Source organism: Flavisolibacter ginsengisoli DSM 18119 (genome assembly GCF_900129295.1).
Classification (GTDB): Bacteria; Bacteroidota; Bacteroidia; order Chitinophagales; family Chitinophagaceae; genus Flavisolibacter; species Flavisolibacter ginsengisoli.
Map to the genome: position 1 here is coordinate 230,687 of NZ_FQUU01000001.1, position 115,343 is coordinate 346,029.

A 115,343-nucleotide genomic window follows, 5' to 3' on the forward strand; every position below is an offset into this window, starting at 1 on the left:
GATCCATTCAAAGCTATTGAATTGATACAGGCCTACTATATGAATAAAATCTTCGTCGGCTGAACCATCCAGTAAATAAGTAACAGCATACCTTGTGGTATCGTTTTTATTATACCCTTCAGGCAGATAGATGTTCAAAGTTCTCTCCTCTCCTAAAACCTTTGATTGAATCTTTTCTATAACTCCTAATACAAAAGGTTTGGTTCCTACCGCCTGCACAGAACCCTTATCCTGGGCAAAAAGGAAGGTTGGAAGCAATGCCCAAGAAAGACATACTAGTATTTTTTTCATTTAATTTCTTGTTGTTTAACACCCGTCACAGTTACAAGAGCCCTGAAAGACTATTGTCTTAAAGTATTCCAGACTATCGGCTTAGGTTCAACAAAATAGTTATTTATTCCTAAACATCATTGCCTTCATTAGCATTAAAGAACTTTGAATCTATTGATATTATCCAATGCCATGTATTCCTGGTTCATATGTTGAATACAGAAGCATACCTGTTCTTTTCAAAATAAGAATAGGATCTAAAATTCTATTATAAAACCAATAGAGGGAGTAACTGATGCATCACTGTTATCAAGCCGCAGGGGAATTGCGTTGCTGCCATCTGGTTTTATTGGCTGACCATCTGTTGTAACAAAACCTGTATTCTCAGCATTGCGTTTAAAAGTATAGCTGTCCGGCTCCGGATTTTTAGCCAGGTACCAATTGGTTACATCTAAAAACAGGTCAATGGTAGTTCTTCTGAAATTCCATTTCTTATCAATACGGATGTCACTCGAATTGAAGCTGCCTAGTCGTAGTGTATTCAACCTTGCATAATCTAAAATTCCCTGACCGCGTGACAAGTAATTCAGTTTTGAGGCTGCTTCATCAAATGGTGTATAAGGCGCTCCACCCTGGTATCGGAATTTCAGGCCAACTTCCCAGTTTCGGGGCAACTTATAACCCATAGTTGCACTTAAAAGATGACGATTGTCCCAACTGCTTGGAATATAGAGTTGATTACGACCACTATATTCGGAACGGTAAAAAGTATAGGAAAGAATACCAAAAAAACGATCCGTTAGTTTTTGTTGTGCAAACAATTCAATTCCGTAAGCTCTCCCCTTTCCATTCGTAGTCACTGCTTCATTTCCCAATACATTAAAATCAGACCCAAGATTGGAAAGAGAAATGCCATTGCGCACAGATACCGGTACATTGTCATAATTTTTATAAAAGCCCTCTGCTGTAAATCGCAAGTCATTAGAGGGCACGAATTCGACGCCCGCAACATAATGTTCACTGCGAAGGTAGCTGCTGTTCTTATTAACCAGCACTCCGTTGTTATCTGCAAATCCAAGGATTGTATATGGAGGTATCTTATAGTAACGGCCAATTGAAATATTAGCAGTCCATCTCTCTGCTAACGTATAACTAAAGGCAACGCGGGGTGACAGGGTTTTGAAGGGATTAGATCCACCAGTAGTAAAAGTATTTATATCTGAACGTACTCCGGCGCTAATGCCAAGCCGGCCATCAAAATAACGCCGGCTTACCTGGGCAAAGGCACCCAACCGCCAGAAACTTTCCATGGGACTTATGAAGTTCAAACTTTCACCCTGCTGTATCACACTGTCATTCGCATCCTTTAATTCACGACGGATGACACTGAAAGTATGATTACTGTAATCGGCCAATTGTGCCGATGCCCCATAGGCCCACTTCCAACCATTTCGATATTTGTTCACATCAATACGGAATTTATTCTCTGTTTCTCTTGATAAGTAGGATAAGGTTTGTTCAGCTGCAACCCTGGTCTCATTATCCTGGTATTGCTGAATATCATTATCGAAAGTATTACGGCTCAGAGCCAGGTTTAAGAATCCATCTTTAATCAACCTGCGCAATGATATACCCGCAGTATAGTTCCACTGGTTGATAAAAGGATTGGAATTCAGTACATATAATTTTTCAGGCGTCGCATCTTTTATCCTGGCGAAACTAAATTGGTCAATTGCACCAAGGCCAACAAATGAAACCGTGGTTTTACTGTTCAACTGGTGGGTGATCTTCGTTTGAAAATCCCAATAATTAGGTCGAATGGGCAAATCTATTAGTGTAAAAAGCAATTGCAGGTAAGATCGCCGGGCCGATGCCAGGAAGGTGGTCTTTTTATTCGATGACAAGGGACCCTCCAGGGTAGCGGAAAGATCAGTAGCACTCAGCCGCACATTTCCTTGAACCCGGTTAGGGTTGCCGGAACGCTGGCGAAACTGGAATACTGAACTCAGGGCATTGTCATAGCGGGCCTCAAAAGCAGAGGAACTTAGTTTTACATCTTCAATGAACGATACATTCAATATACCTTGTGGGCCGCCGGAACTTCCCTGTGTTTGAAAATGGTTAATCACGGGGATCTCTATACCATCCAGGTAGAAAACATTTTCGTTGGGCGCTCCACCCCTTATAATGATATCATTTCTAAACCCTCCACCGCCTATTCCTCCTCCCACACCAGGCAATGTTTGAATAACCTTACTGATGTCAAAATTGCCCCCGGGATTACTCCTGATCTCTTCTGTAGTTAAACGCTGCACACTTAAAGGTGACTCAAGCGTTGCAGCAGCTGCCGTGCGGCGGCCTGACCGTACCACTACTTCAGAAAGTGAGGTAACATCAGGTTCCATCTCGACAGACAGGTTTATCTCGTTACCTGTGGTGACAACCAGGTTATAATAGGTTTGCGGCTTGTAACCTACACCTGTAAATACCAGGTTATATGTTTTGATATCCAGGTTGTTCAATAGAAAACCTCCCAACGAATCTGTAGTTGTGCCTTTAGTACTATCCTGCAGCAAGACTGAAATTCCAGCAAGCGGCTTTTGTGTGGCTCGATCCACAACCTTACCTGACAAGCGGCCAGTAACTTGTGCATTTATGATTGTAAAAACGAATAAAAAAATACAAGTCAGCAGTACTGGTAATGTTTTTCCTGTTGGGTAAAGCATCAGATAAATTCCTTTGTCAATCTGCTTAATGCAAATTGATAAACTTTAAGTTTAAAAGGTAAATAACATTTACAATAACACCCTTGTTCCGAAAAGGTTTAGCAATTTTTGAGTTTAACAGCTATTTATAATCTCTTATGACCCTTATAAATTCCCTGTTCCTTTTCTATCGTTAAATCAATATCACTGAATACACTGATTGATGTCATTGTTTCACAATTCATCTCTAATCAATTTTGAATACCTCCTATTCCGTAATGAAGATAAAACATCCAATACTTCTTATGATGTTACACGGAAACTAATGTGCCACACAAACTGCCTTTTGAAATAGATAGAAGAACGCTAAAACTATGATTATGAAAAAGGATGGAAAATTTTTGGTGCGGGAAAATATTGATAGTGCCACAAAAAAAGGAAGTGCCTGGGTAGATTATTATTGGTACAAGCCCGGTCAGAATGAGCCAGCCCATAAGCAAGCGTTTGTAAGAAAGGTGCAGCATGGAAATGAAACATATATTGTGGGTGCCGGTTTTTACCAGTAATGGCGAAACAAATGAAATTAAGTTTCAAGGCACAAGGGATAGCAGTTGATTATAGTATGGCAAACAGCTTGTGAGACATTATTGTTTGATGTTTCACATTTCAAGATAAAAACTCGCCTTCAAATGTTATGACAGCCTCTCCATAAATGAATACTTTGTCATTGACTAGTTCTGTAATCATCGTGCCTGTTCGTGAAGAAGACTGAAATGCTTTAAATTTTGTCTTGCCGAGTTTTTGTGCCCAATATTTAGTAAGGAATGTTTGTACACCGCCTGTTACAGGATCTTCATTTGTGCCTGCCCAGGGCCAAAAATACCGGTAGTGAAAATCAAAACCGGTGTCATTGGATCTGGCTGTAACCAAAACGCCATTGATGCCCTTGTATGAATTTATTAAAGCAACAAAATCAGGTTTCAATCCGGCAAGTGTACCCGGGTCGCTTATCTCAATAAGAATGATCTTGTTTTTGGGGCTATACCTGGCATCTAATGCCTTATCTATTCCCAAGGCACTGAATACAGGCTCAGGAACAGTAAAATCAGTTGTCTCATAGACAGGGAATTGCATCATGATCTTACCATCAACTTTCTCAATCCTTAATTCAACGTTTTCGCAATTAATGAAATTGATAGTTTCAAGGGAAGAGGTTTCAAATAGAATTTTTGATGCCCCTAATGTAGCATGACCACATAATGGAATTTCTTTTTTGGGAGTATAAAATCTAATGCTATAATTATTCCTCGAAATGTATTTGATAAACGCGGTTTCTGAAAAACCTATTTCAGTTGCAATGTTTTGCATTAATTGATTATCAATATCAGTTTCTACAATGCAAACAGCAGCAGGGTTTCCCTTGAATTTCTGATTGGTAAAAGAATCAACGAAATAAGTCTTCATGAATTTAATTTAAGAAACCATAAACATAACCCACAATAGTTTAAATATATTCCCTCAGCAGTATTACATGCTATTTAGAAATCCCCTTCATAATATTATTACCTAAATCTGTAAACTTATTAAAGGAAGCCATGTCATATTCGTTTGACAATAATACAATGCCCAAATGTAGTCCAGGACAAACTGCACAATAGCTTGAAAAGCCAAAACTTGCACCAGAGTGCCAAACTATGGATTTTCCACCAGGAAGTTTATCAACCTGCCAGAATAAAGCAGTACCAGTATGAGTTGAATCACCAAAAGAAGCCAGGTGACATAATGCAATTGTTGCATTTTTTTCATCTAAATGCATTCTGATATACTTTAACATATCGATTACTGAAGAACAAATGCCACCCGCTGGATGAAGTATGGAAAGCGTATGATTGTAGGGCATTTTTATTCCCTTATTATTATATCCTTTTGCAAAATACCTGGCCACACTATCTTCTGTGTAGGTAACATTTGTATGGGTCATAGTAAGTGGTCCAGTTATATAGTTTTTAACCAATGAACCGTATGGCTGATTATAAGTTTGTTCCAATATGAAACCTGCTAGTTGTGCGCCGGCATTTGAATACTTAAACTGGTAACCTGGTTGAAATGTCATTTTAAAATGGTGCAAATCTTTCCAAAAGCTATCTAGCGTATAATTTTGATATAGGGCCATTATTAAAGAAGGTATTGAGTCTTGCGGATTCCGAAATAAGTTTGGAATATCCGGTAATAATAAAGGCAAACCCGAAGTATGGTGTGCCAGGTGTATAATTTTTATGGCATGGCCCTGGTATTCTAAATTGGGATAAATACCAGAAAGATATTTGCGAATATCATCAGCAGGACTTACTTTTCCTTCAATGATTGCCTGCGCCAGCAGAGTTCCTGTAAATGTCTTGGAAATGGAACCAATTTCATAAATAGTACTATCTGTTGGTGGTAATTTTTTTTCTTTTTCCCGGGAGCCATAATGAAAAGTATAGGTTACTCCATCTTTGATTATGCCTAATGACAATCCAACCTGCGTAGTATCTTTCATAAATGCTTGAACCAGTTCATTAACAGTTGAATCTTTAACCGACCACGAATTACGCAATTCAATCTTCTTACGGTCTGTTTGTGCGGCTATCTGTAACGACACCAATAATACAAACAATATAAAAAACCAAGATTTCATTTTGATGTAACCATTCTAACATAAAATTATTGCCACCAATAAATATATTTACCAGGATCCTGATTTATAGATAATGTTATTATTCAGAGCCATTTATTACTATTATTAGTCAAGGATTCCATGTGTTACCCTCATGGCTCTTGTAAGGCACTTGCTTAGCAGGGAATAAACGTGCAACAATGAACTATTAATGTTTATCAATGAATCTAAGTACAACTTTATTAAATTCTGAAGGGTTCTCATACTCAAGTCCATGCGAAGTATTCGGCAGTGTGGTTCTTTCCTTATTACTAAAACAAGGTTCCATCTTATTCATTATTAAAGGAAGAAATGCAGGAGATTTGCCACCTCCCAGCAACAAGACCGGACAATTTATTTTTTTAAGATCAGTACAGGAGATGGAAGGCATAATGTTTTGAAGAGTGATATTAGCCCTGGCTTCCTGCGTATTCATCATCATTAATTCACGACCAGATTGGGACAGCCTGGAGAAGTAGGAACTGTCACCCATTACAACATCAAGAAAATAGCTAACTGCTTTTTCCTGTTCATTGTTTGCAAATGCTTGTACTGCTTTGGCAAAAGGATTTACATCATTTGGCGAAGGAGGTGGCATCAATGACATAATAGGCGGTTCCCCAAGCGTAAGACTGCGCACCAATTCAGGATGATCAATAGTGGCTAATAAGGCAATATAGGCACCGGAAGAATGCCCTACCAGGTGAGCGGGTTTAAGATTAAGCTTTTTTAAAAACGCTGCAAGGTCTTTAGCATGAGATGCGAAGGAATGTTTAGATGAATCTATTATTAGTTGTTGATTAGGCCAGGCAAAGCGACGACTATAAGCAATTACCCGGTAGTTTTGAGTAAAAGCATCCATTTGTGCGCCCCAGCTACGGTAATCACTTAATGCACCGTGCACAAAAACCACCGGATCGCCTTTCCCGATGTCGATGTAGTGAATACTGTCACCATTCACGAAAATGCTTTTGAGTTCAGACTTTATTCCTGCTTCACCTTGCGCTATGGCAGTATTGCTGTTATTGCATACACACAAATAAAACAGCGCCAGAAAAAAACTGAATGGGAAAAAGTTCTTTTTCATATTAAACTGTTTTGGTGTTCACGATTTTATGGTCTTCAGTCAGGGTTGGCTACAACTTTAAAGCATTGCGATGTGGTGGCAGTCGGTGGTGTTCCCGGTCTATCGGGGCTTATTAAAGATACAAAAGGTTGTTATTTATTTAGTTGACATGCGTAATTCGCGTGCCGAAACAATACCTGTACGAAAAATGTCAAAGCTAACAATGTGTACTGCAAAATTTTTAGCAGCAAATAAATATTGCCAGATTTTCAGCAACTTTCTTATTCCATCAGCACCCATTCATCAATGATCTTTTCCTTTGCCCTGGTCAATATGGTTTGCACTCCCAATGATCTATTACCTGCCATAAGGTGGCCTGCAAAGCAAATAGGGATCTTGTAATCTTTTGGAAACGTGCCATTAAACACAGCCTTCCAGTTATAGTCATCCATTTCATTCATAAAAAACTCTTCGGCTTCTTCATCAATAGGTTCATCAATGAGCACCAGGAATTCTTCTTTCCCAGGTATTGGTGGTTTTTCCTTCTTTTGTGCCTTGCGGGCATCTGCTTCTCTTATCATACCGGGCAGGTACAACTCCAGGTCTTCAGCAGATATGGGTATACAATGGAGGGAAGCCAAAAACGCATACAATGATCTGAGTACCTCCTCATCTTCTATTCCCAGGTTTTTAAAGGCTATGGCTTTTTTCTTACAAAGATTATAAAGTGCGTTACACCTGCGGTTGGTATAAACATAGCGGTAGATAAGGGAAGCCAGGGTATTGGCCCTTCCAAAAAAACCTGAAGCTCTCCTGGACCCTTCAAAGGCAGGATCGGAATAAAATCGATCAGTGTCCACACCGGGTTTGGTGCGTACCCAGTACTCTCCTTCAGAGCGGTAGAAGTTTATATTGCCATCAATGGTGCCAATGCCCCTGATAGGACCTACTTGTTTTGGCATAGAATAGGATTTTGTTTTATTAGCTTGCAAAATACTAAATATTTTAGTATTCTCAAATCCTATTTTCCCTTTTATTTATCCACAGGAGGGTAAACAATTATGCGTAACAGTGAGTTGGGACATAGCTCCTCCCAGGCTACCTCATAGCTACTCCCTGGCTACGGTATAGATATTCCGTGCGAACACGGAGTATCATGGGCGTTGGTAGGGAGTTGATGGGACGTTGGTAGGAAGTAGGATAGTCGGAAGTCACAAATGGCGAAAAAGAGAATTGCTTATTTCGAAGACGTTAGGTCGAAAAAACAGTTTTGATACGATCAATTCAGGCACGTAGAAATGTTCAATTTTCAATGTTCAATAACCAATTTTCAAGGAAGGCAGAACCAGGATTTGATGAAGTGGTTTGGGAGGGAACTTTATTTTATACCGGGAAGACCGACCGCTATTATATTTCTACTTTTCATCCACTGCGTGGCGAAATAGATTATGCTTATGACAGCAATGAAAATAATGGTTGAAAGAATTTCCCATTTGCTCAAACTTGTTAGTAACCAGACAATAGTTGCAATCCCAATAAAAGGAATGGTTAATCCTAATGGAATAATAAATATATTTTCTGTTTTATCAGTTTTCTTCCTTCTCATTTCGATGGTTGACAAAATAACAGCAAGGTAAATAAACAGTATGGCAGCACTGGCCATTATAGCTAATTGTTTAAAACCACCTGAAACAGAAAAAATAAAAATCAATGTGCCGTAAGTTATTACTGCCAGATAGGGTGTAGCAAATTTGGGATGTACTTTGCCGAGGAATTTCGGAAATGTACCGTCAAGTGCCCCCGCAAATAATGACCTTGGAGTAGCAAGTACGTCAGCGCCTACGGCACCAAAACAGGAAATAGCAGCTGTAGCAAGCAGCAAAGTTGCGCCAAGTGGTCCTGCAATTTTTTGTGCCACGGCTGCCAATGGGGCATCTTTAAAAATACCTATATCTCCACCCAGGATCCCCTGGGTAACCATTTGTAACAACATGTAAACGATCAGTATGATAATTCCTCCTGATAAAATACCCAAAGGAATGGTTCGTTTTGGATTTTTAAGTTCACCACTCACGCCTAGTGATGTTTCAAACCCTGCAAAGGCAAAAAATAAAATGAAGACAGTATGACTAAATATAGGCAGGGCAGGCACCTGTTCCCAAAACAAATTGTCAACTTTTACCAGCTTAAGGCCAAAAACTATGATACAGAGTAAGGGCAATAATTTTACGACAGTAATGATTTTTACAAAACCAATACCTTGTTTTGTTCCGCGAACATTTATCAGGATCATAAAACCAATTAGTACGAAAAAGAAAACAATACGTATAACCTGGTTTGCAAAAACAGGAAATACCAGGGACAATGAATCAGCTATTATATTCATCAGTGCAGCGCTTCCTAAAATGCCCCAACCAAAAAAATAGAGCCAGTTAATGATATATCCGGGAAACTTTCCGAAAGCAGCTTCAACGTATGCATAGGATCCTCCGCTGGTGGTAATACGTGTGCCGATCTCTGCATAACATAGCATAATGGCAGCCATCATAATGCTACAGAAGATATAACCGAAAACAGCAAAGGCTCCTAATTCGAGCCCCACGATCCCTGGCAAAACAAATATGCCAGCACCCATTGTACCATTAACAATTGCCAGGGCAAGTCCGCCTATGCCAATTACACGTTTTAAACCTTCCTTAGATTTGGTAATTGACATAATAGTTTGGTATTACCTATTAAGTTAGACAAGTAAAAGCAATAAAGCGGTTTTACTTTGCACAGTACATTTCAATTGATATACACTATTCAAATTACTAACTGCAGAGCTGCTTTGTCTTCAGGCAACCAGGCCACGGGCAATGCTTAATTGTTCCCGGAGCTTAAAAGGATGGATATTCAGAATGATGGCGGCTTCCAAATCATTAAAACCAATGATATCTACCAATAAATAGGTGGTCCAGGCAGGCAAATTCATTTCTCTTGTTTTGTGAATATTTAAAGCCTTGAGAATAGGTTGAATCATAAATGTATTTGGCCGGTTGCCGGCAACAGGTTTTGCAAGGAACATATCCCTGCTGACAAGGAACACACATCTCCGAACAATTTGCTTTGCCAGCCACAAACGTGGTGATATATCCCCGGCATTACCAGGAAATATAGAAGACCTTACCTGTTGCAAGATCTGGCAGGAATCAGATTCATTAAATCCAAACCCGGAAGCGATCTGTTGTAATACATGCTGATTTTTCAGCCATACATCTTCGAGCGTAATAGATAGGTTATCCATAACCGTTATTAAAAAGTTTGATACTCAATAGCGTGTAAATTCCAGGCACTGCGCTTTTGATACTGAATAGCACTAAGACCGGGAGGCATGAGCGAGCGCCAGTCACATTTCGTTTCCGTAACACCCCTCCTATAACCTGCCCTTCAGCGCCTGCCCTACAATGATTTCAGGTATTCAATAATGTCCTGCTTTTCTGCGGCAGATAAACCCAGGGAGAAATGATCATTATAGTGGTTGACAACATCCGAATAGGTAGCAAACCGCCCATCATGATAAAAACCGCCTTTTTCCCTGGCAAATAATCCTCCCAGTGGTGTGGTTCTATATTTTCCCGTAGGTGACCGCATGGCTTCAAAATCATCAATTCCCAGTTCGGCACCTGTATGCAATATATTATCTGCCAGCAAAGGAGCTGCATGGCAGGTGTTGCATTTGGCTTTTGACATAAACAACCCTTTGCCTCTTCCTGCCATTTGAACATCAAAGCTGCCTGCTGGTGGTAATGGGACTTTTATAGAATGCTGGTAAGCTCTTAATGCAGGGAGTTTTGAAGTGATCAGGTCTGGATTGTGGGTGACATTCCAAAAGCCATTTTCAACAGCTATGGGATATTTGACAGGGTTGTTCAAACGATCATCATGAAAGTTTCCTTTACCATGCATTTCAAGGTTGCCAACAAAAGCATTCCAATAACTGATATCTCCCCACCCGGTATAGGTAGTAAGATCAATGCCTTTTAATCCAAAGGCAGCAGGAATTAGATTGGCGGCTACAGAACCATCTGGTTTCAATGCCTTTCCATCCATGAACAATACGGCAGCAAATTTACCCGGTCCCCAGGCACTAAGAACAGAACGTAATGTAGGTTCATCAACATGCAGCATACTGGCAATGGGTTGTGCATTATCAGTTAATGAAATGATGGTTCCCACATTCAGATCCCTGTTTGGCCAGCCATCGAGGCGCTTCCCTATTCCCGGGGCAAAGGAATTGTCTACAGTAGAATGACAGGAAGCACAAGTGATGCCAACCGAGGTTAAATTACCAGAAGTATTAAAGGTGCCCTTTACCCCCACCACTGCATTCAATTTTAAAAGTGCAACAGTAGTTGCCGGATCATCAAGGTCAATGGCACCGGACCGAATAGCCGATACCACATCAGCTGGCAGTGCATTTGCGTCAACTTTCAATCCTACAGCGAGTGCCGTTTTAGGACTAACACCACCTCCATAACCACCATGCTTTGTTCCTAGAATAGCTTTGTCCAAATGCAGTACGCCACTCCAGAAATCCTCATCACCAAAAGTATCATGCCGAAAGATATCCTTCCCTGCAGCAATCAATGCCGGGTCATTATCCGTATTCTTGTCTTTATTATGATCATCCTTTTTGCATTGGGCAAGAATGGTAATTGTGGCCAATAAAACAATTACGATCGTTTGATTTTTGTAACGCATAGTTCTCCGGTTTACCTGGTAATAAATAATTAGTATAGAAGATTCAAGCAGCAGGAAAAGCTTCCACTTTTTATAATGTTCATTCCTGGTTTTTTCTGCCTGCTCTGTTAGAGGTACTTAAACAATAGAGCTGTTAAAAATTAAAAGGTTACAGCGAAGGGCAATAATTTTTGAACTATTTTCTTTGACCATAACCAAGGTATGGCTATTAGGGACAAACTGTCAATTATTTGGTTCTACATCAAAGCCATGTCTAAAAGATTGCGGGTGCTTTTATGCTATAGAAGAAAGGTTCATTCTGCGCTGGAAGATTATCATAGGACGGAATGGGAAACGTTTTTTCCCAGGAAACCTTACGCAACTGTGGTTTTTCCATACATGCGCATAAGGCCAACAGCTTATAATGAAATTAGCAATGGCTCAATAAGACAAAAAAGCATGTACACTATACGATTTCATTCACTTCATTTCAGTATATATAATTTTCACAGGGCACGGTTAATTGCTGTGTATATATCAACGTGAAATTTCTATGAAGAAACAATTACGGTCTTTTTAATTAACCACAACCGCAGCTTTCATAGCAGCATGATAGATACAATGGTAAGCAACCGTTCCAACCGAATTGAAAGTATGGCTGTATTTATCACCATAATTCAGATCAGTACTGGTGAAGCTGCCATCATCAGCGGTAACAGTATGAACCATATTATCATTGTTGGTCCATGTTACGGTGGTGCCAGCCTTAACAGTTAATGAGGCAGGACCAAACTTCATGCTTGCTATACTGATGTTGTTTCCTGCAGGGGCAGGAGCAGGATTATTATTATTGGTATTATTGCCATACCCATTACTGGCGTTGTTTCCTTTGCTGCATGCAATAAACAGCAGGCTTCCGCAAATAAGCAACATTACTGTCTTCAGTGAATGCCTGGTTTTCATGTTTTTATTAATAGATACGGATGCTGTTGCCTGCTGGTTGCCTGCAAGACAGTATGAACCCTGTAAATTCAGAAGAGATCAATTGGAATACTTCATGGAATAAGAATTACACTACCAATTCCCGGAGGTATTAAAATGGAAATTTTATAAGTGGAGATTTGATAAAGTTATATTATACTACCTGGTTTACTTACTACCTGGAAACCTTTGCTTTCTAGCCCTGGTCATGGGTCGCAATCATAACTTGAATATCTGCTGAAGTTGAACTCTTAAGGGTTTCAATATATAAATGTTTACCTATCAAACCATGGTTACCCTGGAAAGCCAGGAAACAGGAGCCCTGGGGCATCATATTGCCATATAAATCACTTTCCATTATATATACTTTTTCTAATGCAGGATATTTAAATACGCGGCCAACCAGGTCGATAGGGGCGTTGAGAGGCTCAGTTGTCAATTGAAGTTTTAAAGATTGAATGGTTTCATCATCTATATTGAATTCTGTACTATTTGTCATTTGTTTAGTTTTTCAGTGTTTCTAAAGGTCGCTTTTATATAAGAATTATACTTACATCATTGCATCAAAATGTTGCATTATTATTTGATTCTTTTCATGCAGTACTGTGCATCATTCGCCTTTTACCGTTTTTGCGCCCCGGCATACTAGTTTTCCTATAAAAAATACGCGCTAATGAAAGCTTCCTGCCTTCGGAAAATTGGAATAAATTCACTTACATGAAAAAGGTTCACCTGGTACTGGGCAGTGGTGGGGCCAGGGGCATGGCACATATAGGAGTAATAGACGTGCTGGAAGAAACAGGTCATGAGATCATCAGCATTACCGGCTGCTCTATGGGCGCAGTAGTGGGTGGCATGTACGCCGCAGGATACCATGCTGCTTATAAGGAATGGATGCTGAGGCTTACGAAAACATTACTCTTTAAAATATTGGATTTCACGCTTACCAGGCAAGGGTTTCTGAAAGGAGAGCGCCTTTTCAATCTATTGAAAAAAGTAACAGGGCAGCAACAAATAGAGGACCTGCATATCCCTTTTGTGGCGGTGGCCACTGATATGGTTCAAAATAAGGAAGTATATTATAGATCCGGGGATATGTATAAAGCGCTTAGAGCCTCTATTGCCATTCCGGGTGTTTTTACACCTGTGCTGGAGAATGGGCAATTTTTGGTGGATGGAGGTGTATTGAATCCCCTCCCCCTGAACCTTGTGCAGAAAAATAAGGATGAGTTTATTATTGCTGTAAATGTTAATGGAGCATCTTCCCCAACCATGACCACATTGGAGGTGAAACAGGAAGTGACAGCGCTATGGAAATGGCTCAATCCCCTTATGCAAAAAGAAAACAAACCTAAAGACCTCTTGCCTATTTCTGAATATTCTTTAAGGGAATTGCTACTCTCTTCCTATAATATGACCCAGGATCGCCTTGCTTCCTATTTATTGAAGACCTATCCTCCTGATATTTTAATAGAAATACCAAGAAACAGCTGTTCCACCTTTGAATTCTATAAGGCCAGGTATATGATAGACCTGGGCAGGAATGCATGCACCAGGGCTTTAGAACACAACCAACAACCTGATGGGAAGCCCGAAGTTGACTAACCCATCTCACGCTTAAGCCTCAGTTTCAATAACTAATATCAGTGTTAATCATAAAAAGGTCTGATGCAGGTCATCATATTTAAGTTTTATATGTCACAGCTTTGTGGGGCGAATAGAGAAACATGTGAAAACCCTGGTTGCTATATCTCTCCTTCCTGATTACCTGAATTTATTTTTTGGAGACGGCCTTTTTACCCGGCCTGTTTGTATACATACCAGTAATTATCATTTACATCCATTCTTTATAAAGAATTCAACCATCATATAAAAAGTTTATTATGAAAACGATCGTGTTTTTTTTAATAATGAGTATTTTCTCCACTACAGCCTTTGCCCAGGCAAAGCCATGTAAAAATGCCACATCACATCAAACAGCCCAGGCTTTTAAATGCAATAAAAAAACTGATGTGTCATCAAAAGAACAGGCTAAAACCGAAGTGCTCAAAATATACACCTGTCGTATGCACCCTGACGTGGTATTGGATAAAGACGGTAATTGTTATGAATGCGTCAAATCTACGTCTGTAAAGATCTATACCTGCCGCATACACCCTGATGTAGTATTAGATAAAGACGGCAACTGCTATGAATGCGCCAAAACTGCTTCGGCAAAAGGCTTTTAGTGGTTTGATAACACTCATTCATTAATCAGGATACAGTCTTGTTTGCTGAACCAACAAACCTGTATCCTACACCTGACTCAGTTAATAAATAAACTGGCCTGTTAGGGTCATCCTCTATTTTCTTTCTCAACTGGGCTACAAATACACGCAGGTATTGTGACTGGTGGATATAACCAGGCCCCCAAATAGCCCGAAGTAAGAACTGGTGGGTCAATACTTTACCTTCATTGCGCATCAATAAAGCAAGAAGACTATATTCAGTATTGGTAAGTTTGAGTACCTCCCCTTTTTTCTTAACCATCCTGTTTGTAAGGTCAATCTTGATATCTGTGAAATCTATCAATGATTCTCCTTCATCCATGCTTGAACTTCTTAATGCTGAACGGATACGCGCCAACAGTTCACCTGCACGAAATGGTTTAGATAGATAATCATTGGCTCCATTATCCAATGCCCTGATTATATCCTCTTCATTTTTCTGTACAGAAAGGATTATAACAGGATTGGTATACCACTTTCGAAGTTTCTGAAGTACAGAGTGCCCGCTTTCATCGGGAAGTCCCAAATCAAGCAATATTAATTCTGGTGGATGATTGCCAGCCATGATCAATCCTTCTTTTGCATTGCTGGCCTGCCGGACCACATAGTTATTGGTTTGTAATGTTATCTCCAAAAGCTTGCGGATCTGGGGCTCATCATCAATGACCAATATTTCCTGTCTGTTCATGTATGTAGTTAAAGGAAGTTGTTTTTACCGGTATCAAAATAATAAACCTGGCACCGCCCATGTTACTTTTTTCAAGGCTTACAGTTCCGGCTAGTGCTTCCGTAAATCCTTTCACAATTGAAAGCCCCAACCCAGATCCTGCTGTGCCTGATATTCTTGCCCTGGAGAATTTGTGAAATACATCTTTGGTCTCTTTTTCATTAAACCCCCTTCCACTATCTTCCACTATCAGCTCCAGCACATCAGCCGGGCAGGTAGCTGATACCAATATCTTACTATTGTCCTCTGTGTGAATGGCTGCATTGTTCACCAGGTTGTAGATCACCTGGTCAAGCATTCCTTTATCCAAAGAACATAAAGGCATACTTTGATTGACACTGATATCAATACTTCTATGTGGATTGTTCTCTTCCACCCTTTTCACTATATCATATATCAATTCCACCACATCGCACCAATCCTTTTTAGGTTGAATGTGACCAGACTCCAGCCTTGATATATTCAGCAAATTTTCCACCTGCTGGTTCAGGCGCAGGGAAGCTTTGGATATCTCGGCTATAAGCATATCCCTGTCGGTCTGCGTCAGGTTATTATTCAATTGTAAATTATCTGCTGCCCCTATGATGGCGGCAATAGGTGTACGCAACTCATGAGACAGAGAATTAAGTAAGGTATTATACAATGCTACGCTGTTGGCTCTTTCTTCTTTTAAACGTGAAGCTTTTTCCAGTTGCCTGATCTTGTATGTTAGCACACCATTGATCAATGCAATGACAAAATACATGGCCAGTAGAATTTTATCTTCAGTAGTTTCTACGTGCACGGTAAAGCGGGGTGGGATAAAAAAGTAACCCCAGATCATGGCGCTTAAAGTAGCGGCAAGCAATACCGGCAGGATGTCGAATGTTATGGCCAGGAAGGACACAGTCAATAATAATATCAGGGCAATGACACGGTAGCCCATAAAATGAGATAGTGCGAAACAAACTGCAGATACCATGATCACAATAGCTGTACTGTACAGGTACTGCTTTCCTTTTTTAACTGTATGCATCAAATAGGTACTCATGGCTGAAAACTATACAAAAGTAAATGTCTATACAGGATGAAAATGATTAAAAAAGGGGTGTAAAGATTTTATAAAGATTTGAGGGACAAATGGTCCAATATTCCCAAATATCCGGGGCATCACTATAGTTTTGATCTTTTGAATATTTATTGAATGTCTTCACACAACAGGGTTTCGCTGGCTGGATTTTTAATTGCATTGGGAATCATTTATGGAGATATCGGTACTTCACCGTTGTACGTTTTGAATGCCATTATCAGCGGAAAAACCATTACCGAAAACCTGGTAATAGGATCCTTATCGCTCATTATATGGACACTAACCTTACAAACAACAGTGAAATATGTGATCCTCACCTTGCAGGCTGACAACCGGGGTGAAGGTGGAATATTTTCTTTATTCGCCCTGGTGCGCCGCAGGAAAAGATGGCTGGTGATTCCGGCTATGATGGGTGGTGCGGCACTGCTGGCTGATGGTATGATCACACCTCCTATTTCGGTGACCTCCGCTATCGAGGGATTAAAGCAAATACCATCACTGGGTCATATCAGTCAATGGACCATTATTTATATCGTTATTGGTATTTTATCAATGCTGTTCTTTATCCAGCAATTTGGAACTGCTTTTATCGGGCGTTTTTTCGGGCCTGTCATGACAGCCTGGTTCTTAATGCTGGCCACACTGGGTGCTTTTCATTTCATGGACCAGTTAACCGTTTTCAAGGCCTTCAATCCCTATTATGGTATCAGGTTATTAATGACCTATCCTAATGGGTTTTATATTTTAGGTGGTGTATTTCTTTGCACTACAGGAGCGGAGGCATTGTATTCTGACCTTGGACACTGTGGCAAATGGAACATACGATACTCGTGGATCTTTGTAAAATCATGCCTGGTGATCAATTACCTGGGTCAGGGAGCCTGGCTGCTTTCACACCATGCAGGAGAGCGGATATCATCGGCCATGATAGAAGGAGGCTTTAATCCTTTTTACGGTGTAATGCCCGACTGGTTTTTATATTTCGGCATTGCCATTGCAACGGCGGCGACAATTATTGCCAGCCAGGCATTGATATCAGGTTCCTTTACACTTGTCAGTGAGGCCATGCGTCTTAATCTATGGCCCAAACTGAAGATCAGCTATCCTACGGAGGCAAAAGGACAACTATATGTACCAGCAGTGAACCTGCTGATCTACCTGGGATGTATCGGTATCGTTTTGCATTTTCAAAAAGCTTCCAATATGGAGGCTGCTTATGGCCTGGCTATCACTATTACCATGATTGCCACTTCCATCCTGTTTTCCAACTACCTTGTCATACGCCGTACCCGGAGCGTGCTTGTTTATTTATACCTATTGGTGTACCTGACCATTGAAGTGAGTTTCCTTTATGCAAACATGGATAAGTTTCCGCATGGAGGTTATGTTACGGTATTGGTTGGCGGGCTGCTGTTTATGGTCATGTACAACTGGTTCAGAGCCCGGAAGATCAAAAACAGGTATATTGAATTCGTCAGGCTGGACCATTATATTCCTAAAATACAGGAATTAAGCAATGACAGGTCTGTGATCAAATATGCCACTCACCTGGTATACCTGACAAGTGCCGATAATCCAAAAGAAATAGAGCATAAGATCATTTATTCCATACTTAATAAAAAACCAAAAAGAGCGGATATATATTGGTTCATACATGTTGATACAGTTGATGATCCTTATACTTCAGAATATAAAGTTGATCATATCATACCCAATGACATCATCAGGGTGGAGTTCCGGTTGGGGTTCCGGGTGCAACCACGCATTAACCTGTTGTTCCGCAAAGTGGTGGAAGATCTGGTTGCTAATAAAGAAGTCAATGTAATGAGCCGCTATGAAAGTCTTGAGAAAGATAAGGTGATGGGTGATTTTCAATTTATTGTTTTGGAAAAATACCTAAGCCAGGACAATGACTTGCCAATAATAGAAAGAATGATCATGAAACTGCATTTTTGGATAAAAGCAATTAGTCTTTCAGAAGAAAGAGGATTTGGATTGGACCCCGGCAGTGTCACAGTTGAAAAGTTTCCTTTGATCGTTTCACCGGTTACTAACCTGAAACTGAAGAGAGTTGAAAAACAATATGGTTAACTCCAAACAGAAACTAAAAGACCTGTTTTTTATTTTGCTTTCCTGGCTGATAGCACTGTCCCTTGTGTATATTATCATAGTCAAATTCAGGATATTGCTTCACAGGTAATTCCCATTTATTCGGGTAAGGGTTTAACCAGGGGAGATTTCCCGCCCCTTATAGCTCATTCTATTTTCTGAAATGTACAGACCAGGATTTAGTTATTTTCCCATTTTGTATAATGGAGACAACTTATCCTTTTCTAAAGCCTAAACAAGCTCCCCTCCATTCTTAAAATTCTAAAGATTACCCGGTAATTAATTGGAATTGGTATAATATTTTAAATAATGAAGTACTACCCTTTTAAAGTATTTACTATTAAATCAAAAATTCTAACTAATGGATAGTATCAATCAACAGCAAGAAGAAAAAAATCATGAAGACCTGAGCGCTGTGAATGCAGGTAAAAAAATAAAGGAATTGGCAGGCAAAAGCAACACCTGCTTTTTCTGCACAGATATCCAAAGCGGGAAACCTCTTACTGTAAGGCCCATGTCTGTTCAGAAAATGGATGAGGAAGGAAACTTTTGGTTTTTAAGTGCCTCTGACAGTTATAAAAACAAAGAGTTAACAGCGGATAATAAAGTTCATTTATTATTCCAGGGTTCAGCACATTCCGACTTTTTAAGTATATATGGCGAAGCGGATATTTCAACAGATAAAGAATTGATCAAAGAACTTTGGGAACCGATCTTAAAGACCTGGTTTACTGAAGGTGTAGACGATCCAAGGATAACGGTTATCCATGTAAAAACGAATGAAGGATATTATTGGGATAACAAACACGGCAATGCGGTGGCATTAATGAAAATGGCAGCGGGTGCAGTACTAGGCAAAACAATGGATGATTCTATTGAAGGCAGGCTGAAACCATAAAACCTTACGGGTATCTATAACCGGGTATGAAACCCTTTCAATAATTCATACCCGGTAGATATCCCAGAACATTTCACACATCTGCTGCTATTCTTTTTTGCAATTATTACTCAGGTACCGGAAACAACACCTATCATAATTTCATCAGGCACAGGCATCACCAGTGATCCTTCCCCTTTTACGTTTTCATAAGCTCCTGTACCAGATAAAATTTTCCAGCGTCCATTCAATGTACCCATGTTACAATTCATTCGTATAGTAAGCGTACCATCCGGAAGTTCAAGCACGAGGTTACAATGTAAGGCCATACCTAAGGCTTCTGTTTGCATTACAAAGGTCCCGGTTTGGCTTATGGCACCAATAATAGAAACAGTCCCCGTAAAGGTTGTTCCATCGGGATAAGCCCCTGTAATGGAAGTATGGATAGTAACCGGAGCATTCCCGCCAGCCCGGAAAGATAGATGTTGATTGAGCTTTTGATCCTGTCTTTTATTAAAACTGCTTAAACTAATTAAAGAAAGCAGGGCTACTGCAATAACTGATGCAGAAACAAATGTTCTTTTCATTGTCAAAAGTTTAATTGTTAGAAAATGGAGTTCACAATGGAAAGGAAAATATGTTCATAGTTGCAGGACTTTGATCGGCCAAAATGGTAGTAAATTATTTGAAATGGCAAGGGATATATGTTTCCAACAGGAAGTAAAATTTTTGCCTGTTAAAGCTACCATTTATATAGTGAAAACAACACAGATCAGTTAGTTTATATATCCACCTTATTACTCATCTATGTTTTACTGTTCACCTTTTTTAGCATAGCTGTCAAATTTATTTTTATAAACCTGTAACCAATTGATCACTCACCTGCTCTATTCCTACAAAAACCACAATTTATGTCAACGATTACAGCCAATTATGCCCATGAGGTATCAACAGTAGCTATCAGCAATAGACAAAAAGTAATAAACATACTTAAATGGACTTATGGCCTTGTACCCATTGCAGCAGGAGCAGATAAGTTCACTCACATATTGACCAATTGGGATCAATACCTGGCGCCTGTGGTAACAAGGAGCATCCCGGTGCAACCACATACTTTCATGAGTATAGTTGGTATTATTGAAATTGTGGCAGGTATTATTCTATTAACAAGACCAAAGCTGGGAAGTATAATTGTAGGGTGCTGGCTATGTGGTATAGCAATCAATTTGATATTAACAGGTCAATTTTTTGATATTGCCGTGCGGGATATAGTAATGGCCATTGGTGCCTTTTGCCTGCATCTTTTATTGCGGAATGAAAATGAAAGGATATCCTGATTAGTTGTATTTGCTTTATATATTTATCCAATTCCATTATTAAATGCCAGGCAACATGCCTGGCATTTTGCTTTATTGCTTCCTGTTAACATGGCAAGATCACGAACAGACTTATCCTTTATTAGCAAACTTATATGCCTCTAACTGTAAACAATAACCTCAATAATTCCACTGATAGCTATTTGGCTAACCAGTGACAGCTATCAGCAAAACTTATGAAGTTGGTCAGGTAATCCGTTCTTGGTGACACTTGTCACGGTGATGTGCTTTTTGCGCATGGAATTTTGTGGCTGAAATATAAAACCTCAAAATATCATGAAACGTTTGGTTATACTAGGTGCAGGAACAGCAGGAACAATGATGGCAAACCACCTGGATCATGAGCTGAATCCATCAGAATGGGAAATAGTAATAATAGATGAAAGAAAAGAACATTATTACCAGCCGGGATATCTTTTTTTACCTTTTGATATCTATACACCTGAAGACATTATAAAACCCATACAGAAGTTTATCCCTAAAAAAGTACAACTACTCAATGAAAAAATAGAAAAGATCAATGCAAAAGAAAACGAGGTATGGTTAAGTAAGGGAGAAAGCCTCCATTATGATGTACTCATTATTGCAACGGGTGCTAAAATAGCACCTGGAGAAATACAGGGAATGCAGGGCGAAGAATGGTACCGCACCGTTTTTGATTTTTACACATTTGAAGGCGCATTGGCATTGAGAGATAAACTACGTGTATGGGAAGGTGGCAAACTGGTGGTTCATATCACTGAAATGCCTATTAAATGCCCGGTAGCCCCCCTGGAATTTGCCTTTCTTGCTGATTCTTTCTTCAGGCATAAAAAAATGCGTGACAAAGTTGAGATCACCTATGTCACTCCATTAGACGGCGCCTTCACTAAACCCAGGGCTACAGCGGCATTGAATCATTTACTGGAAGAAAAGAATATTGCTATTGAAAGTGATTTTGCTATTGCCGAGGTGGACAATGAAAACAAAAAGATCATTGACTATGGCGGCAGGGAAATTCCATTTGACCTGCTGGTAACTGTTCCAACCAATAAGGGAGATGAACTGATGGAAAGATCGGGACTTGGTGATGAACTGAATTATGTGCCCACAAATAAAAGCACCCTTCAATCCATGGCTTTCCCTGACATTTTTGTCTTAGGGGATGCAAGCAACATCCCTGCATCAAAAGCAGGATCTGTAGCGCATTTTCAAGCGGAAGTACTCACAAAAAATATACTCAGTTATATCAAAGGCGAACCCATGAAAGAAGAATTTGACGGCCATGCCAATTGCTTTGTGGAGACAGGCAACGGTAAGGCACTATTGATTGACTTCAATTACACACATGAACCTGTAGAAGGAAGTTTTCCTTTCAGTGGCTTTGGTCCTTTGTCCCTGCTTAAAGAGAGCCGCATGAATCATATAGGGAAGCTCGCCTTCAAATGGGTCTACTGGAATGTATTATTAAAAGGAATTCCCATACCCTTCGTTCCTGCCAAAATGCAGGAAGCGGGAAAACATTTTTAAATAACTATCAAATACTATTATATGGAAAAAGCTATCTGTAATACCACAATCGAGGTCAATGAAGAAGGATTTATGATCAACTTCTCAGAATGGAACAAAGAGATCGGGGAAGAGTTGGCCCGGGAGGCTATGATAGAATTGTCAGAACGCCATTGGGAGATCATAGAATATATACAGGACGAGCACAGAAAAGAAGTGCCCCTAAGTATAAGAAAGATTGGCAAAAGCGGTGTTGTGGACATCAAGGAATTTTATGCGTTGTTTCCCAAAGCTCCGTTGAAGACAGCTACTAAAATAGCCGGTGTTCCAAAACCCGCCAGTTGTATTTAATTATTCATTTCTAAAAATCAAGTTATGTTGGAGAATAATGGCCAGATCAATAAAATGATGATCATCCTTTCAAAAGCAACCCTCGAAAATGTTTATGCTGCATTTGTATTAGCCAATGGCGCAAGGATGGAGGGTATAGAAGCAGAAATATTCTTCACCTTTTTTGGCCTGGAGTCTATCCACAAGAAAAAACTTCCACACCTGCATGTTGCCACTGTTGGTAATCCGGCCATGCATATTCCAACCATGATAGGTGGACTACCGGGTATGGAGGCTATGGCTACCAAAATGATGAAGAAAGAAATGGAAAAAATGGATATGCCTGATGTATATGAATTCCTGTGTATGCTGAAAGATTCAGGGGTGAAGCTATGGGCCTGCAAACTGGCAATGGATATGTTTCATTATACTAAGGAAGATATGTTCGAGGATATTGATGGCATTATCACCGTTGGAGATTTTTATAAGAAGGCTGAAGGAGTAGGAACGCATATGCTGTTTATTTAAGGCGAAGAATACTTATAACGGTAAATTGGTTGGAACTTGCAATAGCCATATCACAGGCAGCCATGAGGAAATAAAAATGAACCAGGCAACCTATTGTTGATTGATACGTTTTATACCTGATGGTATTACTATGCATGTAAAAAAGATAATTATCCAATGGATCCTATGTAGCTTGTTGTTTCTTTGCTTTGGATGCCTAAAGGCACAGATATCAGAAAGAAAAGACTGGCATCTGGTAAAACAAAAAAATGGCATTGAGGTTTTTACTGCTTCTGGCGGACATGATGGAGTAAAGCTCATCAAAGTAATTGCGGAGATGAACGGTAGCCTTCAAAGGGTGAAAGAGATATTTACTAATATTCCCCTCCAGGAATCATGGGTCTTTGCAACCAAAAAATCTTACCTGGTAAAAAAACTGGATGAGAACAGCATGTTGTATTATAATGAAACGGGATTACCATGGCCAGCCAGTAATAGGGATGTGGTGATTCGTATGGTCATTGAGAAGGATGCTTCGCACAAATCGCTTCAGATCAGGCAGGAAGCAGAACCAGGTAACCTCCCTGTCAATAAGGGACTGGTAAGGGTACAACATCTTTCAGGTCATTGGATCTTCACTGAAACAGGGAATAATAAATTAAAGACAGTTTATTTCCTGGATGTGGATCCGGGAGGATCTTTGCCAGCCTGGGTGGTTAATTTATTTATAGCCAAAGGGCCATACGAAACGTTTGTAAAATTGCAGCGATTGCTGAATCGATAATTGTTTATTCATAATTAATTAATTCTCCAATAGCGTTTGCCATTCAGGCAACCTCCCCGTGGGAAAAATCTCAATCTTTTATAGAAAGAAATTTTTTCTCTTCATGTTCATTAGCAAGCACCTTACGAATCGCGTTTACTTTAAATTCAATATAGTTCCCATCTTTTTTTGTTGGGCAAACCATCAAATCATCTATAAAGCTAATAGGGGCAATGCTTGAAATGTCAGTAAGGTCGCCCACTTTTAAATTAATGGTCTCTTCTTTATGGTAATTAAAATGAAAGCGGTATTCACTTTCAGGACGGTATAAATTATCTTTTTGAAAACAAGTTTTATAACCCGTGAAATTTGAAAAGTCTTTGTATTCAATTGAACCATGATGCAATGATAGCCCCTCATTTATAGCCGCAGCTTTCACTCTTGAAACAAACTCATTTGAATTATGTATCAAAACAAAACAGTTTCCAAAACCTTTAATATGAGGATGAACTTTTTTGGGTTGATTAACAGGGCAGTCCCAAAGGTTTATTCCAGTCATACAAAAGAGATTTCCCATAGCTTCATTAGGACTATTATTAATCCTGGTATCTTCAGCAAAACCGAAACGCTTATATTCTGTTTCTGGTGCATCTATACTTTTAAAACTTATTTCACATTGACCTAAATATTTGGTATAAGTTACCCCTTCCAAAATATCGCGCCTTTGATTATCCTCAATTGTTGCAAAATGTTTTACTGTCTTACAATGAATTATCCCATCATGGTGTAATGCGCGAATATGTTCATATTTTCCAACCTTTATAAAACAACCGTTGAAATACATAACTTAAGTTACTAAAATAATATAATCATAATACTGAACTTAATGTTAAAGCAAATTGTAGGAAGACGGAAAGAACAAAGGATCCCTTTAAAGAAATAGGTTATATATACAATTTAATATAATTTATACACGTGCATGCCGGTTTTCAACTAAACCCTATATGATTTGATTTTTTCCGTAACACTTCCGAAGTTCACCTCCAGTATAACCAATATAGTAGCAATCCCAGGTTGGCGAATACAATATGTAGGTATAAAAGGCATAAAAAAACCTCAGTGTTTACTGAGGTTATTATTGTGGGAGTTGATCCCGCATGTTGCGGGAAACCGCCGACCCTTCCGCCTTTAAGCGGAATGCCCTGAACCAGCAATAAGCTTTTGAATTTTTATTTTGCTCTTCCATGCTTTTATTTCCTTTTCCCGTTTGTAGGCCAACTCTTTGTTATCTAAGGTTTCCTTATAAACTATCTCCCAATCACCAGTTTTACCAGTAAATCCTTTATGGTTTGAATTATGTTTACGCAATCGCTCCTGAAGTTCATCTCCAGTATGACCAATATAGTAACGACCCCTGGTTGGCGAATACAATATGTAGGTGTAAAAAGGCATAAAAAAACCTCAGTATTTACTGAGGTTATTATTGTGGGAGTTGATCCCGCATGTTGCGGCAAACCGCCGACCCTTCCGCCTTTAAGCGGAATGCCCTGAACCAGCAATAAGCTTTTGAATTTTTATTTTGCTCTTCCATGCTTTTATTTCCTTTTCCCGTTTGTAGGCCAACTCTTTGTTATCTAAGGTTTCCTTATAAACTATCTCCCAATCACCGGTTTTACCAGTAAATCCTTTATGGTTTGAATTATGTTTACGCAATCGCTCGTGAAGTTCATCTCCAGTATGACCAATATAGTAACGATCTCTGGTTGGGGAATACAATATGTAGGTGCAAACAGGCATAAAAAAACCTCAGTGTTTACTGAGGTTATTATTGTGGGAGTTGACGGGTTCGAACCGCCGACCCTCTGCTTGTAAGGCAGATGCTCTGAACCAGCTGAGCTAAACTCCCAATATTTTTAAGATCTTTTCCCGAACCGTCGACCCTTCCGCCTTGAAGCGGAATGCTCTGAACCAGCTGAGCTAAACTCCCAATATTTATAAGATCTTTACCCGAACCGTCGACCCTTCCGCCTTGAAGCGGAATGCTCTGAACCAGCTGAGCTAAACTCCCTTTTTTTGATTTGGGAGTGCGAAGATAAGGGCTGAGCCTTTTTCTAAAAAATTTTTTTGAATTATTTCTTATTCAATGTATTAAAAGCCCTGTATAGCGCTATTTCAGCCAAAAATATTCCACTTATTGAGCATTATTTCACAAATAAACCATGCTCAATTCACCTGTACCCTTTCCCTGGCATCATCGCCCGATGAGTGATTTCTTTTTCCTTTTAATTTATCATTACCGAAATTCTGAGACCAGGTTAGCCGGATGGTTGGGTAACTGAACTGTAGCCTGGCCATGACCACAAGGTTTTGATCGGGCAGGTCAATGCTTGGTTTAAACTTCAGGCTATTCAGCACATTATCATACGCAAGGCGAAGGGATGAGCGCATTTTACCGAATTTCTTTTGTACACCAAGATCCAGCACTCCGAATGAATTGGATTTGTAAATGCCAAACAAACCGGGTGAACGGAAAAAGCCTGACACTTCCATCGAAAACTCATTAGGTAACTTAAAGGTTTGGGTGCTACGACCAAAGAATGTTTTTTGCTTCAACACCAGCGGATCGCCTTTATAGATCGCATTCAGCTCCTGCGAAGTTGCAAATAAATTGTTTTGCATATTCCACCATTTGGTAACCCTTATGGGTAATGACACAATGATGTTAAAGGTTTTGCGGTTGTCCTGGTTCTCTGCTGCCAGTGTTTGCTTATTGGTAACAGGATCTACCTTGGGAGAAAAGTTAGTTATAGGATCCTGTTCCAGGGTGTACTGGAATGAAAGCACGAAACTCTTAAACAGGTAATCTGTTTTAAAATCATTGGAAATGGCGGGTTGCAAACCCGGATTACCTGAGAATAAGGTATTAGGGTCTACAAAGATGACGAAGGGGGCCATGTCATTGAAAGTGGGCCTGGTAATACGGCGGCTGTAAGACAGGTTAAATGAATTTTTATCATTGATCTTATGGGAGTAGAAAGCTGTTGGAAAGAAATTGCCATAGTGCCTGTCAACGATCCCTTTTTGCACTTCGGTATTAAGGGTTGAATTGGTACGTTCATAACGCATGCCCAGCTTCATGTTATTCTTTTCATTCAGTGATATGCCGACAGAGGCATAACCTGCAAAGATGGATTCTTCCAGGTTATAATTAGCTGTTAGCTCTGCATCCTTGATCCATGACCCCTGCAGGTAATTCTGTACGGATACATTGTTATTAAAACGGGAGACAGTTCCCTTGACACCAGCTTCCAGGTCTACTTTTCTTCCCAATTTCCTGGAGTAATCAGCATTGCTGACCCAGAATTTGATAGGAGTTTCTTTGCCGCTTTTTGTTAACTGGTCATAGAGGGATACGTTATTGCCATTGAAATAGTAATTATTATAATCAACAGGATTATCGTCCTTGTAAAATATATAATCGGCATCAAAACTGATCTTTTCACGATCACTAAAATTGTAAATAAAGTTTCCATTGAAACTATAATTGCGCAGGTTATGCACTTCCCTGTTTTTTATCCGTACGATTGTATCGAGCACATGATCCAGGTAAATGTTGGAGTTATTGTTGGCATCCATGGTCCACCGGCGGTCGAAGGCAGAAAATAATATTCCGGCTACCATTTTTTTATTCACCTGGTAATCCATCCCTAATCTTAGGTTCGAAAAATAAACTAATGGGTCCCTTTTAGAAACGATATCGCTTTCCACCTGTGTGCCCTGTTTATCTACCTTTCTGTAAAAGGCAAATTCCTGTTCAATGGCGTTCCTTGAAAATGAAACATCTCCAAAGAAATTGGTCTTCAGTGTCCGGTGATTAAAATTAAGGCTAGGTGAAAGCGAAAGACCATTGCCATAACCCACTGTTGCCGTATAGGTACCATTGGTACCAAAAAGTGTGTTTTCTTTCAGCACTATATTGATATAACCCGCATTACCTTCCGCATCATACTTGGAAGGTGGAGTAGTAATGAGTTCTATCTTTTCTATATTGCCTGCACTCATGCCAGCCAATAGCTGAACAAGGGCAGCCATAGGCATGCGGCTGATCTTATCATTGATCATAACCACCACTCCATCTTTCCCATTCATAGAAAGCGAATTGTTTTGCCGGTCAACAGTGATGCCAGGTGATCGTTCCAAAACATCCAACGCAGTGCTACCAACTCCTGTTATACTGGAAGCTACATTAATCACCATGCGGTCCATCTTTTGTTCAAATAATGGCTTTTTAGCGGTGACCGTAACGGCCTGCAGGTCAGCCTGCTTTTCGGCAAGCCTGATGGATGGAAGTTGCACCTCTTTTTTGCTGTCGTACTCAAATGAATCAGTATAAACAGGCTTATACCCAACTCCTGTAGACATTACACGGTATTTGCCAGGTGGAATATTGGCAAACAAGAACATCCCCGTTTTGTCAGTTAATGAACCTTTGATCAATACCGAATCAGAGGAGTTGGTTAATAAAACACTGGCATTAGGCATAGGCTTTTGATTGGCATCAAGTACCACACCCCTAATTATAGGTTGCGCTACACCGTAATGGCATGAAAGTATTATTATAAATAAACAGCTCAGAACACGCTGAAGTAGTTGGCTTGACTTACCCTGAGACATATGTTATCCCTTTATATGGTTAAATAGCAATCAACAGCAGTGTTAAATAGAGAATGGATCGGGGTGGAACGGGATCTTTACGTAGAGGGGATCAGTATCGTAGAGCAGATAGCGTATTGAATAGGGAGGAAAGCAGGATAAAAGTAATAAGAATTAAAATGGTAGTTACTATAAATATTACGGAATAGGGCAACTAAAATTTGAACGGCTTTTAGATGTGAGCGATGGCTCAGTAATATAGATAATGAATCATCATTTTTAAACATATAATCTTAACACAGCAGATATGGCAATTGAGTATCTTTAATCAACAAGATGTTTTATGCATTTCAACCTTCCTGTAACAATCCTTGTAATCATAGTGTTGTTAATCATAATCATAGTATTAGTGTATAAAAACCAAAAAGATAAAAAGGAGTTGGAGCAAAAGTTGAATGCAGATTATGAAAAACAAAAACATCATGAGGACGATGTTGATACAACTATTTAAACCAATAATGAATTCCCAGTATGGCTTCACGCATAATTCACCATGTATTTTTCTGGCTTAAAAATCCATCATCTAAAGAAGACCTGGATCGATTACTGAAAGGATTAGAAAGTTTGAGGTCCATTGAGGTAATTGAAGCTATCTATATAGGGGTTCCGGCGCCAACAGAAAAAAGACCAGTGATCGATGACAGCTACAGTGCATCGGAGTTATTGTTTTTCAAAGACCTGGAAGCGCAGCGCACCTACCAGGACCATCCTGTTCACCAGCAATTTATTGCGGATTGTTCTTCACTTTGGGAAAAGGTACTAGTATATGATATTGAGGTTAAGGATTAGCATACCTGTAATAAGAGTATTGTAAAGCATTATGGCAATAAAAAAAGCTCCAGTCACATAGGGTGCGGAGCTTAATAGTGATCAAAAAACAACAACCTCATGTTAAAACAAAAGGACAGAGCTATTGACGGATTATAGATCCTTCAACAGGATATGGATTTTTGACCCTACATAGATAATTTATTTGTTGAAATATTACAAACAGTTTTGCATTTTTTATTGAACATAATTTATATTCTATTGATTTTCAATAATAGATTAATTGAAGTTTAAGCAACTTTTTCTTCCACTACTACTGCATCAAAACCAGAAACAGCCAGTTGGATCTGCGCATCATTAAATTCTGCTATAAGCGTAAGCTGGAGGGTATTTATCTTGAAATTGCTGGTATTGGTCGTTAGCTTGAACTCCCATAGCACATTAAAGGATGGAAAACGGAGTGTAACAGTTTTCATAACAGGGGTACGTTTTGATTAAAAGCCGCAGGCAAAATACAAGAAAGGATGTGAAACTGCAAGTGAAAGGTCAAAAAGAAGGGCTGGGGTAGAAACCTCAGCCCGTTTAAGCCGTATCCTAATTATGAAAACCTAAAAAGACTTTTAACCTGAAAGGTCAAAAATGGTTTTCCTCAAAAAATAGTCCCCTTAACAAAGGGGACAATATGTTCAGGCGATAATGTGTCATAATCTGTGTTAATCGATACCGGATGCCTGGATCTTCTATAGGTTTGGAAACTGATGGATGAAAAAGCCTTCGTAAGGAAAAGGAAGAAGTTGATCGATATTGGATTATTTCGGTTACCGGTCTTTTACTGGATGGATCATACATTCAAAGGGCGCTCTTCCTGGGATACTGGATAGATTGATATAATCAATCAACTTCTGTTACAAAGCTATATTACTTAACCAGGCCCGTCAATGGCATTTATGCTTCATTTTCCAATTAGGATATCTACGTAAACAAGGGAGGACTTCTACTAGTGTTCTACGTAAATTTACGAATATTCTTTCATTATACGGCCACAGCAATAGGCTAACGGCAATTAAATATTCAAAATATTGGTCGATATTTTTCCATCAAATTGAATATGTATTTATCCAGAACTTTTACTTGCTTAACAATGATCGGATTTATTTTATTTCATTTTCTTTTAGGGTAAACTATCCTTTTTCCTGGGTTCAATTCTGTAATCCTCATCAGTTAATCCCGACACGCCTTTTTTCTTTTTTATGTTGGGTTCAGAATCTTTCTTAGCCGCAGCTGGCGGAATAATGATCACATCTCCCCTATCCTTGATCAGCGCATTGCTATCCGGAGGAATGATTGTTGGTTGCGCATAGCTATTTGAATCTAATTGCCTTAAAGTTGGTGTAATAACAGTCTTCATCGACTGTGATGGTTGTTGAACTTTTTTTCCGAAAGGTGGCGGATCAGTATCTTCCTTTTTTGGAACAATGAAGGGTGCGGTTGTGGGATGGGTTATTTTTTTAGTAGTTGTTTGTTCTTTGGTAAGTATAGAATAAACTAATAATGCGGTTAAAAAAACTATGCTGATAGCCCCTAACATCAATGGTCCGGGTTTTGGTAAACGGGGAGGTTGAGTAGCATCTACGTCGCCTTCCGATGGCATATCAATATCAAGCTGAAATTCAATACGCTTCCAGATGGCTGCCTCCATATCCGGCAATGGAAGGATTTCCAGCTTTCCGGCTATAGTTTGTTCATATGTAAGCTTTTGATTCATCCTGTTCTTAAATACTGTATTTGTTTTTGCAGTGTTTTTCTTGCTTCACTCAGGTGCCATTTCGAGGTACCTTCGCTGATACCCAATTGATGGGCGATTTCCCGGTGGTTATATCCTTCCACCGCGTAAAGAACAAAGACGGCATGCGTAGCGGGAGGTAATTTCTTAATGATCTCCATGATCTCTTCTGCACCCATTTCTTCAAGCACACTATTGTTAATGGTGGGCTCAGCTACGGTTTCCAGCTCAACGTTCTCACTAAAGCGGTAACGGCCTTTAATGTGATCCAAACCTTCATTGACAACGATCCTTTTGAGCCATGCATGAAAAGACCCTTTGGATGGGTCGAAGGTCCTGATACTTTTAAATACTTTTATAAAGGCCTGGCTGAGAATATCTGCAGCATCATGTTCATCACGGGAATAACGAAGGGCTATCTTCATAGCAAAGCCGAAGAACTGGTGATACAACCCATGCTGCGCCTTGCGGTCATTCGCCAGACAGCCTTCTATAAGTTGGTTGATATCCTGTTCTACGGCCTGCATGAAAGGAAGTGGTTTAAAATTCCTGTTGCCACCATCTTATTGATGGCCCGTTATCTTGCTATTGTGGGCTGAAAACAAATCGGGTCGAATCTCCATCACCATGGTTGATGGTATACCCAAAAGAGTTATTGTCCACTTTGAGATTATTCCCAATGACGCTCAGCCCCATGGATGCCAACCCGATCCTGATCTTTGTATCATTATTTAATAATTCATATATACCATCAGTGCCGGATTCTCCGCTTTGATCAATATAGGTTATAGAGCCATCTGATTTGTAGGTTTGACGAATCATGGAATAGTCTTCCTGGTTGTCCGCTGCCCCACGCTGGTAGGAAATGGAAGCATCCCCTGAAATATATTCGGTGACCTTTTCCATTTGCCAGGTATGGGCCATAAGATCCTTTTTAACGATAGATTCTTTTGCAGGCACATCATCTTTTTTGCAGGAACTAATGCCTATCATACCGATTGCAGCCACCAGGGCAATTGATTTCATTTTGTAATTCATTTGAATAAAATTTAAGGTTAAGGGTGATGGTTTGATTGTTTATTTATAGAAGTATTTAGCTGTATTTTATTTGTCAAGCTGGTCCCTGTCTTTCTCCACATCCTGCATTTTTTTCAACAGAATTGCAGAAGAAATAGCAGACAATATCATTTTTTCTTTAGGTTCCAGGTCATTGTAGATCCAGAGATTGTTGTCCAATATATCAATGATGGCCACTACCCCACCGTCCCATTGTAGTTCATATCCAGATAACATTTTGCCACCAAAGACCCTGGTTTGCCTGCCGCTTTTTGTGGTCAGCTTTTCAATGCGTAAAGGACGGATGGCAATATTATCTTTCCCATTAGTGGCATATCCTTCCTCTTCAACATAGGGTCTATCAAATATTCCATGAGCTGTATCCTTATTTATATCATAAGAGTTGACAAGGACCAATGACCAGGGTTCGGCATCTTTCTCTACAGGTAATATGGCGGCAGTAAATGCATAATCGTATTTCTTTGTCTTTGATGCATTGCCTATCCAGGGATTATTGCTTTTATACACCAGTTGTTTCTCACTGAACTTTTCTGTGGCAAATACTTCCGCTATGTTATTGCCGTCACTGATACTATACTGGAATTTACTACGCTGTTTATTGATATTGTTATCCGTGGAGATATCAAAAACTTTCAATACCGCTTCCTCAGGTCGAATACGGAATTTAGTGTACTGTAGCGAAGATGAAAAATCCCAGCCTCTTTTGATAGTAGATGTGGTATAAGTACCAAAACTTAATTTTTGTCCAACCTGCCAGCCATTGATGCCTTTAACAGGCATCCTGGTAGCCTGAGTACTGAATTTTTCAGGCACGGAGAGTTTGGCTGTAGTGCAGGAAAACAATAATAATAGCAGGCTTAGTGTTCCCATGTATCTATAAGTTAACACTGCCCTGGTTTTTCCTACTGTTCTATTGTTTGTAAGATTCTTTTTCATTTTGATCATTTATAGGAATACCCCTGTTTCTCACTAAACCGTTGGGTAAGAATAATTGCATTAACAAAACTTTTACAAATTCCTCTTAATGAGCAAAATTGCTACAGGTCATGAATGAATACTTTTCAATGTGCATGAATACGCATTATCGTAGAATGAAATGAAATAAGGAGATGTTGAATTCATTCCATGAAAATAACAGGCTGCAAATAATTGTAGCCCTGGACATAATCTTCTTTCTCTTACTATTGCCTTAATGTTGAGGGATTGGAGTAATAATCCAGAACTTTTTTTCTTAAAACAAAATCATATTTAGCAATGATCAGGTTGATATTGGCCCTGTCGAGCCTATCCTTTGCCGTTAGATAATCTATAGATGTGCCGACTCCTGAATTGTATCTTACTTCTGCCGCTTTGAAAGATTCATCATAGGCGGCTACCTGTTCCAGGAGAACTTTATAACGGTCATATGCATTTGTCATATTGAGGTAGGCCTGGTCAATCTGTTGCTCTAGCAACGTCTTGGTTCTTTCTTCTTCCAGTTCACTGTTCTTTAATTGTATATCAGCCAGTTTTACACGGTTGCGCTGTTGCAACCTGTTGAAGATAGGGATACTAATGCCCAGTCCCACAGATGTGGAAACATTGTTCTTTAGCTGGTTGTCATATGAGATCTTTCCCGCAGCATTTTGTGCAATACTGGAATAGTTGGTATTGAGACCCCCGCCAATTGATACAGTTGGGAATAAAGCACCCCTTGCAGCTTTTGAACCATAAGCAAAGCTTTTAGTTTGCAACTCCACTGATTTAACGAGTGGGAATTGTTCTAACGCACTTTGATATACCTCCTGTGAGGAAGCAGTATAATTAGCCAGGAACTCACTTACATCAATGCGTTCAAGCTTCATGTTCTTGTCATATTGTTTATTCATTAGCTGCGCCAGAGATAATTTGGATTCTTCCAAAGCAGTTTTAGCTGATACTATAGCCAATTGGTCATTCATGTATTGTCCTTTCAGATCTGAAAACTCTGAAGGCTTAATGGCTCCCTGCTTATTTAAAACATCGAGTCTTTCCAATTGCTTTTGGCTTACGCCGGCCTGGTTCATTGCCGAAGCAACAAGATCTTCATTATTCAATACCTGCAGGTAGGCTAAAATCACATTCAGTACCAGGTTGTCTTTTGCCTGCTGCCAGGTCAATTTGCTTGACTCATAAGCCGCTTCATTTTGCTTCACAGTACTTTGAATGCTTCCACCGTTAAATAGCACGAAGCCGCTATTCAACTGGTAATTGGCGGAATTAAGGTTTTGGTTGACATAACCATTAGAAGAAGGATCTATGCTTCTACCATTATATATTCCATGTGTGACATCTGCGGTCAGGTAAGGTAACCGGTTTAACATAGCCTGGTTCAGGTAAACTTTCGAAGTTTGAACCAACAAGCCACTTTGTTTAACAGGAATATTGGAAGATAAAGCGGTATCAATAGCCTGCTGCAATGTATAGGTCTGGGCATGACTGTTGACTCCTGCTAATAGAAATAAAAAGCTCAATACACGGTTCATGGTTAAACTTGTTTTAAAGGTTTCTCAGAAATTGACTCTACCCGTCCATCAAGCAGGTTGATGATACGATGGCCATAGTCGGCATTTTTTTCTGAATGTGTCACCTGCACAATGGTAACACCTTCTTCTTCATTTATTTTTTGAAAGAGATCCATGATCTCTTCACCCTGTTTGGAGTTAAGATTTCCGGTCGGCTCATCTGCCAAAAGCAGTTTGGGTTTAGCGATAAGCGCTCTTACAATACCCACCAGTTGTTGCTGACCACCGGAAAGCTGTGAAGGAAAAAGATCCTTTTTGCCTACTATATTGAATTTATCCAGCATGTCAGAGACCATTGCCTTCCTTTCAGAAGATTTCACATCCTGGTATAAAAGTGGAGTTTCAATATTCTCATAAACAGTCAATTCGTCAATAAGATGATAAGCCTGGAAAATAAAACCAATATTCTTCTTATACAATTCGGTCCTGTGCTTTTCTCTCAGATCATATACCGCCTGGTCAAAAAACTGGTAGGAACCCTCTGATGGCAGATCAAGCATACCTATGATATTTAAAAGGGTGGTTTTACCTGAACCTGAAGGACCCATAATCGAAACAAACTCACCTTCCGTAATTTTTATGTTAATGTCTTTCAGGATGAATGTAGGCTTTCCTCCTACATTGTACCATTTTGATATATGCTGAAGTTGTATCATAACGAGGTATTATTAATATTGATTTTTGGTTTAAAGCATATAGGTTATACATGTACGTTATTCGCTTCTCAGGTTTTTAACAGGATTGGATAGGGCTGCCTTGATAGATTTGTATCCCACGGTAAGCCAGGCCAGTATGATCGATGCAGCGATGGCAAGAACGAAAACTCCGGGGCCCATATTCACCCTGAATACAAAGTTATTGAGCCAGCCATTCATTAAATAATAGGCAACCGGAACGGCTATTGCAAATGCAATAATGATGAGCAGGGTGAACTCTTTAGAAAAAAGGTAAATAATATGTGCAGCAGAAGCTCCCAAAACTTTCCGTATACCAACTTCCTTTGTTCTTTGCACAGCCATAAAAGAAACCAGTCCATAGAGACCAAGACATGAAATAAAAATGGCTATGCCGGCAAATATTTTGTAGAGCAAGGAAAGTTGTTGTTCCTGCCTGTAAAAATTATTGATGTTCTCGTCCATGAATGCACTGGTATAAGCGTATTCAGGGTTTACCTTATTCCATGCCTCCTGCACGGCAGCCTGTATGCGGGAAAGGTTATTCGTCTTCAGTTTGATTCCGGTAGTGCTGTAATATTTACTCCTCTCACCCAGCAATAAGGGCTGAAGGTCCTGGCGAAGCGAATTGCTTTTAAAATCTTTTACCACTCCTACAATAGTTCTCCAGGGGCTCCTGCCAGTCCGTATTTCTTTACCAATAGCAGTGGTGGGATCTTTTACGTTCAATTTGCGCAGAAGCGTTTCATTGATAACTACCTCATTCATAGTGTCGCTTTTCTCATACCATCTGCCTGCTGCCAGTTGCAACCCATAGGTCTTGATATAATCCTCATCCCCCAGTTTCATGAATATGGAGAAATCTTCATCGGGCCTGTGATCATAGGCGAAATTGCTGGCCCAGTTATTATCTGATGAAGGCACATCAGAACTGAAGCTTACAGATTGAATACCCGGGATCTGCAACAATTGCTGTTTGAATGCTGGCTGCCTGCCAACGATAACACTATCGGCATTGCTGTTCAATACAAGGATAGCCTCCTTGTTAAAGCCGAGGTCTGCGTGCTGGACAAAATTCATTTGGCTGACTGCCACAATAGTACCGATGATCAATATTTGAGAGATAGCAAATTGCAATACAACTAATCCTCTTCTTAGAGAAATGCCACCTACAGTAGCGGATGTGATTTTGTTTTTTAAGGCCAGGGAAGGGTTGAACCTGGATACAACGAACGAAGGATAAAAACCGGAAAGTATAGTAACCACTATGGTTATTACCATAGCGAAAGCAAAAGATTGCCAGCTAAAAAGATTGATTGGCTCCTGGATAGAAGCAATGTGGTTAATATAAGGCATGCAAATCCAGGCTATGGCAAATGCCAGGGCCATGGATATTAAAACAATGATACCCGTCTCGCCCAATACTTGCCAGAACAATTGAATACGATTACTTCCAAGCACCTTTCTTACTCCTACTTCTTTTGACCTACTCACTGCCTGCGCAGTGGATAAATTGATGAAGTTGATACAGGCCATAATGATGATAAAGATGCCGATGAGAGACAAGGTCCATAGTGTAGCCCTGCTGGTAATGTGATCTCCAAAATTATTAAAGCGGGTATCGAAATGGATATCAGATAAAGGTTGTAAGAAGTTGCTGCGAATCGAACTGCTTTTCTTGGTATAATATTTTTTACTAAAGCTTTCAAACTGTTGGCTTACAACAGCAGGCTTTACTCCTTCCGGGAGTAATACATAAATCTGGAAATTGCTGGTAGTGGCACCCCAATCAGTTGTATAGCCATAAATACCGGGTTGCTTCTTAAATGATTCAAAAGAAGTGACAACAGCAAAAGGAAAATCCGTATTGGCCGGAGGCGTTTCAATAATTCCTGCAACACGAGAAGTAATAGAATTATCCAGCTTCAGGTATTGACCCACGGCTTCCTTCCAATTGCCAAAATATTTTTCTGCCATTTGACGCGAAAGCACAGTATTATTGGGCTCTGCCAGGACTGCTGGCGTTCCCGCCAGCCATTTATATTGGAAAACACTAAAGAATTGCGGATCTGCATAAAATATTCCTGATCCTTCAATAAACTTTTTATCCGACACCAGGTTTTCGCTGTTCCTTCCAAGCACTGTAACCTGGCTATTGTAATTAGCATATAAAGCTCCTGTTGTCAACTGGGGAAAATCTAAACGTATGGCATCCAGTGCAGGATAAGGAATACCTGCATTGTAACCCATGTCATCAGGATATTTATCCTGGGTGACCACGCGGAATATCCTGTCATTTTCAGGCAGAAAACGGTCATAACTTTTTTCGTAACTAACCACCGTAAACAATAAAAGACAGGCAGCAATACCTATTGCCAGCCCGGTAATATTGATGGTGGTGTAAGCTTTACGCCTTACCAGGTTTCTCCATGCTATTCTTATATAATTCCTGATCATCTTTATTTATTTATCAAATGGCCCGACCGAAGTATGATCCAGCCAGAAACTTAAACTAATACCAGCATTTGTATCAAAGCCGTACCAGTTTTTTTGACTATTGAAATACAATCTTTTATGCTTTCCTGGAATATATAAGTGTTCGGTTTTGATACAGTGGTTGTTCATTTTTGTATAGTTAAAGGCTGCATTCCACACCTTATTCTGTTCGCAAATTTTTCGTTGGGTTGGCAAGTGCTGTTCTGGATGCCTGCAGTGAGATGAGCACAAAGCTCAATAAGGACAAAAACATTAAGGAATATATGAATGGTAACAATGTAATTGGTACTCTGTATGCATAATTATTCAGCCAATCCTGCATAATTTTCCAGGCAACAGGGATGGAAAGTAAACTACCAAAGATCATTATGGGTAAAAAGTCTTTAATAAAAAGGTAACAGATAGAAGGAATGGTGGCGCCAAGTACTTTACGTATGCCAATCTCCTTTGTTCTTTTTTGAACACTTAAGGAAACAAGGCCTACCACACCAAGGACCACAATGACCAGGGCCAGGATGGTTGCTAATTGAGATGCTTTCTTTAAGCGTATTTCTGACTGGTAAAGCCTTGCAAGAGTATCATCTATAAACCCATATTCAAATGCTGAACCCGGAAGCAAGACTGACCATTTTTTGCGCAGCGCCTCTATAGAACCTGCCACATTTCCGGGCCTTAATTTAAAAGAAAGGAAGCGATACCGCTTATTGAGTGAAACATGTGAAATGACTGTTGGCTGTATTTTGTCCTTCATAGAGGCAGAGTGAAAATCTTTGACCACCCCAACAATGTTCATTGGAAAATTTCCCGGAAAGAATACCCTTTTTCCAATAGCTTCTTCAGGCTCCTTCCATCCGAAAGCTTTGACTGCCGATTCGTTAATCACCAGGTTAAGCGTATCCCTGTTATCCCTGAAGTACCTGCCGGTAATTATGGGTATTCCATAAGTGGCGCAATAATTTTCATCTGCTTCCATTTGCTCTGTATTGACAGCGTCTGTTGAATCCTTTCCTTCTTTATATACAGGGAGAAAACCATTATCCCACCCATTGGGTATCTGCCAGGAAAGGCTTACATGAGTTACTTGTGGCAATGAAGCAAATTCCCTGGCTATTGCCTGCATATGATTAGCGCCTGCACCTGTCCAATCCCTTGGTACCTGTGCGGTAACCACGAATGTCTTATCATAACCAAGGTCCCTGGTAAAAAAATAAGCCACCTGGCCAGTCACGACCAGGGTTCCTGCCAATACAAGTGAGGCAGTAAAAAACTGGAATCCTAATAAACCTGTTCTTAAATATGTTTTTTCTTTTACCTGCAATTTTCCTTTGAGCGATTCAACAGCCTTAAATGCAGATAATACCAGGGAAGGATAAATACCTGCCAGGAACGCCACCAGCAATACTAATACCAATGCTGCAACTCCAAAAGAAAAAGGTAACTCATTAAGTGAGGGAACCGGTTTTAAAAGGATACCTGATACAAATGGACGGGCTAAAGAATAAATGAAAATAGCAATTACGGATGACAGCAGCACCATAACAAAAGATTCCACAAGAAATTGAACGATCAATTGTTTGCGGGTACCACCCATTACTTTTCTAATACCGATCTCCCTGATTCGACTTGAAGAACGACTAATGGAAAGTGTAATAAAATTGATAAGGGCCATTGCCAATAAAAACAATGCAATAAATGAAATGGTATACAACATCTTTTTTACCGAACCATTATCTTTTTCCAGGTAATATGTTTGTAACGGTGCAAGCCATGGTTGCATATTATTAGCTATCATTGCAGACGCGTTCTTTACCAGCAATTGTTGCATGGGCTTTTGTAAAGCTTCCGGCGAAACACCCTCCCTTAATTGAATGTAGTCAACGATATATGGATTGTTCCAGTCTTCAAGGTTCCTTCCGAAAAAATCAATACTGGCATCTGAGACAAAGAATCCATTATCATTCTCCCTGTTCAGAAAAGTTACTGAATTTTCATTCGGGGCCTGTAAAACACCAGTGATCAAAAAATCATGACTGGTTCCTGTAAAACTTTGTAAGCTGAGGGTCTGGCCCACCACATCTTTTTTACCAAAGTATTTAAGCGCTTTATCTTCCCTGATCAATATAGTATATGGTTGTTCAAGGGCTGAAGATGGATCTCCATATAATAAATGAAACCCAAACATTGTAAGAAACGTACTGTCTCCAATCTGCAAGCCTTCCCGGAATACCTTATCACCTTTGGATACATTAGTTGTAACTCCATCCCAACGGTAATAATTTGCTACAAGATGAGGGTATTGCTCTTTTAGTGCTTTGGCTAATGGACCAACGGTAGTTATATCCAATCCCATATCAGGGTTGGCCCATTTGCTTTGTATGATATATTGGTTCTTGTAATCTGCCAGGTTCTTATTCACCCTGGTTTCTTTCCAGGCAAATGCCCCGATCAAAAAAGTAAAAGCAAGGCCTATAGATAAACCACCCAGATTTAATAAAGGATAGAACCAGTTTTTGGTACAATTTCTCCAGGCGATCCTGATATAATTGGTGATCATTGTCTTTATTCTGTTCTTAGGTTTTTAACAGGATTGGCCATCGCTGCCTTAATAGCCTGGAAACTGATAGTGACCAACGCTATCAATAGCGCAATAGCTGCAGCTACCATAAATACCCACCAGGACATATTGGTTCTGAAGGCAAAATCTTCCAGCCAGTTATGCATGGCCCACCAGGCTAATGGAAAGGCGATACAGGCCGACAAGGCTACGAGCAACAAAAAATCCTTGGATAACAAGCCTACAATGTTACCTATCGAGGCACCCAAAACCTTGCGTATACCGATCTCCTTGATACGCTGCTCAGCCGCATAGGTAACCAATCCAAACAAGCCCAGGCAGGCAATGACTATGGCTAGTATGGCAAATGTTATGGCAACCTTTGCTACCCTTTGTTCACCCCGGTACATCTCATCAAACGAATCATCCAAAAACCTGTAGCTGAAAGGCATTCCCGGGGCCATTGACTTCCATTTTGACTGCACCTGGCTGACAAGTGCAGAGATGTTGGCAGTTTGTACTTTAAAGGAAGTGAGCCAGGGACTATTCCCCAAGACCATATATAGAGGACCTATGGATTGACGCAAAGATTCGAAATTAAAGTTTTGAACCACCCCTATGATCTCAAAAGCTAAGGGTTTATTTTCATCATTGTAGATGTAGATCTTTTTACCAACAGGCTTATCAAACGCTAGCAATTTTGCTGCAGTTTCGTTAATGATAATGGCTGAAGAATCAGATCCATACCCGGGAGAAAAATTCCTTCCCTGGACAATGTGCATACCCAGGGTGTTGAGGTAATCATAGTCAATAGCCCATCGTTGCATATTGATTCCGTTTTTAGAATCAATCACAGGAGTTTTGCTAACCGAGTTATCATTCCTGGAAGAATTGGAAACCGGCAAGAAACCACTGATTGTTCCACTGATCACTCCCTGCATGTTCAGCACTTCATTTTTAAAAGACCGGACATTATTACCCAGCGCACCTGTACCATTGATGATCAGAACCTGCTCTTTATTAAATCCCAACTTCTTATTTTGAATATAATTCAATTGCCGGTAAACTATGATAGTACCTATGATAAGGATAATGGAAGTAGCAAATTGAAAAACAACAAGGGCACTTCTCAAACTGCTTTTTTTGAAACCCGTACTTGCTGAACCTTTGAGTACCGCTATTGGTTTAAACCCCGATAAGAATAATGCCGGGTAAGCACCTGCCAGCAAACCAACAATAAACGGCAGGACAATTAAAAAAGGAAGAATTTTTTTTCCCAGTAACTCCTTAATAGAAAGAGATTTTGCGGCTACATCATTGAATAAAGGCAATACAAGGAATGCAATGCATACAGCCAGAAAGAGTGCAATTAATACCGTGACCAACGATTCGATCAAAAACTGGTAGACAAGTGTCTTCCTTTCGGTGCCAAGAACCTTTCGTATTCCCACCTCCTTGGCCCGGTTGGCAGAACGTGCCGTAGAAAGGTTCATAAAATTGATACAAGCTATGAGGAGTACAATGAAAGCTACAGCGCTGAAAACATATACATACTGGATATTGCCATTTACAGACAATTCTGGAAACCTGTCTGAACGCAGGTGAATGTCAGTCAGCGGCATCAGGCTATACTCCAGTTTATTACCTGCTTTTTCAAATTCTTCCATGCTGTTGATCTGCATGAATTGCTTTGCCTGCGGGACCAGGTATTTAGCCACTACCGTTTTAAAATTCTTTTCAAAAGCCTTATAGTCTGATCCTTCCTTTAATACAATATAGGTTTGAAAATTATTGCTTAAGAAGTTGCCCCATTTGTAATCGGCATTATCCATGCTGAACATAAAATCAAAATGGAAGTGAGAGTTCCTGGGTATGTCTTTAATAACAGCCGTTACTTTATAAGGAATTTTATCCGCTTCGATGATCTTATTCAAAGCATGCGTGGTACCAAAATATTTTTGGGCAGTGGAAGCAGTGATAACCACTGTATTTGGTTCATTCAGTGCAGTCCTGGCATTGCCTTCAAGGGAAGGCAATGTAAATACATTGAAAAAAGTAGAGTCAACGTGTGCCACATTTGGCTCCTCTATAAACTGTGCACCTTTCCTGATCAGTTTTGATCCGCTGGAAGCATACATGCGTGTATATTCTTCCACCTGCGGGTAATCTCTTTTTAATGTAGGTCCCATGGGATCACTGGCTACAGTCAGGTGAAGATCTCCCCCGCCAAACCTAATATCAGTATTTACCCTGTAGATCCTGTCCGCTTTTTCATTATATGTATCGTAGCTCAGTTCATCAACCACATATAATACAATCAATAAGCAGGTTGCCAAACCAATGGCCAGGCCAAATATATTGATGGCTGAAAAGCTTTTGTTCTTCCAGAGGTTACGTATTGCAACCTTAAGATAGTTCCTGAGCATAAAAAAGATTTAGTGGTTTCTAACGCTCATGCCATGATAAAAAAATTTACAAAGGTCACAGACTATATTAAACCTCATTCAGATCGTAAACTGTTAACAGGATTAGCTAAGGCTGCCCTTAGTGAGTTTAGCCACACGATCACCATGGTTAAAAGCAGTACACCTGCGCAACTACCGGCAAACAACCAGATGGTGATAGTGACCCTGTATTCATAACCCTCCAGCCAGTTATGCAATATCCACCAGGTAACAGGGATGCTGATCAATGCTGCCAGCAATACCAGGTAGAGGAACTCTTTGGATATTAAAAACAATAACTGGCGAATAGAAGCCCCAAGAACCTTGCGGATACCAATTTCTTTAAATCGCTTTTCAATAGTAAATGCAGTGAGACCGGAGAGGCCAAGGCAACAAATGAATATGGCCAGGCCGGCAAATAAATTGGTAAGCTTACCAATCAAGTCTTCTGTTACAAACTTCTGGTTGAACTGCTGGTCGACAAAGCTAAAATCAAATGGATATTGTGGATTGTATTTTTTAAAGATGGTTTCTATATGCGAAAGGGCTTGTTGTGGCTGCACACCATCTTTTAACCGTACAAGAAAAAATGCAGAGCCTCTTCTCTCCAGCAATACCATCATGGGCTTTACAGGTGCATAAGGAGATGTCATGACAATATTATCTGTAATCCCCACAACTGTATATTTCCTGTTTCCATATTGCATCTCCATACCAATTGGATCTTTTAATTGCATAATGGACACGGCTTCCTTATTCAGCAACATTACAGAAGTATCACCCGGTGTATTCATAAAGTCCCGGCCCTGTATCATCCTGGCACCTACAGTTTTCCCAAAATCAATATCACTGCGCATTGCGCTCATGATCAGGTCTGCATTTTGTGGCTTTCCTTTCCAGTTAGGCGCAGGTGTATAGTTCCAGATATCAGTTACGGGAGAAGAGGTGCGGGTAACTGCAGATACCAATCCTGTCTGGATCAATTCATTTCTGATCACTTCTGCATTTTTATTGGCATCGTCAGATGAAGGAATGGATATAAGATTATTGGGATTATATCCCAGGTCCCGCCCTTTTACATGCTGGATCTGCTGGTATACAAGGATAGTGGATGATATCAATAAAACGGAAATACTGAACTGCAGAACAACCAATACTTTCCGGGGGATGGATGCGTTTTTCCCTGCAAGAAAAGTTCCTTTCAACACTTTAACAGGATTAAAAGAAGACAGGTATAAGGCAGGATAGCTTCCGGCAACCAGGCCTGTAACCACAATTAACATAATGGCAAGCAAAATGAACAATGGATCCAGTATATCAAGATGGAGTTGTTTATTGATCATACTGTTGAATAGTGGCAGTAACAGGAATACTGCACCAACAGATAAGAGGAAGGCAATGAAAGAAAAGATCATTGACTCACTGTAAAACTGTAAAAGCAATTGCTTTCTCTCAGATCCAAGCGTCTTACGAATACCAACCTCTTTAGCCCTCTTCTCAGATTTTGCTGTACTCAGATTCATGAAATTAACGCAGGCTATTAATAGAATGATAATGGCAATGACAGTAAATAATTTGACATAGGATATCATCCCTCCTGTATTGACGCCATGTTTAAAATCACTATACAATCTCCATTTATCCATCGGATGAAGGAAATAGACAAAATTCTTTTTCTCTCCCCTGCTATTGGCTAAAACAGATATCTGTTTATTCAAGGCAGTAACATCTGTACCTGGCTGGAGCTTTATGAAAGTCTGACTGAAACAATTCACCCAATCGGTACTTGCCTGCTTTACAAAATCACTGGAGGGATTAAATGGCAAGAGTGCATTGAACTGTATGGAAGAATTAGCGGGTACATCCTCCACCACAGCACTTACGGTATAATCCGAATGATTATCGACACGCACTACTTTTCCAAGCGGGTCAGCATCTCCAAATAAAGACCTGGCAGTGGAAGCAGTTAAAATAATATCCTCCGGGTTGGCCAGGGCCCTGGCTGCTGAACCTTTCACCACCTTCCATTGAAACACATCATTGTATTCCTGCGAAACATTCAAGGCTCTTCTTTTAATGATCGTTTCATTGTATTTTAAAATAATATCACTGCCATAATTATCTGTAGTGGCATTTTTTACCTGTGGAAAGTTTCTTTTAAGCTCCTCTGCTAATGGAAATGGCACAGACTTATCTGTGTTTACTTCCCCATTAAAATCTCTATTCACCATAACCTGGTAAATATCCTGGTGGTCAGGGTGAAACTTATCCCAGTTCAATTCATCCTGTACCCATAAAAGGATCAACATGGTGCAGGTCATGCCGATGGTAAGACCTGATAGGTTAGTGATGGAAAATGCTTTATTTCTCCAGATGTTTCTCCAGGCAATTTTCAAATAGCTTTTGAACATATCTTCTGATTTAACCAGTTAACAATATTTATACTTGTTGCCATTATATCTTACTCAGTTCTTAGACTTTTTACCGGATTGGCAAGTGCAGCCCTGATAGCCTGGAAACTCACTGTTATGAATGCAATGGCTAATGCTGCCAGGGTGGCAATAAAAAACACCCCTATGCTGATAGTAATCCTATAGGGAAAATCATCCAGCCAGTTATTCATGGCCCACCAGGCAATTGGAAAAGCTATAATGGAAGCCAGCAGCACCAGGAATAAAAAATTACGGGAAAGCAATCCAACTATATTCAGGATGCCTGCACCCAAAACTTTGCGTATACCAATTTCTTTTACTCTTTGTTCGGCACTCAGCGCAGCCAGGGCAAACAACCCCATACACCCTATGACAATGGCCATGATGGTGAAAGCCCAGAGCAGGCTACCCAGTTTTTCTTCCGAGCGGTACATGGCATCATAACTTTCATCCATGAATTGATACGCCAGGGGGTATCCGGGAGAGAACTGGTTCCAAACCTTATTGATAAAGGCAATAGTAGATTTAATATCGTCTGGCCTGATCTTAACGGCAACTTTATAGACTACCTTGGGATATATCTGTATCACCGATGCCATGATCTTTTCATGAAGACTTTTATAGTTGAAGTCCTGAACCACACCAATGACCCTTCCCTCTTTCACAGGATGCAATGAATCAGGTTCCCACTTATCCCAGTTTAATCGTTGTCCCAGGGCTTTTTCCGGAGTTCCAAAACCAAGATCCTTTACCGCTGTTTCATTGATTATAAAAGCCTGTTCTTCATCGGTTGCCATTTCCCGGGAGAAATCCCTTCCCGCAATAAGCCGAAGTCCAAGCGTTTTTATATAGTCATGATCACCAATGAAAACATTCGCAGGATAGTTTTTATTTCCATCCTTTCCTGGAATAGTAATATTGTCACCTGCAAACTGATCTCCAGGCAATCCATATCCCGAGGTTACAGAAACAATATTGGTGGAATTCCGTAGTTCAGATTTAAATGTTTCAAGGTTTTTCTCCACATCGCCACGGACCTGGAAGTATAATACCTGCTCTTTTTGAAACCCAAGGTCCTTGTTATTCATGTACCTTATCTGCCGGTAAACTATGAGGGAGGATACGATCAGTAAGGCAGATAATGCAAATTGAATAACAACAAGTCCCTTACGCAACCAACCGGCACGTATGCTGTTTCCGGTGATCTTCATTGATTTTAAAACCTTGATAGGTTGGAAACCTGAAAGAACAAATGCGGGATATATACCTGCAAGTATGCCGATAATTATCCCGGAAACCAACAAGGCGCACGCAATCCCTGGGTCTGTAAGTGGATTAAATCTTATGGATTTGCCGGTAAAACTATTGAGAGAAGGTATTATTAAACAAGTTGCTATGGTAGCAATCATTACAGACAACACTGAAAGCAGCACTGTTTCACCGATGAATTGAATAATCAATTGTTTGCGGTCAGCACCAATTACCTTTCTTATACCTATTTCCTTTGCTCTTCTAAAGGATCTTGCGGTAGCAAGATTAATAAAGTTGAAACAGGCAATGATCAAAACAAACAAGGCAATAATAGATAGGCCTTTCACATAGGTCTCATTTCCTCTTATGGCATTATCATAAACAAAATCAGCTGACTGCAGGTGGATGTTTTGTAAGGGCTGGAAATAAGGCATTATAGTTGTCCCCGTTTGTTGCTGCCTGGGGATTATTTCTTTTTTTACATATGCCTGGAATTTATCCTGAAGTCTTTGAACATTTGAACCGGCCTTCAGCCTGGCATAGGTATAAAACTGGCTCCAGTCCCAGCTCTGCATTCTTTCAGCGGCTATACCTGCAGAAGAAAGAGACATGAGGTAATGAAAATCCAAATGAAAATGCCTAGGTAATGGACCCAGCACTCCTGTAACTATAAAGTCCTCTTTATCAATTTTTATAGTTTTCCCAATAGGATCCTCCTTCCCAAAATAACGTTTAGCAAGTTCACTGGTGATTACCATCGAGGATGGCATTGTCAGCGCAGTTGCAGGATCACCTTTATCAAAGGCCAGCGGAAATATTTTAAAAAATGAAGCTTCTGCAAACCAACCTTTTTCCTCGTAATCGGACTTTTGATTGACCTCGAAAAGAAACTTATCAGCAGACATTAAAATCCTTGCTGTAGTATCCACCTCGGGATAGTGTTGGTCCAAATAACTGGCTATTGCAGGGGCTACAACAGCAGCCTTCGTGACTGTATTATTATCATTTCGCACCGTATACACCCGGTATACGTTTTCTCCGCCTGTGATTGACTGATCAAACTTTAATTCATCCCATACAAACAATGCAATAACCAGGCAACCGGTTATGCCAATAGCAAGACTGGCAATATTGACCAGTGAAAAACCTTTAGAGCGAAGCAGGTTGCGAAAAGCAGTTTTAAAATAATTCTTAAACATTCAATTATTTGTTGCGGTTTACTCAGTCCTAAGATTCTTAACAGGGTTGGTCATAGCTGCCTTGATGGCCTGGAAACTAACTGTGAGAATGGCAATGGAAATAGCACTCATTCCGGCAAGGACAAATACCCACCATTCCAGGTTTACCCTGTAAGGATAATTCTGCAACCATTTATACATGGTAAAACCAGCAATTGGCGAAGCAATCAGCAGCGCAATAATGACAAGTTTTAAAAAGTCTTTTGAGAGTAAAGTGGTAATACTGGTTACTGATGCACCCAGCACCTTGCGCACACCAATTTCCTTAATGCGGTTCTGTGCCATGTAGGCTGCTAATCCAAAAAGCCCCAGGCAGGATATGAAAATGGTTAACCCGGCAAACAATGCTGTAAGTATGCCAGTCCTTTTCTCATCATCAAACTTCCTGGCATATTCTTCATCCACGAACTTATATTCAAAAGGATATTCAGGATTATATTTTTTAAATATGCTCTCTGCAACTTTAAGATTTGATTCGGTAGATTTTGCAGGGTTTAATTTAATATGCATCACATTAAGCCATCCCCTGGCCCCCTCAACCACCATTGGCTTCAAGGGATAATAAGGTGATTGCAGGATGAAATCCTTAATTACGCCCACCACATGCCATTCAACGCCAATATCTTTTATCAACTGTCCAATGGGTTCCTTAAAATTCATGGCCTTAACAGCAGATTCATTTAACAATACTGCTGTGGAATCTGTAGGGAATTGCTTCAGATCGAAATCCCGTCCTTTTACCAATTGGAATCCGGCTGTTTTAACAATATTCTGATCAGCTGAAAACCTGTCAAAATCTGTTTTATCGTTTGGATCCTTTCCAGCCCATTGAAAGTCCCAACTGTCACTCCATCCCTGCGTAATAGGTGCGCTGGTCTTACTTACAGATGTAGCTACTCCTGCATTAAGTAATTCATTTTTCACCAGTTCATAATTCTTACCAAGGTCACCCGAAAGCATATGATACACCAAATTATTCTTGTCATATCCAGCTTCACGCTCCCTGGCATAGCTGATCTGGTGTTTAACTACCAATGTGCCTATGATGAGGATAATGGCAAAAGAAAACTGCAGAACCACCAATATTTTGCGTGGTGCTATCAAAGCCTTACTGGACCTGAATATTCCTTTTAAAACTTTTACAGGTTGGAATGAAGAAAGGAAGAAGGCAGGATAACTTCCTGCAATAATACCAGTCAGCAAAATAAACCCCAGTGCAAATACCCAATTGCGGTAGTTGCCATAATCAATAAAAAGCTCCTTATCTGTAAGTTTGTTAAATGCAGGTAAGCTCACCTGTACTATGAGGACGGCCAATATACCAGCTATCAATGCCAGTAGAACAGACTCGCCAATGAACTGCCCTACAAGTGCACTTTTTGGAGCTCCAACAACTTTGCGGATACCTACTTCTTTTGCACGTTTTTCACTTCGTGCAGTACTCAGGTTCATAAAATTGATACAGGCTATCAGCAATATGAATACAGCAATAATCCCAAACAGCCTTACAAATTCAATACGTCCGCCATCTTCAACACCTTCCTTAAAACTGGAATACAGGCGCCAGCGACTCATGGGGTAGACGAACATTTCGCCTTCCTTATCACTATCTGCATAGCGCTGACGGATCGTTTTCAATTTTGTATTCAAAGCAACCACGGAAGCATTTGGCTTTAGCATTACATAGGTACGCGTTGAATTGTTGCCCCAGCTGGCATCATCTTCACCCACATATCTTAAATAGGACCAGGGCAATAAGTATTCAAATTTGAAACGGGTATTATTGGGCAGATCTTTCAGCAGGCCGGTGACCTGGAAATTATCTTTGTTATCAAGCTTAAGGACCTTGCCCATTGGATCTTCGTCTCCATATAGCTTTTTCGCCAGCTTTTCCGTGATTACTATAGAGTGCATATCCATCAATGCGGTTTTTGGATTGCCTTTGATCAATGGAAAGCTAAACACCTGCAGAAAATTGGAGTCTACCATATTCCCACTTACAGTCAATCGCTTATCTCCTACACTAAAAAGATAAACATGGTCCCAGTACACACGCACCGCCTGTTCTACCTCAGGATAATCTTTCTCCAATGTGCGCGCCAATATTTTGGGGGTTGTGTTCCATGCCTGCAGTTTGCCGCTGAAATGAGCCTTATTCCAGGCTTCATAAATACGGTCCTTCTTTTCATGAAACTGTTCATAGCTTACTTCATTCTGTATCCATAACAAGATCAAAATAGCACTGGCCATGCCTATGGCAAGACCAGAAATATTGATTATGGAAAAAGCCTTATTGCGAAGCAGGTTTCGAAAGGCGATCTTGAGGTAATTTTTAAGCATAGTCCGTTGGTTTAGTACATAATAGTTCTGGTGATCAATCCCTCTCTATTCAGTTCTTAAATTTTTAACAGGATTGGCTCTTGCAGCTTTGACCGCCTGGAACCCGATTGTGGCAAATGCAACCAATGCAGCCATAAACCCGGCAAACAGGAATACCCACCAGGGAATATTGATGCGATAGGCAAAATCTTCAAGCCATTTGTTCATGGCAAACCAGGCCACAGGAAATGCAATGATGCCTGCTATAAGTACAAGCTTCAGAAAGTCTTTTGAGAGCAGCGTAACAATAGTACTCACAGTAGCCCCTAACACCTTGCGTATGCCAATCTCCTTTATCCTTTGACTGATGGTGAATGCTGATAATCCCAATAGCCCAAGACAGGCAATGAAAATGGCAATGAAAGAGAAAATAGTGAAAATGCTTTCCTGCCTGTGTTCTGACTGGTATAAACGTGAGAAGTTCTCATCGAGAAAAGTATAATCAAAAGGAATTTCGGGTAGGAATTGTTTCCATGTGGATTCAATATGAGCAATAGCAGCTGGAATGCTACCTGAAACCTTAATGGAAATCCTGCCGAAATTGTTTCCATTCTGGGGAATAAACAATATAAGAGGCAGGATACGCTGGTGCATGGATTCAAAATGAAAATCATTGAAAACACCTACCAACTGGCCTTTCTTCCTGCCATATTGAAACTGTTTGCCAATAGCTTCTTCATTGGATTTCAATCCTAATACTTTTACAGCAGCCTCATTTACCAGGAAAGCCGAAGTATCCATGCCATAGCTTTTGGAAAAATTTCTTCCCTGCACCATTCCAACACCATAAGTAGGTATAAAATCCTCGTCGGCAACCACAAACTTTATATCGGCCTGGATAGGCGTCAATGAATCACCCCTGTTTATTTGAGATCCCATCGCATCGAGCAAACGTCCTGATGGTATTCTTGAAGAACGGGTGACGCCCTTGATGCCAGGATTATCCAGTAATTGCGTTTTAAAAGATTCATACTTGTCATTTAGACCTGCATTGTACGCAAGTGTGATCACATGATCTTTATTAAAGCCTAATGCTTTCTGCTGCATATACCGCAGCTGCTGGAAAACAATAGTTGTACAAATAATGAGTATAATCGAAATGGAAAATTGGACTACTACCAGTGCTTTACGGAATGACAGGCTATGACCTCCTACCTTCATTATGCCTTTCAATACCTTAATAGGTTGGAAGGAAGAAAGGAATAGTGCCGGGTAGATGCCCGAAAGGATACCAATAACAAATGGTAAGGATAATAAAGGCAATAAGAACTGCCATTTGAACAAACTGCTTATTGAAAGACCCTGTCCTGAAATGTCATTCAGCCAGGGAAGGGCAAGCCTGGTGAGCAGAATGGCCAATAAGGTCGCTATCCAGCAAATAAGGACTGATTCGCAAAGGAATTGTAATACGAGCTCTTTTTTTTGAGCACCTACCACCTTGCGGATCCCGATCTCCTTTCCACGTAAAACAGATCTTGCCGTGGAAAGATTCATATAATTGATACAGGCTATCAACAGTATGAATAGTGCTATGGCAGAGAAAACATACACCCTTTTAATGTCTCCATTTTCTTCTGCTTCATCATCCATATGAGACAACAGGTGGATATCTGAAAGTTTACGCAAAGACAAGCTGGTATATTGTGAAGGTTTGTACTTGTCACCATCATTGATATGCCTGTTCAAAAAAGCAGGTAACTGGGCCTCCAGTTTGGAAGGGTCATATCCCTGCGGTAAAAGAACATAAGTAAAGAAGGCGTTATTGCCCCAGTTGGTTGCCAGGTTATTCGCGCCATACACTGCCGTGTCATTCAATGTATTAAATGAGATCATCAACTCTGGATGCAGGTGTGCATTGGAAGGAAAAGATTTGTAAACACCAGTAACTTTCAGGTCAAACTGGTTATTCATTCTCACAATCTTATTCAGTGGCTCATCGTTGCCAAAATATTTTTTAGCAAGATCTTCCGTAAGCATGACAGAATAAGGATCGTTCAATGCTTTGGCGGGATTGCCTTTTGTCACCTGTACATTGAACACATCAAACAAATGCTCGTCGGCGAAATAGGAATTTTGCTCATTGAACTTTTTATCCTCATAACGGAAAGGTGTAGGACTGTTTTGCAACAGGCGTGTAACCTGTCTGATCTCTTTAAAATCATTTTTAAGTAATGGGCCCACTGGTGGTGCCACTGCGGCAAGCTTTAAATTAAGCGCCCCCGTTTCAGGATTTACAAAAGTCCTTTCAACCCTGAATATGTGATCGGCATTTGTATTATACCGGTCATAACTCAATTCATTGATTATATATGTGCTGATCAGCAGGCAACAGGTTAATCCCAGTGTTAACCCGAACAGATTTATGAAGGAAATGAACTTGTACTTTACCAGGTTCCTGAATGCTATTTTAAAATAATTATAGAACATAGAACAGGTTTATTCGCTTCTTAATGTTTTGACCGGGTTGCTAAGTGCCGCCCTTGATGCATTTAGGCTTACAGTTAGCAGTGCAATAAAAAGAATGACAATACCTACCATGGCAAACACACCTACACTTATATCCGTGCGGTAACTATAATTTTGCAACCATTTATTCATTCCCCACCAGGCTATGGGAATAGCTACCACAAAGGCCAGGGCAACCAACCATAAAAATTCTTTAGACATGAGCAATAATAATTGCTGCAGTGAAGCACCAAGCACTTTGCGGATCCCAATCTCCTTGCGGCGTCGTTCAATGGAAGATGCCACGAGTCCAAACAATCCAAGACAGCAAATGAATATGGCCAGCCCGGCAAAGATTACAGACAGCTTGCCAATCAGTTGTTCGTTGATGAACTTCTGGTTAAACTCTTCATCAATGAATTTGTATTCAAATGGATATTCAATACTGTATTTCTTATAAGTGTTTTCTACGGCTGCCAATGCATTTTTAAGGTCTGCATTTTTAGCAAGACGCAGGTTCAGCCTTCCTGACCATTTATTCTCATACACCAGCATCAATGGATCTGCGGGCTTATAGGGAGAAGTGATGACCATATCATCCAGCACACCAACAATTGTCCGTTCTTTGCCCGCCCAGTTGATCTTTGTACCCACAGGTGTCTTTAAGCCCATAAGTTTGATCGCTTCTTTATTAAAAACTACGGCATTGGAATCGCCACTACGGAAATCCCTGCCATCAAGTATTTTAGTCCGTACTGTTTGAGCAAAATCTTCATTGGTAAAGATGAATCCAATAACCAAATTGGAACTAGGCGGAGCACCTACCCACCTGATACCTGAAGTGGACATGTAAATATCTGTGATTGGGCTGGATGTGCGGTTAACCGACGATACAAGCCCTGTCTGCAGCAGGTCGTTTTTTAATGCATCAAAACTCTTATCGGTTGCAGGGGTTGAATTGACCATTACCAGGTTATCCTGGTCATATCCCAGATCCCGGTCCTTTACATATTGCAACTGTTTATAGATAACTACCGTAGCTGATATCAAAATGATGGAAGCAATAAACTGGAAGGTCACCAGTATCTTTCTTGGCAATAAGGCTTGCTTACCAGGCAGGAAGGTTCCTTTCAATACTTTTATGGGATTGAAGCCTGATAAATAAAATGCAGGGTAACTTCCGGCCACAAGGCCTGTGACCAATATCATTGCAGCAACAAGTACCCAGGTGACAGGTTGTTTAAAAGGTATAACAAGATCTTCTTTCAATAATTGACTAAAGGTTGGCACCAGTGCAATGACTATGACTGCTGCAAGAACAAATGCTAAAACAGAAAGCAAAAGCGATTCTGATATGAACTGGTAAAGTAATTGTTTGCGCTCAGAGCCCAGTGTTTTGCGAATACCTACTTCCTTGGCTCTTTTCTCAGAACGAGCTGTAGATAGGTTCATAAAATTGACACAAGCAATGATCAGTATGATCACCGCTATCCAGGTAAAAAGATATACATATTCAATTCTGCCGCCGGTATTAACGCCATTGCTGAAATCTCCATATAACCTCCATTTACTCATTGGATGTAATACAATACTTCCCCTTGTAGTAGGGTTCTCGCCTTCTGTATGCTCCTGTACCAGTTTCATAACTTTAGATGCCAGTGCAGGGATATTAGTACCGCTATGCGTTTGAAAGAACACACGGTTGCCGCAATTCACCCATTCAGTCTCAGATTTAATAATGTCAGGAGAAGAGGGATTAAAGGGAATGATCCCTTCAAACTGTAAGGTTGAATTCCTTGGGACGTCTTTGATGACAGCTTTGACATAGGCCGTTCTATGGTTGTTAATTTCAACAGGCTGGTTGATCACGTTCACGTTTCCAAACAAAGCCTTAGCTGTTGATTCAGTGAGAATGACTGCATCGGCATCTTTTACAGCTGTAGATAGATTACCCTGCAAGGGTTCATAACTAAAGATGTCAAAAAACTCTGGTGATACAGTAAGTGTGGATTTATTCAATCGCTTATCCCCTGATCTAAATAAGGTGGTCTCTCCAAAAGACACAATGGCTGCATGTTCTATTTCCGGGAAGCTGGCTTTGGCAGCCTTAGGCAATGGATACATCATATCCTGCCCGGTATTGATCTCGCCATTGAAATCACGATTACACATTACATGGTAAATAGTATCGTAATTTTTATTATTCCGATCCCATGAGCGTTCGTTATACACCCATACCAGGATCAGTAAAGTGCAGGCCATTCCAATGGTGAGACCTGCGATATTGATAAAAGAAAAAACTTTATGCTTAACAAGGTTGCGCCAGGCAAGCTTAATATAAGTGGTGAACATGTAATTGGTTTTGTGGTTAGATCCTCCTGTGCATTAGGTCAGTTGTCAAACCATGATATTTTCCAGTACGGTCTGTCCGTCAAGCATGCGAACAATGCGGTGACTATACCTGGCATCATGCTCAGAGTGCGTTACCATTACCACCGTTGTACCTTGTTCATTAAGGTCTGTCAGCATTTGCATGACTTCATTACCATTACTGGAATCCAGGTTACCGGTAGGTTCATCAGCCAATATCAGCTTAGGATTATTCACCACAGCCCTGGCCACTGCCACACGCTGTTGCTGACCTCCGGAAAGCTGTTGAGGGTAGTGATTGCGGCGGTGCATGATCTGCATTTTATCCAGCACTTCTTCCACTCTTTGTTTGCGTTCTGAAGGTCTTGCACCTAAATAGATCAATGGCAGTTCTACATTTTCAAAAACAGTCAATTCATCAATCAGGTTAAAGCTCTGGAAAACAAATCCAATATTTCTTTTGCGCAGGTCTGCTCTTTTTCTTTCATTGAAATCAGCTACCTCAATTCCATTGAACAAAAAGCTTCCGCTATCCGGATCGTCAAGCAGCCCCAGGATATTTAATAAAGTGGATTTGCCACAACCTGAGGGGCCCATAATAGCGACAAATTCACCCTCAGCTACGGAAAGGGAAAGTTTGTTCAGTGCTACTGTTTCCACATCTTCAGTACGATAGATCTTTTCGAGGTTTTTAATCTTTATCATTTTGATTTTTTTATAAACAGTTTGGATTAATTGAAATGCATTAAAAGGTTTCCAGGCAGGATCTGGAAAGCCACAATTTCTTTCTTCACTTCCGGTTTTCTTTCCCTGATCTTTTGAAAACAGGCTGTTGTGATACAATGAACACCTAAAAGAGGGATCATTAAAAAGAAGAGTTTCATGGCAGAAGGTTTACAAGTATATGTTGTTGGTTTTTGAACTTTATTTTTTAAGCACCAGTTCCTGCATATTCCCATAGTTCTCGTAACTGGAGGTCACGATCTTATCGCCGGGCTGCAGGCCGCTCAGCACTTCATAATAATCAGGATTCTGGCGGCCCAGCTGCACATCTACTTTATATGCGGTTTTTCCATCTTTGTCAACTTTGAATACCCAATTACCGCCTGTTTGCTGGTAAAACCCACCCTTAGCCAGTAATAAAGCCTGGGTTTCATCGCTCAATGCAAGGCGTATCTGCAAGGTTTGACCACGACGTATACCCTCGGGTACCGCATCGATGAATTCCATATCAACCTGGAATCGTCCACTGTTCACCTGTGTGAATACCTTGTTGATCTTTAACTTGTAATTTTTGCCTGCGAAGGATGTTTCACCCATGAGGCCAATGAATACCCTTGAGATATAATGTTCATCTACATCAACACGTACCTTATAGCCGCTTAATACATCTATCTGGCCCAGGCGTTCGCCTTTATTTTTACTCTGCCCCACCTCGGCATCCAGTGATGTCAGTTGACCATCAATGGGAGCTCTTACGATCAGGTCACCTACTTTCTTGCGCATCACGTTCAGTGCGTTCTGTGATCCCAGGTAAGATTGTTGGGCCTGTGAGATCTGTTGGGCATTGGAAGATTCGTCCTGCTTCAGGATCTTTTCTGTAAGCCCCTTCTTTTCCAGTTGATAGTTATAATTGTTTTCTGATTGCTTAAATTCCTGCAGGCCAATAGCTTTTTGTTCATACAGGGTCTTGTTCAATTCATAGATCCTTTTGGCTTCCTTCAGCTGGTTATCCACATCTGTCATCTGGTTCAGCTTTGTAGTAGTATTCTGCTGTGCTGCATTCCTGGCTATCTGCATTTGGGTCAATAAATTGTACACAGAGGTTTGTTGATTCACGAGGCTCAGAGCCAGGTCCGTATTCGATAGGCGGAGGATTGGCTGTCCCTTTTTAACAATGGCCCCGTCATCAACCAACTTCTCTTCCACCCTTCCACCCTCGATGGCATCAAGGTAAATTGTTGTCAGGGGAAGCACCACTCCGTTTACAGGGATAAATTCCTGGAAAGCGCCTTTCTTTACTTCACTGATCGTAATGCGCTCAGCATCTACATTCAGCTTGGCCTTACCTGAGGTGAAATAAAGGCTGCCGGTAATGAGCAGCACAAGTCCTGCAATACCTGCAATGGTGAGAATCCTCTTTTGAGTCCACTTCTTTTTTTCAATTTTTCTATCCACGGAGCGTTAGATTTTATGGTTTTAACTTAAACTGGTTCTTTTTAACAGGCACCGAAACTTATTGTCCGGTGATCGCTTTGTTACATCACTGAGTCGAAACCAATGCCAATGTTTGACGATTATGGTTTTCAATAAGTTACATTTTTTGCAATCTACGAAGCTGTTCGTTACCGTACAGAAAGTGTACGCTTTTGATACACCGTACCACTGTACACCTAAAATGGAGACTTCATTTTCAAAGGCTTGCATTACTGGCATATTTGTAGTTTCGCTACTACCAAATCATTCTACTATTAGTTATGTCTTTAAAAACTGCTTCAGTCCTGGTTATTGATGACGATATCGATGTGTTGACCGCAGTGCGATTGTTATTACGCCCCGAGGTGAAAGAAATTGTCACGGAAAAGAATCCTGAGAACATAAGATCAATTTTAGCTAAACAGGAATTTGACGTCATTCTGCTTGACATGAACTTCAATAGTTCCATCAATACTGGCAATGAGGGCATCTTCTGGCTTAAAAAGATAAAAGAAGAATTCCGGTCCACGGCTGCGGTTATTATGATAACCGCATATGGTGATATTGACCTGGCTATCCGTTCCCTGAAAGAAGGAGCTTTTGATTTTGTAGTAAAGCCCTGGCATAATGAAAGACTGATCACTACCATTAAAGAAGCCGTAAAAAGAAAAGAAAACAAAGGGACTGGTGCTATTGCCCTACCGTCTTCATCTTTATTTGAAACAGAGCTGCTGGGTAAGTCAGAATGTATGCAGGATATTTTTTATAAGATCCAGAAGATTGCTCCCACAGATGCAAACATTCTCATATTGGGAGAAAATGGTACCGGTAAGGAATTGATCGCAAAAGCCATTCATCATTTTTCGGGCAGGTCAACCCAGCCATTTGTAAAAGTTGATGTTGGGGCTCTGACAGATTCATTATTTGAAAGTGAACTATTTGGCCATAAAAAAGGAGCTTTTACGGACGCCCGCGAGGACCGTATGGGCCGATTTGAATTGGCTAATGGTGGTACGCTTTTCCTTGATGAAATAGGAAATATCTCCTTGCACCAGCAGGCAAAGCTGCTGAGTGTTTTACAAAATCGTACAGTGACGCGCCTGGGAAGCAACGAATCCATTCCAATTGACATAAGGCTTGTATGCGCTACCAACATTCCAATTTCTGAATTGGCCAATGAAGCCAGGTTTAGAAAAGACCTTATCTATCGCATCAATACGGTAGAGATCATTATACCCCCCCTGCGCAAAAGGGAAAAGGATATAATTCTCCTGGCAAAGCATTTCAGCAAGATATATAGTAATAAATACCTCAAGCCCACCCTTGATTTTGATGATAAGGCAATTGATAAACTGATGGGCTACAACTATCCCGGAAATGTAAGAGAACTTCAATATACCATTGAAAGGGCTGTGATCATGTCTGATGGCAATATTTTAACTGCAAAGGATATTATATTTTCTCCTATTGAACAAACAATGGCAACAGAAGAAGTTCAATTCTCAAACCTGGGAGCAGTGGAAAAAAACACCATCCTGCGTGTTATAGAGAAGCATAGTGGAAACATTTCTAAAGCAGCAAAAGAGTTAGGCATTACCAGAACAGCTTTATACAGGCGTTTGAATAAATACGATATTTAATACGCCTTATATCTCATTTTCTATTCCCTATCCATCTATTTATTCTATATGATCTTTAAAGATTTTCAGTGGCGCATTTTATCCCGTGTTTTGCTCCTTGTAATAACTTTAACTGCTGCTTCCTTTTTCCTGGTAAAGCAATGGCATGTTTACCTTGCGCTCATTTCACCTCTTGTTATTTACCAGATCATAGAATTTCTGCGATTTCAGAAAAAGACATATGATGAAGTTAACCAGTTTGTTGAGGCTGTACATTATCGTGATTTCTCCCGCTATTTCGATGTCAAACATGCCTCAGCAGATATTCAGCCACTGCGGAAAGGATTTAATGAGATCAACAGCACCTTCAAAGTAATATCAAAGGAAAAAGAAACTCAATACCAGTACCTCCAGAAAATACTTGAACTGGTTGGTACCGGGATCCTTTCCTACGAAATGGAAACCGGCGAAGTGGTTTGGATGAATGAATCATTAAAGAATATGCTTCAGTTGCCATACCTGAAAACCATTCATTCATTTGAGAAAAGGGATAGCATGTTATTTACAGAAATTTATGAGCTAAGGCCAGGGGAAAGCAAGATCGCTATTGCTCATTTAGAAAAGTCACACTTCAAAATATTACTATCAGCTACTGCTTTTCAAACAGAAGGCAAGAAATTTAAGCTGGTTGCTTTCCAAAATGTAAATGAAGCCCTGGATGAAACGGAATCGCGTGCCTGGCAAAAGCTTTTGAGTGTTATGACACACGAGATCATGAATTCTGTAGCTCCGATTTCTTCTCTTGCTGAAACATTGAAAAAAAGACTTACCTCCACTGATACCAATACCCTTGAAGACCTGGAATTAGGTATCGAAACCATCCAGCGAAGAAGTGAAGGACTGCTCAAATTTGCAGAGACATATCGTAACCTCAATAAGATTACAAAGCTCAACCTTCAAAAGGTGTATATAAGGGAACTGTTTGGCAACCTGCACCAGTTAATGGCTCCAACTTTTGAGCAAAAGGGTATTGAGCTTGAGATCATATTAAAGGATACCGATCTTATGCTTGAAGCAGATCCCAGTCTCATAGAACAGGTATTGATCAATCTTATCGTTAATGCTATTGAAGCAGTTAAGGATCAGTTGGAACCCAGGATCATATTATCTGCTGAACAACCACTGAATAAAAAAGTTATTCTTAAAGTAGCTGACAATGGACCTGGCATTCCAGAAGAAGTGTTAGATAAGATATTTATACCCTTTTTCAGTACCAAAAAAAGCGGGAGTGGAATTGGACTCAGTCTTTGTAAACAGATCATTATGCTGCACCGTGGCAACATCCAGGTTCAGTCCATAGAAGGGAAAGGAACTGTTTTTTCCATGCAATTTTAAACACCACTCTTCAGATTACTTCCAAATCCTTATTCTTGCAAAATGAACACAGAGCAGCAGGAAGCATTTATGCGTGAAGCTATAGCCTTATCCTTAACCAATATCAAAACTTGTAAAGGGGGCCCTTTTGGTGCTGTCATTGTTAAAAATGGTGAAATCATAGCAAGGGGTGCTAACAATGTGACCTCTACCAATGATCCTACTGCGCATGCTGAAGTGGTTGCCATCCGACAGGCCTGTGAGCATTTGCAAACATTCCAGTTAACAGGATGCGAGATATATGCCAGTTGTGAACCCTGCCCCATGTGCCTGGGGGCCATATATTGGGCAAGACTGGACAAATTATACTATGCCAATACAAAAACAGATGCCGCGGCCATCAATTTTGATGATAAGTTTATCTATGAAGAATTGGAAAAGCCTTTGGAGCACCGCACACTCTTTACCCAACAATTATTGAGAGACGAAGCCCTGGAGGCATTTAAAAAATGGTCTCAAATGGATGAGAAAATAGAGTATTAGGCATTTGTTAATTAAAACAGGAATATCTCCCTGTAAAATGCCAAATCAAACCTGATTTAGCAGTTTGTAATTTCAAACATTCTGCAGGGATAATTACCTTTGAATCATGAAAGGTTCTGAAAAGATATCACCTTTTGAAATGGATGACGTCCTTGTTGATACGATGGACCCATTTCATCTGATCGTGTGGAATGATGAGGTAAACACTTTTGAATGGGTCATTGAATCCCTAATGGAGGTTTGTGACCATAGCTACGAACAGGCCGAACAATGTGCCTATATCATACATTACAAAGGGAAATATGCAGTTAAGCATGGCTCCTATGAGAACCTGAAACCAATGTGTGATGCCATCACGGAGAGAGGGATTGGCGCTACCCTTGAGACTGTTCCTGCTTAATCACTTAAAACCTGGTTTAAAAACGAGTGCCCAAATAATGTGGCAGTACCGTACGCCAGGTATTCCAGTCATGCGGCCATTCAGATCCCCAAATATCCAACTCGTAATTGATCCCTTTATTATATAGCAGAGAAGCAAAACTTCGGCTTGCATTGGGATCTTCATAAGCACCGCTACCACTGAAAATATGGATATGCTGACTTCTTCGTATTTGCTCCAGGATGGAGTGGTCAGTTAAATTGGGCAGGTAATGCTGCGGACTGTTGAAATATACATCATCATCATAATATCCCTTTGTATATTCTGTAAGATCGTAAACCCCACTCAGGGCGATCACTCCATTAAGCAGGTCAGGTCTTTTTAAAAAAAGGTTCATACTATGTAAGGCGCCAAAAGAAGCACCACAAATAATTATTGGGGTCTCAGGACTGGTATGAGTCCTTATAAAAGGTATTACTTCCTGGTAAACATACTCATTGAATTGCTGGTGACGGATGATCTTATGGCGGGGATCCATTTCGTTATTCATCCAGCTTTCATTGTTTATACTGTTAATAGAGAAAACTTTTACTTTCCCACCATCAATAAACGGGGAAAGAGCATCCATCAGCTGAAACCTCTCATATTCCAGGTAATCTGCAGCAGCTGTTGGAACAAGTAACAAAGCAAAACCATAATGGCCATAAACTGCTATAGGCATCTCCTTGCTAAGTCTTGGGCTATACCATGAAGTGATCTGTCTTTCCATGAAATCAATATTATCAGTGTAATTGAATGATCCGGATCAAAGAATTAAGATACAATAATAACAAGGGGTGACGAGTAAAATTCCTTTTTCTTGATTTTATAAATATTAAGTATTAAGTTATACCTGTTTAACTGCGAATCAGTATTTTCATTTATTGTTACATCAGCCGGCATGCAAGATCAGCACCAGATAGATGCCTCTTTTACGGATGGCGCTCCTCTGTCCGAGGAAATTGCCTTACAGCTTATAATTAATAACCTGGATGATGTATTCTTTCTAATAGACAAAGAACTTAAGATTGTCATTTGTAGCGAGGTAACCAAAAAAACCGTAAAGCAACACCTGGGTTATACTATTAGGCCGGGCATGTCTATATTGGAACTGGTACCACTGGAAAGACGTAAATTTCTTAAAGAGGTTTATGCGGAAGTTTTGCATGGAAAAGAACGCTGGACTGAAGTTGAGGTTCCTATAAACGGTACTGCGAATTACTTCGAGAGCTATTTTAAGCCAGCGAAAAATCAAAAAAAGGAGATCATAGGTGTGCTGGTCAGTACAAGAAATATCACTGGGAAAAAACAGGCTGATTTAGAACAATCAAAAATAAAAGAAAGCCTCAGACTATCTGAACAACAATACAGGACCTTATTTGATAGCAATCCACTGCCCTGCTGGATCTATGACCTTGAAACGCAAAAATTCCTGGAAGTAAATGAAGCCGCCATCAAACATTATGGATATACTCATGATGAATTCCTGCAATTAACCATTTTTGATATACAGGCCGAAGAGAACATTGAAAAATTAAAGAAAAGGACAATTAATAGGGTACAAAAAACCTATTCTTTAAATAACTGGCAACATAAATTAAAGGATGGGCGGATCATCTTTGTTGACCTGCGCATCAACTGTATAAACTACCATGGTAAGGAAGCTAACCTGGTGGTGGCACATGATGTAACCCCAAAAGTAGTAACAGAGAATGAATTGCGTAAAAGCAACGAACGCTTTCGCCTGGCAGCAAAGGCTTCTTCTGAAGCGCTTTGGGAATGGGATGTAATAACCAAAGAAGCCTATATCAGTTCCACCTATACTGACATGATGGGATGGAGAGCAGATGAGTTCAGGAAGTTTGACGAATGGTACGATTATATCCATCCGGATGATAAAGAGGAAACAATAAGAACATACCAGGACGCAATTGACAATCCTAAAACAGAGCGTTGGGAAAAAGAATACCGCTATCTCAAATCCGATGGCAGTTATGCCTATGTAAATGATAAAGCAGTGATCCTGAGAAATAATAAGGGGGAGGCCATAAAAGTAACAGGGGCGCTGCAAAATATTACCGAACAGAAACGCATTGAAGCTGAATTAAAGAAAAGCAATATGCGCTTTCAACTGGCCAGCCGTGCGGCATCAGATGCAATTTATGAATGGGATATTATTGCCAACGAATTTTACTGGAGCGATAGCCTCCAGTCATTGTTTGGCTATCACCCTTCAGAAGTGAATATAGAAACCTGGAAAGAATTGTTACATCCGGCTGAAAGTCAAAAAACTATTCAAAGCCTTGAAGATACCCTGGCCCACCCCCGTAAAAAGATCTGGAACCAGGAGTACAGGTTGAAACGTGCGGATGGAAAGTTCAGCTATGTACTTGAAAGAGGTTTTATCGTCCGTGATGAAGAGGGAAAAGCGCTTCGTATGATCGGCTCATTGCAGGATATTTCTGACCGGAAATTTCATGAGCAGTTATTGTCCCTTGAAAGATCTATCCTCGAACTTTCAGCCAATCCTGGCATTGAACTGAAAGAAGTGGTAGATAAGCTTTTAAAAGGCATAGAGGAAATCCACACGCATTCTATTACTTCCGTTCTGTTGCTGAAAGATGATAAGATAATTGAACACCTGGCCTCTCCCAGCCTGCCGCCAGGTTATGCAGAGGCTATCAATGGCACACCCATTGGAGCGGCAGCTGGAAGCTGCGGCACAGCCATGTTCCTGAAAAAACCTGTCATTACCTCAGATATAGACAAAGATCCCCTGTGGTCAAAATACAAACATATTGCTGCACGCTTTGGTCTGAAAGCATGTTGGGCACTACCCATCATCCATAGCTCAGGCAAGGTACTGGGAAGCTTTGCTATATACCACAAAACCCCTCAAATACCAGACAATAATGAATTAGCTACCGTTGAGCGACTGCGCAATATTTTGAGGATTGTCATGGAGAACAGGTGGTCATTACAGGAGATAAGGCTGGCAAATGAGCGGTTTGATATTATGATGATGGCCACACATGACCTTATCTGGGACTGGAACCTGGAGACTAATTTTGTTTACCGCGAAGGAACAGGACTTAAAAAAGTGTTTGGCGTAGAAAAAAATGAAACAATTGAAAATATCAATGAATGGATAAAGCGGTTGCACCCAGATGATGTCCAGAAAGTCAAAAAAGTGATGGCGCACATCATGAATGCTGTCCACGAGAATAACTTTGACGTAGAATACCGCTTTAGAAGAGATGATGGCACTTATACTTTCGTCTATGACAGGGGCGTACTTATCAGGAATAAAGAAGGAAAACCAATTAGAATGATCGGTGCTGCCCAGGATGTTTCTGAAAGAAAACGGTTGGAAAAAGAACTACTGAATAATGAACTGGAACACCAGAAGGCCATCAACCTGGCCACCGTTGAAACACAGGAACAGGAAAGAAGCGAAATTGGCAAGGAACTTCACGATAATGTAAACCAGGTTTTGACCACCACTAAGCTATACCTTGATCTGGCTATCAGTAATCCCGAGTTGCGTGATGAAATGGTATTGAAATCCAATAAGAATATTATAAATGTTATTAATGAGATAAGGCAACTTTCCCGTTCTTTAATGAATCCCAGCATTGGCGATCTGGGCTTGATAGACTCTATACACGATCTCATCGAAAATATCAACCTCACCCGTAAACTTCATGTAAGTTTGCAATCGAAGTCAGAAATTGAGGATCTTTTAGATAAAAATCAGAAACTTACAATTTTTAGAATCATCCAGGAGGCACTTAATAACGCTATAAAGCACGCAAAGGCCACAAAGGTTAGTATTAAGATATTATATAATACTACAATGGTTGAAGTTGTAATTGAAGATAACGGGATAGGATTTAATCTTCAGAAAGTTAAAAAAGGGGCTGGACTTAAAAATATTCAAAACCGGATTTACCTTATCAATGGTACACACAATATTGAAAGTGCACCATCTAAGGGATCAAAAATAATTATCAATTTCCCTTTTAAACAAAATAGCATATCCTAACTAACTATGGAAAAGATCACCATCCTTATTGCAGATGACCACACATTAGTGAGAGAAACCTGGAGTTTTATTTTAAACACAGACCCCCGTTTTAAGGTGATTGCTGAAAGCGGAAGTGGCGAAGATGCCGTGGAACTTGCCAAGCAACTGCGTCCCCAGGTAGTCATTATGGATATCAATCTACCTGGAATGAATGGTATTGAAGCTACCCAGTTGATCCGAAAATATTCTCCGGTTTCCAAAATCCTGGGCGTCTCTCTTCATACTCAACCCACATATGCCCGCAAGATGATCCAGAAAGGTGCTATGGGTTATGTAACCAAAAACTCTTCCCGCGAGGAAATGTTCAAAGCCATCATGGAGATCCAGAATGGCCGTAAATACATTTGTGATGAGATTAAAAACATTCTTTCCGAGCAGGTGATCAGTGGAGAAGACAATCAGAACGGGCTTAATTCCCTGTCTCAAAGAGAAATAGAGATCATTGCCTTTATCAAAAAAGGTCACTCTTCCAAAGAAATTGCGGACTCTTTGAATATTTCAGTGAAAACCGTAGAAGTGCACCGCTACAACATCCTTAAAAAGCTGAACCTTAAGAACGCTGCTGCCCTCGTAAACTTTATAAACAACAGCCAGCTGGAATTCGAAAATTAATACAGGATGCCGGTTAACTTTTGTCTCTAAAAGCAGGGACAAGGTTTACAAGCTTATCTAAATCATATAATTGGTGTGCAGATGCTAAATTTGCACACCAATTATATTTATAAGCATGAGCACTACTTTATCAAAGAATTTCGAACCCGGGACTGTAGAGGAACATTGGTACCAGCATTGGATGGACAAGGGATATTTTAAGAGTACTCCAGATGAAAGGCCTGCCTTTACAGTGGTCATTCCCCCACCCAACGTTACAGGTGTACTGCACATGGGACATACCCTTAACGAGACCGTGCAGGATGTGCTCGTGCGCAATGCCAGGATGAATGGCTTCAATGCCTGCTGGGTGCCCGGCAGTGACCATGCTTCCATTGCCACAGAAGCCAAAGTGGTACAAATGCTTGAAAAGGAAAAAGGCATTTCCAAACATGAACTGACCAGGGAAACTTTCCTGGAACATGCCTTTGAATGGAAGGAGAAATACGGTGGTATTATCTACCACCAGATCAAAAAGCTGGGTTGCAGTGTGGACTGGGATCGGGTTACCTTTACAATGGACCAACACTACTACCAGGCAGTCATAAAAGTCTTTATTGATCTTTATAATAAAGGAATGATCTACAGGGGTGCCCGCATGATCAACTGGGACCCCGCAGCAGAAACAGCCCTAAGCGATGAGGAAGTGGAATACAGGGATCTCCAGGGAAAGCTTTATTACGTACGATACAAAGTGGCAGGCAGCGATGAATATATTACCATAGCCACGCAACGGCCTGAGACTATTATGGGTGATACCGCAGTTTGCGTCAACCCCACTGATGAACGCTACCAGCATTTAAAAGGAAAGAAGATCATTGTACCTCTTGTTAACCGTGAAGTACCTCTTATTTTCGATGACTATGTGGATCCCACATTTGGAACAGGCGCATTGAAAGTAACGCCAGCACATGATATCAATGACTATAATCTTGGCCTGAAACATAACCTGCCCGCTATTGATACATTGAATCCCAATGGTACCCTAAGCGAAGCTGCTGAAGTGTTTGTAGGTATGGACCGTTTTGAGGCCCGTAAAGCATCTGTTCAGCAATTAAAAGAGGAAGGTGCACTTGTAAAAGAAGAAGAATACTGCACTCGTCTTGGATTTTCTCAAAGAACCAATGTTGTGGTGGAACCCCGCATATCTACCCAATGGTTTGTAAAAATGCGTGGCCTTGCAGATAAAGCACTGCAGGCAGTAAGTAGCGGCGAAGTAAAGATCCACCCGGAAGAACGCTTCCTGGCCACCTATAAATACTGGCTGGAGAATGTAAAAGACTGGTGCATCAGCAGGCAGCTCTGGTGGGGCCAGCGAATCCCTGCCTGGTATGATAAGGATGGCAGATTTGTAGTGGCCGCAACCGAAGATGAGGCTATAGCACTTTTTCAGTCAACCCATGCTACCAGTATATCTAATGGCCAGCTAACACAGGATGAAGATGTGCTCGATACCTGGTTCTCGTCCTGGCTTTGGCCAATAGAAGTGTTTAACGGTATCACACAACCGGATAATCCAGAGATCAACTATTACTATCCCACATCTGTCCTGGTAACGGGACAGGATATAATCTTCTTTTGGGTAGCCCGCATGATCATGGCTGGCGAAGAGTACATGCATCAAAAACCTTTTGATGATGTTTACTTCACAGGGATGGTGCGCGACAAGCAGGGCAGGAAAATGAGCAAGAGTCTTGGTAATTCTCCCGACCTGTTAGACCTTATCTCCCGCTTTGGTGCTGACGCCGTGCGCTTTGGCATCCTCATCTCCTCCCCCGCCGGCAACGACCTGCTTTTTGACGATAGCAGTTGTGAACAGGGCCGCAATTTTAATAACAAATTGTGGAACGCCCTAAAGCTGGTAAAGATGTGGGAAGCCAATGGAGCCATACAAAAAGATACCAAAGGTGATGATTTTGAAAAAGCTTCCCTCGCAGTGCATTGGTTTGAAACCAGGCTGGCTGAAGTGCAGGAACAACTGAAAGGCATGTATAAGGAATTCCGCCTGAGTGAAGCATTAAAAACTATCTACTCCCTGATCTGGGATGATTTCTGTAGCTGGTACCTGGAGTGGGTGAAACCACCCTATGGAGAAAAAATAGATGAGTACCTGTTGGAATCAACTATTGATTTCTTTGAGCAATTGATGCAATTATTGCATCCTTTCATGCCCTTTGTAACAGAAGAAATATACCACCATTTGCGCCAACGTGCTGATGGCGATGACCTTACTAACAAACAATTGGGAGAGGTAGGACATGCACACCAAAGAAGTACTACGTTACAGCAAAGCCAGTTAATGCAATTGGGCAGCCTGCTTAAAGAAACCATTACGGCTATAAGAGATACCAGGGCCAAAAATAATATCAAGCCTAAGGAATCCGTGAAGCTGCACATACAAACATCAGAGCAGTCAAATTACCGGCTGGCGCAACATATCATGGGAAAGCAGGTTAATGCAGCAGAAATACTTTTTACAACAGATGTTGTTCCAAATACCATTACAGTGTTAGTGGGTACAGATAAGTTTTACCTGGAAACAGAAACAGAAGTAGATCCTGCAGCACAAAAAGAACAAATGCTGAAAGACCTTGAATACCTTAAAGGCTTCCTGGTTTCCGTTGAAAAGAAGTTAAGCAATGAACGCTTTGTGCAGAATGCCAAACCTGAAGTAGTGGAAGTTGAAAGGAAGAAAAAAGCCGATGCGGAAGACAAGATCAAAGCAATTGAGGAAAGCCTGGCTTCTCTTTCTTAAATGAAAAATAAATCAGGGCAATGGTTATGGGAAAGCAAGAAATGACACTTGTAGCTCACCTAATCTTTTGTATCCCTTTGCATTCATGTGAATAGCATCGTGGTAATACAATTGCTTGTTATAAATATTATAGCCTCCTGTATAGAATTGATCAAGAACCGGTATGCCATGAAGTGCACATATTTGCTTTTGCATTTCAACATACCGGTTCATTCCATTCTCATAATAAGGATCATATCCACCCCGGTCGTTAAAAGCTTTGCTTGATGTGAAAAAGTAAATAGCAGCCTGCGGATTTATCTCATAAATCCTTTTGATACAATAGTTAATTCCTCCTGCCTGGGTAGTTAACTTAGTTGTATCATAACCATCAAATTCTGTGTAATCGGTATAATTTCCAATAGCCCTATGGTTTGTATAATCGTTTGTAGAAGCCCAAAGAATATAGATATCAAATACGCCTGCCTCATTTACCTGTTGTTGAAGGGATTTTCCCTGCAGTGAAGAAAAGCCTGCTCCACCCACTCCATAATTTGTAATGGTCATGCCAAGGTATTTTTTCCATAAGGCTTTGGCTGTATCACTTGCCGGTATCACAGAAACTGAGCCCCCAAAGACCGCTACAGACTTTCCATAATTAAAAGATCCTTTAAGATCAGTCAATTCCATTCTGCCTTGTGAAAAGGCAGTATTCATGACTAACAGCCACAAAATGAGCATGCAATTAATCCTTACTTTCATAACAAAACTGATTTATTTCTTTCTCGTTCACATCTTATGTACCCTGGAGCTATTGAAATATACTTATTCAATGTAGCTCTTATAAAGCATTTCTATTGCTACTCAATTGTTCTGCCAGGCCTATTAAAATTCCTTCAGGACCACGGATGTAACAAAGCCTGTACAATTCCTGGTACTTAACCACTTCCCCGACGAGTTCCGCACCAATTTTCAGGAGCCTCGCTAAAGTGTCATCTATATCCACCACGGTAAACATAACCCGTAAATAGCCAAGTGCATTCACAGGAGCTTTGCGGTGATCAGCAATAACAGGAGGAGTTAGAAATCGCGAGAGCTCAAGCCTGCTATGTCCATCAGGTGTGACCATCATTGCAATTTCCACCTGCTGGTTTCCAAGCCCTGTAACACGGCCAGCCCATTCCCCTTCTATGGTGGCCCGCCCTTCAAGCAGAAGACCAAGCTCAGTGAAAAAAGAAATGGCCTCATCAAGCGATTCCACAACAATACCCACATTATCCATGCGCATTAATTTGTTATTTCCTTCAGCCATTATTTATTGATTTATTAAGTTATTATGCCGGTTTAAACTTGTATTCATTGAAAACGATTGCCTGGATGTGGACAGTCCAATAGTTCATAATGAAAAAGCACCGGGCATAGGATAGAATTGTATTGTTGAGCATACAAAATACTAAATTTTTTGGTAATTAAAAAACCTGTGATCATCCTTTACTTATCCACATTTTGTAAATTCAACTATATCTAAATGTTAGCCCACTTATAGCTACAACCGGGCAAAGCCCGGGCTCCTTCCTATCTGAGGTATAGATACTCCGTGCTGGTACGGAGTATCTATACCGTAGCCATACCGGAGGTAGCTGGATGATAAGGAGGAGATAGTAAGGTAAAACAAGAGAACTGAGCGTATCGGACGATGGAGGATAAAATAATAGAGGCTTTTTTGTAAAAGTTTTTTCTAAGCGTACGGTAAAATAATGCTCAATAATAACTTTTCCAGGGTCAAAGCATAAGGAAGAGAACGACTGTTACCAAAAATGGATAACAAAGGATGTGAGGCGAGGATAAAAGCAAAGAACAATCACTCATTGTAATCATCCCAATACTGCCTTCGCCCCTTTATAAAAATCCATATAAATCATATAAATCTTTGCTCTCCCTTAATGCTGCAACAGGTTTACTGGCAATATGAATTCAAACCAGTTATTCCCCTTTTTATCGCGGGGATAGAAACCATCATCAAGCAGGTGGCTTACCCTGAAGCCAAAAGATACGGGCAGCTGGTTCCACCATTTGGTGTCAAAGTACAATTCACCTCCAACACTGCGTAGATCGGCACTCTTTGTCTTCGAATTTGAATAGACACGGGCCATGTCATAAAAAATATTACCTCTCAACCGCTGGATGAAAACAATACTTGCCAGGCCAAAGTCAGGATATAGAATGGGAAAATGATAATTGCCTGCCAGTTTCCACATACGTGAGAAATAATAATCATCGTATCCGCGGGCACCAGGAAAGTGATTGCTAAAAACAAGGTTATTGGTATCTGTTTGCTGGAAACTACCGTTCAATACAATGCTATGGTTGCCAAAAGAGGGCAGGAACACAAAACTGTTGGCATACAACTGGTACCCTTTATCTGTAAGCAGGTCCCTGTACTGGATGCCTGTTGTCCATCCCAGCTTTGGATATATTTGTTGCACCGCCTTTGGTAAATAATGTGACCAGGAAAGAAAATGCCTTAAATAGCTGTTATTCTTTGACAGGAAAGAATCTTTAAATAACCCTGTAGGCATTAGCCTGTTAAACACGAAGTCAGAACCAATATTGAAATTCTTGTAGGTTTTACCCTGTGTGAAATCCAGTGGAATGGAAAACCCTCCCCTAACTTCAGCCTGGTCAAGTGTCAATGTTCCCGGGGACAGATCTACATGCCTATTGTAAGTGTACTCTGCACCTGCGCTAAGCACGGGAAATAATCCTCCATAAAATATATTCCAGCCCAAACCATGAGAATCCTCATCCTGGTTGTAACGGTAGAAAAGCTCATTGGAAAAAGTATTAAGTATATTATCACTGTACAGGCTAAACGTAAATTCAGGATCTGCATAATCAGGCGCCCAGCTATGAAAACGAAAAAGTCCTGTTGACTGGCTGTAGCGTTTTTCTCCAAACCTGCGGTTGGTACCGCTGAGAAGATCTTTTGTATCAGCCACAGGATAAAGCAGCGTCTCTTCCTGCCAGGCAAGTGGACTGATTTCGCTGCCTGTTTTACTACCAACCACTTCATTACGTAACCTTATACCTTCAGCTGTAAAATGAGACCACACCAGTGAATCTCCCATCACTGATGGATAATAATTCCCCGTTCTGTCATTGGTTAGCTGGTAGATCTTTTTATCCTTTAAGCCCACCGAATAGATATCATCATTAGCACCGGCATTGGAAATAAAATAAACCCTGTCATTAGCTACAAAAGTTTGTCCTAACGTATGGCTGGAAAAAGGAACGATCTCCTCCCAACTGTTATCAGCCAGGTTCAGCAACTGCAGGGCGATCTTTGATCCGGGTGTACGTGTCGTAACCACTACCCTGTTCTCATCAACGAAACGGGGATTACTATAATAATATTCATTAACCGAAGGAATATTTTGAAGCACGGTACCATCAGAAGCTTTCAGCACCTGTAATTCTGTTTGTAATGAGTCATTGATATGTACCGCTATGATCTTTTCACCAGAAGGCGAAAGATCAGGAGTATAATATTTTGCTTTGCGGGTGATACGCTTTTCAGCCCCTGTGTTCACATTCATCAATATAATGTCACTGTGATCGGTCAGCGTCCATCGTGGATTGGTACTATAGCTTGTATAGGCCAACTTTCCCTTGCGATAGCTAAACCAGTCTTCCTGGCTGATATTTCGTTGATTGAGCCTGTGCTCACCTTTGCTATCCCTTATATAAAATGCAGGAATTTTATTATAGGCCGTTTTGAAATAAAGCAATGAATCCTTCGATATGTATTGCGGGAAATAATAGTTGGCCACACGGGTATGTGTACTCGCTCTTGTATCCTTGTTTACTCCCAGCTTTTCCCTATAGTATTGAAAGGCATCGTTGCGAAAGGTCTTATAATCTACTCCGGAATATTTTTTTACAGCACGCTGAAAGGGATAGAATAAACCTTTAAAAGCACTCGCATCCTGTGTCACCTTTCCCCAGAATTCGGGTCCATATTTTAAATAGCCATAGTTGGCCAGCAGGTAACCTAGTTGATAATGATCCGGCACATAATCTTTCATGGAACCATTGCGCAGTTTCATCCAGCTATAGTTCTTTCCTTCCAGCCAAAGACTGTTGTATCCACTTAAAAACAAAGGAAGCCTTCCCCTGCCCTGCTCTGTATAAGCCGTTTCTGCATGCACTGCATCACCTTCAAAGAACCAATCAGGGATGCTCAGTGCATTGGCCAGCGCCAATCCCTGCTCACCAAATAAATAATAAAATCCTTTGCTCAACCCGTGATTAAAATTGCTGTATTGTTGCACATGGCGGTATTCGTGCAAGGCAAGGTTTTCATGCCAGGGTAGGTTGCCAAACTCCAGGTTGTTCGATGCAGGAACCAAATAGTATTCACTCCGAAAAGGTGCCAGCCCTACATAACCATTAGCAAGGGTAGTCCGGCTTTGAAGGACCACGTTGATCTTGCGCAGTTTATTGCCTAAAGAGAAAGTTTTATCTGCAGCCTGCCTGTGAATCAATGTGGCTATACGTTCAGCCTCAGCTTCAGCTCCTTTTGTATAAATGATACGTGCTGTATCAGTATTGATCTGTTTCCACCTGGTTGATGGAGGAAATCCCCCAAAATTCTGCGCCAATGCTATTGAACACATTCCAAGGCATAGAGCTAAAATAGCACCTTTCATTTTCATGGAAAAAAGATACAACTGTTCGTGCAAATGAATTCAAATACAAAAGCAAAGCAAATATCAGGATGAAAAAAATACTGCTATGCTAATTATTGGCATGTATGCTTAGCTTTTTAGCAATCTCTTCTCCAATGGATTCTGATGAATATCCATACCCGTTTACCAACACACCTTTTAACCCGGTTTTTGATTCAATACCATACACAATGGCTTCATCACCCGGATCGCTGTTGCCTTCAAAACGGATCACTTCCTTTATTTCAAAATCTTCTGCTGAAAACTTCCTGGTGTTGCAGATAATGCAATTTTCCTGGAGATTGAAGTCTTCTGTATAACCTTTCTTTCTTAGCTCTTCGAGGGCATGCGCCACAGAATCGTATTGATACATAAGTTTTAATTTACCTGGTAATCGCATTTCAATGTTATGGAAGCCGTCTTTTCCTTTGCTGAAGTATTAAATACGCCTCCATAGCTGTAATCTTCATTGGAATTTTTACCAGTGATCTGGAAAACGCCCATGTTGGCCTTCTTCACCCTTCCCAGGCTGGCTTCTGAATTTTTCGCAATGCTTTCAGCTCTTTGCCTGGCATCCGCGGCTGCCCTGGCCAGCAAATCGATCTTTAACTCATTTAAACCTGAGTAATAATAAGCAGGCGGAGTAGAGTTTAATTCGATGCCCTTCTGAAGCAGACCTGTTATCTCTCTTGAAAGCTTTTCCACGATGGGTATATTACGCGAGTCAACGGTTACAGTTCCGGTAAGGTTATAGCCACTGAATCGGGTGCCAATGCTGCGGCCATTATTATCAAAGATGGTTTCATAGTTCCTTTGCATATCCACCGAGCTGAATAAGATGGAACTATCGGCAATGCCGGCATTGTTTAAATAGTTTTTGATTTCACTCTCATCGGCTTTCAGTTGCGCATAGGCGCTTTTCAGATCTGAGCCAGAACGTGTAAATGTTCCTTTCCATACGATCTGGTCAGAAACAAAATCTTTTTCAGCAAGCCCGGTAACAGTAATGGTTTCACCGGAACGAAACTTATACTTCAGTGTAGCCGCGGCAAGCAGGGTACAAATAATAACAGCAATAGCGACGATAAGAAAACCAATATAACGCATAAGAGATAGTAATGAGTTGGAACAATTTACGAAATAATAAAAACTGGTGCGCCAACAAGTCCTTGTTTAACATTTTGTAGTACAGCGAGGCTTACCACACCAGTTGGTGTGTTTGTTTGATAACGCCCATCACAAAAACGCTTTGCACATTACCAATGTTCTCGATCTGGCTTAGTCGGTTCACGTGAAAGTCATAATAAGCGTCCATATTTTCTGCCACCACTTTCAACATAAAGTCAAACTCGCCGGAGATAGTAAGGCATTCTATAACTTCATTCATCTCCTGTATTGATTTTATGAATTTATTTCCAGCCATCTTGCTGTGCTGCCTCAGGGAAATATAGCAGATTACCATCAGTCCCTTCTTTACTTTGGCACCATCTAAAAGTGTTACGTATTGCCTGATCACTCCGCGCTCCTCCATTCGCCGGATCCTTTCATGAACAGGCGTTGTGCTGAGGTGCACTTTCTCTGCAATTTCCTTGATGGTGATACGGGCGTTGTGTTGCAATAGCTGCAGTATCTCCAGGTCGGTTTTATCCAGTGTAGTTGATTCTTCTTTTGAGGAGCGTTTTGGCATGCTTGAAAAGGCGTTTATCCTACAAAACTGTCCAATTCTATTCTTTTTTCCCAATTATTTTAATTGTGAAAGAATTTTATTCTATCTGTTTACCTTTGGCAACTTAAATAAAGCATATGTCTACGATAGCAAAATCAAACATTAATTTCTCCCTTCCCAACAAGGTGAAGGATATGGGTCTTGCAGACTGGGGTCGCAAGGAAATCAGGCTTGCAGAAGCTGAAATGCCTGGACTGATGGCCATCCGTGAGGAATACGGCCCATCACAGCCATTAAAGGGCGCCCGCATAGCAGGTTGCCTGCATATGACCATACAGACAGCTGTGTTGATAGAAACACTGGTTGCATTGGGTGCAGAAGTGAAGTGGAGTTCCTGTAATATCTTCTCTACGCAGGATCATGCCGCTGCAGCCATCGCCGCTGCTGGTATTGGTGTATTTGCATGGAAAGGACAAAGCATTGAAGAAGCTGACTGGTGCATCGAGCAGACACTGTTCTTTGGTGCTGCCGACCGTCCGCTGAACATGATCCTTGATGATGGTGGCGACCTCACTAACATGGTGCTGGATAAATATCCTGAGTTGATACAGCATATAAAAGGTATCTCTGAAGAAACTACTACCGGTGTTCACCGTTTATATGAAAGAATGGCCAAAGGCACATTGCCTGTTCCGGCTATTAATGTTAATGATTCTGTTACCAAGTCGAAGTTCGATAATAAATACGGTTGTAAGGAATCACTTGTTGATGCTATCCGCCGCGCAACTGATGTAATGATGGCAGGCAAGGTTGCTGTTGTAGGTTCTTACGGTGATGTAGGTAAAGGTTCTGCTGCATCCCTGAAGGGTGCCGGCTGCCGTGTTATCGTTACCGAGATTGATCCTATCTGTGCCCTGCAGGCAGCTATGGACGGATTTGAAGTAAAGAAAATGATCAATGCCGTTAAAGAAGCTGACATCATCGTTACCGCTTCCGGTTGCCGCGACCTGATCACAGGTGAGCATTTCAAACTGATGAAGGACAAAGCCATTGTTTGTAATATTGGTCACTTTGATATCGAGATAGATGTTGCCTGGTTAAATGAAAATTATGGTCATACCAAAGACACCGTTAAGCCACAGGTAGATATTTATAATATAGATGGAAAAGATATCATCTTGTTAGCTGAAGGCCGCCTGGTGAACCTTGGTTGTGCTACAGGCCACCCAAGCTTTGTGATGAGTAATTCTTTCTCTAACCAAACCCTCGCCCAGATAGAGCTCTGGACAAACGGGGATGCCTATGAGAACAAGGTATATGTGCTTCCAAAACATTTGGATGAGAAGGTTGCCCGTTTGCACCTGGCCAAGATCGGTGTGGAACTGGATGAACTTACACCTGCACAGGCTGAATACTTAGGAATACCTCAGAATGGTCCATTTAAACCGGAACATTACAGGTACTAAGAAATAAGTCAAAAATCAAAAGTAAAAAGTAAAAACCCTTGCGAGTGCAGGGGTTTTTATATTTTGGAATTCCTGGGAATTAAATCTTAATGGACTATAGACTGTTTCCATTAAACAGAATTTGCAATTATTCTAGTAAAATTATCATGCTCACTATGCAGGCCCAATGGATTGTTTTATTGATCCATATGTTTTATAATTGCAGGAATGAAAACTATTCTTGCCGCCTGTTTACTTTTCCTGTTACCTCTCTTTGCATTTTGTCAAAACTATTCCAAGGGCTCAAAGGTTGAGATCAAGTGGGGCTCCGGCTGGTATAAGGGGAGCGTAATTGATACTAAGAGTAATCAATATAAGGTGAGCTACGATGGTTACAGTTCCTCCTGGGATGAATGGGTAAAGGCTGACCGGTTGAGAACACCCGGCGCTGTGGCAAAGCCTGCGACACCTGTGAAGGCTGCCACCTTAAGCGAACCGGTGGATCTGCCCGTAGCAAAATACCATGCCTTTCAAAGCAACGGCGCTGGCTTTTCCTATCAATATACCTTGATACTGAATAGTACCACCTCCTATAGCATTAACAAACATGCAGGAGATTATAATTACAACCGGTCGACAGGGGTAATTAATTTTACCAGCGGACCTATAAAAGGTTTTACAGGCATCTATCGTTTGAAGAATCCTAACAATCCAAAGGATCCTCCCACCATTGTTATAGATTTTAACGGTAATGTACCAGTGCTGGGCCAAATCAATAAAAATTACATATACGCTTACCTGCAGAAAAAATAGCCGCTAACTAAAAGGCTTTTTAAAACTTATTATTAATTCTATTACGGCTTTGAGGAAACACCAGCCGTAGTTTTTATAGATTTTGCCATTGGAATGACTGTACTTAATGTCTTTATACTCAGTTAAGGCAAATTGTGTAACTCCAAAAATTGTGTTTACATTTTACCTGCATAGGCTGTTAATCACAAGCTATTATAGCTAAGCAACATTTTTTCAAATGATTTCCCGGTTTGTATGCTTCAGATGGAATGTTCAGCAGCCATAGATTTAGATATAACCATAGCTGCAGCCGAAGCCAGCAATTGCACGCCTTCCATTTCTTCAGCCGAAGGTTGCTTATGATCGCGGTAATAGGTGCCAAATGTTCCCAATACCTTGTTACCTCCTGTTATAATAGGCATGCTCCATGCACCTACAAACCCTAAAGATGTAGGAAGATGACGAAGTTCAGCCCATTTATTATCCGCATAGAAGCTGGGTGTGATCACTACCTTACCCGTAGCAGCGGCAGCAGCGCAGGTGCCAACATTGGGATGGGGTTTGAGTCCGTCTATAGCCTGCAGGTAATCCTGTGGTAGCTTTGGTGAAGCACCATTTCTAAGCAGACCCTCTTCATCCAATAAAAGAATGGAAACAACTGCGTCATAACCTGCTGCTGTTTCTGCAGCGGAAGCCAGGAAACTCAATATGTCAACCTTACACACTCCATTATCAAACATCTTTAGAGCTTCATTATATGCAGATCTATAAATCGAAGAAAACATACAGTATAAATATAGGGAAAAAGATCGTTTTTAAATGAAAGGCATTTGCAAAGTAAGGATGTACTCAACAGTGGTAAATTTCATAATAAAATTTCAACTGAATACCTTAGAACTCATATTGTTTGCTTTGCATAGCAAATACATTTTAAAACAATTCATGTTTTTATTATACCAATTCATTCAAACTCCTGAGGCAGGAAAAAGGAGCATGTAATAGTTTCGTTGCAGTAACTAAAACGAATAGCAGCAGTCTTTAATTCAAGGAAGCTCAACCCCGTAAGGTTGGGCTTTTCTATAGAAATTATAAAGACAGTAACTATTCAAACTAAGTGTACAAAATTTCCTTACCACAAAAAGAACACAATAATGCAACGAAAATTAAACCTGTTTTTATCAGCTACCTTTCTTATATCACTTTGCTTACTGAATGCCTGTAAAAAGGAAAGCGCTGTAACACAACCAACAGCTGAAACTGTAACCCCATTTCCTACAGCTATTGGAAGTCCGGTGGGCAATGCACAAACAAAAGAGATTGGAACAGCCGGTGGTTCAATTACCACTCCTGATGGAAGGATTACCCTGGCCATACCTGCAGGTGCTTTAAGTTCCAGTACTTCCATTTCCATCCAGCCTATTGAAAACACTACGCCGTTGGGCATTGGCTTTTCATATGATTTTCTTCCTAATGGACAACAGTTTGCAAAGCCCGTTATAGTTACCCTACATTATAACAATGAAGAACTGGCAGGCACAGCACCGGAACTCCTCGAATTTGGATATCAGAACAATCAAAATGTATGGAGGGGCGCTGGTAACCTTTTGGTAAATAAAACTGCACAAACAGTTTCAGCCTCTATTAAACATTTCAGCAGGTGGTCCTTTTACGCCACCTTCAAAATGACGCCCGAACAAAAAACCCTACTGGTTAATCAAACTGCATTACTACAGGTTATGAAGTTGCCTTACAGCGAAGATCCTGATCCGAATAATTTAGAGGAATTGTTGCACGTATTGGGACAACCACAATTACTTGCTGCAGATAAAGTAAGCAACTGGCTGGTTAATGGACAACAAAGCAGGCAGGCAAACAGTAACGGATGGCTGAGCGGAAGCAGCGCCAATGAAAAACAATATCATGCACCTGCAGATATACCTGCCAGCAACCCTGTAGCCGTGAGTGCCGACATCAATACAGGAAAAGGCAGCATTACAGTAGTGTCTCACATGAATGTGCAAAAGGAAGTATCCTTTGAATTTAGCTGTAATGGACAAAGCTTTAAAGATCTGGACGGTACCGTTACCGCATCCACATCAGCAGGTACCTTATACGTTTTTATGATGTCAAAAGTAATTACGGGGGATAAAATTCCCAGCCTGGTGTTGGAAATGGGTGAAGGATTTCATGGAAAAGGAAGTTATGCATTTGGAGAGAAAAACCTGGTAGCCTGTTCTGTCACTACATACCCGTATGAATGGCATACAGAATATTATGAAGAAGATTCTGCAATGCCCAAATTTGGAAGTGGAACAGTCACTATTGATACCTGGGGAAATATTGGTGAACTGGTATCAGGAACTATTTCCGGCACCCTGCATTTCCAGAAAACAGTGCTAAATGTTACTGAGCACAAAACGGCTGCCCTCAATGCCAGGTTTTCTTATATCAGGAATGAATAGCCAGGATAATTGCTTTACTCAAACTACGATCTGCATCTCTATTTACCTTACTAATATCCCGGGTTTCAACCTGGGATATTTTATTATACTACAAATAACCCACACCACTAAGCCATACAATGTCATTCATTTGCCCATATTTTTTCAATAGTGCCTCCTACACTATCCGTTAAATGAAGCCTCCAAAATGTCCTAAATACGATTATCACTTGGCACCAACATTGCATTCCACATTCATATGTTTGATAAAAATCTACTGATTACCATAGGCGACCAATTAAAGGGCAAGGAACAATCGGTTGCCACTGCAGAAAGTGTTACAAGCGGCCTGCTACAATGCGCATTTAGTAATATACCAGATGCCTCAAATTTCTTCCAGGGAGGTATTACTGCTTACAATGTGGGCCAGAAATGCCGTCATCTCCTGGTAGAACCTCTGCATGCCATTGCAAATGACTCTGTTTCTGAAAAAGTGGCAAGGGACCTTGCGAGTAATGTTTGCAACCTCTTCACCAGCAACTATGGTATAGGCATAGTTGGTTATGCTGCTACCATGCCTGAAAAGAATATCAATTCACTATTTGCTTATTATGCTATTGCCTTTGAAGGAGAGATCATCCATGCAGGGAAAATAACCACGGAGGCAAAAGAAGGGTTTCCTGCCCAACTTTATTTTACAGAAGAACTGCTAAGAGAGTTTTTAACCTGTCTTAAAGCAATCAAAATACTGTAAAATGAGTTGACAAATAGATTGAGGAAAAATTATCAACTCAAAATGCCCAGGACATATGTAAACTTAGCTGCGCTGTGAAAAAAGACCAAGATCATTGAGTAAATAGCCGTTTGGTAGGGTGAAATATTTCTCAACCACCAAACAGCTTAAACAATATAGAACAACAATACTTCTTGTAACTATTGAAATTAGTTGACCGGCCTACAGTCATTATTGTACACATCAAAAACACTGTTCAGGTAATTAGGGTCTTTTTTTATAGCTTTCCTGATCTGCCTATTACTGAGATCTATCATACTAACAGCCCGGGGACAATCGCTCACTGCTTTTTTAATATCCTTTTGTCCAGCCATAGCAGTCATAATACCATCATCCCCTTTCTGTGTATAATGGTCAGTTCTTACATACGATCGCGTTCTTGTAAAACCTCCTCTGTCTGTAGTGGTTGATGAAACATTTGTATACTTTATATACACATTCAACTTTCCATGCACAATCCTTTTGATGTATTCATTTTTCAACCTACCATAAAACAGATCATTGTAGCGGTATCCTCTAATATCTGAAATTTTAAAATCCTGTTTGTCGATCGATATTTTATCCTTTGCCAATAAGCCGGACTGCCATTTTACCTTTTCACCATAAATCCTGGTGCCGTCATTTTTTTCAAGGTAATTTCTTTTATCTGTTTTGTCTTCCACCTTGTTACCAGCGTTGAAGGCTCCCATATGGATCTTGTTCACCGCTGAGCCTAGCGCCAGTGAAATAAAAACAACTAAGGTGCAAACGGAAAGCAGTTTCTTTTTAAAATCTTTCATAATAATCAGTATAAAAAGGGTTTTGGTTGATTTGTAATGCCAGTAGAAAAAACAGTAAATAAACAACTACATCCCCAAGGTCTCCCGTGCCGGCGACCAGGTGCCAGTATTGAAATAATTCAAACAGGATGGAAATAACAATGGTGAGCACTATCCAGGTCAGGTTGGATTTCCTGTCCCAGATAATAAGTATGCATGAAAGAAATGCATATGCCCACAATCCATCTGCCAAATGGTTTTGCAGTAACATGGGAAGCACATGGGCATCCCCGGTTATATAAATGATGCAGCCCAGTATAACAGGAACGATAGTGTGTAAGATGAAGTCAATCGTTTTAAAATATTTTATCCTTTTCATGTACGGAAAGCGCACAAGATATAAGGAATTAAAAATAATAAAAGGCGATTCAACAATATTGTAAGTTTAATTTACACGACTAAGAATTTTCACTTAGCGGAGTGATCAAAACCATTGCATTGCTTTGGCTATCTCCGCTTGTTTTGTATTTTAGATACTTCAACAAATAACCCCTATTTTATGAAACAACTGCTTTATGGCACCCTGTTCTTTTTCGTATTAGCCTCTGTTTTTACAAGCTGTAAAAAAGATGATTCTACCAGTAATGGTGGTTACTATATTAAAGGAAAGAAAGACGGTGTGGCTTTTACGTACTCCTCAAATGCGATGGCAATGATCACTGACTATACCTCTTCAGGTGCAGGGCTCCAGCTTTCACTTATGGCCAATCCAAAACCTGTCAGCGCATCCAATATGGAAGGCCTTGGGGTTTCCATTAATTTTTCCAATGGAGTGAGCATAGTACCCGGTACTTATACGGAAGACTATTCCGGTTATGATTACACAGCCGCTGGTGTATACAACCCTAACAGTAATACCATTGTATGGGGCGCAGGTATTCACTATCCCACTGTGAAACCTTTAAAGATCATTATAGCTACCAAAACAGCAACTGAGATGACAGGCACCATTGAAGGGGCCTTTTACAAACAGGATGTATCCACGGGACAATTATATGATGATTATACCCTGTTCACAGAATGCGAATTCAAACTGCCCGTTAAATAGATTAAAATTAGTTATATAGCAAAGCCCCATTAGGGGCTTTTTTAATGGTATAGGTTAATGCTATTTTTTTTCTACAAAAGAATTTGTAACTTAAATCAGTCATAAGATTTGCTAGCATTCTTTACAGTTTTACGCCCTATCATTAAGAAAAGTAAAGGCAGGAATAAATCGAAATATTTGATCTTTCCAAAATATATGATCATTTGCCCTGCGAGGAACAACCCCATAACCTGTAGTAAACTTCCGCCTTCCCTCCTGGAATCCATCTGACCCCGAATACAACAGCTACCGCTCCCTGGATTTCCATGTTATTAGTTAACCAACAATACTTTTCGTTATGAGAAAGTCTAACCTTTTATTATGCCTGGTCAGTATTGCTTTACTGCAGGTGCAGTGCAACAGTAATGAACCCAAGACCCTTGTAGCTGGCGAATCTACCTTTAATGGTTTTGAATCACAGGTAGAATGGGGTCGCCACCTGGTAATTGTCAGTGCCTGTCATGATTGCCACAGTCCCAAAAAAATGACCGCTGAAGGTATGGTCATTGACAGCTCGCGCATGCTATCAGGACATATAGCAGGGTCTCCCGAACCCAATGTGAACAAAAAGGAAATGCAGCAAAAAGGGCTGGTGGTAACCAACGATCTTACAACCTGGGTGGGGCCATGGGGGACTTCGTATACAGCCAACCTGACCTCTGATGCAACAGGCATTGGCAACTGGACCGAAGCACAGTTTATGCTCGCCATTAAAGAAGGAAAATATAAAGGCCTTCCCGGTTCCAGGAACCTTCTGCCACCTATGCCATGGCAGATGTACAGGAATTTAACAGACGAAGAATTGAAGGCCATTTTCGCCTATCTGCAAACTACCAACCCCGTTAAGAATATAGTACCGCAACCTTTACCACCCGCGGCTAAATAAGAAATTACAATTATAAACCCACAGGTCTTCCATGCAGGTGCATGCAGACTAGTGGGTTTATTTATTATGAGTAAACTTATCGAAAGACAGGCTAATCCAGGCCATATTATTGCACTACAAAAGTCACATCTGTAAAACTGCCATTGGTAACAGTTTTGGTACCTGTCGCGTTGGAACCTGCAGCCGGGGCAGTAAAGGAAAAAGTTCCTGACATTTTTTTGGAACTCACATCATACTTGGTTATCGTTATTGTAACAGTTCCATCACCCATAGAAGACATCCACAATGCCCCATCCTTATTGATATAAATACCAGAGGTTTCATCATTGGTTGCACCCGTGTAGGTACCTACTGCTGCTGGCCCGGTAAGGGATATACTATTATCCTGTGCATCAGTTGCTGAAAGAAAAAAACTGTGTGAATCGATGCTGGAAACTGCGCCGGCTTCTTTGGATTGAAAATTAACACCATCCACTTTGGCAGTAAGCGCTGCACTGGTTGGGTTAACTATTGGGTCGGTTGAATCTTTGTCTTTTTTACAGGCAGAAAATACTACAATAAGCGCCAGTAAAGCACTGGAAAGAATTCTTGATCTCATACTCATTTTGATTTTTAAATGGTTAATTGTAGCGCAAAAATCATCAACACAGTCTACTTCTATTTAAGCAATACTGATGATTTACAGAAATACGTAGAAGTACCGGGTTATGCCAATAGCGAACATTGTGATAGTTCCCGAATTTGATACTGTGTTATAAACAATTATCATTGCATGGTAACCATGAAAATAAAAATTACGGTCCTGTTATATTGTATCTGCTTTTGCCTGGTAATGAATGCCCAGGATTCCCAATTATTGAAAGGTAATTTAGGAACTCACCCTATTGTGATGTATATAACCTATGACCTGGATAGTGCTATCTACATTAGATATTTTTATGAACATCAAAGAAGGGATATAGAACTGAACGGCACAATAAACAATAAAGGTCTGATCACGGTTGTGTGTTATAACAATGTTGACGAACGATTCGATAGCAGCTCGGAAAAATTTGAATTAAGTAAAGTTAAGGATGGTTATTCCGGGATATGGATCAGCAATAAAAGAATTTTACCAGTGCAATTACAACCTCTGATAGCTAATGGTATCAAAAACCCTTATGCCGGACATCCCGGAATGAAACCAATAAGATCAAACCCTCTTGATTACGTTCGAACTGCAGCTTTGGGATTTATTAAAGATTCTACTACACGTAAGCGTAATTTCTTCCTGGACTGGTATCATGAAAAATACTCAGGCATTAGTTTATTCAGGCTCAGGAAAAAGACCATGGATGCAAGGATCAATAAAATAAATCGTGAACTGGAAGCTATGCACGTTATTGAAAGCAATGCAGCCTTATCCTGCACTTCCCCCATAGGTGAGAGCCAATACGATTTGCAGATCGATCATGTTTTTATGAACAATGATCTTCTGAGTATAAACCTGGTATCCAGCTTCTATTGCGGAGGGGCACACCCTGATTTTGGTTCCACAGGATACAACTTTGATCTTCATACAGGCACTTTGCTGGAACTGGAAGATATATTATGGTTTGGCAAAAGAGCCAGGCCAGCGGCTAACACCATTGCCTGGTTTAATTACCGGGACTCGGTATTTGCTCCAAAACTGATAGCCGTACTGAATAAATTATACCCTGGTAAAATGAAAACTACGATTAGTGAAGATGAGTGTGATTATTCGAATCCTGAGGTTTGGAGTATTCCAAACTGGTACTTTACACCGAAAGGATTATACCTGGGGGCTTATTTTGCACGTTATGCCAGGAGTTGTGATGAACCGGAATGGTCTGTCATCCCTTATAAGATCCTCAAAAAATATATACATCCTAACGTAAAGATCAAATTCCCGGAATAAGAAATATTTCTGTATTGATTTCCTGGTGGCCCGATATCCGGGTGAACTTTAAGCAATTAACCTGTCAGCCCATTTTCATTTTATAATATCTTCATCCTCTATTGATATTTGAATTATGGCCGGAAGAACCGATTACATAAGCTGGGACGAATATTTCATGGGTGTTGCCTTATTAAGTGGATTGCGCAGCAAGGATCCTTCCACACAAGTGGGTGCCTGCATTGTGAACAGCCAGAACAAGATCGTGGGAGCAGGATATAACGGCCTGCCCATGGGATGCAGCGATGAAGACTTCCCCTGGGAGAAAACGGGAGACTTCCTGCAGACCAAGTACCCCTATGTATGCCATGCGGAACTTAACGCCATCCTTAATAATATCGGTATGGACCTGACAGGTTGCCGTATCTATACAGCTTTGTTTCCCTGCAATGAATGCAGTAAGGCCATCATACAATCAGGAATCAAGGAAGTGATATTCTTAAGTGATAAATACGATGGTACCCATGTTTCCATTGCCAGTAAGCGTATGCTGGATACTGCAAAAGTTTCCTACCGCAAAGTGGAAGCAAAGCGGGGACATATCCAGTTATCATTTGACGAAAAGGATGTGTGATATTTCCAGAAGCTTCTCTTCCGATTTCAATTATTAAGTAAAGCAATAAATAGCTTAGGCCTGTTAACAACAATGGTTCATAATAGGCTTAGCTGTAGATGAAATGCAAAATTTCTATCCCTAACTTTACAGCATGCTTACCCGAAACATACCATCTACAGGCGAAACTTTGCCGGTGATTGGGCTCGGTACCTGGCAGACATTTGATGTAGCACCGGCACGATACCCCCTATTAAAGGAAGTGCTGGAAACACTGTATGCTGCTGGTGGAAGACTGATCGATTCTTCACCCATGTATGGACGCTCTGAAGAAGTAGTAGGCGATATAACCAGCTCCATGCCAGAACAAAATGATTTCTTCTATGCTACCAAGGTATGGACACAGGGGGCATCAGCCGGAAAGTCACAAATAGCGGAATCATTCAGGCTGATGAAACGTAAGGTTATGGACCTGGTGCAGATCCATAATTTGCTGGACTGGCATATTCACCTGCCTTACCTGCGCGAATTGAAAGAGGAAGGCAAATTGCGCTATGTTGGCATAACCCATTACCAGGACAGCAGTCATGATGACCTTGCTAAATTGATCCGCAATGAGCCTATAGATTTCGTACAGTTCAATTACTCCATTCTTTCACGACATGCTGAAAAATCCCTGCTGCCACTTTGCGCCGATGAAGGAGTGGCAACGCTGATCAACCGGCCATTTGGTGAAGGCAGCCATTTACGCAAGGTGACGCATTTGCCCCTGCCTTCCTGGGCTGCTGATTGGGGTATAGACAATTGGGGTAGTTTTTTTCTGAAGTTTATCCTGGCACACCCTGCCGTGACCTGCGTAATCCCTGCTACCAGCGACAGGCAACATGCTATAGAGAATTTGCAGGCAGCCAATGGCCCCCTTCCAGATGTAGGCACACTGAAGAAAATGGTTGCCTATGTGGAACATGCCAACTAACCCCTAAATGATACGGATACCAGGTTGTATCCATACTCCTGGATTGCACTTTACCCTTTTTTACAACTATAGCTTAAGACTATAATGCCTGGTTACAAACCAAACGCAACCTATCATGAGTATAATCAAATGGGCGTTTCTACCATCATATAAGATTATAAAAGCGAAATAAGGCTGTTTCAATGCATGGAATAGTATATCGGGAATTTGAGAAAGACTTTGAAGCAAGCAATTATAATGACTTTTTCAGCCATTGTAAAAGCCCACCAAAGGAGAGGATGTCCCGAAGATATCCCGAGGATATCCCGAGGATAAGCCGACGATAAGCCGACTCTTATAGAGTCGGGATATCCCCGGGATATCTATAGCTTATGTATGGGATATGGATGGCAAAAGCTGCCATTTGGCCCGGCTGTTCATGGTTTTTCGTTTATTGTAACTGGTTCCTTAGCTATTACTAGTTTTCAAGGGTCAATTGGCATTTGATTAAGGTTACAGAGCTTTCTTTATAAGCAAATTTTATCAAATCATAGTTTTAGAGCCAGGTAGTAAAACCTTGTATATACCGCGTCGGGATATTACATTTTTTACATAAAATATTCACCCCCTATTTATGGCTTTTGATTGTTTCTTACAAGCCCTGGATATCCATTTAAAAAAAATATTTATTTATTTATTTTAGCGCCATGAAAAATCTTTCAACCCTTTGTATAACTGTTTTGCTTTTCAGTATACTGTCATTATATTCCTGTCAGAAAGAACAAAGTTTTGAACAAAACCAATCGGGTGCCACCGGGGGAAACAATTCATTCATTCCTGGCTGGACTTTTAAGAATAATGACAAGACCTTTACAGGTTGCGTTGATACAGCTTATTTTGATCAATCCACTGGTATCAAAGTACTATCTATAGAAGGCAGTGATGCACCTGGCAATGCTTTCATGATCTTTCTTTACTCCCCTTCCGGCAATATTACCAAAACAACATACACAGGTGCACAAGGTTCAGGCATCATTGTAAGCGATAGCACCGGCAATACCTATATTTCAGGAGCTACTGCTTCCACCTTCTCGTTTACGGTAACGGCCATTACAGATACTTCGATCAGCGGAAACTTTTCAGCTTCACTTACTGACCCGGTAACCAATGCAGCCTATATGATCACGAGCGGAACTGTCAATGCATTGATTGGTAAAGCCAATGGCTGTTCACAAAACACAGGTGGAAATACGGGCGGTGGTACAGGAGGTGGTACCGGAGGAAACACGGGAGGAAATACCGGGTCCACTTCAGAGTATACATTGGTAAGTTCTGGTACTGCCTGTGCCGATGTGAGCCTGGAAGGAAATTACAATACAGGTGTAGCCTTGACGTCAGCCAATAAAGCTATCATCCAGGTGAATGTTATTAAAACGGGTACGTGGAATATAACTTCCGAAACAGTAAATGGAATAAAATTCAGTGGAAGTGGCACTTTCTCAACTACAGGCGCTCAATCCATTATTCTTTCTGGTTCTGGAACGCCTGCCGAAACCGGAAGTTTTGACTTTCCTTTTTCTACAGGCACTGCAGATTGCAATTTTACCGTTTCCGTTATTGGTGCAGGTACTGCAAGCTGTAACCCGACTGACAATACAGCAAACTTTTCTAGTGTTGGAACTGTTAGTTTTTATTCAGTAGCGCATGACCCCAATGTCGGTGGGTATACGATCACTGCCAATGGCATGGGCGGTGATCTGAGCCTGCAATTTGCCGGTACTACCCAGCCTAAACCCGGGGTTTACCATGTGAAGCAGGTAGGCGGAGCCAGTGCAGTTGATGATGTGGCTGTGTATGCTGTGGCGGGTAGTATTTTATGGCAATCTTCCCAGGGTAATGTGTATGTTACTGTTACCAATAACAAAGTAACTGCAGTAATATGTGATGTTCCTTTTTCAGGATCCCTGGGTGGTCCCTCATTTACAACTAAGCTCACTGCGAAGATCACCGAGAAGTAATTTTATGAATTAGTTTAAGTCAACTGCTTTTGTGTTGGTCATAAAACCAGTTGTCATATAAAGCATAGTGGTAACCAGGTTATTTCGATTTCGTCCATTCTGGCAGGCCGCTCACAAATACCTTTGCTGAGAACTTTCCAAGTTTCTATTATTACCTAATGAGATCTCGATACTTTTTTCTCCACGGCCATACCTCAACACTTAAACCTTGATCATTTAACGTTTATATTCTTTGCTGGGAACCTCATCCGGACAAGTTTAATTATGAAATCTTTCAATAATATAACTGACAGCCATCATTGAATAGCATTCCAGGTATTTCTAATTTGATTTATATAAAGCAGGGTGAAAAATAGAATAACATCTATTGTACATTTTGTATTCAGTATAGTATTGGTTCTGACCACGTATATTTCCAAAGCGGGGATGCAGGACAGCATTGTACCGGCGGTTTTTAGTGACCGTACCATGGTTAATCCTATAACAGTTTCTGAATCACCTATCAAAAGTATATTGATAGCGAAGAAACATTTCTCAAGAGGATTGAAAGAGCTTTTTGCTGCACAAGTTTTTCCCTGGAGCTATAACCGGTACGTGCGAAAGGCGGATTTTGCGAAGATCTCTTTTGGTTCTATTGGTACCAACCTGAAACCCTCCAGCTGGCAATGGGATGATAACAAGTTTATCAACAACCATATTTCTCACCCTTATCATGGCAACATTTATTTTAATGCATTTCGCACCAACGGATATGGATTCTGGAGATCAGTTCCAGGTACTTTTGGCGGCGCGTTATTCTGGGAACTTTTTTGCGAGACCCACTACCCTGCCCCTAATGACATGGTAAATACCAGCCTTGGAGGAATTGCTATAGGAGAAATGACCTACAGGTTATCCAATGCCCTGGTCAAAAGACCGCACAGGGGGCTTAAAGGTCAATTTCTTGAAGCGCTGGCACTTATAGTCAATCCATTGAATGGATACAACCGTATTGCAGATAAAAAATGGAACCAGTACTTCCGTGACAATATCAACCAGGAAGATTTCATTGCAGAAAATGATATTGGTTCCCGGCAATATGTGAACAGGAGCAATGGCAAATTAGAGAAATGGAAGAATGAATTGTTTACAAGGATAAACCTTGAATATGGCGATCCATTTAAAAATATCAAAACTCCTTTTGGTTATTTCTCTACAACCATTGAAGCGGGTTCCTCAGCGCAATTAAATATGGTACGTATCAAGGCTCCGTTATATGGCTGGAAAATTACGAGTAAGGATCAAAGCAAGCATATTACCAACGTTACCATGAGCTTTGATTTTTACAAGAACCAGGCTTTTACTTATAGTGCACAAAGCTTTCACTATAACCTGGTTTCAATGTTTAAAAAAGGAATACTGACTCAGGCAAGAACCAGTATCGGTGCAGGAGTAATTGCGCTGGCGGCAGTACCAAATGAATACCTCTATTATGGTGAGGGAAGAAATTATGACTATGGTTGCGGCCTGGGTATCGCTACTGCTGCCAGGCTTGTCATTTCCAACCGTTTGATCCACATTCTGCAGTATCGCAGGGGATGGTTTAAAACCATTAACGGATATAACTCATCCTACTTCCTTGGCACCACTAATTCAGAATTAAAATACAATTTGTGGAAGAACTTCCTGGTAGCTTTTGAATGGGGTACCTATTTTTTAAAAGGCAGGTATGTAGGCTTTCAGGACATCAATAAAAGATACACCTATGTAAGGTTATCAATGGAATATACCTTTAGTCTTTGAGAGATTGCAACTTTAAATATTCATACTTCATTGTTACTGGTGGTAGCATATTATTGGCAGACAATCATGTCGCATTATCATATTACCCTTTCCATTTAACTTTTGAAACTTTTAACTAGTAAACCACGCATGGTTAATTTGTCAACCATTAAACTTATCAACCTTATTTTCCCATTTCCATATTTCATTTTACATTGGTCATTCAACTTCTTAACTTGTTGACCAGTTTTCATTAATCAATCATTATTCCTCAAAATGAACAGACTATTAATTATTGTATGCTCCTTCACTTTCATGAACGCAGGGGCGCAACATGCCCTGACAGCAAAGGACTATGCACAGGCAGAGAAGTTCCTGGGTTATAATACCCAGTCGCTGGTAGACCATGCCCCAGCCCAACCGAACTGGTTGCCGGGTGACCGTTTCTGGTACCGCACCCTAACCCCTAATGGAAGTGAGTACATAATAGTAGACCCTGCAAAAGGAAAACGTACGGCAGCTTTTGACAAAGAAAAGCTGGCGAAAGCCCTTTCTGATGCAACAGGGCAATCCTTTTCGGGTGCAATGCTTTCTTTGTCGTCCTTCAACTTTTCTGATGATGCCAAATCCTTCACCTTTACAACAAATGGGCAACAGTGGAAGGCCAACCTGAAGGACTATTCATTGACGAAAGATTCTTCAACTGCAAAAAACAACACAGGCATGTCACGCCGGTCACGTAGCAGGAACAATGAAGTGCTATCGCCTGATGGAAGCAAGGCAGCCTTTATAAAAGATTATAACCTGTGGGTGCGGAATGTGAAGACCGGGCAGGAAAAACAATTGACAACAGATGGCATAAAGGATTTTGGTTATGCTACCGATAACGCCGGGTGGAAAAGCAGTGATGCTGCCATCCTTAAGTGGTCGCCCGATTCAAAGAAAATAGCCAGTTTCAAACAGGACCAGCGAAATGTAGGTGATATGTACCTGGTTTCTACCAATGTAGGCCACCCCACTTTAAAAGCGTGGAAGTACCCTCTTCCCGGGGATTCCGTCATTGCAATGATACATCGTGTGATCATTAACGTTGATGAACCAAAGGTCATTCCACTTAACATTCCGGCTGACCCACACAGGGCTACGCTAAGTGATGATATTTCCAGCAGTGGCACGTTTGATGATGTTGACTGGAGCCCTGATGGTTCACAACTTGCCTTTGTATCAACTTCCCGTGATCACAAGCAGGAGAAGGTTCGTATAGCCAATGCAGCCACAGGTGAAGTGCGTGAAGTGTTTGAAGAGACTGTACCTACACAATTTGAATCGGGTCAAGGTACCATCAACTGGAAATATTTACCTAAGACCAACGAGATCATCTGGTATTCAGAAAGAGACAATTGGGGGCACCTGTACCTTTATGATGCCGCCACCGGGAAAGTAAAAAATCAAATTACAAAAGGCGACTGGCTGGTAAGCGAGGTACTGAAAGTGGATGATAAAAAAAGAGAGATCTACTTCTATGCCTTCGGGTTACAACAAGAGAATCCTTATTTCCAGTCCTTATATAAGATAGGTTTTGATGGAAAGGGACTAACCTTACTGACACCAGGTGAAGGTTACCATATGGTCAGTTTTTCTCCATCAGGCAATTATTTTGTGGACAACTACTCCAAACCAGATGTATCCTTTGTTACTGTATTGCGCAACAGTAAAGGGAAACAGATCACAGAACTGGAAAGAACAGATGTATCAAGATTGAAGGCTGAAGGATGGAAACCGCCAATGCCGATAAGTGTAAAGGCACATGATGGAAAAACGGACCTATATGGTTTGCTGTATACGCCTACACAGCTTGATCCTTCCAAAAAATATCCCATCATTGATTATATCTATCCAGGTCCCCAGGGTGGAAGCATGGGCGGCAACTGGTTTTTTAATGCATCGCGGGGCGACAACCAGGCACTGGCCGAACTGGGATTTGTAGTATTGGTACTGGAAGGCAGCAGCAATCCTTTACGCTCTAAGAGCTTCCACGATATGTATTACCCAAACATGTCTGAGAATACACTGCCCGACCAGGTAACAGGTATCAGGCAACTGGCACAGCGCTTTTCCTATATTGATACCAGCCGCATTGGTATTTGGGGGCATTCTGGCGGAGGCTTTGCCACTGCCGCAGCTATGTTTCGCTATCCTGATTTTTTCAAGGTTGGTATCTCCGAATCGGGTAACCATGAGAACAGGAATTATGAAGATGACTGGGGTGAACGCTACATTGGATTATTGACCAAGAACCCTGATGGTACAGACAATTACACTGCACAGGCCAACCAGTTGTATGCAAAGAACCTTAAAGGCAAACTGATGCTGGCTCATGGCATGATGGATGATAATGTGCCTCCTTACAATACACTGCTGGTAGTGGAGGCGCTTGAAAAAGCCAATAAGGATTATGACCTTGTCATCTTTCCTAATAGTGCTCATGGTTATGGGCCATATAGCTACTACATGATGCGCCGTCGCTGGGATTATTTTGTAAAGAATCTTCTGGGTGCCGAGCCTCCCAAAGAATATAAACTGGAACCCAAAAGTGATCCAAGGATGAAGTGAAGAGGCCAGGTAAAATGTAAAGTGTACAGTAAAAGATGATTCCTGGGAAGAAATCATTTTCTTAAGGAAAATATAAACGGCGGTCAAAATTGACTGCCGTTTTTTATAAAAGAAGTGGGATGTTGAAGTCCTGGCAAAGCAGTTAAATGGCAACCTTATCATAACAATACAAGTTCCAATGTGTCAATGAAAATATTATATTCGGGAACAAACCACCATTGATGAAAGTATTGATCATTTTATGCACAGTTTTCCTATGCATTTCAACGAAGGCTCAAGAGTGTAATTGCAACAAAGAGTTAGGTTATATTCAGCAATTTATGGAGCAGAATTATGTAGGCTTTAAGGATAAAATAAATCCACAGACAAGGTTATCTTATTTGAAAATGAAAGCTGGTCTTCAGAAGCTTTCGAAAGCGCCTGGTGCCGCAACTCAGTGCCTGCTGATGATATCCAAATACCTTGATTGGTTTAGGGATAATCATATTCAAATACGGGCATCATTTGATGCTACAAAAACAGATACTGCTCTTGCTTTAAAAACTACGTTGACATCAGTTACATCCCAAAAATTAAATTCACTTAGATCTTCCAAAGGAATAGAAGGCATTTACAATTTTCAATTTGATTCTGCTTACCAGATTGCAGTGATACATGAACCAGGAAAGCTTTACGACTATAAAGGAGTAATCCTTCATTCTAAACTCTCTCACTGGAAGCCAGGAATGATAAAGTTCCTTGCGTATAAGATCAATGACAGCCTATATAAAGGTGTACTTTTTATGCGCAACCATATGCCTAAAGTAGACTACTTCTTTATGGGAAAGAATACTATAGGCGGTGACTGGCTAAGGGAAGGGTCAGTTAAAGACACGACAACCTATAATTATGAACCTGTAGCCTCCAGGCTGTTAAATAACCAGACCCTGTATATGAAGATCTCCAGCTTTGCTCCCTCTAATGCAAAAAATATAGATTCGATGGTAAAGCACAGAGATAAAGAATTGAGGTCACTTCCTTACCTGGTACTTGACCTGAGGAATAATGGTGGCGGATCGGACTTTACCTACTCACCACTTTTACCCTATTTATATACATCCCCCGTTAAGAACATTGGTGTTGATGTTTATTCCACTGATGCCACTATTGCTGGTTGGAAATTGATTCTTAAAGACAATGATATTCCTGAAAGTAGCAAGGAAGAGATAAGAACAATGATAGCAAAAATGGAAGCTGGTAAAGGAACCTTTGTGAACATTGTTGATGACACCATTGATTCCAGCTTTCAATCGTTGACCAATCCAGCAAGAATTGTAATACTCGTAGATAAGAATTGTGCCAGTACTACAGAACAATTTCTGCTTTTTGCCCGGCAGAGCAGCAAGGTTATTATTGCTGGTGAAAAAACGCAAGGCACCCTTGATTATTCCAATATGCGTGAGGCATCCTTTTCCTGTATGCCTTATAAATTAGAATTTGCCACCACTCGTAGCCGAAGATTAGATATTGGCCAGGGTATCGACAATATGGGCATTAAGCCAAATTATCACCTGCAGCCGGGAATAGATTGGATAAAAGAGGCACTGAAACTGTTAAAGAAGAAGAAATAAAGATATATAAATAAAAAAAGGCCGGATCGCTCCGGCCTGATTCATAGTTAACCTTAAAAAATATTTATTGGGCAGTCAAAACACCCGTCATGCTTTGGTAGTGACCAGGGAAACTGCAGATAAATGTGTAAGAACCTGCAGGCACTGTAAATTCAATGGTATCAGATTCACCAGGGCCTAACAATTTAGTATGTGCCAGAATATTGGCATCACCCGCAGGAATATGCTCAGGAGCGGAAATGGCTTCCTTGGCGAATGCTGCCAGGTCAGTACCATCTTTTAAAAGCACAAAATTATGCGCCATCGATTCTTTAGGCATAGTGCCCACGTTCTTTAATGTAAGTGTCACTTTTTCACCAGCTTTTACATTAAGCTCAATGGTGCTGAATTTCAATTGGTCATTGGCTGTCAATTCGATCACGTTGGAAACATTAGCAGCCGGTGCTTCTGAAGGCTTTGCCGTGGTAGTAGTTGTTTCTTCAGTTTTCTTCTGTTCATTGTTACCACAGGATGCAAAGAAAAAGGGCAAAGCAAGGGCCGATAATACGAGTAGTTTTTTCATTTCGTTTATTTTGTATTGAAGCCGCAAAGTTACCACGCTAAATAGGATAGGTTTTTGAAATGCGGAAAATTAGAACATGATTTTTATCATGTTTTCAAGGGGTGTTAGACCTTGAAGCTTCTTCGGCCCCAGTTCCTTTAACAATAAACTGCCGGGATTGGTCAGCCATACAGATCTGGCAAATTCATTATCTTCCCTTCAAACTGTTACTATGAATCTAATAAGGGGTTTGCTTACCATAATATTGATCTCATTTGGCCTATGTTTATCTGCACAAAAGCAATTCAATGTATTACTGGTCACTACCACCAGGGGTTGGCATCATGAATCTGTTCATTATGGAGTAGTAGCTATGGAGCAGCTTGCTATCAAGCACAATTTTGGTTTGACACTGTTTGAAGATCCCGCCAGTTTTACAGACAAGAATCTGGAAAAATACCAGGTGGTACTGTTCTTAAATACAACAGGGGATATTTTTGATTCTGCACAGCAAAAAGTAATGGAACGCTTCATTCGTTCCGGGAAGGGTTTCGTAGGCATTCATAGTGCCTCGGATACAGAATACGATTGGGACTGGTATAATAAGCTTGTAGGGCGCATGTTCCATATACACCCGGTTATTCAAACAGCAAGGTTAAAGGTATTGGATGGCACATTTCCTGGATTAAATGGATTTGCCAATGGAAAGCTTTGGACTGACGAATGGTATGAGTTTGGCCCTGAAAAAATTCAAGGTCTTAATTATGTTTTAGGTGTGGATGAAACAAGTTACAATCCCAAAGTGCAATGGGGAGATAAAAAAGGAGAAGGCATGGGTGCATTACATCCAGTATCCTGGTATCACAACTACGATGGGGGACGTTCATTTTATACGGCACTCGGACATTTGCCTGCCATCTATTCAGACCCTGTGTTCCTGGATCATGTATTTGCAGGCATCCGTTGGGCCGCAACGGGAAAGAAATAATAAAGAAGTTTTGATCAGGAAACAATATGGCCCCGGAAGTAACCAGGGCCATTTTATTGAGAAAGAGAATATTGTAGTGGTCAGTTATTTTGCTTTCTTACATATTTTGTAAGGATCACTATCACCTGACCTTCTATCCGCCCTTCTATTTGTTCTGTATTATTTTCAACAAGCCTGATATTTCTTACTACTGTTCCTAATTTAGCATTCAGCGTTGAACCTTTTACATCCAGTGATTTTGTCAATACAACAGTATCATCGGAATGAAGCACCACTCCATAGGCATCTTTATGCAAGTCCACAGTTCCATCACTTTCATGATCGCCTGTAGCTTTTGCCCAGGTCAGCTTCTCCTCATCGAGGTATAAAAGGTCAAGGTTATCAGCAGCCCAGCTTTCATTGCGCAATCGGTTCAGCATTCTCCAGGCTACTACCTGCACACCCGGTACTTCGCTCCACATGGTTTCAGATAAGATCTTCCAGTGATTGCCATCCAGTTCTTCCTTCTTTTCCACCTGGGCCTCGCATTTAGCGCATATCATGATGCAGTTGTCTTCACTCCTGGTATCCTGTGGCTGCACTTCATACAATTTCAAGACTGTTGCAGATCCACACAGTTCACATTTGTTACCACTTCTTTGAAGCAGTACTTCTTCGAGCTTCATGTTATTTGGATTTTGGGGGCGAAGGTAATGGTTCCAATGCATTGCTGGCTACACCAATTGGCTATTAAGATTAACAACTGATCCATTCCGTTTCTCAAAAAATTTTGCTATTCAGGAATTAATTGGAACAAGAAATATATATTCTTTATAATTTACAATTACAATTGGATGATCATGATCATGGATAATTTTATAAAGAGCCTGGATAGCGATCACCCACCTTCCCCTATATCAATTTACTTGCAGGCTTTATGGTATGATGCAAAAGGAAACTGGGAGCAGGCGCACCAACTGGTACAGGACATAGAGACTGCAGAAGGATCCTTGATACATGCGTATCTGCATAGAAAGGAAGGCGATATTGCCAATGCAGGTTACTGGTACAGGAGGGCAGGTAAGTTACTGCCGGAAATATCGCTGAAGCAGGAATGGGAAAATATCGTCAAAGCCTTTTTACTATAAACGTGGCAGAGACATTATTACTTCAATTTGATCTTTCCCACACCTTGTTTTGTAATTTTTACAGGTTTAATAAAGCCTTTTTCATCGAAGTACATTTTGTCTATACAAACTACTCTATGATTTGCGGCCTTTTCACCTAATGGGCGGCGATGATAAATGATATACCATTGATCCTTACCAGGAACCTGTACCACTGAATGGTGCCCTGCTCCTGTTGCCACAGTAGAATCCTGTTTCAGGATAGTTCCTATGCGCTCAAAAGGACCAAAAGGTGAATCAGCCATAGCATATGCTACTCTGTAATTAGGACCGCCCCACCCCCCTTCAGACCACATAAAATAGTATTTGTTTTTACGGGTGAACAGCACAGGTCCTTCAACATAATCTTTGGATGTAATCTCTTTAAATAGCTGTCCATCTTTTAAAGGCTGCAAACCTGTAAAATCATCTTTTAACCTTACTATGTTACAATGTCCCCATCCCCCATAGATCATATAATACTCACCATCCTTATCACGAAATACAAACTGGTCTATGGGTTGCGCCCCATTCTCAACCGTACCAATCAATGGCTTGCCAATGTAATCTGTAAAGGGACCTCCAGGATCATTGGAAACAGCTACACCTATACCACCGATTTCACCAGGATGAACATCATTAGCGCTAAAGAATAAATAATACTTTCCGTTTTTGGATATTATGGCAGGTGCCCAGATAGCTTTGGTGGCCCATTTAACTGATGCGGTATCCAGTATATGCTTATGGGTTTTCCATTTTACTCCATCACTGGAGGAAAAAGCATTTAGGTATACCTGTTGCTCATAAGGTGCCGAATAGGTGGGATAGATCCATAATTGCTTATTAAAAATGGCACCTTCCGGATCGGCATACCAACCTGGAATAACCGGGTTGGAACGAGAAACAAATACGGATTTCTGCGCTTGCGCATATATAGAAGAGAAAAATAAATAGAATATAATTGCTACTAGCCTGTTCATTTGGGGAATTTGATTAAGCATTAAAAGTATTGAATATCATATTATTTTTTTAAGTGCTACAAAATTTAAAGCAGAGAGCCAGGGAAATCTAAATTATGGCATGGAATTTTAATTGCTGTGGAGCATTCCCGGTTGAATGACATAAGTTAGGCCGGGCATTATTTTAAATTAAAATTTTAAGTATGAAGACATTTATTTTAATAGCGGGTATAGCTGCTAGCCTTATTGCCTGTAATAATGAATCAAAAGAAACAACAACAGTTGAACAGGATACTGTGTCTGATACAGCTACTACAACAAATACAACAACCACTACCACAACTTATACACCAGCAGAAGGAGATGTTTCTTACAGGAATGGAAATGTAGTAGTGTGGAGAAACAATGAATGGACGAAAACTGATAAGGATGTAACGCTTGATAATGGTGTGGTTGTACATAAAGATGGCAAGGTGGAAAAAGATCATAATGTTGTGGTACTGGATGATGGAGAAGTGGTAAATAAATCAGGCAGGTTTTTCGACAAAGCTGGCAATGCTATAGATAATGCCTGGGATGCCACCAAAGAAGGAGCTAAAAAAGCTGGTAATGCCATAGAAAAAGGAGCCAATAAAGTTGGTGAAAAAGCAAAAGATGTATTTGATAAAGATGATAAAAAGGAACATAAATAATTCTATAAACATTTACTTGTAATTACCTCACTTCGTAAACCGATCTTATTTACATTTTTTTACGCTTAACCAATTGTGTTAGAGCAAGATAGCAGTTGTGTAACCTTTCATGAATATATGAAAAAGCAGTGGCATCATTTTAGTGTAAATAAGTAATAACACTAAAAAGTACAACTATGAAAAAGATAATAGGTATAGCACTGGTAGCTATTTTGGGTTTAAATGCTCCGGCATTTGCTCAAAACAAAGTGGATAAGGCTGGCAAAGCCGTAAAAAAAGGTGCATCAAAAGCCTGGCATGGCACTAAAAAAGGCGCCAAGGCAGTAGGTAATAAAACTGCGCAAGTAGCCTCAAAAGGCAAAGCCCGGGTTACGGATAAAAAATCTGATGTGTGGATAGGCCCTGAAGGCCAAACTATATATGTTTCTGGTGATAACCGATATTATTGGGTTAATGGTAAGGGAAAACATATTTACGTAAGTGAGGCCGCTTTAAAAGCCAGGAATAAAGACTAGGCGTTACCAACTTTTAAAAGGTCATCATCTGTTGCTCAGATCATTAGGGCAACAAATGATGATCTTTTATTTTGCAGCTATTCCTTATATGCTCACCAATATTTATTATAACTATTAGCTGCTATTTATTATAACTATTAGCTGCTGTAAGCTTCTTTATAGCAGTAACTTAAAATTTACCAATACAGATTAAAATTAACTCCTTCTATTGCAGACGAGCAATGTATGGAGCAGGAAACCTATGCATATGCCTGCTATTATTTGCCTGGTGTTGTCAACAGGTATAAATCTTGTGCAACCAGGTGTTATTTCGTAAACACCTTTGGCACGGGCATACATACCACCGCCTCCTCCCGCTCCTTCCCCTATGGGTTGATCTTCCTGGGTAATAGCATTACTATCACCATGTTTCTTATTTTTCTTTCCCTGTCCAAATCCTCCACCTAGTCCATAAGCTATTCTTGCCACAGGAATAATGGTTTTATCGCCGGCTCTAATAGGCTCACCAAAAATATTTTTTACTGACGCTGATTGTTGAAAACCAGATGCCAGTTTTTCTATGAAATTTTGATCAGGCATATAGTTTGATTTAAATGATTTAGCAGAACGTTTACGATACAAACATTGATCTGTAAGATTCAACTTGTACAAAGCTCGCTTTTTCACCTAAATCAGAACTCAGCAACAGCGTTGATTACATGGTTATAATAATTCAGAAAAAAATGTTTCCAGGTTAACAGAATCAATTACTACCTTTCAATAGGCTTTACCATGATCTGTAAGATCATCCAATCTTTCCCCTGCGCATAACTCCCCTAGTCCGGCATTTACATTTTTAAACCAAAACAATAATATGAAACAGTTGATCATTTGTTACTGTCTGGCGTTCTTTTTATTCTCATGCAAAGACAATGAAACAAAAACCAAAGGCATGGCTACAGTTGCCACAGACAGTACTACTACAAAAACAGCGACAGATCTCCCTTACCAGGCTTTATATTCAAGCGAATGGAATAATGATGTTTCAGATGCAGACCTTAAAATGGTTTTAACTACTTACAAAGACTGGGAGAATAATAATTTGAGCGGTCTTTTGAAATCCATGGCGGATTCAGTTGAAATTGATATGTCTTCAGGGGAGCATTCCAAAAAAACCAATGCCGACCTGGGGAAGATGTGGTCTACTTACAGGGACAGTTTGAGTTCAGTTAAAATTACTATGCATGCATGGAACAAAATGCATTCTATTGACAAGAAAGACAATTATATCGTTACCTGGTATGACGAAACTGATACATACAAAAACGGCAAAGTAGATTCAGCGAGTTATCATGATATCAACCAGGTAAAGGATGGAAAGATCAACTGGTATTCCCAATACAAAAGACCCAAAAAATAGGCTGCATCAACTTTTATTATATTGTGTGCAGCAGGATAAAGCAATAAGATTTGAATTCCCAGGATAATTCGTGAAGCAAGGTAATGCCCTGCATTACCTTTATTTTAATTGCATAAGGCCTTCGAAACTGTTTCTTAAACTTACTGCACCCAATACCATTAATGCAGCTAAAACAAGTCCCAGGATGAGAAATACAAGGGCCATGTCCGCTAATGGGAAATCTATATATGTATTAATCCCAATTAATTTTGCCAACAGTACAATTATCATAAGATAAAAAGCAGCCACCATAGTATAGTTAGGCCTGGCAATAGTTTGAATGTATGTTTTCCTGTCCTCTTCTTTTAAGGTACAATTCAGGTAAGCCATCCTTTTGGGGAAACCGATAACATTTAAACTGGCAAATGTCCATTTAGGCCAAAATTGAAAACTTCCATCATCGTATAGCTTACCGGAAATATTTTCGGAGTAATCATACCATGGAAGCCTGAGGATAGATTTTATTTCTGCATGTACATTTTCGAAAGAGTCCTGTACTAAATATGTCTTTTTAAATGAAAAGAATAGGGTCATAGAGTATTGCCAAAACGCTTATTGCTAATCGTGAAAGCGTAGTCGCAAATGTATGGCCATTGGCAAACTGGCCATACTTGTTTTGGTTGCCAATTTTTTAACTATGTAAAACTATATCCGTATAGTTTAATTTACAAAATACATTTATTTGTCTGGAATTTAGGTAACTATTCACTGTCTAATAACCTTCGGTGATAGTTAACCTGACCTAAATGATAGGCAAGGTGAGTCGCCAGGTGAACCAGCATATATTCTGTTGATGTTCTTGTGTCCAGGACAAATAATGGATACTCTTTACTTAGCTCCGATTCATCAAGCTTGCTGAGTACCTGGTCAATTATTGACATTAAGCCTGTAATTTTCTTCACCAGTACTGTCCTTGGAATGTATTTAAGTGAGAACTCCTGGTCCCTGTTTCTAATGTAATTTATTCCTCCCAGTTCTTTCCCGATATAGGTATTAAGATTACCCGCAATGTGCAGGCAGAGATTTCCTGAAGAATTGGCAATTTGCTTATCTATGATCCAGATCTTTTCTTCGCTGGTATAACTTTCTATTTCTTTTTTCAACCTGTTAAGGTCCCTGTTAAACAGGCTTTTAAGTGTTTCCAATAACATACTAAGAAGAATTAATTAAATACATGGAGACAAAGCTGCTTTCCGTTTGAGAAAACGCTTATCTACAGTTATAATCCCACACATAAATTACTAACTAATCTATCGGGATAAGTTTTGCATTTTCATCCAGCCACATCTTGAATGATTTTAATTCAGGATTTAACTGTTTTGAAAATTCAACATTGCGCACACTGTTACAAACCTCATCAAAGTCACGATAAAATTGAAACATATTGCCCAAGTCATCCGAACCAGGAAATCCCAGTTTACGATAGCTTTCAGGAGAAATATTATTAAAACGAACTTCTTTACCCAAGGCGCTGGTAAGCGCATTTGCCATTTCCTGCCCTGTTAGATGCTCTCCGGCAACGCCAATTGTCTTTCCTAATAATTCTTTACCTTTTTTAAAGATCCCATAGGCACATTTACCTATATCTTCAGCAGCTATACCAGCCATTTTTTTATCACCTAATGGGAGTGTCAGGTACAATATACCGTCCTCACCTCTTTTTGGTCCACTTCCAAAATAAATAAAATTATCCCAATAGAAAGAAGCCCTTAGAAAAGTGGTAGGGACGCCAAAGTCAATAAAGAATTGATCTGCTTCACCTTTAGCATCAAAATGGGGAACTTTATATTTTCCCATCAGGGTTGGAATGCGATCATCCTCAATTGGAACCCATTTTCGGGTATCCTCCAGCGTTGACCAGATCACATGTTGCAATCCAGCTTCTTTAGCAGCTTCTGCCATTTTTTTAGCTTCCTCCAATTCTTTTTCAGGTGAAAAATGTGCCCAATAAAAAGTAACAAAATAAGCCCCATAGGCGCCTGCCAATGCCTTTGCCACAGTTTCACGATCATCAATATTGGCCGCTACAACTTCAGCTCCCAATTGAGCCAGCTCCTTCGCTTTGTCAGAATTCACATCTCTTGTGACAGCCCTGACTGCGAATTCCTTGCTTTTATCAGAAAGAATAGCACGGGCCACACCTCCGCCCTGGGCCCCGGTAGCACCGAATACAGTGATAATTTTTGATTGTGACATGGCTGTTAGTTTATAGTTTTTATAAATGATGTTATTTACTACGGTAAGTCCGAGTTAACAAAAACAAAGATTTCCAGGTATAGAATATTTGAATGGGTGGAATTAATAAGTGACAAAGTCCAACAGGGCACTAGATTTCAACTTCACTTTTTACCAAGAAGCTACGTGTTCATGAAGTTCCAAAAAATTACAATATTATAAGAAGCTTTTTACAACTTCCCCAGGATCAACCATGTATTGGACTTAATTACAGCTACAAGACAAAATGATCTTATGTACATGTGCTTACCTAATTTCAACATGAAATGAACAGTTATTGCTTTTCTTTGTATTCTGCTAGAGTATTCAATTATAACCCAAAAACCAATTTATGAACCTCAAGGATAAGGTAGCTTATATCACAGGTGGCAGCAAAGGAATAGGATATGGTATAGCGAAAACACTATTGAATGAAGGGATGCGTGTCGCCATAACAAGCCGTAATTTAACTTCTGCAAAAAAAGCTGCAGAGTCCCTTAGCAATGACCCTACACGTATTTTGGCCATTGAATCAGAGGTAAGTTCAATGGCTTCGGAAGTGAAGGCCATTCAATCCGTCATTGAACATTTTGGGCAATTGGATGTGTTGATTGCCAATGCAGGTGTTGGACATTTTGCACCTATAGATACCCTTTCAGAAACAGAATGGAAACAAACAATTGATACCAACCTTACTGGTGTATTCAATAGTGTAAAAGCAGGAATTGATGCATTGAAAAAAACCAAAGGCTATATTATCACCATTGCCAGCCTGGCAGGCACGAATTTCTTTGAAACTGCTTCCGCTTATAATGCCAGTAAATTTGGGTTGGTAGGCTTTACCCAAGCTATTATGCTGGATCTGCGTAAGTATGGTATCAAGGTTACTACCATCATGCCTGGATCTGTAGCTACTCATTTCAATGACCATACACCTTCAGAAGCTGATGCCTGGAAGATCCAGCCTGAGGATATTGGACAGATCGTTGCTGACCTGTTGCATATGCCTGCAAGAACATTACCAAGCAAGGTGGAGGTTAGACCCTCAATGCCAGGAAAAGGATAATCCTGCTTTAAATAAAATAATATTATTGATAGAGTTCACTGGAAATGGTTACACAAACACAGGTACCCAATCCTTTTCCTGTTTTCACCTTTAGCTGGCCATTGATAGAGGCTACTCTTTCCCTGATATTGGTGAGGCCTGGAGTGATCTTTTGCTGGCCTAATTCAAATCCCTTTCCGTCATCTTGTATTGTGAGACATATTTCATCATTCAACTTTTCAAGGCGGATCTTTACAGATGAGGCACCTGCATGGTTCATAATATTGCTGAGCGCTTCCTGGCAGATCCTGAAGAAATCCAACTGCGTATCATAGGTTAATAGATCTTCATTAAACCTGCTCTCATAAATGCAGGGAATGCCGTTCAAAATAGAAAATTCATTACAAAGCCATTCCAGTGTATCATGCAGGCCCAGGTCTTCCAACATATTTGGACTAATGGAAAAAGAGATCCGGCGCATAGCATTGATCAGGAGGTCAGAAACTCCCAGGGCATGGTCGATCCTGGTTTGAGTTGGCCTCGGCAGATCTGGAGTATGGTGCCTGATCCAGTCAAGATCCATTTTTACAACGGAAGCCAACTGTGCCAGCTCTTCATGTAGTTCAATAGCCAGATATTTCCTGTCTTTTTCCAAACTGGCTTTAAAGTGACTGGCCAGGCTTTTAAACTTTTTATACTTTTCCTCTATTTCCAGTTCTGCCTGTTTTTTGACAGTTATGTTCTTGGCAATGGCCAACACAACTTCCATGTCCGGAAGATAAATGGAGGTCCAGTGCAACCATACTACTTTACCTGACTTTGCAACATAACGGTTCTCAAAATTTACCAGGGCCTCGCCTTCAAATAACTTATTTCTTTTACGGCTGGTGAGCTTTTTATCTTCCGGGTGAATTAAGCTGGAAATAGGCCTTGCCAATAATTCTTCCCTTGTAAATTCCAGTGTATCTATTACTGACTGATTTATTTTTTTAAAGAATCCCTCCCTGTCAGCTATGCACACCAGGTCCGGCGTGCGTTCAAGAAAGGAGAATACATCATAATCAGTTTGTTTCAATAGGTCCATGGAAAAATGAAAATACAGAAATACAAGTATACTAAAGATTAAACTATTAGATTGATTTGCTTCTCTTTATGAAACTTCACTATATCATTTATTCCTTCTTAGTTACCTTGTATAGCCTCCCTTCATCCGTTATTGCATATAAAGCACCATCTTTACCTTCAGCTACATCCCGAAAGCGCTGTCCTTCATTGGCCAGCAAGCGCTCTTCACCAGTTACTTTGTTATTTTGGATAACAAGGCGGGCAATATGGTTGCTGTTTAAACCGGCAACAAATAAATTATTCTTCCATTCAGGTATTTGATCGCCTGTATAGAAGGTTATGCCACTTGGAGATAATACAGGATCCCAATAATAAACAGGTTGTTCCATCCCATCCTTCTGAGTAATCCCTTCTCCCACCTTCTGTCCACTGTATTCCAGCCCATACCCTATGACCGGCCATCCATAATTATGTCCTGGCTGTATCCGGTTCACCTCATCTCCTCCTCTTGGACCCATCTCAGATTCCCAAAGGTCTCCAGTCTGGGGATGGAAGGCCAGGCCCTGTACGTTCCTGTGTCCATAGGAATATAGTTCGGGTCGCACACCTTCCTTTCCAATAAATGGATTCCCGGGAACTGGCTGACCTTCCTTCGTTACACGGATGATCTTTCCCAATGCGGAGTTCAATTGCTGGGCCTGTGGTCTTGTAGCCAGGTCTGAACGTTCACCGGTACTAATTATAAGGTTCCCTGATGGATCTATAAGCAGGCGGCCGCCATAATGCAGGTTTCCATTATAAGCGGGGGTGGCACGGTATATAACTTTTGCATTTTCCACCTGCTTTTCATCTGCAGACAAACTGCCCTTAGCCAGTGCCGTTAGATTACCTTCCGGAGTGCTTTCTGAAAAAGTCCAGAAGATCATCCGGTTTTGATTGAACTGCGGATCTACAGCAACATCCAGCAAGCCCCCTTGCCCGGATGCATTCACTTCGGGCAACCCGGTAATAGGTTCGCTAACTTCTCCGCTTGTGGTTACAATGCGCATAACCCCGCCTTTTTCAGTAATTAGCAAACGACCATCAGGAAGAATAGCTATACCCCAGGGTCTTTTGAGGGAATTGGTAAGTATAGAAACTGAATAAGGTGTATTGGTGTTTACACTCCCTATCCTTGTTTGCCCTGGAAAAGCTGGCTTATAATCAGAATTGGGTTTCCTGGTTTCAACTGGAGGCAAAGTAGCAGTATCCCGGGGTAATGAAACGGAAGATGTATTATTGGAATAGCTACTGCAAGCTGCGAATAATAAAGAGGTAATAGCCACTATCATTCTAAACTTAAACATATGTATGGTTTGGATGAAGTTATAAATTACAAAAGCACTTGCAATAACTTTACCATTAAATTAAAAAACCGCTTCATTTCTGAAGCGGCTTGTATTTACATGGTCTTCTTTGGCAATCGTTCCTTACCTGTAAAAGGCAGGTCAGAAGATATGATGGTCACTTTGTTCACCTTCATTGGATATTGTTCTACTACCTTATCTTCTTCCAGTATAGAGGCAGGCAGTGCTGACTTCAGGTTATTGGAATAAGACATGGGAGAAGGAGCATTTTCCTGCAGGCTTTTAGCTAGTGGCTCCGCTTCCGATTGGTCTGTAACAATTACTATATCCATGTTCTTCGTCTGCCAGTATTTTTTCATAGCCCTGTTAACATCAGATAAGGTAAGCTTCGCCAGCAGTTTATCCATCTCTGAGATATAATCTTTACGCCCATAGAAACGTGAATCCATTAAAAAGCCCAACTGCCTTTCAGGACTTTGTATATACAATTTAATATAGCTGCGCAGGAAATCCCTGGTAAGGTCAAAGTCTTGCTGCGACATGCCGTTCTGGATCATATTATCCATTTCCTTCAGTAACATCCGCAATGCATAGTGTGCATGCCCAATATTAATTGTATTCAATTCAGGGTATTGTCCTTTCAATCCCTTAGCTGTTTGCACCGGCCGTATCCAAAAACTAAAATAATTAGATGACCTGGGCACACCTGGTGGAGGCAACATGTTTGCTCCTCCGTTATCATACCATTCGATATAGGTATAATCACCATAGTTCATTGAGCGTTGTTCCCTCAATTTCTGGTATAGGCGTGAATACTCCTTGCGGTGTTCACCCAGCCATGAATTAGCCACCATCATAGCGGCAAAATCATCGTTAGCCCGGGTAAGATTCATGGGAAAGCCTCCAAAGATGGCAGACCCCAGGGCATTCTTTTTTGCTATGATCTCTACGTTGATGCCATCAGGCATTAGAGCCCTTCCGGCAACAGGCAAAGCACCCTGCAAAGCTGGCAGCGCCTGCATGTCCTTTTTTAAGGTGGCTAGAAATGCCGGGGTATAATTACCTGCTATGCCAATGGTCAGGTTATTTCGCGTGAAGTATTTTTTATACTGCTTCTTAACATCATCCAGGGTTATATCTTTCAAACTATTGCTATTCCCGGCAGTAAGGTGCTGGTAATTTGTTCCCCGGAATAAAAGGTCTTCCAAAGCCTTCTTACTGAACTCTTCATCCGATGATGTGCGGATCACTTCATCAACATAATTCTGTTGATTTGATTTCACCCTGTCGAAGTCCTTTTGGGCAAATGAAGGATTCAATATCAACCCTTTTATTATTGGGTAAAATTTAGAAAGAAACACAGCAGGCACCTGGAAGGTGAATACACTTACTTCTTTATCTACATGGCTGCTATAGTTAGCAGCCCAGGGATATATCTTATCAGTGATCTGTTCTTTGGTCAGTTCTTTAGTGCCTCCTTCGGTGATCAGTGAGGTTAGTAATTGGGTAACACCTTCTTTACCTGCCGGGTCGGCAATAGAACCATTCCGAAACATGAGCTTTATTACCACCTTGTTGGATTTTGGCATTTTCAACTCCACCAACTCCTGTGCAAAGATGTGAGTGCTGGCAGCAGCCAGTAATAAGAATAATATTTTTATGCGCAGTTGCATGTGATTGTTTTTTGATTAAGAAAATTACTTTACATCAACAGAGTCGGCGGGCGATATGGTACCAATAGTAAGCCCTGTAGGCACGAAATACTTTTGTGCTACATTGACCAGGTCCTGCGTACTTACCTTATCATATAATGCATATAGCCTGTTCAACGATTCAGGATCACCAGTCAGGTACACGTAATGAGATAGTGATTCTGCAATGCTCGTTGGGTTGTCTATGCTCATGGCAAAGCTGTACTTCAGGTTGGACTTGGTGTCGGCCAGCAATTGTGCCGGCACTTTATTTATTTTAGCATCTTCCAGCGCCTTAACTATTTCATCTTTTACATACTGCATATCTGCGGCATTCACTACAGAGGCATAAATATTAAACAGGTTAGGATCTCTTGAATCAGTGGCACCGGCTTGTATAAAGCGCACCTTCTGTTCATCCAGCACCAGCTTTTTATAGAGATCACTTTTTTCAGAAAACAGTAGGCTGGATAATACGTCCAGTGCGGGCATATCTATTTGCTGGTCATTAAAAGATGGACCTTTATAATTCAGGGTAAGCAAAGGCGGAAAGCCTTTTAATTGTATATGCGTATACCTGGTTTCTGTTTGAGCTTCCTCAAAAGGGATCTTCGAAACATAGTCACCTTTCTTCCAGTTTCCAAAGTATTTCTCAGCCAGGGCATTTACCTTGTCGGAGGCTACATCTCCCACCACAATGATAGTAGCATATTCAGGCCGGTAAAACCGTTTAAAGAATTCTAATGAATAGTCGTACTGGTTAGGCATGTCTACCACATCTTTAAAATAGCCCATTGTTGTATGCCCATAGGTATGAGCCTTAAAAGCAGTTTCAGCAATTTTTTCATTTAACTGCACAAAGGGGCTGGCAGAGTTCTTGGTATACTCTCCTTTCACTGCACCCGCCTCCGTTTTAAAGTCCTGCACAGAATACTTCAGGTTCTGAAACCTGTCGCCTTCTATCTCAAACATGGTTTCCAGTTTACCGGCATTACCCGTCATATGATAGATGGTCCTGTCAAGCGAGGTATTGGCATTGGCAGAAGCGCCAGTGCTTTTGAGAATAGCGCTGTATTTATCAGAAGGAAACTTGTCCGTTCCCCTGAACATCATATGTTCAAAGAAATGCGCAAAGCCTGTTTTCCCTGGCTCTATTTCATCCCTGGAGCCAGCACGGATAACAATATAAAAGGCAGCAAGACCAGGACTGTTGTACGGCACCGTCACAACATTTAAACCGTTAGCCAGTTTCTTTTGAAAAATTGGATAAGGCAGAATCTTCTGTACAGCCGACTTTTGGGCATATCCAATTCCTGAAAGCATAAGAAACGCCATCGCAAGCAATAATGTACTTTTCATTTTTTCGTTGAAGGTTAAATTGATTACAGACCCGAGTGGGCCATAAAAGAACACTATAAGATATTAAATAAAATGATCAAATGGCGCATTTTCTCTTTTTACCTGTTATTAATGTCATTTATGTGCACAGTCCCATTTTATAAAACATGCCTGGTCAATTTAGAAAGTACATTTTAAGGGAGCCCCTGTTCTTCACTTCGATTTCTCCACGGTATTCACATGAGAATTCATTTTTTATCTCATTATAAGTGGTCTCTGATAAATTGATGCGTCCATGTTGAGACATGGATTCCATGCGGGAAGCTATGTTAACAGTATCACCCCAGATATCATACTGCCATTTCTTGATACCTACTATTCCAGCTACAACGGGACCCGTGTGAATTCCTATCCGGATATCAAAATGACTTAACGTATCCGGAGCATGCAGCTCTGTTCGCACCAGCTCTATCATTTCCCTGGCAGCCTGCACCACATTCCTTGCATGTGCATGATTGGCAGTAGGTAGTCCACAGGCACACATATAGGAATCCCCAATGGTTTTGATTTTCTCCAGTCCATATTTAGTAGTTATTTCGTCAAAACCTTTGAAATAAAAATCAATACTCCGCACCAACTGTTCCGGTTCAACATATTCAGCATATTTGGAAAATTCCACAAAGTCAGTAAACAAAACAGTAACCTGGTCAAACTTGACTGCTTCTACCTTACCATAACGTTTTAACTCCCGGGCTGTTTCAGCTGGTAAGATATTAAGTAACAGGCTTTCTGATCTTTTCTTTTCTTTTGAAATGATCCTGTAAAACCAGTACAAGGTGACAAGAATTATAGAAGCAAGGCCCAGGATAATGAGGAGGGATAAAACAATAATATGCTGGTTTCGCTTTTCCTGGTTCAGCAGGTCCACCTCTACCTGCTTTTGAGCTACTTCATAATCCGTCCGCAGATCTGCCATTTTTTGTACAGACCTTATGTTATTCACACTATCCCTGTAGATTATATGATCCTTGTAATATTTTAATGATGCTTCTGTATTGCCTGCTTTCTCATATAGTTCAGAAAGTTTTAGATTGGCATCGCTGATCTGCTCCTTTAGACCATATTTTTTTGCCAGCCCGAGGCTTCTTTGGGCATAATTCAATGCTGTCTGGTGGTCACCTTTTTCCTGGTAAATATCTGACATGGAAATAAGGTATACACATATGGGATAGTAATCTTCCAAAGAAGACAATAATTGAATGGCTTCATTAAGGTTCCTCTCTGCTAGTTCTTTAGCACCAATGTTAGCATATACCATCCCGATATTGCCCTTGCTGTACCCTTTCCCCATCAGGTAATTCACTTTTTCAAAAATGAGTCCTGACTCCTTGAAATATCTAAGAGCAGAATCATAATTCTTATTATTGAGAAATTCATCACCTGCATTTGAAATAGCAGATGCCAGGGCAATTGAATCCTTAAATTGCCTCAGCGTAGCAATAGCCTTATTATAATAAAGCATTGCATTGTTATGATTATTGGAGATTGAATAAATATCTGCAATGGCGCCATATACGCTCCCTTCGCCTTTCAGACTTTTGGCCTTTCTTGCAGCTTCTCCACTTTTGAAATAGGCATCCAGGGCTTCTTCCATATCGCCCAGTAATCTTTTTTTATTTCCTTTTTGAAAGTAACCTTGGTGCAGGTAAAATTCATTGCCTTCCTTGCCAGCCAAACTAATCAGTTGTTCGGAATATTTCAGAGCCAGTTGAAGATCATTCACTTCATTAAATGCAAGGTTCCTCAATAACTCCATTCTGGCAACACCTCTTAAAGTATCTGCCTTATAGATCTTTGATAAGCTGTCTGCCAGTTTTTGATCCTGTGCAAACCCATAATGGATGGTCATACAAAAAAAGCTTATCAATAAGTAATAAGCTTTCCGTTTCCAATTCATAAACGTGTTTTAAGGATTCACCTGGATTTTAGGATCATAGGTAAATGACCCTCCTCCATTTTCAGCTGTCCATTGTATGTAATAGGTTTCTTCCGATCCCTTCACTATGTTCGGATTAACTGCTCCCTGCCAGTTAGCACTATTGCCGCTTCCCATCTTTGCAGGATCAGGGTTGAAAACATCCGTAGAGTTAGGATAATCTGTAACCGAGGTAACGGACTGCACTCCTGAATTTTGCCCTATTAGCCAGGTTACGGTATCACCTGGATCTACATTGGTTTTCCCATGGTCAGATAAGGTTAGTGCTCCGGTGGAAGTATTACTGCCTACGATTGTAATGGGACGATTTGCCATTTTGATATAGTTTATTGGTTAAAGAATTGTATTGATATATTTCACCTCATTAATGGAATGAAAATACATTCTAGAAAATGGTGTCGTCGCCTGGTCAGCACTCTGTTTCAGAGGCGGATCTGCCTGGTATTTTTGAAGTTAAATTCCGTGAAGGATATTATGATCTTGATTGAGTAGTATTCTAACGGGCAGGTACAAACCGATAACTTCACTTATGTACTATTAAATATAAATAAATAATCCGAAAGAACTTTCCATTGTTTGAATTATTATTTTACACTCCCTTAATTATTATACAAAAAGAAGAAATTGATTTATTCGAAAAAAAAGAATTTAACTCCTTGCTATTTTTAACCCATGATGACCGCATCAACCGTAAAAAGAACTAATTCATCAGATAAAGACTTTCAAATACTTATTACGCATTTGGACCATGAACTGTGGAATGAATTAAAAGAAGACCAGGCAACCTATGATCAATACAATAAGGTACCCGACCTTGACACTGTACTTATAGCTTATGAAGGTGAGCAAGCGGTGGCATGTGGATGCTTTAAGGTAATTGCTCCTGGCACTATTGAGATAAAAAGGATGTTTGTTGAAAAAGAATGGCGGAGAATTGGTCTTTCCAAAATAATTCTTAATGCCTTGGAACAATGGGCATTAGAGAAAGGATATCAGCATGCCGTTCTTGAAACAAGCATTCATTTTACAACTGCACGACGTTTGTATGAATCAAGCGGCTACACCATCATCCCCAATTATCCACCTTATGAGGGTTTGTCAAAAAGTGTTTGCATGTATAAGCATTTAAAAGCTTCACCCTCATCTGGTTCGTAATTGAACTCTTCCCATCAGCTATGAATATCTGACAGTAAAAACCTGTATATTTAGTAAGAACACGTTTTTATTACCAATAAAACTGCTTATGAAATTTTTGGCATTTATAGCCCTTTGTATTTTTTGTTATCATTCATCATGGGCACAACCTTCTGCGAATAATAAACAGGATAGCATAGCACGGGCAAAAAAAGATTCAATGAAAATGGCAGCTTTCTTTGCCAGGGCTTATTATCCCCTGATCAAGGGTAGTAAAATGTCAGGAGTTTTGCCTGTAGAAGGCATAACCGAGATACCAGACCCGAAGATGAAGTATAAGTTATTGCTGGAAGATGTGTTCCCTGTAAGGGATTCAGTTTCAGCAAAAGAGGTTAATGGAGGGTTGGCCGAGGTAGGTCGGATCATGAACCTGCATATAGCATCCGGTATTCCGAAAAACAAGTTAGACATCGTAGTGGTGGTGCATGGCCCGGCTATATTTTCTCTTTATAATAACCAGAATTATCATAAAAAATACGGCATTGATAATCCAAACATTGCCATGATGGATGAATTGGTAAAAAATGGAGTGCGCTTCATTGCCTGCGGACAGGCTATGAATTTTCTTGAGGTAAAAAAAGAAGAAATAGATCCCCGTGTACATATTTCATTGACAGCTCAAACCGTATTATCTGGTTACCAACTCAAGGGATATATACTGAATACCATATCAGATGATAAATAAGCAATTTACAATTTTATTGTAGTGCTAAATATTGAAAGCACTGGTAAGTCTTGTAAAAAATATTAACCATTCACCTCTTGAAATAGCCTGTTTCATAGCACTAATGTTTTATGAAACAGGCATAAGTTTGTATCAGCATTAAAACGCATCAATCATGGAAACAGCTAACAAAACCAGGATCACTGTTGAGACAACAGTCAATGCACCCATTCAAAAAGTTTGGGACTACTGGATAAAACCAGAACACATCACCAAATGGAATGCAGCTTCCGACGACTGGCATACCCCATGGGCTGAGAATGACCTTCGTGTTGGAGGAAAATTCCGCGCACGCATGGAAGCAAAGGATGGAAGTTTTGGATTTGATTTTGAAGGTACCTATGACGATGTGCAGGAGAATAAATACCTGGAATACACCATCGCTGATGGACGGAAGGTGCAGGTTGATTTTTCAAGCCAGGGAAATTCAACGAAAGTCACTGAAACTTTCGAAGCAGAAAATACTAATTCAATAGAAATGCAACGAGGGGGATGGCAAGCCATCATGGATAACTTTAAAAAGTATGCAGAATCAAAGTAAACATTCAAGTTGTTAGCCCGGTAACAGTTTGCATAACAGCTCTATTACCGGGTTGCATTCAACTACTTTCAATATCATGGGTACTCATGCCATGGGAGTAAAGTAAAAGAACATGATCCTCTATCTCCTCCATTACTCTTTTACGCCTGGGTACTACCTGGGGCTCAAAACTCGATTCCCTATCCCTGCGAACTTCTATTGTAATATTACCAGGCTTTGTTTTAAGTTTTTTTGAGCTGGTTCTATTGCGGCTATTGGGGTACTCACAGGCATCAGGAGCCTGCTTTTTAACTAAAATCGCCCGGCAATAGCAGCTGCGGTAATCCTGATCACCCAAGTGCTGTGCCTCCCTGTCCCTTTATACAGTTATCTAAACACTTCAGGACAAGACACTATGGTACATCCTGCCAACCTTCGGGATGTCCCGAAGATATCCCGAGGATATCCCGAGGATAAGCCGAGGATAAGCCGACTCTTATAGAGTCGGGCTATCCTTGGGACATCTATGGCTTATGTATGGAATATCATTGGGTTATGGTGGAGAGTGTTAACCTAACTGCTTAAGAATGGTTTGCCATAAAAAAAGTCCTTGGCATGGAATTCTTATTTTTATCTAAATAATTGATTTTCATGAGGAAGTTATTTCTATTGCTATTCGTTACCCTTAGTTATACCATATCGTGGGCCCAACAGGTACGTTATGATTTCGCTGCACCTAATGCAGCTCACCACGAAGCTGAGATCACACTCACAATTTCTGGCATTAGGCAAGGCCCTGCAATCTTCCGCATGAGCCGCTCCTCTCCCGGCCGTTATGCCACACATGAATTTGGGAAAAATGTATATAATGTATCGGCAGCAGATGGAAATGGAAAAACACTAACAGTAATAAAAACTGACGGTGATGTATATACGGTACCGAATCATAAAGGGCAAATTGTTCTGCATTATACCCTTTATGGAAATTATGCCGATGGCACTTATGCAAGCATTGACCAAACGGGTTACCATCTGAATATGCCCGCAAGCTTTATGTGGGTAAAAGGGT

General features: G+C 40.5%; 102 protein-coding genes, 1 tRNA gene and 1 pseudogene (2 of these 104 running past the window's edge). 42 read left to right on the forward strand and 62 right to left on the reverse strand.

All coding sequences use genetic code 11. From position 1 onward, the window contains the following. Nucleotides 1–291: the start of an alpha/beta hydrolase gene (locus BUA53_RS00895; protein ID WP_072833351.1), read on the reverse strand. 585 nt of this gene lie to the left of the window's left edge; 291 of the gene's 876 nt are visible here — the first part of the coding sequence; its start codon is at nucleotides 289–291; the stop codon falls past the left edge of the window. Between the two features lie 236 nt (nucleotides 292–527). Then, nucleotides 528–2,996, reverse strand: coding sequence for a TonB-dependent receptor (locus BUA53_RS00900; protein ID WP_072833352.1), 2,469 nt, complete (start codon nucleotides 2,994–2,996; stop codon nucleotides 528–530). 359 nt (nucleotides 2,997–3,355) lie between these two features. Between BUA53_RS00900 and BUA53_RS00905 the strand changes: the two genes are divergently transcribed. Beyond that, nucleotides 3,356–3,541, forward strand: a complete 186-nt coding sequence (locus tag BUA53_RS00905) for a cache domain-containing protein (RefSeq protein WP_072833353.1) — start codon at nucleotides 3,356–3,358, stop codon at nucleotides 3,539–3,541. Nucleotides 3,542–3,641: 100 nt separating this feature from the next. Here BUA53_RS00905 and BUA53_RS00910 read toward each other — a convergent pair whose 3' ends face one another. The 9 genes from BUA53_RS00910 to BUA53_RS00950 all read right to left on the reverse strand — a co-directional run bounded on the left by BUA53_RS00910 (nucleotide 3,642) and on the right by BUA53_RS00950 (nucleotide 12,938). Beyond that, complete coding sequence (locus BUA53_RS00910; protein ID WP_072833354.1) at nucleotides 3,642–4,439, reverse strand: PhzF family phenazine biosynthesis protein; 798 nt, start codon at nucleotides 4,437–4,439, stop codon at nucleotides 3,642–3,644. Between the two features lie 70 nt (nucleotides 4,440–4,509). After that, nucleotides 4,510–5,652 (reverse strand): serine hydrolase domain-containing protein, encoded by a 1,143-nt coding sequence (locus BUA53_RS00915; RefSeq protein WP_084079738.1) that lies wholly within the window; start codon nucleotides 5,650–5,652, stop codon nucleotides 4,510–4,512. A 187-nt stretch (nucleotides 5,653–5,839) separates the two neighbouring features. After that, nucleotides 5,840–6,757 carry an alpha/beta fold hydrolase gene (locus tag BUA53_RS00920; RefSeq protein WP_072833356.1) on the reverse strand — a complete coding sequence of 306 codons (918 nt, stop codon included), beginning with the start codon at nucleotides 6,755–6,757 and terminating at the stop codon, nucleotides 5,840–5,842. A gap of 260 nt (nucleotides 6,758–7,017) precedes the next feature. Further along, on the reverse strand, nucleotides 7,018–7,698 hold the full coding sequence (locus BUA53_RS00925; protein ID WP_072833357.1) for a hypothetical protein: 681 nt from the start codon (nucleotides 7,696–7,698) through the stop codon (nucleotides 7,018–7,020). Between the two features lie 416 nt (nucleotides 7,699–8,114). Beyond that, the gene (locus tag BUA53_RS00930) at nucleotides 8,115–9,452 is read right to left on the reverse strand and encodes an APC family permease (protein ID WP_072833358.1); all 1,338 of its coding nucleotides are present in this window, start codon (nucleotides 9,450–9,452) and stop codon (nucleotides 8,115–8,117) included. A 120-nt stretch (nucleotides 9,453–9,572) separates the two neighbouring features. Further along, nucleotides 9,573–10,022, reverse strand: a complete 450-nt coding sequence (locus BUA53_RS00935; RefSeq protein WP_072833359.1) for a hypothetical protein — start codon at nucleotides 10,020–10,022, stop codon at nucleotides 9,573–9,575. 155 nt (nucleotides 10,023–10,177) lie between these two features. Beyond that, a complete protein-coding gene (locus tag BUA53_RS00940; RefSeq protein ID WP_072833360.1) occupies nucleotides 10,178–11,479 on the reverse strand; it encodes a hypothetical protein in 1,302 nt (433 codons plus the stop codon). 555 nt (nucleotides 11,480–12,034) lie between these two features. Beyond that, a complete protein-coding gene (locus BUA53_RS00945) occupies nucleotides 12,035–12,421 on the reverse strand; it encodes a cupredoxin domain-containing protein (protein WP_217652905.1) in 387 nt (128 codons plus the stop codon). A gap of 214 nt (nucleotides 12,422–12,635) precedes the next feature. Continuing rightward, nucleotides 12,636–12,938 (reverse strand): hypothetical protein, encoded by a 303-nt coding sequence (locus BUA53_RS00950; protein ID WP_072833361.1) that lies wholly within the window; start codon nucleotides 12,936–12,938, stop codon nucleotides 12,636–12,638. A 218-nt stretch (nucleotides 12,939–13,156) separates the two neighbouring features. Between BUA53_RS00950 and BUA53_RS00955 the strand changes: the two genes are divergently transcribed. Together BUA53_RS00955 and BUA53_RS00960 are read left to right on the forward strand one after the other, a co-directional pair. Further along, a complete protein-coding gene (locus tag BUA53_RS00955) occupies nucleotides 13,157–14,044 on the forward strand; it encodes a patatin-like phospholipase family protein (RefSeq protein WP_072833362.1) in 888 nt (295 codons plus the stop codon). A 278-nt stretch (nucleotides 14,045–14,322) separates the two neighbouring features. Beyond that, nucleotides 14,323–14,667 (forward strand): hypothetical protein, encoded by a 345-nt coding sequence (locus BUA53_RS00960; RefSeq protein ID WP_139256299.1) that lies wholly within the window; start codon nucleotides 14,323–14,325, stop codon nucleotides 14,665–14,667. Between the two features lie 25 nt (nucleotides 14,668–14,692). Here BUA53_RS00960 and BUA53_RS00965 read toward each other — a convergent pair whose 3' ends face one another. Together BUA53_RS00965 and BUA53_RS00970 are read right to left on the reverse strand one after the other, a co-directional pair. After that, nucleotides 14,693–15,394 (reverse strand): response regulator, encoded by a 702-nt coding sequence (locus BUA53_RS00965; RefSeq protein WP_072833364.1) that lies wholly within the window; start codon nucleotides 15,392–15,394, stop codon nucleotides 14,693–14,695. After that, complete coding sequence (locus BUA53_RS00970) at nucleotides 15,366–16,463, reverse strand: sensor histidine kinase (protein WP_217652906.1); 1,098 nt, start codon at nucleotides 16,461–16,463, stop codon at nucleotides 15,366–15,368. Before BUA53_RS00970 ends, BUA53_RS00965 begins: the two co-directional genes overlap by 29 nt. Before the next feature lie 153 nt (nucleotides 16,464–16,616). Here BUA53_RS00970 and BUA53_RS00975 point away from each other — a divergent pair, with 153 nt between their 5' ends. Both BUA53_RS00975 and BUA53_RS00980 read left to right on the forward strand, forming a co-directional pair. Next, nucleotides 16,617–18,593: a KUP/HAK/KT family potassium transporter gene (locus BUA53_RS00975; RefSeq protein ID WP_072833365.1), complete on the forward strand. Its 1,977-nt coding sequence runs from the start codon at nucleotides 16,617–16,619 to the stop codon at nucleotides 18,591–18,593. A 379-nt stretch (nucleotides 18,594–18,972) separates the two neighbouring features. After that, nucleotides 18,973–19,509, forward strand: coding sequence for a pyridoxamine 5'-phosphate oxidase family protein (locus BUA53_RS00980; protein WP_072833366.1), 537 nt, complete (start codon nucleotides 18,973–18,975; stop codon nucleotides 19,507–19,509). 110 nt (nucleotides 19,510–19,619) lie between these two features. Here the strand turns inward: BUA53_RS00980 and BUA53_RS00985 are convergent, their stop codons facing one another. Then, nucleotides 19,620–20,075, reverse strand: coding sequence for a hypothetical protein (locus BUA53_RS00985; protein ID WP_072833367.1), 456 nt, complete (start codon nucleotides 20,073–20,075; stop codon nucleotides 19,620–19,622). 324 nt (nucleotides 20,076–20,399) lie between these two features. On the opposite strand from BUA53_RS00985, the gene BUA53_RS00990 reads away from it, so the two are divergent. The 5 genes from BUA53_RS00990 to BUA53_RS01010 all read left to right on the forward strand — a co-directional run bounded on the left by BUA53_RS00990 (nucleotide 20,400) and on the right by BUA53_RS01010 (nucleotide 23,973). Then, entirely contained in the window at nucleotides 20,400–20,825 is a 426-nt protein-coding gene (locus BUA53_RS00990; RefSeq protein WP_072833368.1) for a tRNA (5-methylaminomethyl-2-thiouridylate)-methyltransferase, read from the forward strand. Between the two features lie 315 nt (nucleotides 20,826–21,140). Continuing rightward, complete coding sequence (sqr, locus tag BUA53_RS00995) at nucleotides 21,141–22,373, forward strand: type III sulfide quinone reductase, selenoprotein subtype (protein ID WP_072833369.1); 1,233 nt, start codon at nucleotides 21,141–21,143, stop codon at nucleotides 22,371–22,373. Nucleotides 22,374–22,394: 21 nt separating this feature from the next. Continuing rightward, entirely contained in the window at nucleotides 22,395–22,703 is a 309-nt protein-coding gene (locus BUA53_RS01000; protein ID WP_072833370.1) for a TusE/DsrC/DsvC family sulfur relay protein, read from the forward strand. Nucleotides 22,704–22,727: 24 nt separating this feature from the next. Continuing rightward, complete coding sequence (locus tag BUA53_RS01005) at nucleotides 22,728–23,210, forward strand: DsrE/DsrF/DrsH-like family protein (protein WP_072833371.1); 483 nt, start codon at nucleotides 22,728–22,730, stop codon at nucleotides 23,208–23,210. A 100-nt stretch (nucleotides 23,211–23,310) separates the two neighbouring features. Then, on the forward strand, nucleotides 23,311–23,973 hold the full coding sequence (locus BUA53_RS01010) for an START domain-containing protein (protein WP_084079739.1): 663 nt from the start codon (nucleotides 23,311–23,313) through the stop codon (nucleotides 23,971–23,973). Between the two features lie 70 nt (nucleotides 23,974–24,043). Here the strand turns inward: BUA53_RS01010 and BUA53_RS01015 are convergent, their stop codons facing one another. The 5 genes from BUA53_RS01015 to BUA53_RS01035 form a co-directional block, all read right to left on the reverse strand. Continuing rightward, nucleotides 24,044–24,796: a hypothetical protein gene (locus tag BUA53_RS01015; protein ID WP_072833373.1), complete on the reverse strand. Its 753-nt coding sequence runs from the start codon at nucleotides 24,794–24,796 to the stop codon at nucleotides 24,044–24,046. A gap of 344 nt (nucleotides 24,797–25,140) precedes the next feature. Next, a complete protein-coding gene (locus BUA53_RS01020) occupies nucleotides 25,141–25,404 on the reverse strand; it encodes a GIY-YIG nuclease family protein (protein ID WP_072833374.1) in 264 nt (87 codons plus the stop codon). 81 nt (nucleotides 25,405–25,485) lie between these two features. Then, the gene (locus BUA53_RS01025) at nucleotides 25,486–25,749 is read right to left on the reverse strand and encodes a GIY-YIG nuclease family protein (protein WP_072833375.1); all 264 of its coding nucleotides are present in this window, start codon (nucleotides 25,747–25,749) and stop codon (nucleotides 25,486–25,488) included. Between the two features lie 34 nt (nucleotides 25,750–25,783). Beyond that, nucleotides 25,784–25,858, reverse strand: a tRNA-Val gene (locus BUA53_RS01030). Between the two features lie 317 nt (nucleotides 25,859–26,175). Then, nucleotides 26,176–28,521, reverse strand: a complete 2,346-nt coding sequence (locus tag BUA53_RS01035) for an outer membrane beta-barrel family protein (RefSeq protein ID WP_175545989.1) — start codon at nucleotides 28,519–28,521, stop codon at nucleotides 26,176–26,178. Between the two features lie 427 nt (nucleotides 28,522–28,948). Between BUA53_RS01035 and BUA53_RS21100 the strand changes: the two genes are divergently transcribed. Together BUA53_RS21100 and BUA53_RS01040 are read left to right on the forward strand one after the other, a co-directional pair. After that, nucleotides 28,949–29,116 (forward strand): hypothetical protein, encoded by a 168-nt coding sequence (locus tag BUA53_RS21100; protein ID WP_175545990.1) that lies wholly within the window; start codon nucleotides 28,949–28,951, stop codon nucleotides 29,114–29,116. A 20-nt stretch (nucleotides 29,117–29,136) separates the two neighbouring features. Next, nucleotides 29,137–29,454 (forward strand): Dabb family protein, encoded by a 318-nt coding sequence (locus tag BUA53_RS01040; RefSeq protein WP_072833376.1) that lies wholly within the window; start codon nucleotides 29,137–29,139, stop codon nucleotides 29,452–29,454. A 269-nt stretch (nucleotides 29,455–29,723) separates the two neighbouring features. Here the strand turns inward: BUA53_RS01040 and BUA53_RS01045 are convergent, their stop codons facing one another. The 18 genes from BUA53_RS01045 to BUA53_RS01130 form a co-directional block, all read right to left on the reverse strand. Continuing rightward, nucleotides 29,724–29,909: a hypothetical protein gene (locus tag BUA53_RS01045; RefSeq protein ID WP_072833377.1), complete on the reverse strand. Its 186-nt coding sequence runs from the start codon at nucleotides 29,907–29,909 to the stop codon at nucleotides 29,724–29,726. 695 nt (nucleotides 29,910–30,604) lie between these two features. After that, entirely contained in the window at nucleotides 30,605–31,198 is a 594-nt protein-coding gene (locus BUA53_RS01050) for a hypothetical protein (protein ID WP_072833378.1), read from the reverse strand. After that, nucleotides 31,195–31,743, reverse strand: a complete 549-nt coding sequence (locus tag BUA53_RS01055) for an RNA polymerase sigma factor (RefSeq protein ID WP_072833379.1) — start codon at nucleotides 31,741–31,743, stop codon at nucleotides 31,195–31,197. Before BUA53_RS01055 ends, BUA53_RS01050 begins: the two co-directional genes overlap by 4 nt. A 58-nt stretch (nucleotides 31,744–31,801) precedes the next feature. Then, entirely contained in the window at nucleotides 31,802–32,254 is a 453-nt protein-coding gene (locus BUA53_RS01060; protein WP_072833380.1) for a hypothetical protein, read from the reverse strand. Nucleotides 32,255–32,320: 66 nt separating this feature from the next. Beyond that, nucleotides 32,321–33,229, reverse strand: a complete 909-nt coding sequence (locus tag BUA53_RS01065) for a hypothetical protein (RefSeq protein WP_139256300.1) — start codon at nucleotides 33,227–33,229, stop codon at nucleotides 32,321–32,323. A 245-nt stretch (nucleotides 33,230–33,474) separates the two neighbouring features. Further along, the gene (locus BUA53_RS01070) at nucleotides 33,475–34,797 is read right to left on the reverse strand and encodes a TolC family protein (RefSeq protein WP_072833382.1); all 1,323 of its coding nucleotides are present in this window, start codon (nucleotides 34,795–34,797) and stop codon (nucleotides 33,475–33,477) included. A 2-nt stretch (nucleotides 34,798–34,799) separates the two neighbouring features. Beyond that, nucleotides 34,800–35,492 carry an ABC transporter ATP-binding protein gene (locus BUA53_RS01075; RefSeq protein ID WP_072833383.1) on the reverse strand — a complete coding sequence of 231 codons (693 nt, stop codon included), beginning with the start codon at nucleotides 35,490–35,492 and terminating at the stop codon, nucleotides 34,800–34,802. 57 nt (nucleotides 35,493–35,549) lie between these two features. Next, entirely contained in the window at nucleotides 35,550–37,967 is a 2,418-nt protein-coding gene (locus BUA53_RS01080; protein WP_072833384.1) for an ABC transporter permease, read from the reverse strand. Nucleotides 37,968–38,166: 199 nt separating this feature from the next. Then, nucleotides 38,167–40,560 (reverse strand): ABC transporter permease, encoded by a 2,394-nt coding sequence (locus BUA53_RS01090; protein WP_072833386.1) that lies wholly within the window; start codon nucleotides 40,558–40,560, stop codon nucleotides 38,167–38,169. Nucleotides 40,561–40,565: 5 nt separating this feature from the next. Continuing rightward, the gene (locus BUA53_RS01095; RefSeq protein WP_072833387.1) at nucleotides 40,566–42,986 is read right to left on the reverse strand and encodes an ABC transporter permease; all 2,421 of its coding nucleotides are present in this window, start codon (nucleotides 42,984–42,986) and stop codon (nucleotides 40,566–40,568) included. 74 nt (nucleotides 42,987–43,060) lie between these two features. Then, on the reverse strand, nucleotides 43,061–45,415 hold the full coding sequence (locus tag BUA53_RS01100) for an ABC transporter permease (protein ID WP_072833388.1): 2,355 nt from the start codon (nucleotides 45,413–45,415) through the stop codon (nucleotides 43,061–43,063). 50 nt (nucleotides 45,416–45,465) lie between these two features. Further along, the gene (locus tag BUA53_RS01105; RefSeq protein ID WP_072833389.1) at nucleotides 45,466–47,886 is read right to left on the reverse strand and encodes an ABC transporter permease; all 2,421 of its coding nucleotides are present in this window, start codon (nucleotides 47,884–47,886) and stop codon (nucleotides 45,466–45,468) included. An 18-nt stretch (nucleotides 47,887–47,904) separates the two neighbouring features. Further along, nucleotides 47,905–50,265 carry an ABC transporter permease gene (locus BUA53_RS01110; RefSeq protein WP_072833390.1) on the reverse strand — a complete coding sequence of 787 codons (2,361 nt, stop codon included), beginning with the start codon at nucleotides 50,263–50,265 and terminating at the stop codon, nucleotides 47,905–47,907. Between the two features lie 45 nt (nucleotides 50,266–50,310). Further along, on the reverse strand, nucleotides 50,311–52,731 hold the full coding sequence (locus BUA53_RS01115; RefSeq protein ID WP_072833391.1) for an ABC transporter permease: 2,421 nt from the start codon (nucleotides 52,729–52,731) through the stop codon (nucleotides 50,311–50,313). A 9-nt stretch (nucleotides 52,732–52,740) separates the two neighbouring features. Beyond that, nucleotides 52,741–55,101: an ABC transporter permease gene (locus tag BUA53_RS01120; protein WP_072833392.1), complete on the reverse strand. Its 2,361-nt coding sequence runs from the start codon at nucleotides 55,099–55,101 to the stop codon at nucleotides 52,741–52,743. A gap of 45 nt (nucleotides 55,102–55,146) precedes the next feature. Beyond that, nucleotides 55,147–55,824: an ABC transporter ATP-binding protein gene (locus tag BUA53_RS01125; RefSeq protein ID WP_072833603.1), complete on the reverse strand. Its 678-nt coding sequence runs from the start codon at nucleotides 55,822–55,824 to the stop codon at nucleotides 55,147–55,149. A gap of 26 nt (nucleotides 55,825–55,850) precedes the next feature. Further along, a complete protein-coding gene (locus BUA53_RS21105; RefSeq protein ID WP_175545991.1) occupies nucleotides 55,851–56,003 on the reverse strand; it encodes a hypothetical protein in 153 nt (50 codons plus the stop codon). A gap of 40 nt (nucleotides 56,004–56,043) precedes the next feature. Beyond that, nucleotides 56,044–57,297 carry an efflux RND transporter periplasmic adaptor subunit gene (locus BUA53_RS01130; RefSeq protein WP_072833393.1) on the reverse strand — a complete coding sequence of 418 codons (1,254 nt, stop codon included), beginning with the start codon at nucleotides 57,295–57,297 and terminating at the stop codon, nucleotides 56,044–56,046. Nucleotides 57,298–57,596: 299 nt separating this feature from the next. On the opposite strand from BUA53_RS01130, the gene BUA53_RS01135 reads away from it, so the two are divergent. From BUA53_RS01135 to BUA53_RS01150, 4 genes are all read left to right on the forward strand, one after another. Beyond that, nucleotides 57,597–58,955, forward strand: a complete 1,359-nt coding sequence (locus tag BUA53_RS01135; RefSeq protein ID WP_072833394.1) for a sigma-54-dependent transcriptional regulator — start codon at nucleotides 57,597–57,599, stop codon at nucleotides 58,953–58,955. 48 nt (nucleotides 58,956–59,003) lie between these two features. Beyond that, nucleotides 59,004–60,329: a sensor histidine kinase gene (locus tag BUA53_RS01140; protein WP_072833395.1), complete on the forward strand. Its 1,326-nt coding sequence runs from the start codon at nucleotides 59,004–59,006 to the stop codon at nucleotides 60,327–60,329. 42 nt (nucleotides 60,330–60,371) lie between these two features. Beyond that, nucleotides 60,372–60,851, forward strand: coding sequence for a nucleoside deaminase (locus tag BUA53_RS01145; protein ID WP_072833396.1), 480 nt, complete (start codon nucleotides 60,372–60,374; stop codon nucleotides 60,849–60,851). A 106-nt stretch (nucleotides 60,852–60,957) separates the two neighbouring features. Next, nucleotides 60,958–61,251 carry an ATP-dependent Clp protease adaptor ClpS gene (locus BUA53_RS01150; RefSeq protein WP_084079741.1) on the forward strand — a complete coding sequence of 98 codons (294 nt, stop codon included), beginning with the start codon at nucleotides 60,958–60,960 and terminating at the stop codon, nucleotides 61,249–61,251. A gap of 16 nt (nucleotides 61,252–61,267) precedes the next feature. Here the strand turns inward: BUA53_RS01150 and BUA53_RS01155 are convergent, their stop codons facing one another. Beyond that, complete coding sequence (locus BUA53_RS01155) at nucleotides 61,268–61,999, reverse strand: esterase family protein (RefSeq protein ID WP_072833398.1); 732 nt, start codon at nucleotides 61,997–61,999, stop codon at nucleotides 61,268–61,270. A gap of 171 nt (nucleotides 62,000–62,170) precedes the next feature. Here BUA53_RS01155 and BUA53_RS01160 point away from each other — a divergent pair, with 171 nt between their 5' ends. The 3 genes from BUA53_RS01160 to BUA53_RS01170 all read left to right on the forward strand — a co-directional run bounded on the left by BUA53_RS01160 (nucleotide 62,171) and on the right by BUA53_RS01170 (nucleotide 68,762). After that, nucleotides 62,171–65,314: a PAS domain S-box protein gene (locus tag BUA53_RS01160; RefSeq protein ID WP_072833399.1), complete on the forward strand. Its 3,144-nt coding sequence runs from the start codon at nucleotides 62,171–62,173 to the stop codon at nucleotides 65,312–65,314. A gap of 6 nt (nucleotides 65,315–65,320) precedes the next feature. Further along, nucleotides 65,321–65,968 (forward strand): response regulator, encoded by a 648-nt coding sequence (locus tag BUA53_RS01165; RefSeq protein ID WP_072833400.1) that lies wholly within the window; start codon nucleotides 65,321–65,323, stop codon nucleotides 65,966–65,968. A 115-nt stretch (nucleotides 65,969–66,083) separates the two neighbouring features. Further along, nucleotides 66,084–68,762 carry a valine--tRNA ligase gene (locus BUA53_RS01170; protein WP_072833401.1) on the forward strand — a complete coding sequence of 893 codons (2,679 nt, stop codon included), beginning with the start codon at nucleotides 66,084–66,086 and terminating at the stop codon, nucleotides 68,760–68,762. A 24-nt stretch (nucleotides 68,763–68,786) separates the two neighbouring features. Here the strand turns inward: BUA53_RS01170 and BUA53_RS01175 are convergent, their stop codons facing one another. The 6 genes from BUA53_RS01175 to BUA53_RS01200 all read right to left on the reverse strand — a co-directional run bounded on the left by BUA53_RS01175 (nucleotide 68,787) and on the right by BUA53_RS01200 (nucleotide 75,155). Beyond that, nucleotides 68,787–69,503, reverse strand: coding sequence for an SGNH/GDSL hydrolase family protein (locus BUA53_RS01175; protein ID WP_072833402.1), 717 nt, complete (start codon nucleotides 69,501–69,503; stop codon nucleotides 68,787–68,789). Nucleotides 69,504–69,582: 79 nt separating this feature from the next. Further along, nucleotides 69,583–70,053, reverse strand: coding sequence for a VOC family protein (locus BUA53_RS01180; protein ID WP_072833403.1), 471 nt, complete (start codon nucleotides 70,051–70,053; stop codon nucleotides 69,583–69,585). A 628-nt stretch (nucleotides 70,054–70,681) separates the two neighbouring features. Next, nucleotides 70,682–73,456, reverse strand: a complete 2,775-nt coding sequence (locus tag BUA53_RS01185) for a hypothetical protein (RefSeq protein ID WP_072833404.1) — start codon at nucleotides 73,454–73,456, stop codon at nucleotides 70,682–70,684. An 82-nt stretch (nucleotides 73,457–73,538) separates the two neighbouring features. Further along, entirely contained in the window at nucleotides 73,539–73,841 is a 303-nt protein-coding gene (locus BUA53_RS01190; RefSeq protein ID WP_072833405.1) for a hypothetical protein, read from the reverse strand. A 5-nt stretch (nucleotides 73,842–73,846) separates the two neighbouring features. Further along, nucleotides 73,847–74,575, reverse strand: coding sequence for an SIMPL domain-containing protein (locus BUA53_RS01195; RefSeq protein WP_072833406.1), 729 nt, complete (start codon nucleotides 74,573–74,575; stop codon nucleotides 73,847–73,849). Between the two features lie 91 nt (nucleotides 74,576–74,666). Then, nucleotides 74,667–75,155: an Lrp/AsnC family transcriptional regulator gene (locus BUA53_RS01200; RefSeq protein ID WP_072833407.1), complete on the reverse strand. Its 489-nt coding sequence runs from the start codon at nucleotides 75,153–75,155 to the stop codon at nucleotides 74,667–74,669. Between the two features lie 116 nt (nucleotides 75,156–75,271). Between BUA53_RS01200 and ahcY the strand changes: the two genes are divergently transcribed. Both ahcY and BUA53_RS01210 read left to right on the forward strand, forming a co-directional pair. Next, complete coding sequence (ahcY, locus tag BUA53_RS01205; protein WP_072833408.1) at nucleotides 75,272–76,600, forward strand: adenosylhomocysteinase; 1,329 nt, start codon at nucleotides 75,272–75,274, stop codon at nucleotides 76,598–76,600. A 207-nt stretch (nucleotides 76,601–76,807) separates the two neighbouring features. Further along, nucleotides 76,808–77,392, forward strand: a complete 585-nt coding sequence (locus tag BUA53_RS01210) for a Tudor-knot domain-containing protein (protein WP_072833409.1) — start codon at nucleotides 76,808–76,810, stop codon at nucleotides 77,390–77,392. 239 nt (nucleotides 77,393–77,631) lie between these two features. Here the strand turns inward: BUA53_RS01210 and BUA53_RS01215 are convergent, their stop codons facing one another. Further along, nucleotides 77,632–78,156, reverse strand: a complete 525-nt coding sequence (locus BUA53_RS01215) for a GAF domain-containing protein (protein ID WP_072833410.1) — start codon at nucleotides 78,154–78,156, stop codon at nucleotides 77,632–77,634. Nucleotides 78,157–78,522: 366 nt separating this feature from the next. Between BUA53_RS01215 and BUA53_RS01225 the strand changes: the two genes are divergently transcribed. Next, complete coding sequence (locus BUA53_RS01225; protein ID WP_072833412.1) at nucleotides 78,523–79,833, forward strand: hypothetical protein; 1,311 nt, start codon at nucleotides 78,523–78,525, stop codon at nucleotides 79,831–79,833. A 238-nt stretch (nucleotides 79,834–80,071) separates the two neighbouring features. After that, nucleotides 80,072–80,566: a CinA family protein gene (locus BUA53_RS01230; RefSeq protein WP_072833413.1), complete on the forward strand. Its 495-nt coding sequence runs from the start codon at nucleotides 80,072–80,074 to the stop codon at nucleotides 80,564–80,566. A gap of 188 nt (nucleotides 80,567–80,754) precedes the next feature. On the opposite strand, the gene BUA53_RS01235 is transcribed toward BUA53_RS01230, so the two are convergent. Then, on the reverse strand, nucleotides 80,755–81,384 hold the full coding sequence (locus tag BUA53_RS01235) for a hypothetical protein (protein WP_072833414.1): 630 nt from the start codon (nucleotides 81,382–81,384) through the stop codon (nucleotides 80,755–80,757). Next, nucleotides 81,371–81,742, reverse strand: coding sequence for a hypothetical protein (locus BUA53_RS01240; RefSeq protein ID WP_072833415.1), 372 nt, complete (start codon nucleotides 81,740–81,742; stop codon nucleotides 81,371–81,373). Before BUA53_RS01240 ends, BUA53_RS01235 begins: the two co-directional genes overlap by 14 nt. Nucleotides 81,743–81,922: 180 nt before the next feature. Between BUA53_RS01240 and BUA53_RS01245 the strand changes: the two genes are divergently transcribed. Further along, nucleotides 81,923–82,471 carry a hypothetical protein gene (locus BUA53_RS01245; RefSeq protein WP_072833416.1) on the forward strand — a complete coding sequence of 183 codons (549 nt, stop codon included), beginning with the start codon at nucleotides 81,923–81,925 and terminating at the stop codon, nucleotides 82,469–82,471. A gap of 337 nt (nucleotides 82,472–82,808) precedes the next feature. Continuing rightward, complete coding sequence (locus BUA53_RS01250) at nucleotides 82,809–83,396, forward strand: c-type cytochrome (protein ID WP_072833417.1); 588 nt, start codon at nucleotides 82,809–82,811, stop codon at nucleotides 83,394–83,396. 106 nt (nucleotides 83,397–83,502) lie between these two features. On the opposite strand, the gene BUA53_RS01255 is transcribed toward BUA53_RS01250, so the two are convergent. Then, nucleotides 83,503–83,994 carry a DUF6252 domain-containing protein gene (locus tag BUA53_RS01255; protein ID WP_072833418.1) on the reverse strand — a complete coding sequence of 164 codons (492 nt, stop codon included), beginning with the start codon at nucleotides 83,992–83,994 and terminating at the stop codon, nucleotides 83,503–83,505. A gap of 183 nt (nucleotides 83,995–84,177) precedes the next feature. On the opposite strand from BUA53_RS01255, the gene BUA53_RS01260 reads away from it, so the two are divergent. The 7 genes from BUA53_RS01260 (at nucleotide 84,178) to BUA53_RS01290 (ending at nucleotide 94,863) form a co-directional block, all read left to right on the forward strand. Then, complete coding sequence (locus BUA53_RS01260; RefSeq protein ID WP_139256301.1) at nucleotides 84,178–85,314, forward strand: hypothetical protein; 1,137 nt, start codon at nucleotides 84,178–84,180, stop codon at nucleotides 85,312–85,314. Between the two features lie 115 nt (nucleotides 85,315–85,429). Next, nucleotides 85,430–85,927, forward strand: coding sequence for a deoxycytidylate deaminase (locus BUA53_RS01265; RefSeq protein WP_072833420.1), 498 nt, complete (start codon nucleotides 85,430–85,432; stop codon nucleotides 85,925–85,927). A gap of 133 nt (nucleotides 85,928–86,060) precedes the next feature. Continuing rightward, the gene (locus BUA53_RS01270; RefSeq protein ID WP_072833421.1) at nucleotides 86,061–86,882 is read left to right on the forward strand and encodes an aldo/keto reductase; all 822 of its coding nucleotides are present in this window, start codon (nucleotides 86,061–86,063) and stop codon (nucleotides 86,880–86,882) included. A gap of 686 nt (nucleotides 86,883–87,568) precedes the next feature. Next, complete coding sequence (locus BUA53_RS01275; RefSeq protein WP_072833422.1) at nucleotides 87,569–88,879, forward strand: hypothetical protein; 1,311 nt, start codon at nucleotides 87,569–87,571, stop codon at nucleotides 88,877–88,879. A 345-nt stretch (nucleotides 88,880–89,224) separates the two neighbouring features. Further along, entirely contained in the window at nucleotides 89,225–90,661 is a 1,437-nt protein-coding gene (locus tag BUA53_RS01280; RefSeq protein WP_139256302.1) for a DUF3943 domain-containing protein, read from the forward strand. Between the two features lie 255 nt (nucleotides 90,662–90,916). Continuing rightward, complete coding sequence (locus BUA53_RS01285) at nucleotides 90,917–93,253, forward strand: S9 family peptidase (protein WP_245792986.1); 2,337 nt, start codon at nucleotides 90,917–90,919, stop codon at nucleotides 93,251–93,253. Nucleotides 93,254–93,573: 320 nt separating this feature from the next. After that, on the forward strand, nucleotides 93,574–94,863 hold the full coding sequence (locus BUA53_RS01290) for a S41 family peptidase (protein ID WP_175545992.1): 1,290 nt from the start codon (nucleotides 93,574–93,576) through the stop codon (nucleotides 94,861–94,863). Between the two features lie 64 nt (nucleotides 94,864–94,927). Here the strand turns inward: BUA53_RS01290 and BUA53_RS01295 are convergent, their stop codons facing one another. After that, entirely contained in the window at nucleotides 94,928–95,425 is a 498-nt protein-coding gene (locus BUA53_RS01295) for a plastocyanin/azurin family copper-binding protein (RefSeq protein ID WP_072833426.1), read from the reverse strand. Between the two features lie 211 nt (nucleotides 95,426–95,636). Here BUA53_RS01295 and BUA53_RS01300 point away from each other — a divergent pair, with 211 nt between their 5' ends. Then, the gene (locus tag BUA53_RS01300) at nucleotides 95,637–96,392 is read left to right on the forward strand and encodes a ThuA domain-containing protein (protein WP_072833427.1); all 756 of its coding nucleotides are present in this window, start codon (nucleotides 95,637–95,639) and stop codon (nucleotides 96,390–96,392) included. Between the two features lie 80 nt (nucleotides 96,393–96,472). Here the strand turns inward: BUA53_RS01300 and BUA53_RS01305 are convergent, their stop codons facing one another. Further along, nucleotides 96,473–97,057 (reverse strand): PhnA domain-containing protein, encoded by a 585-nt coding sequence (locus BUA53_RS01305; RefSeq protein WP_072833428.1) that lies wholly within the window; start codon nucleotides 97,055–97,057, stop codon nucleotides 96,473–96,475. A 174-nt stretch (nucleotides 97,058–97,231) separates the two neighbouring features. Between BUA53_RS01305 and BUA53_RS01310 the strand changes: the two genes are divergently transcribed. Then, nucleotides 97,232–97,519: a hypothetical protein gene (locus BUA53_RS01310; RefSeq protein WP_072833604.1), complete on the forward strand. Its 288-nt coding sequence runs from the start codon at nucleotides 97,232–97,234 to the stop codon at nucleotides 97,517–97,519. A 17-nt stretch (nucleotides 97,520–97,536) separates the two neighbouring features. Here the strand turns inward: BUA53_RS01310 and BUA53_RS01315 are convergent, their stop codons facing one another. Next, the gene (locus BUA53_RS01315) at nucleotides 97,537–98,517 is read right to left on the reverse strand and encodes a glycoside hydrolase family 43 protein (protein WP_072833605.1); all 981 of its coding nucleotides are present in this window, start codon (nucleotides 98,515–98,517) and stop codon (nucleotides 97,537–97,539) included. Nucleotides 98,518–98,699: 182 nt separating this feature from the next. On the opposite strand from BUA53_RS01315, the gene BUA53_RS01320 reads away from it, so the two are divergent. Both BUA53_RS01320 and BUA53_RS01325 read left to right on the forward strand, forming a co-directional pair. Continuing rightward, nucleotides 98,700–99,188 carry a DUF6799 domain-containing protein gene (locus BUA53_RS01320; protein WP_072833429.1) on the forward strand — a complete coding sequence of 163 codons (489 nt, stop codon included), beginning with the start codon at nucleotides 98,700–98,702 and terminating at the stop codon, nucleotides 99,186–99,188. Nucleotides 99,189–99,364: 176 nt separating this feature from the next. Then, a complete protein-coding gene (locus BUA53_RS01325) occupies nucleotides 99,365–99,703 on the forward strand; it encodes a hypothetical protein (RefSeq protein ID WP_072833430.1) in 339 nt (112 codons plus the stop codon). Nucleotides 99,704–99,898: 195 nt separating this feature from the next. Here BUA53_RS01325 and BUA53_RS01330 read toward each other — a convergent pair whose 3' ends face one another. Further along, nucleotides 99,899–100,282, reverse strand: a complete 384-nt coding sequence (locus BUA53_RS01330; protein WP_072833431.1) for a GerW family sporulation protein — start codon at nucleotides 100,280–100,282, stop codon at nucleotides 99,899–99,901. A gap of 352 nt (nucleotides 100,283–100,634) precedes the next feature. Here BUA53_RS01330 and BUA53_RS01335 point away from each other — a divergent pair, with 352 nt between their 5' ends. Continuing rightward, complete coding sequence (locus tag BUA53_RS01335; RefSeq protein WP_139256303.1) at nucleotides 100,635–101,102, forward strand: nuclear transport factor 2-like protein; 468 nt, start codon at nucleotides 100,635–100,637, stop codon at nucleotides 101,100–101,102. A gap of 99 nt (nucleotides 101,103–101,201) precedes the next feature. On the opposite strand, the gene BUA53_RS01340 is transcribed toward BUA53_RS01335, so the two are convergent. From BUA53_RS01340 to BUA53_RS01350, 3 genes are all read right to left on the reverse strand, one after another. After that, on the reverse strand, nucleotides 101,202–101,675 hold the full coding sequence (locus BUA53_RS01340) for a hypothetical protein (protein WP_072833433.1): 474 nt from the start codon (nucleotides 101,673–101,675) through the stop codon (nucleotides 101,202–101,204). 167 nt (nucleotides 101,676–101,842) lie between these two features. Beyond that, nucleotides 101,843–102,292: a DUF1572 family protein gene (locus BUA53_RS01345; RefSeq protein WP_072833434.1), complete on the reverse strand. Its 450-nt coding sequence runs from the start codon at nucleotides 102,290–102,292 to the stop codon at nucleotides 101,843–101,845. A gap of 94 nt (nucleotides 102,293–102,386) precedes the next feature. Continuing rightward, nucleotides 102,387–103,337, reverse strand: coding sequence for an NmrA/HSCARG family protein (locus BUA53_RS01350; RefSeq protein ID WP_072833435.1), 951 nt, complete (start codon nucleotides 103,335–103,337; stop codon nucleotides 102,387–102,389). Nucleotides 103,338–103,707: 370 nt separating this feature from the next. On the opposite strand from BUA53_RS01350, the gene BUA53_RS01355 reads away from it, so the two are divergent. Continuing rightward, nucleotides 103,708–104,421, forward strand: a complete 714-nt coding sequence (locus tag BUA53_RS01355) for an SDR family oxidoreductase (RefSeq protein WP_072833436.1) — start codon at nucleotides 103,708–103,710, stop codon at nucleotides 104,419–104,421. 22 nt (nucleotides 104,422–104,443) lie between these two features. On the opposite strand, the gene BUA53_RS01360 is transcribed toward BUA53_RS01355, so the two are convergent. From BUA53_RS01360 to BUA53_RS01385, 6 genes are all read right to left on the reverse strand, one after another. Continuing rightward, nucleotides 104,444–105,484, reverse strand: coding sequence for a sensor histidine kinase (locus tag BUA53_RS01360; RefSeq protein ID WP_072833437.1), 1,041 nt, complete (start codon nucleotides 105,482–105,484; stop codon nucleotides 104,444–104,446). An 88-nt stretch (nucleotides 105,485–105,572) separates the two neighbouring features. Further along, nucleotides 105,573–106,811, reverse strand: coding sequence for a PQQ-dependent sugar dehydrogenase (locus BUA53_RS01365; protein WP_072833438.1), 1,239 nt, complete (start codon nucleotides 106,809–106,811; stop codon nucleotides 105,573–105,575). 95 nt (nucleotides 106,812–106,906) lie between these two features. Then, entirely contained in the window at nucleotides 106,907–108,484 is a 1,578-nt protein-coding gene (locus tag BUA53_RS01370) for a M16 family metallopeptidase (RefSeq protein WP_072833439.1), read from the reverse strand. Nucleotides 108,485–108,508: 24 nt separating this feature from the next. Next, the gene (locus BUA53_RS01375) at nucleotides 108,509–109,861 is read right to left on the reverse strand and encodes a M16 family metallopeptidase (RefSeq protein ID WP_072833440.1); all 1,353 of its coding nucleotides are present in this window, start codon (nucleotides 109,859–109,861) and stop codon (nucleotides 108,509–108,511) included. 154 nt (nucleotides 109,862–110,015) lie between these two features. Next, entirely contained in the window at nucleotides 110,016–111,797 is a 1,782-nt protein-coding gene (locus BUA53_RS01380; protein ID WP_072833441.1) for an adenylate/guanylate cyclase domain-containing protein, read from the reverse strand. Nucleotides 111,798–111,806: 9 nt separating this feature from the next. Next, a complete protein-coding gene (locus tag BUA53_RS01385; RefSeq protein WP_072833442.1) occupies nucleotides 111,807–112,151 on the reverse strand; it encodes a hypothetical protein in 345 nt (114 codons plus the stop codon). A 357-nt stretch (nucleotides 112,152–112,508) separates the two neighbouring features. Here BUA53_RS01385 and BUA53_RS01390 point away from each other — a divergent pair, with 357 nt between their 5' ends. The 3 genes from BUA53_RS01390 (at nucleotide 112,509) to BUA53_RS01400 (ending at nucleotide 114,295) form a co-directional block, all read left to right on the forward strand. Continuing rightward, the gene (locus BUA53_RS01390) at nucleotides 112,509–112,991 is read left to right on the forward strand and encodes a GNAT family N-acetyltransferase (protein ID WP_084079742.1); all 483 of its coding nucleotides are present in this window, start codon (nucleotides 112,509–112,511) and stop codon (nucleotides 112,989–112,991) included. An 88-nt stretch (nucleotides 112,992–113,079) separates the two neighbouring features. Continuing rightward, nucleotides 113,080–113,715 carry a DsrE family protein gene (locus BUA53_RS01395; RefSeq protein WP_072833444.1) on the forward strand — a complete coding sequence of 212 codons (636 nt, stop codon included), beginning with the start codon at nucleotides 113,080–113,082 and terminating at the stop codon, nucleotides 113,713–113,715. 154 nt (nucleotides 113,716–113,869) lie between these two features. Next, complete coding sequence (locus BUA53_RS01400; protein ID WP_072833445.1) at nucleotides 113,870–114,295, forward strand: SRPBCC family protein; 426 nt, start codon at nucleotides 113,870–113,872, stop codon at nucleotides 114,293–114,295. Nucleotides 114,296–114,356: 61 nt separating this feature from the next. Here the strand turns inward: BUA53_RS01400 and BUA53_RS01405 are convergent. Continuing rightward, a pseudogene (locus BUA53_RS01405) lies at nucleotides 114,357–114,584 on the reverse strand (transposase); the annotation flags it as partial. A 341-nt stretch (nucleotides 114,585–114,925) separates the two neighbouring features. Here BUA53_RS01405 and BUA53_RS01410 point away from each other — a divergent pair. After that, nucleotides 114,926–115,343: the beginning of a M61 family metallopeptidase gene (locus BUA53_RS01410; protein ID WP_072833447.1), read on the forward strand. The gene runs 1,391 nt beyond the window's last position; only the first 418 of its 1,809 coding nucleotides appear in the window; it begins with the start codon at nucleotides 114,926–114,928; its stop codon lies off the right edge, out of view.

What these genes read in the sequence shown, in the direction of transcription:
- BUA53_RS01195 (WP_072833406.1), bottom strand. Translation starts at nt 74,575, where the DNA reads ATGCGTTATATTGGTTTTCTTATCGTCGCTATTGCTGTTATTATTTGT.
- BUA53_RS01190 (WP_072833405.1), bottom strand. Translation starts at nt 73,841, where the DNA reads ATGTATCAATACGATTCTGTGGCGCATGCCCTCGAAGAGCTAAGAAAG.
- BUA53_RS01315 (WP_072833605.1), bottom strand. Translation starts at nt 98,517, where the DNA reads ATGAACAGGCTAGTAGCAATTATATTCTATTTATTTTTCTCTTCTATA.
- BUA53_RS01295 (WP_072833426.1), bottom strand. Translation starts at nt 95,425, where the DNA reads ATGAAAAAACTACTCGTATTATCGGCCCTTGCTTTGCCCTTTTTCTTT.
- BUA53_RS01215 (WP_072833410.1), bottom strand. Translation starts at nt 78,156, where the DNA reads ATGTTTTCTTCGATTTATAGATCTGCATATAATGAAGCTCTAAAGATG.
- BUA53_RS01070 (WP_072833382.1), bottom strand. Translation starts at nt 34,797, where the DNA reads ATGAACCGTGTATTGAGCTTTTTATTTCTATTAGCAGGAGTCAACAGT.
- BUA53_RS01150 (WP_084079741.1), top strand. Translation starts at nt 60,958, where the DNA reads ATGAAAGGTTCTGAAAAGATATCACCTTTTGAAATGGATGACGTCCTT.
- BUA53_RS21100 (WP_175545990.1), top strand. Translation starts at nt 28,949, where the DNA reads ATGCATTTCAACCTTCCTGTAACAATCCTTGTAATCATAGTGTTGTTA.
- BUA53_RS01075 (WP_072833383.1), bottom strand. Translation starts at nt 35,492, where the DNA reads ATGATACAACTTCAGCATATATCAAAATGGTACAATGTAGGAGGAAAG.
- BUA53_RS00920 (WP_072833356.1), bottom strand. Translation starts at nt 6,757, where the DNA reads ATGAAAAAGAACTTTTTCCCATTCAGTTTTTTTCTGGCGCTGTTTTAT.
- BUA53_RS01065 (WP_139256300.1), bottom strand. Translation starts at nt 33,229, where the DNA reads ATGAAAAAGAATCTTACAAACAATAGAACAGTAGGAAAAACCAGGGCA.
- BUA53_RS21105 (WP_175545991.1), bottom strand. Translation starts at nt 56,003, where the DNA reads ATGAAACTCTTCTTTTTAATGATCCCTCTTTTAGGTGTTCATTGTATC.
- BUA53_RS00945 (WP_217652905.1), bottom strand. Translation starts at nt 12,421, where the DNA reads ATGAAAACCAGGCATTCACTGAAGACAGTAATGTTGCTTATTTGCGGA.
- BUA53_RS01255 (WP_072833418.1), bottom strand. Translation starts at nt 83,994, where the DNA reads ATGAGATCAAGAATTCTTTCCAGTGCTTTACTGGCGCTTATTGTAGTA.
- BUA53_RS01310 (WP_072833604.1), top strand. Translation starts at nt 97,232, where the DNA reads ATGATCATGGATAATTTTATAAAGAGCCTGGATAGCGATCACCCACCT.
- BUA53_RS01185 (WP_072833404.1), bottom strand. Translation starts at nt 73,456, where the DNA reads ATGAAAATGAAAGGTGCTATTTTAGCTCTATGCCTTGGAATGTGTTCA.
- BUA53_RS01270 (WP_072833421.1), top strand. Translation starts at nt 86,061, where the DNA reads ATGCTTACCCGAAACATACCATCTACAGGCGAAACTTTGCCGGTGATT.
- BUA53_RS01095 (WP_072833387.1), bottom strand. Translation starts at nt 42,986, where the DNA reads ATGCTCAGGAACTATCTTAAGGTTGCAATACGTAACCTCTGGAAGAAC.
- BUA53_RS01300 (WP_072833427.1), top strand. Translation starts at nt 95,637, where the DNA reads ATGAATCTAATAAGGGGTTTGCTTACCATAATATTGATCTCATTTGGC.
- BUA53_RS01200 (WP_072833407.1), bottom strand. Translation starts at nt 75,155, where the DNA reads ATGCCAAAACGCTCCTCAAAAGAAGAATCAACTACACTGGATAAAACC.
- BUA53_RS01210 (WP_072833409.1), top strand. Translation starts at nt 76,808, where the DNA reads ATGAAAACTATTCTTGCCGCCTGTTTACTTTTCCTGTTACCTCTCTTT.
- BUA53_RS01160 (WP_072833399.1), top strand. Translation starts at nt 62,171, where the DNA reads ATGCAAGATCAGCACCAGATAGATGCCTCTTTTACGGATGGCGCTCCT.
- BUA53_RS00960 (WP_139256299.1), top strand. Translation starts at nt 14,323, where the DNA reads ATGAAAACGATCGTGTTTTTTTTAATAATGAGTATTTTCTCCACTACA.
- sqr (WP_072833369.1), top strand. Translation starts at nt 21,141, where the DNA reads ATGAAACGTTTGGTTATACTAGGTGCAGGAACAGCAGGAACAATGATG.
- BUA53_RS01025 (WP_072833375.1), bottom strand. Translation starts at nt 25,749, where the DNA reads ATGCCTGTTTGCACCTACATATTGTATTCCCCAACCAGAGATCGTTAC.
- BUA53_RS00970 (WP_217652906.1), bottom strand. Translation starts at nt 16,463, where the DNA reads ATGAGTACCTATTTGATGCATACAGTTAAAAAAGGAAAGCAGTACCTG.
- BUA53_RS00915 (WP_084079738.1), bottom strand. Translation starts at nt 5,652, where the DNA reads ATGAAATCTTGGTTTTTTATATTGTTTGTATTATTGGTGTCGTTACAG.
- BUA53_RS01175 (WP_072833402.1), bottom strand. Translation starts at nt 69,503, where the DNA reads ATGAAAGTAAGGATTAATTGCATGCTCATTTTGTGGCTGTTAGTCATG.
- BUA53_RS00925 (WP_072833357.1), bottom strand. Translation starts at nt 7,698, where the DNA reads ATGCCAAAACAAGTAGGTCCTATCAGGGGCATTGGCACCATTGATGGC.
- BUA53_RS01155 (WP_072833398.1), bottom strand. Translation starts at nt 61,999, where the DNA reads ATGGAAAGACAGATCACTTCATGGTATAGCCCAAGACTTAGCAAGGAG.
- BUA53_RS01285 (WP_245792986.1), top strand. Translation starts at nt 90,917, where the DNA reads ATGAACAGACTATTAATTATTGTATGCTCCTTCACTTTCATGAACGCA.
- BUA53_RS01385 (WP_072833442.1), bottom strand. Translation starts at nt 112,151, where the DNA reads ATGGCAAATCGTCCCATTACAATCGTAGGCAGTAATACTTCCACCGGA.
- BUA53_RS01365 (WP_072833438.1), bottom strand. Translation starts at nt 106,811, where the DNA reads ATGTTTAAGTTTAGAATGATAGTGGCTATTACCTCTTTATTATTCGCA.
- BUA53_RS01040 (WP_072833376.1), top strand. Translation starts at nt 29,137, where the DNA reads ATGGCTTCACGCATAATTCACCATGTATTTTTCTGGCTTAAAAATCCA.
- BUA53_RS01060 (WP_072833380.1), bottom strand. Translation starts at nt 32,254, where the DNA reads ATGAATTACAAAATGAAATCAATTGCCCTGGTGGCTGCAATCGGTATG.
- BUA53_RS01265 (WP_072833420.1), top strand. Translation starts at nt 85,430, where the DNA reads ATGGCCGGAAGAACCGATTACATAAGCTGGGACGAATATTTCATGGGT.
- BUA53_RS01400 (WP_072833445.1), top strand. Translation starts at nt 113,870, where the DNA reads ATGGAAACAGCTAACAAAACCAGGATCACTGTTGAGACAACAGTCAAT.
- BUA53_RS01145 (WP_072833396.1), top strand. Translation starts at nt 60,372, where the DNA reads ATGAACACAGAGCAGCAGGAAGCATTTATGCGTGAAGCTATAGCCTTA.
- BUA53_RS00990 (WP_072833368.1), top strand. Translation starts at nt 20,400, where the DNA reads ATGTCAACGATTACAGCCAATTATGCCCATGAGGTATCAACAGTAGCT.
- BUA53_RS01245 (WP_072833416.1), top strand. Translation starts at nt 81,923, where the DNA reads ATGAAACAACTGCTTTATGGCACCCTGTTCTTTTTCGTATTAGCCTCT.
- BUA53_RS01345 (WP_072833434.1), bottom strand. Translation starts at nt 102,292, where the DNA reads ATGTTATTGGAAACACTTAAAAGCCTGTTTAACAGGGACCTTAACAGG.
- BUA53_RS01115 (WP_072833391.1), bottom strand. Translation starts at nt 52,731, where the DNA reads ATGTTCTATAATTATTTTAAAATAGCATTCAGGAACCTGGTAAAGTAC.
- BUA53_RS01380 (WP_072833441.1), bottom strand. Translation starts at nt 111,797, where the DNA reads ATGAATTGGAAACGGAAAGCTTATTACTTATTGATAAGCTTTTTTTGT.
- BUA53_RS01320 (WP_072833429.1), top strand. Translation starts at nt 98,700, where the DNA reads ATGAAGACATTTATTTTAATAGCGGGTATAGCTGCTAGCCTTATTGCC.
- BUA53_RS01250 (WP_072833417.1), top strand. Translation starts at nt 82,809, where the DNA reads ATGAGAAAGTCTAACCTTTTATTATGCCTGGTCAGTATTGCTTTACTG.
- BUA53_RS00965 (WP_072833364.1), bottom strand. Translation starts at nt 15,394, where the DNA reads ATGAACAGACAGGAAATATTGGTCATTGATGATGAGCCCCAGATCCGC.
- BUA53_RS01170 (WP_072833401.1), top strand. Translation starts at nt 66,084, where the DNA reads ATGAGCACTACTTTATCAAAGAATTTCGAACCCGGGACTGTAGAGGAA.
- BUA53_RS01275 (WP_072833422.1), top strand. Translation starts at nt 87,569, where the DNA reads ATGAAAAATCTTTCAACCCTTTGTATAACTGTTTTGCTTTTCAGTATA.
- BUA53_RS01355 (WP_072833436.1), top strand. Translation starts at nt 103,708, where the DNA reads ATGAACCTCAAGGATAAGGTAGCTTATATCACAGGTGGCAGCAAAGGA.
- BUA53_RS00930 (WP_072833358.1), bottom strand. Translation starts at nt 9,452, where the DNA reads ATGTCAATTACCAAATCTAAGGAAGGTTTAAAACGTGTAATTGGCATA.
- BUA53_RS01290 (WP_175545992.1), top strand. Translation starts at nt 93,574, where the DNA reads ATGGAGCAGAATTATGTAGGCTTTAAGGATAAAATAAATCCACAGACA.
- BUA53_RS01055 (WP_072833379.1), bottom strand. Translation starts at nt 31,743, where the DNA reads ATGCAGGCCGTAGAACAGGATATCAACCAACTTATAGAAGGCTGTCTG.
- BUA53_RS01305 (WP_072833428.1), bottom strand. Translation starts at nt 97,057, where the DNA reads ATGAAGCTCGAAGAAGTACTGCTTCAAAGAAGTGGTAACAAATGTGAA.
- BUA53_RS01330 (WP_072833431.1), bottom strand. Translation starts at nt 100,282, where the DNA reads ATGCCTGATCAAAATTTCATAGAAAAACTGGCATCTGGTTTTCAACAA.
- BUA53_RS00935 (WP_072833359.1), bottom strand. Translation starts at nt 10,022, where the DNA reads ATGGATAACCTATCTATTACGCTCGAAGATGTATGGCTGAAAAATCAG.
- BUA53_RS01105 (WP_072833389.1), bottom strand. Translation starts at nt 47,886, where the DNA reads ATGTTTAAGAATTATTTTAAAACTGCTTTTCGCAACCTGCTTCGCTCT.
- BUA53_RS00950 (WP_072833361.1), bottom strand. Translation starts at nt 12,938, where the DNA reads ATGACAAATAGTACAGAATTCAATATAGATGATGAAACCATTCAATCT.
- BUA53_RS00975 (WP_072833365.1), top strand. Translation starts at nt 16,617, where the DNA reads ATGTCTTCACACAACAGGGTTTCGCTGGCTGGATTTTTAATTGCATTG.
- BUA53_RS01325 (WP_072833430.1), top strand. Translation starts at nt 99,365, where the DNA reads ATGAAAAAGATAATAGGTATAGCACTGGTAGCTATTTTGGGTTTAAAT.
- BUA53_RS01005 (WP_072833371.1), top strand. Translation starts at nt 22,728, where the DNA reads ATGTTGGAGAATAATGGCCAGATCAATAAAATGATGATCATCCTTTCA.
- BUA53_RS00900 (WP_072833352.1), bottom strand. Translation starts at nt 2,996, where the DNA reads ATGCTTTACCCAACAGGAAAAACATTACCAGTACTGCTGACTTGTATT.
- BUA53_RS01340 (WP_072833433.1), bottom strand. Translation starts at nt 101,675, where the DNA reads ATGACCCTATTCTTTTCATTTAAAAAGACATATTTAGTACAGGACTCT.
- BUA53_RS01045 (WP_072833377.1), bottom strand. Translation starts at nt 29,909, where the DNA reads ATGAAAACTGTTACACTCCGTTTTCCATCCTTTAATGTGCTATGGGAG.
- BUA53_RS01090 (WP_072833386.1), bottom strand. Translation starts at nt 40,560, where the DNA reads ATGATCACCAATTATATCAGGATCGCCTGGAGAAATTGTACCAAAAAC.
- BUA53_RS01335 (WP_139256303.1), top strand. Translation starts at nt 100,635, where the DNA reads ATGGCTACAGTTGCCACAGACAGTACTACTACAAAAACAGCGACAGAT.
- BUA53_RS01360 (WP_072833437.1), bottom strand. Translation starts at nt 105,484, where the DNA reads ATGGACCTATTGAAACAAACTGATTATGATGTATTCTCCTTTCTTGAA.
- BUA53_RS01120 (WP_072833392.1), bottom strand. Translation starts at nt 55,101, where the DNA reads ATGTTCACCACTTATATTAAGCTTGCCTGGCGCAACCTTGTTAAGCAT.
- BUA53_RS01015 (WP_072833373.1), bottom strand. Translation starts at nt 24,796, where the DNA reads ATGTATTTCAACGGTTGTTTTATAAAGGTTGGAAAATATGAACATATT.
- BUA53_RS00910 (WP_072833354.1), bottom strand. Translation starts at nt 4,439, where the DNA reads ATGAAGACTTATTTCGTTGATTCTTTTACCAATCAGAAATTCAAGGGA.
- BUA53_RS01165 (WP_072833400.1), top strand. Translation starts at nt 65,321, where the DNA reads ATGGAAAAGATCACCATCCTTATTGCAGATGACCACACATTAGTGAGA.
- BUA53_RS01225 (WP_072833412.1), top strand. Translation starts at nt 78,523, where the DNA reads ATGCAACGAAAATTAAACCTGTTTTTATCAGCTACCTTTCTTATATCA.
- BUA53_RS00985 (WP_072833367.1), bottom strand. Translation starts at nt 20,075, where the DNA reads ATGAAAAGAACATTTGTTTCTGCATCAGTTATTGCAGTAGCCCTGCTT.
- BUA53_RS01125 (WP_072833603.1), bottom strand. Translation starts at nt 55,824, where the DNA reads ATGATAAAGATTAAAAACCTCGAAAAGATCTATCGTACTGAAGATGTG.
- BUA53_RS01375 (WP_072833440.1), bottom strand. Translation starts at nt 109,861, where the DNA reads ATGAAAAGTACATTATTGCTTGCGATGGCGTTTCTTATGCTTTCAGGA.
- ahcY (WP_072833408.1), top strand. Translation starts at nt 75,272, where the DNA reads ATGTCTACGATAGCAAAATCAAACATTAATTTCTCCCTTCCCAACAAG.
- BUA53_RS01020 (WP_072833374.1), bottom strand. Translation starts at nt 25,404, where the DNA reads ATGCCTTTTTACACCTACATATTGTATTCGCCAACCAGGGGTCGTTAC.
- BUA53_RS01395 (WP_072833444.1), top strand. Translation starts at nt 113,080, where the DNA reads ATGAAATTTTTGGCATTTATAGCCCTTTGTATTTTTTGTTATCATTCA.
- BUA53_RS01235 (WP_072833414.1), bottom strand. Translation starts at nt 81,384, where the DNA reads ATGAAAGATTTTAAAAAGAAACTGCTTTCCGTTTGCACCTTAGTTGTT.
- BUA53_RS01370 (WP_072833439.1), bottom strand. Translation starts at nt 108,484, where the DNA reads ATGCAACTGCGCATAAAAATATTATTCTTATTACTGGCTGCTGCCAGC.
- BUA53_RS00905 (WP_072833353.1), top strand. Translation starts at nt 3,356, where the DNA reads ATGAAAAAGGATGGAAAATTTTTGGTGCGGGAAAATATTGATAGTGCC.
- BUA53_RS01230 (WP_072833413.1), top strand. Translation starts at nt 80,072, where the DNA reads ATGTTTGATAAAAATCTACTGATTACCATAGGCGACCAATTAAAGGGC.
- BUA53_RS01180 (WP_072833403.1), bottom strand. Translation starts at nt 70,053, where the DNA reads ATGGCTGAAGGAAATAACAAATTAATGCGCATGGATAATGTGGGTATT.
- BUA53_RS01390 (WP_084079742.1), top strand. Translation starts at nt 112,509, where the DNA reads ATGATGACCGCATCAACCGTAAAAAGAACTAATTCATCAGATAAAGAC.
- BUA53_RS01140 (WP_072833395.1), top strand. Translation starts at nt 59,004, where the DNA reads ATGATCTTTAAAGATTTTCAGTGGCGCATTTTATCCCGTGTTTTGCTC.
- BUA53_RS00980 (WP_072833366.1), top strand. Translation starts at nt 18,973, where the DNA reads ATGGATAGTATCAATCAACAGCAAGAAGAAAAAAATCATGAAGACCTG.
- BUA53_RS01135 (WP_072833394.1), top strand. Translation starts at nt 57,597, where the DNA reads ATGTCTTTAAAAACTGCTTCAGTCCTGGTTATTGATGACGATATCGAT.
- BUA53_RS00955 (WP_072833362.1), top strand. Translation starts at nt 13,157, where the DNA reads ATGAAAAAGGTTCACCTGGTACTGGGCAGTGGTGGGGCCAGGGGCATG.
- BUA53_RS01080 (WP_072833384.1), bottom strand. Translation starts at nt 37,967, where the DNA reads ATGATCAGGAATTATATAAGAATAGCATGGAGAAACCTGGTAAGGCGT.
- BUA53_RS01110 (WP_072833390.1), bottom strand. Translation starts at nt 50,265, where the DNA reads ATGCTTAAAAATTACCTCAAGATCGCCTTTCGAAACCTGCTTCGCAAT.
- BUA53_RS01240 (WP_072833415.1), bottom strand. Translation starts at nt 81,742, where the DNA reads ATGAAAAGGATAAAATATTTTAAAACGATTGACTTCATCTTACACACT.
- BUA53_RS01260 (WP_139256301.1), top strand. Translation starts at nt 84,178, where the DNA reads ATGAAAATAAAAATTACGGTCCTGTTATATTGTATCTGCTTTTGCCTG.
- BUA53_RS01350 (WP_072833435.1), bottom strand. Translation starts at nt 103,337, where the DNA reads ATGTCACAATCAAAAATTATCACTGTATTCGGTGCTACCGGGGCCCAG.
- BUA53_RS01050 (WP_072833378.1), bottom strand. Translation starts at nt 31,198, where the DNA reads ATGAATCAAAAGCTTACATATGAACAAACTATAGCCGGAAAGCTGGAA.
- BUA53_RS00940 (WP_072833360.1), bottom strand. Translation starts at nt 11,479, where the DNA reads ATGCGTTACAAAAATCAAACGATCGTAATTGTTTTATTGGCCACAATT.
- BUA53_RS01000 (WP_072833370.1), top strand. Translation starts at nt 22,395, where the DNA reads ATGGAAAAAGCTATCTGTAATACCACAATCGAGGTCAATGAAGAAGGA.
- BUA53_RS01100 (WP_072833388.1), bottom strand. Translation starts at nt 45,415, where the DNA reads ATGTTCAAAAGCTATTTGAAAATTGCCTGGAGAAACATCTGGAGAAAT.